General features: G+C 48.3%; 104 protein-coding genes and 1 other annotated feature (1 of these 105 running past the window's edge). Of the genes, 3 read left to right on the top strand and 101 right to left on the bottom strand.

All coding sequences use genetic code 11. From position 1 onward, the window contains the following. The 69 genes from QMA09_RS04065 to QMA09_RS03725 form a co-directional block, all read right to left on the bottom strand. Window positions 1-1080, bottom strand: partial view of a competence/damage-inducible protein A gene (locus QMA09_RS04065; protein ID WP_290212101.1) — the 5' portion only. The gene continues 174 nt to the left of window position 1, outside the view; 1080 of the gene's 1254 nt are visible here — the first part of the coding sequence; it begins with the start codon at window positions 1078-1080; the stop codon falls past the left edge of the window. Between the two features lie 40 nt (window positions 1081-1120). Next, window positions 1121-1699, bottom strand: coding sequence for a CDP-diacylglycerol--glycerol-3-phosphate 3-phosphatidyltransferase (gene pgsA / locus QMA09_RS04060; RefSeq protein WP_290212100.1), 579 nt, complete (start codon window positions 1697-1699; stop codon window positions 1121-1123). Between the two features lie 48 nt (window positions 1700-1747). Continuing rightward, window positions 1748-2632, bottom strand: coding sequence for a helix-turn-helix domain-containing protein (locus QMA09_RS04055; protein WP_290212099.1), 885 nt, complete (start codon window positions 2630-2632; stop codon window positions 1748-1750). A gap of 8 nt (window positions 2633-2640) precedes the next feature. After that, window positions 2641-3438: a YmfK family protein gene (locus tag QMA09_RS04050; RefSeq protein WP_290212098.1), complete on the bottom strand. Its 798-nt coding sequence runs from the start codon at window positions 3436-3438 to the stop codon at window positions 2641-2643. Window positions 3439-3558: 120 nt separating this feature from the next. Beyond that, entirely contained in the window at window positions 3559-4278 is a 720-nt protein-coding gene (gene ymfI / locus QMA09_RS04045; protein WP_290212097.1) for an elongation factor P 5-aminopentanone reductase, read from the bottom strand. Further along, window positions 4275-5576 (bottom strand): EF-P 5-aminopentanol modification-associated protein YfmH, encoded by a 1302-nt coding sequence (gene yfmH, locus QMA09_RS04040; RefSeq protein ID WP_290212096.1) that lies wholly within the window; start codon window positions 5574-5576, stop codon window positions 4275-4277. The genes ymfI and yfmH overlap by 4 nt, the downstream gene beginning before the upstream one ends. Continuing rightward, entirely contained in the window at window positions 5569-6843 is a 1275-nt protein-coding gene (gene yfmF, locus QMA09_RS04035) for an EF-P 5-aminopentanol modification-associated protein YfmF (protein WP_290212095.1), read from the bottom strand. Before yfmF ends, yfmH begins: the two co-directional genes overlap by 8 nt. A 150-nt stretch (window positions 6844-6993) precedes the next feature. Further along, window positions 6994-7953 carry an ABC transporter permease gene (locus QMA09_RS04030; protein WP_290212094.1) on the bottom strand — a complete coding sequence of 320 codons (960 nt, stop codon included), beginning with the start codon at window positions 7951-7953 and terminating at the stop codon, window positions 6994-6996. A 1-nt stretch (window position 7954) separates the two neighbouring features. Continuing rightward, a complete protein-coding gene (locus QMA09_RS04025; RefSeq protein WP_135505258.1) occupies window positions 7955-9001 on the bottom strand; it encodes an ABC transporter permease in 1047 nt (348 codons plus the stop codon). Further along, on the bottom strand, window positions 8991-10559 hold the full coding sequence (locus tag QMA09_RS04020; RefSeq protein ID WP_290212093.1) for an ABC transporter ATP-binding protein: 1569 nt from the start codon (window positions 10557-10559) through the stop codon (window positions 8991-8993). The genes QMA09_RS04025 and QMA09_RS04020 overlap by 11 nt, the downstream gene beginning before the upstream one ends. Window positions 10560-10950: 391 nt before the next feature. Next, window positions 10951-12024 (bottom strand): BMP family lipoprotein, encoded by a 1074-nt coding sequence (locus tag QMA09_RS04015; protein ID WP_290212092.1) that lies wholly within the window; start codon window positions 12022-12024, stop codon window positions 10951-10953. Window positions 12025-12072: 48 nt separating this feature from the next. Beyond that, window positions 12073-12801: a GntR family transcriptional regulator gene (locus tag QMA09_RS04010; RefSeq protein ID WP_290212091.1), complete on the bottom strand. Its 729-nt coding sequence runs from the start codon at window positions 12799-12801 to the stop codon at window positions 12073-12075. Window positions 12802-12976: 175 nt separating this feature from the next. Beyond that, a complete protein-coding gene (locus QMA09_RS04005; protein WP_290212090.1) occupies window positions 12977-15310 on the bottom strand; it encodes an FtsK/SpoIIIE family DNA translocase in 2334 nt (777 codons plus the stop codon). A gap of 81 nt (window positions 15311-15391) precedes the next feature. Next, window positions 15392-17059, bottom strand: coding sequence for a ribonuclease J (locus tag QMA09_RS04000; RefSeq protein WP_290212089.1), 1668 nt, complete (start codon window positions 17057-17059; stop codon window positions 15392-15394). Window positions 17060-17196: 137 nt separating this feature from the next. Further along, window positions 17197-18207: an aspartate-semialdehyde dehydrogenase gene (locus tag QMA09_RS03995; RefSeq protein ID WP_483313542.1), complete on the bottom strand. Its 1011-nt coding sequence runs from the start codon at window positions 18205-18207 to the stop codon at window positions 17197-17199. A 791-nt stretch (window positions 18208-18998) separates the two neighbouring features. After that, window positions 18999-20222, bottom strand: a complete 1224-nt coding sequence (locus QMA09_RS03990; protein WP_290212087.1) for a M16 family metallopeptidase — start codon at window positions 20220-20222, stop codon at window positions 18999-19001. Between the two features lie 62 nt (window positions 20223-20284). Next, a complete protein-coding gene (gene pnp / locus QMA09_RS03985) occupies window positions 20285-22399 on the bottom strand; it encodes a polyribonucleotide nucleotidyltransferase (protein WP_290212086.1) in 2115 nt (704 codons plus the stop codon). 187 nt (window positions 22400-22586) lie between these two features. Then, window positions 22587-22856, bottom strand: coding sequence for a 30S ribosomal protein S15 (gene rpsO, locus QMA09_RS03980; protein ID WP_135505245.1), 270 nt, complete (start codon window positions 22854-22856; stop codon window positions 22587-22589). Window positions 22857-22993: 137 nt separating this feature from the next. Then, window positions 22994-23944 (bottom strand): bifunctional riboflavin kinase/FAD synthetase, encoded by a 951-nt coding sequence (locus tag QMA09_RS03975; protein WP_290212085.1) that lies wholly within the window; start codon window positions 23942-23944, stop codon window positions 22994-22996. 1 nt (window position 23945) lies between these two features. Beyond that, window positions 23946-24875, bottom strand: a complete 930-nt coding sequence (gene truB, locus QMA09_RS03970; RefSeq protein WP_290212084.1) for a tRNA pseudouridine(55) synthase TruB — start codon at window positions 24873-24875, stop codon at window positions 23946-23948. 112 nt (window positions 24876-24987) lie between these two features. Further along, window positions 24988-25341: a 30S ribosome-binding factor RbfA gene (gene rbfA, locus QMA09_RS03965; protein WP_135505238.1), complete on the bottom strand. Its 354-nt coding sequence runs from the start codon at window positions 25339-25341 to the stop codon at window positions 24988-24990. 18 nt (window positions 25342-25359) lie between these two features. Continuing rightward, window positions 25360-25638 carry a DUF503 domain-containing protein gene (locus QMA09_RS03960; protein ID WP_135505236.1) on the bottom strand — a complete coding sequence of 93 codons (279 nt, stop codon included), beginning with the start codon at window positions 25636-25638 and terminating at the stop codon, window positions 25360-25362. Next, a complete protein-coding gene (gene infB, locus QMA09_RS03955; RefSeq protein ID WP_290212083.1) occupies window positions 25635-27998 on the bottom strand; it encodes a translation initiation factor IF-2 in 2364 nt (787 codons plus the stop codon). Before infB ends, QMA09_RS03960 begins: the two co-directional genes overlap by 4 nt. Window positions 27999-28002: 4 nt before the next feature. After that, entirely contained in the window at window positions 28003-28320 is a 318-nt protein-coding gene (locus tag QMA09_RS03950) for a YlxQ family RNA-binding protein (RefSeq protein WP_135503861.1), read from the bottom strand. Continuing rightward, window positions 28320-28601: an RNase P modulator RnpM gene (rnpM, locus tag QMA09_RS03945; protein ID WP_135503859.1), complete on the bottom strand. Its 282-nt coding sequence runs from the start codon at window positions 28599-28601 to the stop codon at window positions 28320-28322. The genes QMA09_RS03950 and rnpM overlap by 1 nt, the downstream gene beginning before the upstream one ends. Before the next feature lie 20 nt (window positions 28602-28621). After that, window positions 28622-29749, bottom strand: coding sequence for a transcription termination factor NusA (gene nusA, locus QMA09_RS03940; protein ID WP_290212082.1), 1128 nt, complete (start codon window positions 29747-29749; stop codon window positions 28622-28624). Between the two features lie 22 nt (window positions 29750-29771). Then, a complete protein-coding gene (gene rimP, locus QMA09_RS03935) occupies window positions 29772-30257 on the bottom strand; it encodes a ribosome maturation factor RimP (protein ID WP_135503855.1) in 486 nt (161 codons plus the stop codon). A gap of 124 nt (window positions 30258-30381) precedes the next feature. Beyond that, a complete protein-coding gene (locus tag QMA09_RS03930; RefSeq protein ID WP_290212081.1) occupies window positions 30382-34695 on the bottom strand; it encodes a PolC-type DNA polymerase III in 4314 nt (1437 codons plus the stop codon). Window positions 34696-34784: 89 nt separating this feature from the next. Then, complete coding sequence (locus tag QMA09_RS03925; protein ID WP_290212080.1) at window positions 34785-36488, bottom strand: proline--tRNA ligase; 1704 nt, start codon at window positions 36486-36488, stop codon at window positions 34785-34787. A 65-nt stretch (window positions 36489-36553) separates the two neighbouring features. Next, window positions 36554-37813, bottom strand: a complete 1260-nt coding sequence (gene rseP / locus QMA09_RS03920) for an RIP metalloprotease RseP (protein ID WP_290212079.1) — start codon at window positions 37811-37813, stop codon at window positions 36554-36556. A 41-nt stretch (window positions 37814-37854) separates the two neighbouring features. Further along, window positions 37855-39000 carry a 1-deoxy-D-xylulose-5-phosphate reductoisomerase gene (gene dxr / locus QMA09_RS03915; RefSeq protein WP_290212078.1) on the bottom strand — a complete coding sequence of 382 codons (1146 nt, stop codon included), beginning with the start codon at window positions 38998-39000 and terminating at the stop codon, window positions 37855-37857. Between the two features lie 16 nt (window positions 39001-39016). Further along, complete coding sequence (locus tag QMA09_RS03910; RefSeq protein ID WP_135503845.1) at window positions 39017-39808, bottom strand: phosphatidate cytidylyltransferase; 792 nt, start codon at window positions 39806-39808, stop codon at window positions 39017-39019. After that, window positions 39805-40602 carry an undecaprenyl pyrophosphate synthase gene (locus tag QMA09_RS03905; protein ID WP_135503843.1) on the bottom strand — a complete coding sequence of 266 codons (798 nt, stop codon included), beginning with the start codon at window positions 40600-40602 and terminating at the stop codon, window positions 39805-39807. Before QMA09_RS03905 ends, QMA09_RS03910 begins: the two co-directional genes overlap by 4 nt. 154 nt (window positions 40603-40756) lie before the next feature. Continuing rightward, complete coding sequence (gene frr, locus QMA09_RS03900) at window positions 40757-41314, bottom strand: ribosome recycling factor (protein WP_290212077.1); 558 nt, start codon at window positions 41312-41314, stop codon at window positions 40757-40759. Further along, window positions 41314-42039: a UMP kinase gene (pyrH, locus tag QMA09_RS03895; protein WP_135503839.1), complete on the bottom strand. Its 726-nt coding sequence runs from the start codon at window positions 42037-42039 to the stop codon at window positions 41314-41316. The genes frr and pyrH overlap by 1 nt, the downstream gene beginning before the upstream one ends. Before the next feature lie 79 nt (window positions 42040-42118). Next, window positions 42119-43003 (bottom strand): translation elongation factor Ts, encoded by an 885-nt coding sequence (tsf, locus tag QMA09_RS03890; protein ID WP_290212076.1) that lies wholly within the window; start codon window positions 43001-43003, stop codon window positions 42119-42121. An 87-nt stretch (window positions 43004-43090) separates the two neighbouring features. Then, window positions 43091-43807 (bottom strand): 30S ribosomal protein S2, encoded by a 717-nt coding sequence (gene rpsB, locus QMA09_RS03885; RefSeq protein ID WP_135503835.1) that lies wholly within the window; start codon window positions 43805-43807, stop codon window positions 43091-43093. Between the two features lie 286 nt (window positions 43808-44093). Further along, window positions 44094-44873 carry a GTP-sensing pleiotropic transcriptional regulator CodY gene (gene codY / locus QMA09_RS03880; RefSeq protein WP_290212075.1) on the bottom strand — a complete coding sequence of 260 codons (780 nt, stop codon included), beginning with the start codon at window positions 44871-44873 and terminating at the stop codon, window positions 44094-44096. Between the two features lie 95 nt (window positions 44874-44968). After that, window positions 44969-46363 (bottom strand): ATP-dependent protease ATPase subunit HslU, encoded by a 1395-nt coding sequence (gene hslU, locus QMA09_RS03875; protein WP_135503830.1) that lies wholly within the window; start codon window positions 46361-46363, stop codon window positions 44969-44971. Next, window positions 46360-46908 (bottom strand): ATP-dependent protease subunit HslV, encoded by a 549-nt coding sequence (gene hslV, locus QMA09_RS03870; RefSeq protein ID WP_135503828.1) that lies wholly within the window; start codon window positions 46906-46908, stop codon window positions 46360-46362. The genes hslU and hslV overlap by 4 nt, the downstream gene beginning before the upstream one ends. Window positions 46909-46924: 16 nt before the next feature. Beyond that, window positions 46925-47818 carry a tyrosine recombinase XerC gene (xerC, locus tag QMA09_RS03865; RefSeq protein ID WP_290212074.1) on the bottom strand — a complete coding sequence of 298 codons (894 nt, stop codon included), beginning with the start codon at window positions 47816-47818 and terminating at the stop codon, window positions 46925-46927. A 70-nt stretch (window positions 47819-47888) separates the two neighbouring features. Then, window positions 47889-49199 (bottom strand): FADH(2)-oxidizing methylenetetrahydrofolate--tRNA-(uracil(54)-C(5))-methyltransferase TrmFO, encoded by a 1311-nt coding sequence (trmFO, locus tag QMA09_RS03860; RefSeq protein ID WP_290212073.1) that lies wholly within the window; start codon window positions 49197-49199, stop codon window positions 47889-47891. Between the two features lie 19 nt (window positions 49200-49218). Further along, window positions 49219-51288, bottom strand: coding sequence for a type I DNA topoisomerase (gene topA, locus QMA09_RS03855; protein WP_290212072.1), 2070 nt, complete (start codon window positions 51286-51288; stop codon window positions 49219-49221). Window positions 51289-51725: 437 nt separating this feature from the next. Beyond that, the gene (gene dprA, locus QMA09_RS03850; RefSeq protein WP_290212071.1) at window positions 51726-52619 is read right to left on the bottom strand and encodes a DNA-processing protein DprA; all 894 of its coding nucleotides are present in this window, start codon (window positions 52617-52619) and stop codon (window positions 51726-51728) included. A gap of 65 nt (window positions 52620-52684) precedes the next feature. Next, on the bottom strand, window positions 52685-53587 hold the full coding sequence (gene sucD, locus QMA09_RS03845; RefSeq protein WP_135503821.1) for a succinate--CoA ligase subunit alpha: 903 nt from the start codon (window positions 53585-53587) through the stop codon (window positions 52685-52687). Between the two features lie 17 nt (window positions 53588-53604). Then, window positions 53605-54765 (bottom strand): ADP-forming succinate--CoA ligase subunit beta, encoded by a 1161-nt coding sequence (sucC, locus tag QMA09_RS03840; protein WP_135503819.1) that lies wholly within the window; start codon window positions 54763-54765, stop codon window positions 53605-53607. 129 nt (window positions 54766-54894) lie between these two features. After that, entirely contained in the window at window positions 54895-55674 is a 780-nt protein-coding gene (locus tag QMA09_RS03835; protein WP_290212070.1) for a ribonuclease HII, read from the bottom strand. Between the two features lie 93 nt (window positions 55675-55767). Beyond that, window positions 55768-56634 carry a ribosome biogenesis GTPase YlqF gene (gene ylqF, locus QMA09_RS03830; protein WP_290212069.1) on the bottom strand — a complete coding sequence of 289 codons (867 nt, stop codon included), beginning with the start codon at window positions 56632-56634 and terminating at the stop codon, window positions 55768-55770. 11 nt (window positions 56635-56645) lie between these two features. Next, on the bottom strand, window positions 56646-57203 hold the full coding sequence (lepB, locus tag QMA09_RS03825) for a signal peptidase I (protein WP_135503812.1): 558 nt from the start codon (window positions 57201-57203) through the stop codon (window positions 56646-56648). Between the two features lie 375 nt (window positions 57204-57578). After that, window positions 57579-57923 carry a 50S ribosomal protein L19 gene (gene rplS, locus QMA09_RS03820; RefSeq protein WP_135503810.1) on the bottom strand — a complete coding sequence of 115 codons (345 nt, stop codon included), beginning with the start codon at window positions 57921-57923 and terminating at the stop codon, window positions 57579-57581. 124 nt (window positions 57924-58047) lie between these two features. Next, window positions 58048-58785: a tRNA (guanosine(37)-N1)-methyltransferase TrmD gene (trmD, locus tag QMA09_RS03815; protein ID WP_290212068.1), complete on the bottom strand. Its 738-nt coding sequence runs from the start codon at window positions 58783-58785 to the stop codon at window positions 58048-58050. Further along, the gene (gene rimM, locus QMA09_RS03810) at window positions 58782-59300 is read right to left on the bottom strand and encodes a ribosome maturation factor RimM (RefSeq protein ID WP_135503806.1); all 519 of its coding nucleotides are present in this window, start codon (window positions 59298-59300) and stop codon (window positions 58782-58784) included. Before rimM ends, trmD begins: the two co-directional genes overlap by 4 nt. A 72-nt stretch (window positions 59301-59372) precedes the next feature. Beyond that, on the bottom strand, window positions 59373-59606 hold the full coding sequence (locus QMA09_RS03805; RefSeq protein ID WP_135503804.1) for a KH domain-containing protein: 234 nt from the start codon (window positions 59604-59606) through the stop codon (window positions 59373-59375). 12 nt (window positions 59607-59618) lie between these two features. Further along, window positions 59619-59891, bottom strand: a complete 273-nt coding sequence (rpsP, locus tag QMA09_RS03800) for a 30S ribosomal protein S16 (protein ID WP_052651220.1) — start codon at window positions 59889-59891, stop codon at window positions 59619-59621. 159 nt (window positions 59892-60050) lie between these two features. Continuing rightward, window positions 60051-61406 carry a signal recognition particle protein gene (gene ffh, locus QMA09_RS03795; protein ID WP_183736401.1) on the bottom strand — a complete coding sequence of 452 codons (1356 nt, stop codon included), beginning with the start codon at window positions 61404-61406 and terminating at the stop codon, window positions 60051-60053. A gap of 12 nt (window positions 61407-61418) precedes the next feature. Then, window positions 61419-61742, bottom strand: a complete 324-nt coding sequence (locus QMA09_RS03790; protein WP_135503871.1) for a putative DNA-binding protein — start codon at window positions 61740-61742, stop codon at window positions 61419-61421. A gap of 67 nt (window positions 61743-61809) precedes the next feature. Further along, window positions 61810-62826, bottom strand: coding sequence for a signal recognition particle-docking protein FtsY (gene ftsY, locus QMA09_RS03785; RefSeq protein ID WP_135503802.1), 1017 nt, complete (start codon window positions 62824-62826; stop codon window positions 61810-61812). Between the two features lie 15 nt (window positions 62827-62841). Beyond that, the gene (gene smc / locus QMA09_RS03780; RefSeq protein WP_290212067.1) at window positions 62842-66390 is read right to left on the bottom strand and encodes a chromosome segregation protein SMC; all 3549 of its coding nucleotides are present in this window, start codon (window positions 66388-66390) and stop codon (window positions 62842-62844) included. Between the two features lie 3 nt (window positions 66391-66393). Then, entirely contained in the window at window positions 66394-67149 is a 756-nt protein-coding gene (gene rnc / locus QMA09_RS03775; RefSeq protein ID WP_135503798.1) for a ribonuclease III, read from the bottom strand. A gap of 124 nt (window positions 67150-67273) precedes the next feature. Then, window positions 67274-67510, bottom strand: coding sequence for an acyl carrier protein (locus QMA09_RS03770; protein ID WP_135503796.1), 237 nt, complete (start codon window positions 67508-67510; stop codon window positions 67274-67276). Window positions 67511-67550: 40 nt separating this feature from the next. Beyond that, window positions 67551-68297 carry a 3-oxoacyl-[acyl-carrier-protein] reductase gene (fabG, locus tag QMA09_RS03765; protein WP_290212066.1) on the bottom strand — a complete coding sequence of 249 codons (747 nt, stop codon included), beginning with the start codon at window positions 68295-68297 and terminating at the stop codon, window positions 67551-67553. Continuing rightward, window positions 68294-69229: an ACP S-malonyltransferase gene (fabD, locus tag QMA09_RS03760; RefSeq protein ID WP_290212065.1), complete on the bottom strand. Its 936-nt coding sequence runs from the start codon at window positions 69227-69229 to the stop codon at window positions 68294-68296. The genes fabG and fabD overlap by 4 nt, the downstream gene beginning before the upstream one ends. After that, on the bottom strand, window positions 69222-70217 hold the full coding sequence (gene plsX / locus QMA09_RS03755) for a phosphate acyltransferase PlsX (RefSeq protein ID WP_290212064.1): 996 nt from the start codon (window positions 70215-70217) through the stop codon (window positions 69222-69224). The genes fabD and plsX overlap by 8 nt, the downstream gene beginning before the upstream one ends. Beyond that, entirely contained in the window at window positions 70214-70798 is a 585-nt protein-coding gene (fapR, locus tag QMA09_RS03750; RefSeq protein WP_290212063.1) for a transcription factor FapR, read from the bottom strand. Before fapR ends, plsX begins: the two co-directional genes overlap by 4 nt. Window positions 70799-70887: 89 nt before the next feature. Continuing rightward, window positions 70888-72930 (bottom strand): ATP-dependent DNA helicase RecG, encoded by a 2043-nt coding sequence (recG, locus tag QMA09_RS03745; RefSeq protein WP_290212147.1) that lies wholly within the window; start codon window positions 72928-72930, stop codon window positions 70888-70890. After that, the gene (gene sdaAA / locus QMA09_RS03740) at window positions 72920-73819 is read right to left on the bottom strand and encodes an L-serine ammonia-lyase, iron-sulfur-dependent, subunit alpha (RefSeq protein ID WP_183736402.1); all 900 of its coding nucleotides are present in this window, start codon (window positions 73817-73819) and stop codon (window positions 72920-72922) included. Before sdaAA ends, recG begins: the two co-directional genes overlap by 11 nt. A 16-nt stretch (window positions 73820-73835) precedes the next feature. After that, window positions 73836-74498: an L-serine ammonia-lyase, iron-sulfur-dependent subunit beta gene (gene sdaAB, locus QMA09_RS03735; protein ID WP_135503784.1), complete on the bottom strand. Its 663-nt coding sequence runs from the start codon at window positions 74496-74498 to the stop codon at window positions 73836-73838. Between the two features lie 105 nt (window positions 74499-74603). Continuing rightward, window positions 74604-76256 carry a DAK2 domain-containing protein gene (locus tag QMA09_RS03730; RefSeq protein ID WP_290212062.1) on the bottom strand — a complete coding sequence of 551 codons (1653 nt, stop codon included), beginning with the start codon at window positions 76254-76256 and terminating at the stop codon, window positions 74604-74606. A gap of 18 nt (window positions 76257-76274) precedes the next feature. Further along, the gene (locus tag QMA09_RS03725) at window positions 76275-76637 is read right to left on the bottom strand and encodes an Asp23/Gls24 family envelope stress response protein (protein ID WP_135503780.1); all 363 of its coding nucleotides are present in this window, start codon (window positions 76635-76637) and stop codon (window positions 76275-76277) included. Window positions 76638-76857: 220 nt separating this feature from the next. Here QMA09_RS03725 and rpmB point away from each other — a divergent pair, with 220 nt between their 5' ends. Then, window positions 76858-77046: a 50S ribosomal protein L28 gene (gene rpmB, locus QMA09_RS03720; protein ID WP_135503778.1), complete on the top strand. Its 189-nt coding sequence runs from the start codon at window positions 76858-76860 to the stop codon at window positions 77044-77046. 521 nt (window positions 77047-77567) lie between these two features. Here the strand turns inward: rpmB and QMA09_RS03715 are convergent. The 13 genes from QMA09_RS03715 to QMA09_RS03655 form a co-directional block, all read right to left on the bottom strand. Next, complete coding sequence (locus QMA09_RS03715; RefSeq protein WP_290212061.1) at window positions 77568-78209, bottom strand: thiamine diphosphokinase; 642 nt, start codon at window positions 78207-78209, stop codon at window positions 77568-77570. Further along, on the bottom strand, window positions 78206-78871 hold the full coding sequence (gene rpe, locus QMA09_RS03710) for a ribulose-phosphate 3-epimerase (RefSeq protein WP_135503774.1): 666 nt from the start codon (window positions 78869-78871) through the stop codon (window positions 78206-78208). Before rpe ends, QMA09_RS03715 begins: the two co-directional genes overlap by 4 nt. Further along, entirely contained in the window at window positions 78864-79760 is an 897-nt protein-coding gene (rsgA, locus tag QMA09_RS03705) for a ribosome small subunit-dependent GTPase A (RefSeq protein WP_290212060.1), read from the bottom strand. Before rsgA ends, rpe begins: the two co-directional genes overlap by 8 nt. A gap of 36 nt (window positions 79761-79796) precedes the next feature. Beyond that, window positions 79797-81785 (bottom strand): Stk1 family PASTA domain-containing Ser/Thr kinase, encoded by a 1989-nt coding sequence (gene pknB, locus QMA09_RS03700; protein ID WP_290212059.1) that lies wholly within the window; start codon window positions 81783-81785, stop codon window positions 79797-79799. Between the two features lie 2 nt (window positions 81786-81787). Then, window positions 81788-82537, bottom strand: coding sequence for a Stp1/IreP family PP2C-type Ser/Thr phosphatase (locus tag QMA09_RS03695; RefSeq protein ID WP_290212058.1), 750 nt, complete (start codon window positions 82535-82537; stop codon window positions 81788-81790). A 37-nt stretch (window positions 82538-82574) separates the two neighbouring features. Beyond that, window positions 82575-83921, bottom strand: coding sequence for a 16S rRNA (cytosine(967)-C(5))-methyltransferase RsmB (gene rsmB, locus QMA09_RS03690; protein ID WP_290212057.1), 1347 nt, complete (start codon window positions 83919-83921; stop codon window positions 82575-82577). Next, on the bottom strand, window positions 83918-84850 hold the full coding sequence (fmt, locus tag QMA09_RS03685; RefSeq protein WP_290212056.1) for a methionyl-tRNA formyltransferase: 933 nt from the start codon (window positions 84848-84850) through the stop codon (window positions 83918-83920). Before fmt ends, rsmB begins: the two co-directional genes overlap by 4 nt. After that, window positions 84847-85359, bottom strand: a complete 513-nt coding sequence (def, locus tag QMA09_RS03680; RefSeq protein ID WP_290212055.1) for a peptide deformylase — start codon at window positions 85357-85359, stop codon at window positions 84847-84849. The genes fmt and def overlap by 4 nt, the downstream gene beginning before the upstream one ends. A gap of 19 nt (window positions 85360-85378) precedes the next feature. Next, window positions 85379-87775: a primosomal protein N' gene (gene priA / locus QMA09_RS03675; RefSeq protein ID WP_290212054.1), complete on the bottom strand. Its 2397-nt coding sequence runs from the start codon at window positions 87773-87775 to the stop codon at window positions 85379-85381. Continuing rightward, the gene (coaBC, locus tag QMA09_RS03670; protein ID WP_290212053.1) at window positions 87765-88970 is read right to left on the bottom strand and encodes a bifunctional phosphopantothenoylcysteine decarboxylase/phosphopantothenate--cysteine ligase CoaBC; all 1206 of its coding nucleotides are present in this window, start codon (window positions 88968-88970) and stop codon (window positions 87765-87767) included. The genes priA and coaBC overlap by 11 nt, the downstream gene beginning before the upstream one ends. A 74-nt stretch (window positions 88971-89044) precedes the next feature. Beyond that, window positions 89045-89269 carry a DNA-directed RNA polymerase subunit omega gene (rpoZ, locus tag QMA09_RS03665; protein WP_135503760.1) on the bottom strand — a complete coding sequence of 75 codons (225 nt, stop codon included), beginning with the start codon at window positions 89267-89269 and terminating at the stop codon, window positions 89045-89047. Then, window positions 89269-89889 carry a guanylate kinase gene (gene gmk / locus QMA09_RS03660; RefSeq protein WP_290212052.1) on the bottom strand — a complete coding sequence of 207 codons (621 nt, stop codon included), beginning with the start codon at window positions 89887-89889 and terminating at the stop codon, window positions 89269-89271. The genes rpoZ and gmk overlap by 1 nt, the downstream gene beginning before the upstream one ends. A gap of 1 nt (window position 89890) precedes the next feature. Further along, window positions 89891-90166, bottom strand: coding sequence for an extracellular matrix/biofilm biosynthesis regulator RemA family protein (locus tag QMA09_RS03655; protein ID WP_135503758.1), 276 nt, complete (start codon window positions 90164-90166; stop codon window positions 89891-89893). Window positions 90167-90282: 116 nt separating this feature from the next. Between QMA09_RS03655 and QMA09_RS03650 the strand changes: the two genes are divergently transcribed. After that, complete coding sequence (locus QMA09_RS03650) at window positions 90283-91950, top strand: Rqc2 family fibronectin-binding protein (protein ID WP_290212051.1); 1668 nt, start codon at window positions 90283-90285, stop codon at window positions 91948-91950. Between the two features lie 194 nt (window positions 91951-92144). Beyond that, complete coding sequence (locus tag QMA09_RS03645; protein WP_290212050.1) at window positions 92145-92822, top strand: amino acid ABC transporter permease; 678 nt, start codon at window positions 92145-92147, stop codon at window positions 92820-92822. 62 nt (window positions 92823-92884) lie between these two features. Here the strand turns inward: QMA09_RS03645 and QMA09_RS03640 are convergent, their stop codons facing one another. The 19 genes from QMA09_RS03640 to QMA09_RS03550 form a co-directional block, all read right to left on the bottom strand. Next, window positions 92885-93841, bottom strand: a complete 957-nt coding sequence (locus tag QMA09_RS03640; RefSeq protein ID WP_290212049.1) for an ABC transporter permease — start codon at window positions 93839-93841, stop codon at window positions 92885-92887. Further along, window positions 93834-94739, bottom strand: coding sequence for an ABC transporter ATP-binding protein (locus tag QMA09_RS03635; protein ID WP_290212146.1), 906 nt, complete (start codon window positions 94737-94739; stop codon window positions 93834-93836). Before QMA09_RS03635 ends, QMA09_RS03640 begins: the two co-directional genes overlap by 8 nt. Window positions 94740-94907: 168 nt before the next feature. After that, window positions 94908-95174, bottom strand: coding sequence for a hypothetical protein (locus QMA09_RS03630; protein WP_290212153.1), 267 nt, complete (start codon window positions 95172-95174; stop codon window positions 94908-94910). A 19-nt stretch (window positions 95175-95193) separates the two neighbouring features. Further along, window positions 95194-96537: a D-serine ammonia-lyase gene (locus QMA09_RS03625; protein ID WP_290212048.1), complete on the bottom strand. Its 1344-nt coding sequence runs from the start codon at window positions 96535-96537 to the stop codon at window positions 95194-95196. A 316-nt stretch (window positions 96538-96853) separates the two neighbouring features. After that, a complete protein-coding gene (gene pyrE, locus QMA09_RS03620; protein WP_290212047.1) occupies window positions 96854-97483 on the bottom strand; it encodes an orotate phosphoribosyltransferase in 630 nt (209 codons plus the stop codon). Beyond that, the gene (pyrF, locus tag QMA09_RS03615; RefSeq protein WP_290212046.1) at window positions 97480-98169 is read right to left on the bottom strand and encodes an orotidine-5'-phosphate decarboxylase; all 690 of its coding nucleotides are present in this window, start codon (window positions 98167-98169) and stop codon (window positions 97480-97482) included. Before pyrF ends, pyrE begins: the two co-directional genes overlap by 4 nt. Further along, window positions 98166-99080, bottom strand: a complete 915-nt coding sequence (locus QMA09_RS03610; protein WP_290212045.1) for a dihydroorotate dehydrogenase — start codon at window positions 99078-99080, stop codon at window positions 98166-98168. Before QMA09_RS03610 ends, pyrF begins: the two co-directional genes overlap by 4 nt. Then, window positions 99077-99844 carry a dihydroorotate dehydrogenase electron transfer subunit gene (locus QMA09_RS03605; protein ID WP_290212044.1) on the bottom strand — a complete coding sequence of 256 codons (768 nt, stop codon included), beginning with the start codon at window positions 99842-99844 and terminating at the stop codon, window positions 99077-99079. The genes QMA09_RS03610 and QMA09_RS03605 overlap by 4 nt, the downstream gene beginning before the upstream one ends. Then, window positions 99841-103029, bottom strand: a complete 3189-nt coding sequence (carB, locus tag QMA09_RS03600; RefSeq protein ID WP_290212043.1) for a carbamoyl-phosphate synthase large subunit — start codon at window positions 103027-103029, stop codon at window positions 99841-99843. The genes QMA09_RS03605 and carB overlap by 4 nt, the downstream gene beginning before the upstream one ends. Then, complete coding sequence (locus QMA09_RS03595; RefSeq protein ID WP_290212042.1) at window positions 103022-104116, bottom strand: carbamoyl phosphate synthase small subunit; 1095 nt, start codon at window positions 104114-104116, stop codon at window positions 103022-103024. Before QMA09_RS03595 ends, carB begins: the two co-directional genes overlap by 8 nt. After that, entirely contained in the window at window positions 104113-105393 is a 1281-nt protein-coding gene (locus QMA09_RS03590) for a dihydroorotase (RefSeq protein WP_290212041.1), read from the bottom strand. The genes QMA09_RS03595 and QMA09_RS03590 overlap by 4 nt, the downstream gene beginning before the upstream one ends. A 2-nt stretch (window positions 105394-105395) precedes the next feature. Continuing rightward, window positions 105396-106265 (bottom strand): aspartate carbamoyltransferase catalytic subunit, encoded by an 870-nt coding sequence (locus tag QMA09_RS03585; protein ID WP_135503737.1) that lies wholly within the window; start codon window positions 106263-106265, stop codon window positions 105396-105398. 127 nt (window positions 106266-106392) lie between these two features. Further along, window positions 106393-107682 carry a solute carrier family 23 protein gene (locus tag QMA09_RS03580; RefSeq protein ID WP_135503735.1) on the bottom strand — a complete coding sequence of 430 codons (1290 nt, stop codon included), beginning with the start codon at window positions 107680-107682 and terminating at the stop codon, window positions 106393-106395. A gap of 18 nt (window positions 107683-107700) precedes the next feature. Next, the gene (pyrR, locus tag QMA09_RS03575; RefSeq protein WP_183736406.1) at window positions 107701-108240 is read right to left on the bottom strand and encodes a bifunctional pyr operon transcriptional regulator/uracil phosphoribosyltransferase PyrR; all 540 of its coding nucleotides are present in this window, start codon (window positions 108238-108240) and stop codon (window positions 107701-107703) included. A gap of 192 nt (window positions 108241-108432) precedes the next feature. After that, window positions 108433-109344 carry an RluA family pseudouridine synthase gene (locus tag QMA09_RS03570; RefSeq protein WP_135505520.1) on the bottom strand — a complete coding sequence of 304 codons (912 nt, stop codon included), beginning with the start codon at window positions 109342-109344 and terminating at the stop codon, window positions 108433-108435. 5 nt (window positions 109345-109349) lie between these two features. Beyond that, a complete protein-coding gene (gene lspA / locus QMA09_RS03565; protein ID WP_135505518.1) occupies window positions 109350-109826 on the bottom strand; it encodes a signal peptidase II in 477 nt (158 codons plus the stop codon). 713 nt (window positions 109827-110539) lie between these two features. Then, window positions 110540-113302: an isoleucine--tRNA ligase gene (gene ileS / locus QMA09_RS03560; RefSeq protein ID WP_290212040.1), complete on the bottom strand. Its 2763-nt coding sequence runs from the start codon at window positions 113300-113302 to the stop codon at window positions 110540-110542. Between the two features lie 43 nt (window positions 113303-113345). After that, window positions 113346-113555, bottom strand: a binding site (T-box leader). 42 nt (window positions 113556-113597) lie between these two features. After that, window positions 113598-114113, bottom strand: coding sequence for a DivIVA domain-containing protein (locus QMA09_RS03555; RefSeq protein ID WP_135505515.1), 516 nt, complete (start codon window positions 114111-114113; stop codon window positions 113598-113600). Between the two features lie 96 nt (window positions 114114-114209). Next, a complete protein-coding gene (locus QMA09_RS03550; protein WP_135505513.1) occupies window positions 114210-114995 on the bottom strand; it encodes a YlmH family RNA-binding protein in 786 nt (261 codons plus the stop codon). Window positions 114996-115343: the final 348 nt, after the last annotated feature.

Below are 115343 nucleotides of genomic sequence, written 5' to 3'. Positions count from 1 at the left end.
CGCATCCGGACCTGCAGCACCCGTTAACGAGACACTGATGTCTGTTCCGAATTTCGAGCGTACGGCCTCCGCCATGGCGATTGCTGTTTCTTCGCTGACTACACCGTATTGCGCAAGCAAATCAGCGGATATTCCGAGCTGCTTGATTTTCATTTCTTCATTATAAGCGATGACTCCGCCTTTCAATGCTTTGCTGACGCCTGGAATGGCCGCGAGCTCCGCTTGGAACAAGCCGGCCGTTAAGCTTTCTGCAGCCGAGATGGTCTTATGCTGTTCTCTCAACAGCTCAACCGTCTTCGAAGCTAGCGAGTCATCGTCGTAGCCATAAAGGTAATCTCCGACAATCTCCAGAATTTCTTTCTTAGCCCCGTTGATCAATTCCCATGCCTGTTCTTCTGTTCCGGTCTTCGCTGTAATGCGCAAAGTCACTTCAGAATCCGAAGCAAGCGGTGCGATGGTTGGATTGGTTTGCTTTTCAAGCAAATCCTGTATCCGGTCTTCGAGTTCCGCTTCTCCGATGCCATAAAAGCGCAGGACATGCGATAAAATGACATCTTCTTTGTTCAGCATGCGGGCCAGTTTCGGCTTCGCCTCGAATTGGAACATCGGCTCCATTTCTTTCGGCGGGCCAGGAAGCAGGATATAGACATGTTCGCCTGATTTGTAAAGCATACCGGGTGCCATGCCATGGTGATTTTCCAGCACTTCGCTGTCTTTCAGCACCAATGCCTGTTTGTTATTGTTATAAGTCATCGTGCGTCCAGCGCGTTCGAAATAAGCGACAATGGAATCCAGCGCGACCTGGTCCATTTCCAAACTTGTATTCAGATGTTCCGCAATTGTGCTTTTCGTCAAATCGTCTTTCGTCGGTCCAAGCCCGCCTGTGAAAATAATCAGATCGGCTCGTTGTTCGGCAATTTCAATGACGCTTTTAAGCCGGTCGGGATTATCGCCGACCACTGTGTGGTAATAAACATTGATCCCGAGTTCCGCAAGGTTGCTTGAAATAAAACGGGCATTGGAATTGGTAATTTGCCCAAGCAATAATTCGCTGCCTACCGCAATGATTTCTGCGTTCATGTAATGCACTCCCTTTCGCTGTCATTCCATCTTGCTGAATTTATTTGGAAACCATCAGTGCTTTGCGGTTGGCATAGAAATAATCCCAGCCGGACCACACCGTAAAGATCAATGCGATGTATAGCATGATGTCGCCAAACGGAATATTCACTAATGTAAAAATCGTATTATAAAGCAGAAGCGAAGAAATCGCCAAGATTTGGGCAGTGGTTTTGATTTTCCCTAAGCCCCCGGCTGCAACGACTTCCCCTTCGCCCGCAAGAACGAGGCGCAAGCCAGTAACTGCGAATTCTCGGCTGATGATGATGATGACGATCCATGAAGCAGCAAATCCAAGCTCCACTAAGATGATCAAAGCTGCCGAAACCAGCAACTTATCCGCTAACGGATCCAGAAATTTACCGAATGTCGTAACGAGATTGTACTTCCGGGCATAATAGCCGTCCACCCAATCCGTCAATGATGCGAAGATGAATACAAGCGCTCCGGTAAAGTGGCTCACTGGCATTGTAGCGCCGAACAAAGTTATTTCCCCCCAGTTGAAATCGACAAGCATAAGGACCATGAATACGGGAATCAGGAGGATCCGGGAAATGGTGATGCGGTTTGGAATGTTCATAAATGATTCTCCTTTCGTTTTTCAAGAAAAAAAGCCATCAAAAGATGGCTATTCCGCGGCTGAGAATTGAATAACAATGTTTTGTGTAATTGGTTTTTCAGAAATTTTCACCGGTTGGCCGTTGATGGAGATCGACATATTCGGTGCAGCTCCAAGACGAAGGCGGATTTGCTTCAAATTGGTAACATCAACCGTCTCAGAATCATCCGGCTGCATGGTAACAGCAGGGAATATCGCCTTCTGATCTTGATCAGTCGCGGCTACCCATGATGCCCCATTCGCCTTAACGATCATTTCCCTTTTATCAGGGCCGCTGAATGCGTATGTTGTCGTTTCGCCTTCTGTTCCCTCAACTTTTATGCTCGCTTTCGGTTCTGCAGGTTCCGCTGGAGCTTCTTCAGCGGGTTCTTCCTCTGCAGCTTTTTCTTCTTCTGCCGGTGCGGCATCTTTATCCGCAGGCTCTTCGTAAGGAACCCCTGTTTCTTCAGGAACCTCTTCTGCAGTGTCGTTGGTGCCGAGAGATTGGTAGAATACCCAAGCCACGCCAATAATAACTACTATAAATAAGGCCACAATAACTTTTGGCATCATCTCACCCATACCGCTGCTGCGCGAAGAGTTTTTCGCGAATGTCTGGCGGCGCGATGGAGTCGGCGGCACCATTGTTGTTCTTACTTCTTCTTTTGCCGGGGCTGGAATTTCCCCTTTATGCTGCTCCAGCAAATCATTGGCATCGAGGCCGACTGCTTCCGCATATTGCTTGATGAACGCACGGGCATAAAAGGGCCCGGGCATCATGCTATGGTTGCCTTCTTCAATGCCTGCTAAATAGCGTTTCTGGATTTTTGTTACGTCCTGCAAATCTTCCAAACTATAACCTTTAGCGATTCTCGCTTCTTTTAAACGATTGCCTAATTCACTCAATATACTCACCTGCCTACTTAAAAGTTGAAACCGTCGAACAGATCCGCTTGGTTCCGGTCGTCCATGAAGTTGTTTTTTTCTAGTACTTCATACGTAATCTTCTCGTCTGGATGATGGCGCAATTCGATTATATAATCGAAATCTTCTATGTTGTATTCAGATTGCTGGACAAACATATCGGGGTGTTCGACTACTTTTATCGTCGGCATCCGCATCATTTCCCTCACCAATTGCATATGGCGCTCATCTCCTGAACGGCGGGTGACGATGCCATCCAATATGAAGATGTTGTTTGCGTTATGTTCATCGCCCATCAATTGGTTGCGTACTGTCTGCTTGATCATGGTCGACGACAGGAAAATCCATTTTTTGTTGGCGCTGACGCTGGCAGCGACAATGGATTCCGTCTTGCCGACCCGCGGCATGCCGCGGAGGCCGACCAGTTTATGGCCTTCCTGCTTGAAAATCTCAGCCATGAAGTCAACAAGCAGCCCCAGTTCATCACGGACAAAACGGAACGTTTTCCGGTCATCCGCATCGCGCTGGATATATCGTCCGTGGCGTACGGCCAGAATATCACGAAGCTTCGGTTCCCGGTATTTTTTGACCGAAATTGTTTCAATAGTGGAAACAATCTGCTCGAACCGCTCCAATTGGACATCGTGCTCCGCCCGCAGAAGCATTCCGCGGCGGCCTTGGTCGACGCCATTGATGGTGACAATATTTACCCTCAACATACCTAGAAGTGAAGCTATATCTCCTAACAGACCCGGACGATTGACTTGAATTTCGTATTCAAAATACCATTCTTTCACACATCATCCGACCTTTCAATACAGTGTTTGCCCTTAAAAGTTCCTACCTCTTATGATAGCGGATTTACGGTCTCAAGAAAAGAGGTAATAAAAAAAGAAGGAAAACCTTTCCTTCTTTTTCTACATATGCCATCCGCCATTTACATTCAGCGTCTGCCCTGTTATATAGTCGGCTTTGCCGCCAACCAAAAAGGCCACAGCATCAGCGACATCCTGCGGATTGCCAAGCCCGAGGGGAATGTCCTCCTCGATTGCCGCCAATTCCTCTTCCAAGAATTCTTTGTTCATTTTCGTCTGAATAAATCCTGGTGCCACTGCATTGACGCGAGTGCCAGTCGGTGCCATTTCTTTCGCGTAAGCTTTGACAAAAGACAATTGTGCGCCTTTTACTGACGAATACATCGTCTCCATCGCTGCCCCGGTCTGGCCCCAAACCGAAGAGACGAACACGACATAATTTTTAGGGTGGCGGTGAAAATAGGGGGAAATCAATTTGATGGCAGTGACAGGGTTTTTCACATGCACCCGCCACAGCTCATCCATTTCCTGCTCATCTGTATCCAGCAGCATTTTCATCAAGGCATGGCCGCTGGCTACGATAATGCACGATGCATCGAAAATATTCGATGCCAACACATCACCGCCATTGGCATCCGCAAAATCGGCCTGCACCGGAATAAACTCCTGAAACGCGAATTTTTTCTCAAGCCGCTCCGCCAATCGGCTGACAGGTGTCGAATTATAGTGGAGATACAGCGACCAGCCATCCTGCGCCAGCTCTTCTGCAATAGACTCCCCTATCTCGCCTGAAGCGCCCATAATGACCGCAAACCGTTTCACTGTTCGTCCTTTTTAGGCGGCATGATTGTGAACGATGAACGCTGGCTTTCCTGGCTGACCGACGCAAAAGCTTCCTGCAAATCAGGAACTTCGATTTTTTCCAGTGCTGGCACAACGTCAAACAAGTTCATGTTGTTGAATGCATAGCGGGTGAACTGATTGGCGATGTATTCCGGTGAATTCAACGCTCTTAGGAAAAAGCCGATTTTCTTGCGGCGCACCCGGTCCAAATCCGCTTGGCCAAATGGCCATTTCTCGATTGCCCGGTCCAGTGTGTCGTTGATTTCCTGTATCAATTTCTCGGGAACAGACGTATCTGAACCAATCAATGCATAGCCGAAGCCGTTTTCAAGTGAATAATCGAACGAATAAGATTCGTCGATCCAACCGTTTTCGTAAGCATTATGATAAAAATCGGAAGTGCGGCCAAACAGCAATTCATAAGCCAATTGGGCTGACAATTCATGTTTCATCATGTCTTCTCCGGACAGATTCAAAAGCTCTGGTTTAACGCCGATGAACACTTTCGGTTTTTGCACACTCATCTCCAGCGTCCGTTCCTTGATCGCAACTTCTGCTGGCTCTTCTGGATAAACCCGTTTGATGTCCTGCGGCTCTTCAAACGTTTTGCCATCTTGATTCTCTTTAATGAAGCTGATCATGCTTTCCGGTTCGACCGCTCCTACTATGAACAGCACCATGTTCGATGGATGGTAGAACGTGTTATAGCATGTGTACAGATGCTCAGCTGTGATGTCCTGGATCGATTCGACCGTGCCGGCGATATCGATTTTCACCGGGTGGTTCTTGTACATGTTTTCTATGACGCCGAAATACAGCCGCCAATCGGGCTGATCGTCATACATCGTAATTTCCTGTGCAATGATGCCTTTTTCCTTCTCAACTGTGCTTTCCGTGAAATAAGGGCTCTGCACAAAATCAAGCAGTGTTTCCACGTTTTCATCAATCTTGTCCGTTGCTGAAAACAGATAAGCGGTCCGTGTAAATGAAGTGAAAGCATTCGCAGAAGCGCCTTGCTTGCTGAACTGCTGGAAGACGTCGCCATCCTCTTTCTCGAACATTTTATGCTCCAGGAAATGGGCGATGCCATCAGGAACCTTTATCGCTTCTTTTTCTCCAAATGGCACAAAATTATTGTCGATTGAACCGTATTTTGTTGTAAAAGTTGCAAAGGTTTTGGAAAACCCTTTTTTCGGCAGAATATAGACTTCAAGCCCGTTGTCTAATTTTTCATGGTATAAGGTTTCGTCTAATTGTTTGAATTCGACTTTATTCAACAGAATCATCCTCCTTGCCTGATAGGAAATATGTCATTTCGAGAGACAGCTCATTAGCAGCCGCTGCGATATCTTCTTTTGTAATGGAGTTCCATCTGCTGATCAGGTAATCAGGTTCGAAAGCTTCCGTCAGTTCCATGTATTGATCGTAAATGTCGATTTGCCCGCGCGCATTATCAAGCGCTTCCCGCAATTGGTTGGTCAGCAATGCTTTTGTCTGGCCGAGTTCCACATCCGTGATATTGCCTTTTTTCACTTCTTCTAATTGTTCAAGTACAAGCTTGACCGCTTTTTCTTCGAGCTTCGCGTCTATACCCGCCAACACGAACATCAAGCCGAATTGGGAAGCATACGAACTCGACACGTAATACGCCATGCTTTCTTTTTCACGGATATTGACGAATAGTTTTGAATGCGCATAGCCCCCGAAGACGCCGTTCAGCAATTGCATGACTGGGAATTTCTCATCGCGGAACGTGATTGGCGAGTAAAAAGCCATATGCAGCTTGCCTTGCTTCATGTCTTCGAATTCGACGACACGCTTCTGCTCTGGTTTTGTCAATTCGGTAGAAGGAGCTTTGATCGCTTGCTCACGGTCTCCAAAATGGAAGAATTCCTTGAAATGCCCGGCAATCACATCGGCTTTGATGTCGCCAACCGCATAAATCTCAACTTCATTGTTCTTGATCATTTCCTCGTATTCTTCGACGAGCTTCTCGCTCGTCACGTTAGCGACTTCTTCAATCGTGCCGTTCGGCTGGATCGACGCCGGATGATCAGGCAAAGCCAATTCCATCAGGCGCTGCTGTGCATAACGGGTCTTGTCATCGAAAATCGATTCGATGCGGTGTTTAATCGCTTCCTGCTCACGTTTGAAAATTGATTCCTTGAACAAGCCGTGCTCGAAGTTCGGTTTGAATAAAACGATGTACATCAAGTTCATCACTTTTTCGAGTACGCCTTCTTCCGACAAATATTCATCGTTGACGGTCTCGACATTCAAGGTGACGATATGTTCGTTGCCCCGTTTCGAAGAATCTATGTATAGCGAAGTGCCGTATAAATCATCAAGCACCATGCGCAATGCTGTATGCGATGGATAGACTTCGTTGCTGTGCTGGAGCACATTCGCCAAAATCGTCCTCGCAGAAGCTTTTTCCTTTGTCAGTTTATCTTTGAACTTCAGCGAGAAATTTATGGTTTTGAATTGCGTCGTTTCATGTACGTGGACCTTGACGCCTTTAGCGATATTGACTGTTTCAAACATATGTATTTCCCCTCTCTCTCATCATAGTTTAACTATACCGAACCTCGTACCTAAAGAAAAGCTCTAGAGACTGTAGCGCTTTTCCACAAAAATGAAAAAGGCATGCCCAGTGAACCGGGCATGCCTTCGATAGAGAAAATTTTATTCAGCTTAGCGTTGGCCTTTGATGTAAGGCACACCGTTTGCTTTTGGTGCATTCGCGCGGCCGATAAAGCCAGCCAACGCAAGAATCGTCAATACGTATGGAAGGATCAGCAAGAACACGCTTGGAATGTCTTTGATGTACGGGATGGACGGTCCGACGATACTCAGCGATTGCGCGAGGCCGAAGAATAATGCCGCTCCCATGGCGCCCAGCGGATGCCATTTCCCGAAAATCATTGCCGCCAAAGCCATAAAGCCCTGCCCATTGATCGTTGCATGTCCGAAGTCGCCGGAAATTGTCTGTGCATAAATTGCACCGCCGATGCCTGCAAGTGCTCCGGAAATCATTACAGCGATATAACGCATTCTAGCAACGTTGATGCCCATTGTATCAGCAGCCATTGGATGTTCACCTACAGAGCGTAAGCGCAAGCCGAATGGCGTCTTATAAATGACGAACCAAGCCACGATAGCAACCACGAGCGCAAGGATCGACGTGTTGTACATTTTTGAAAACAACATCGGCCCGAGAACCGGAATATCGGAAAGGAACGGTACATCGTAACGCGGGAAGCGTTCCGTGATGAAGTCCGTTTGCCCTTTATCGAAGATTTTCTTAACTAAGTAAAGGGATAAGGCAATGGCAAGCAAGTTTATCGCCACCCCTGAAACGACTTGGTCCGCACGGAATGAGATCGACGCCACTGCGTGGACGAGCGACAGCAATAAGGCAGCGACCATCGCTGCAATAAGCGCCAGCCAAGGAGTTGCGTTGCCGAACTGATCAGCAAACAGCAAGTTGAACAAAATTCCGACGAAAGCACCGATGACCATCAAACCTTCAAGACCGATATTTACAACACCTGAACGTTCGGAGAATACGCCGCCGATAGCTGTCAAAATTAATGGTGCCGCGTAAAATATGGCTGAAGGAACGATGAAATACAAAACTTCCAAGAAACTCATATTACTTCGCCTCCTTCTTTTTAGCCGCGCGCAGCAGGAATAGGCGGATGATATAACCTGATGCTACGAAGAAAATAATAACCGCGATGACAATTTCCACGATTTCCAATGGAATTCCGGCAGCATTCGGCATGTTCAAAGCTCCGTATTTCAATGAACCGAATAATGTCGCGCCGAAGATGACGCCAAGCGGTGTGTTCATGCCCAGCAAGGCAACGGCGATGCCGTCAAACCCGATGCCGGTGAAGCCGCCTTTGGAAGAAACATATTCGAACGTTCCAAGTGCTTCCATCGAACCAGCAAGACCGGCAAACGCACCGGAAATGACCATTGCGAGGATGACGTTTTTATTGACGTTCATGCCTGCGTATTCGGAAGCGTTGTGGTTGAAACCGACCGCTTTCAATTCGAAGCCCAAAGTTGTTTTCTCTAGAATGAACCACATGACCGCAACCATCGCCAGCGCAATCAAAATGCCGTAATGGAGGCGTGAAAAGTCTGTCAGGTTCTGGAAAAATTCCGAGCGCAGCGATGCACTCAAGAAAATCGACTCAGTTCTGTCGCCGCCGTCAGAAACGGTCTTGATCAAAGCGTTTGTCGTGTGCAGCGCGATATAGTTCATCATAATCGTGACGATTACTTCGTGTACATGGAACTTCGCTTTCAATAGCCCTGGCACAAAGCCCCATAGAGCTCCAGCTGCAGCTGCAGCCAAAATCGCCAATGGCAAATGGATGATTTTCGGCAATTCAACAGCTACCCCTACATATGCAGCGGCAAACCAGCCGACGATCAATTGCCCTTCGACACCGATATTGAACAGTCCCGAGCGGAATGCAAATGCGACTGCAAGACCTGCCAAAATATAAGGTGTAATCTGACGGATCGTTTCACCAATTGTATAAAGGTCTCCAAAAATACCGTTCCATAAAGCGGTGTAGCCGACAATCGGGTCATAGCCCGATACGAGCATAACGATTGCACCGACCAATAAACCTAAAATAACAGATATGACGGGGACCAGAAGATTCGTAGCTCTAATTGACATGCTGATCCTCACCTTCTTTCTTTGAATCATTATTGCCATCGCCTTGTGCTTTGACAGAGTGTCCTGCCATCAGCAGCCCAAGCTCTTGTTCCGTCGTTTCTTCCGGAACTACGACATCCACGATTTCGCCATCATGGATAACAGCAATGCGGTCCGATACGTTCATGACCTCATCAAGTTCGAATGAAATAAGCAGAACAGCTTTGCCGTTGTCACGTTGTTCAATCAAGCGGCTGTGGATAAATTCAATCGCACCAACATCAAGCCCTCGAGTCGGCAATGCTGCAATCAGCAAGTCAGGATCACGATCTACTTCACGGCCGATAATCGCTTTTTGCTGATTACCGCCGGATAAAGCGCGCGCTGGTGTGTGCGGCCCTTGCGTACGAACATCGAAATCCTTGATGATTTGCAATGCTTTCTCATCGATTTTCTTGTAGTCGATGATGCCGCCTTTGGAAATCGGCGATTTGTAATACGTCTGCAGCGAAATATTGTGGCCAATCGGGAAATCCAGTACCAAGCCATGTTTGTGGCGATCCTGCGGAATGTGGCCGATACCGGCTTCCGTCACTTTGCGCGGTTTCAAGCCCGTAATGTCTTTATCGTGCAGCGAAATGGTGCCGCTTTTAACTTTGCGCAATCCGGTGATCGCTTCGATCAATTCACTTTGTCCGTTTCCGTCGATTCCCGCAATTCCGACAATTTCGCCTTTGCGGACTGTCAGATTCAAGCGTTTCACTTTCTCAACGCCGCGGTAATCTTCCACTACCAAATCTTTTATCGAAAGCGCATCCTCAGTTGGATTAGCTGCCCCTTTAACTGTCTTGAATTCCACTTGGCGTCCGACCATCAACGATGCAAGGTCAGCCGGATTGGTTTCCGCTGTGATGACGGTGCCGATGCCTTGTCCTTTGCGGATGACCGTTACACGATCGGATACATCCATGATTTCTTTCAATTTATGGGTGATCAAAATGATTGATTTTCCTTCAGCAATCAAACGTTTCATGATTTGAATCAATTCGACGATTTCTTGCGGTGTCAGCGACGCGGTCGGTTCATCGAATATGAGGATTTCCGCTCCGCGATAAAGCGTTTTCAGGATTTCCACTCGCTGCTGCATGCCAACGGAGATATCTTCGATCAATGCATGCGGATCCACATTCAGGCCATATTGTTCAGAAACTTCCTGCACGCGCTTCGCTGCATCTTTTTTATTGGTGACGCCGAATTTCGTCGGTTCGTTGCCCAAAATGATGTTTTCCGTAACGGTGAAGTTCTCAACGAGCATAAAATGCTGATGGACCATTCCGATACCGAGATCATTGGCGATGTTCGGGTTTGAGATATCAACCTTTTTGCCGCGCACACGAATTTCCCCGCCTTCTGGCTGGTACAAGCCGAAAAGCACGTTCATCAATGTCGATTTCCCCGCTCCATTTTCACCTAATAATGCATGAATTTCGCCCTTTTTCAATTGAAGCGTAATATCATCATTGGCGACAAATGTTCCGAATTCTTTTCGTATATTAAGCATTTCAATAACATATTCCATTGTTCTCACTCCCCCGAAAACTGGTGACTTATTTTTTAGAATTACCGTTGCATCTTATAGAAATTGACACATGAAAGGTTTCTATTGGCGTGTTGTATAGGTTAATCGCTTTGGACAGCGCAAAGATTATGCCTTAATTCTCGAGGCAGTGCCTTTACAGGTGTTTTGCAGAATTTATGCGCGTTCAGCGAGTTTTATGCGCGTTCAGAAAATTTTATGCGCGCCTGGCGAAATTTATGCGCGTTCAGAAAGTTTTACGTGCGCTCAGCAAAATTTATGCGCGTTCAGCGAGTTTTCATTTAAAAACCTTTCATCTATCAATCCATTTTTGAGCAAAAAAAATCATAAAGACCGGTTAAACCGGTCTTTATGATGACCGTATCAAAAGAACTTATTCAGACAAAGTTTCTGGTACTGTTACTTCGCCGCTAGCGATTTTCTCTTTGTACTCATCGATTTTAGCCATTACATCGTCAGGAATCGCGCCGCGTGAATCCGCAAGGCCAACGCCATCGTCAGCTAAACCGTAAGTAGTTGTTTCGCCGCCTGGGAAGTTTCCTTCTTTAGCTTTGTTAGAGATATCAAGAACTGCTTGGTCAACTCGTTTAAGAACTGAAGTCAATGTTACGTTCGCATCGCCAACTTGTCCTTCATCGTATTGGTCAGCATCTACGCCGATAACCCATACATTTTCATCCGGGTTAGCTTCTTTGCGTTCCTTGGCTTCAGTGAATACACCGTTTCCTGTTCCGCCAGCTGCGTGGAATACGATATCCGCACCAGAATCATACATAAGAGCAGCAGTGGATTTACCCAATTCCGCTTTATCAAAAGCACCTGTGTACTGAGCATCAACAACGATTGATTCGTCTACAGCTTTAACGCCTTCTTTGAATCCAGCTTCAAAGCGTTCGATTACAGGAATGTCCATGCCGCCGACAAAACCGATTTTTTTCGTTTCCGTCATCAAAGCAGCAGCAACACCTGCAAGGTATGCGCCTTCTTGCTCTTTGAACAAGACGCTGGCAACGTTTGGAGCATCAACAACCGCATCGATGATACCGATTTGAGCATCAGGCTGCTGAGCAGCAATTTCTTTAACCGCGCCTTCCATCAAGAAACCAATTCCGAAAACGACATCAAAGTCGCGGCGGATCAAGTTGTTCAAGTTGGTGTTGTAATCAGCGTCAGACCCTGACTGAAGGTAGTCGATGCCGCCATCGCCCTTTTTAAGGCCGTTTTCTTCACCGAACTTCTGCAAACCTTCCCAAGCCGATTGGTTAAATGATTTATCATCTACGCCCCCGACATCAGTTACCATAGCAACAGAAAAGTCGCTTGTTTCTTCAGCGCCTTCTCCGCCGCCAGAACCGCCAGATGTTTCTTCTTCGCTGCCGCATGCCGCAAGCATTGTGCTCGCTGCAAGCATAACTGAAAGGCCTAGAGCAAATTTACGTTTAATCAATGTGATAACCCCCAAGGTAATTTTTGATAATAGCAGGAATTTGCCGTTTTACACACGTTTGCGAACTACATGGAAACTGAATTTATCAGCTCTGAAGTAGTTCTTTGAATAAAGCACCACACGATCGTCCTCATCATAGTGGAACTGTTTTAACTCGAGTAATGCTGTTTCCGGGTCGCATTCCAATATCGGTGAAGCCTGGTCATGATAGCCGATTGGATCGATGAACGTGACGGCATACGCAATATGGATGTCACCGGACTCCTCAATTGCTGAGAAGATGGAACTTTCTGTGCGTCCGAGAAAATCTCCAGGCAAATACCGTGAAGGAACTTTGTCGATACAATAAACGACGGGTTCCCCGTTTGCCGTTCGGACGCGTTCAATAGTAATAATTGAGTCATCGTCTTCGCAATGAAAGCGTTTTATATCCTCTTCAGAACAAGGAGCCTCGTGGGTACTTAAGTAAATAGCACCAGGCTCCATGCCTGCTTGGCGGATCATGTCGGAAACACTCGTCAATTGTTCGATGCCCGATGAAAAAACCGGTTTCGCATTGACGAAAGTGCCAACTCCATGGCGCCTAACGATGATATTGTCTTCTTCCAGCAGCCGCAGCGCTTCTCTAAGAGTGGCGCGGCTGACTCCAAGTGTCTTGGCCAGTTCAAATTCGGATGGCAGCTTCTCTTTCTCTTTGTACAATCCGGCAGCAATATCCTGCTTCATTCGGTCAATAACTTGAAGATACAAAGCGCGATGATCCGATTTTATTGTCATACGATTCACCACCAATGACAGAGATCAGACATCTGATGTAAAACATTCCTACTAATCAAAATTACTATAACATTAATTTAAAATGAAATAAATAGTCTTTTGTCGAATTTTGCGATTTTCATTTCAAAGATTTCAAAAACTCTAATCATTTTGTCACAAAAAAAAGCAGGAAGATTTAATAATCTTCCTGCTTTGGCACTAATACAGTCCTTGGTTTGCTGCCTTCGTAAGGGCCGACAACGCCGCGCTGCTCCATTTGGTCTATGATGCGGGCCGCTCGTGAATAGCCGACGCGGAACCTTCTTTGCAGCATCGATACCGATGCTGTCTGCATTTCGGAAACCAATTGCACGGCTTCGTCGTATATTTCATCTGTTTCTTCGTCAATCGCTGATTCATCGACTTCGGTCGGTATCATATCTTCCTGATACTGCGCTTTTTGCTGTTCGATGGCGAAATCGACGATTTTCTCAACTTCGGAATCTGACAGGAACGCCCCTTGCACCCGGACCGGTTTGGATTGGCCGGCACCGAGGAACAGCATATCGCCGCGGCCCAGCAATTTCTCAGCGCCGCCCATATCCAAAATGGTCCGCGAATCGATTGCGGACGATACCGCAAATGCGATCCGGGAAGGGATATTCGCTTTGATGACACCTGTGATGACATTGACACTCGGACGCTGCGTCGCGATGATCAAATGGATTCCCGCGGCGCGGGCCATCTGTGCCAAACGCGTGATGGCATCTTCCACTTCGTTCGAAGCGACCATCATCAAATCAGCAAGCTCATCAACGATGACGACGATGAATGGCAATTTCGGATGTTTGTCTTCATTTTCTTCATTGAAAATGCGGACGTATTCATTATAGCCTTCAATATTGCGCGTTCCGGTATGGGAAAACAGCTCATAGCGCCGCTCCATCTCGGAAACGATTTTCTTCAATGCCTGGGCCGCTTTCCGCGGATCGGTGACAACAGGTGCCAGCAAGTGTGGAATGCCGTTATAGACATTCAATTCGACCATTTTCGGGTCGATCATCATCATCTTCACTTCATGCGGCTTCGCACGCATGATGATGCTCGTGATGATGCCGTTGATGCACACCGACTTCCCGCTTCCCGTCGAACCGGCAACGAGCAAATGCGGCATTTTGTTCAATTCGGTCATCACGGCTTGGCCGGTGACATCACGTCCTAAACCAAACAATAACTTGGCATCAGGCTTATTGTTTTCTTCCGACTCCAGTACCTCGCGAAGCGACACGATCGCCACTTCGGAGTTCGGCACCTCGATGCCGATGGCGGATTTCCCTGGAATTGGCGCCTCGATCCGGATATCCCGTGCAGCCAGCGCCAGTGCCAAATCATCGTGCAAAGAGACAATCTTGCTGACTTTCACGCCCGTATCCGGAAGCACTTCGTATTTTGTAACGGCAGGGCCCAAATGGACTTGCGTCACTTTTGCGCGGACGCCGAAACTTTGGAACGTTTTCTCGAGCTTTTTGGCATTTTTTTGGATGCCAGCGTATTCGCCGCTTTGGTCGCTTTGCGGCGGCAAATTCAATAAATCGATCGGCGGCAGCTGGTATTCTTCGTTTTCCAATTCTTCTGCAGTCGTCATCAAGTTCACATCGCCAAGTTCTGGCGTCGCCTCTGCTTCGTCTTGTACTGCTGGAGGCGTTTCAGGTTTTCTTGGTTTTACATTTTCTGTAAACGCTGAAATGATGGGCTCTTCTGTTTGCATATCAAAGCTTTTCACTTCAGGAATTTCATCGATTTCATCATAAGCCAGCACTTCATCGGCTTCGAACGGCTGTTCCAGCTGTGCTTTGCGTCGCGGCGAGGATATGCGCTTCGGTTTGCCTTGCTTGAATCGGTTCATGACCCCATCGAGAACCGGCCGCATGCTTGGCACTTTTTCTGCCAGGTATGGAGCTGCGGTTTTGCCCGTCAGGATGATTGCGCCGATCGATAGTAAGATCAACGCTATGATCCACGTGCCGGCTGTGTCGAATAACACATGGAACATGGCATACAATAACGCGCCCATTATTCCGCCGCCGCTTGCAGTATAGGTTTGCCAAACAGAACCTGTGAGTTGCGTCGATTTGATCGTTTCGGACAATACATTGCTCGTTGTGATCGGCAAAATCGAACCGGATGCCCAAATCAAATGGCAAATCAGCAGGATTCCGGTCAATACGAACAAGCCGCTTGCTAAAAGTTTCAGCCGCGGTTTCGGCCAACTGCGCTTCACCATAACGTGGATGGCAATTGCCACCAGCACGATTGGCACAAAAATAGCCAAATACCCAGTTAATAATTCAGCAGTGTTCAACAGCATCTTGCCTATGATGCCGAGCTGGAACGCCATCAACACGGCAATGCCGATCATCAATAGCCCGATGACTTCATACCAGATCATCGCCATTGGCTGTTTCTTTTTCGAAACCGGCTTTTTCTTAGCGGGTGTTTTTGTTTTTCTTTTCACCTGAGCCCGTGGCATCACGATCCCTCATTTCCTCAAAATTGAAAAAGGATTTCCTCCGATTAGATCGGTCCGGAAATCCTTTCACCTGTCTCTCTCTTAGTACTCCATAATAATCGGAATGATCATCGGACGGCGTTTCGTTTGCTGGAATAAATAAGAATTCAATGTGTCGCGAATTTCCTGTTTGATGTTATTCCATTCAAAAGCATCTTTAACGACATATTTGTCTACTACTTTGCGGACCAATTGAGTGGACTCTTCCATCAGCTGCTCAGACTCACGCACGTAGACGAATCCACGCGAGATCATTTCCGGGCCAGATGCAATTTTCTTCTCTTTGCGGTTCAAGGTCACAACGACGATGAATATTCCGTCTTGGGACAAAAGCTTGCGGTCGCGCAAGACAATGTTCCCCACGTCACCGATGCCGATGCCGTCAATCAAGACATTGCCTGCAGTGACACGGCCGCTCATGCGCACTTTGCCCGCTTTGTATTCAACGATATCGCCTTTGTCAGCGATAAAGATATCAGACTTCTGAATGCCTACTTGCTGCGCCAATTTCGAATGGGCAATCAGCATTTTGTATTCACCTTGGATCGGAATGAAATATTTCGGTTTCATCATGTTCAGCATCATTTTCAAATCTTCTTGGCTGCCGTGCCCGGAAACGTGGACTTTTTTATCGGAAGTCAACACTTTCGCTCCGGCTTTCGCCAATTTGTTCATCGTCTGGAACATTGGAACTTCCATGCCCGGTGACGGAGTGAACGTGATCAATACGGTATCCGTGTCTTTGATCTTAACGTCTTTATGCTGCTTGCGGACCATTTTGTCCAACGCTTCAAGCGGCTCTCCCTGGTTGCCTGTTACAATGATGACCACTTCTTCGTCACGGTATTGCTCAAGATCTTTCAGAGAGATGACTGTATCTTCAGCGACTGTCAAATAGCCGAGGCGCAATCCGACTTCGTAGCTGTTTTCCAGGCTTTTCCCTGCAACCGCAACTTTTTTGCCTGTTTTTTGGGCAAGGTCGAAAACTTGCTGGATGCGGATAAAGTTGGATGAATACAACGAAACCAAAATCCGGCCTTCCGCTCCAAGAAACGCAGTATATAAATGATCGTAAACGACTGTTTCAGAAGTTGTATAACCAGGGCGTTCCGCTTCAGTTGAATCGGACAATAGGAACAATACGCCGTCGTCGCCCAACTTCGCCATTTTCGAAATATCCGGACGGTAGCTGCCTCTTACGGATTGGTCGAATTTAAATTCGCCTGTATGGACAATCGCACCTTCGGATGTATGGAAGGCGATACCCAAAGCGTCTGGAATACTATGTGTTGTATGGAAAAATGTTACGTGCGTTTTATCGAAATTCATGCGGCTTTTGTTTGTCACTTCAAAGAATTTCACATGCTTTAAAGATCCCTGTTCTTTGATATGCTCTTTGGCAAGCGCAATCGTCAATTTCGATCCATAAACAGGCGCCTGGATTTTTTTCACTAAATACGCAATCGAACCGATTGCATCTTCATGGCCGTGCGTAAGGAAAATCCCTTTGACGCGGTCTTTGTTTTCTTCAAGGAACGTCATGTCCGGAATAACGATATCGATTCCAAGCATTTCATCTTCCGGGAACATCAGGCCGCTGTCCACTACGAACAGGTCCTCATCAATTTCAATCACGTACATGGCCTTACCGATTTCACTGACCCCGCCAAGCGGGATGACTCTAATTACTTCATTTTTAATTTTACTCAATTTACTTCCTCCTAAATTTTACCCGTACATATCCATAGACTTTATTATACGGGAATTCCAGGTAACAGTCCAAAGAAAAAACAAACCGGAGCATTGTCCGGTTTGTTCGGAATGATTACGCTATGGCCAATGGGCCGTTAAATGATGTTTTGTTCAATCATCGACTCGGCGATTTGAACTGAATTGAGCGCTGCACCTTTGACTAGATTATCAGACACGACCCATAGGTGGAAGCCCTGAGGGTTGTCAAGGTCTTGGCGGATGCGGCCGACAAACACTTCATCGAGTCCGGCTGCCATCAGCGGCATCGGATAAACCTGATTCGCGGGATCGTCCATCAGCACAACACCTGGTGCGTCTGCGATGGCTCTTTTCACTTCTTCGACAGTTGGCGCCCCTTCAAGTTCCACATAAACCGATTCGGAATGGCCTGTGACTACGGGGAGGCGGACACATGTTGCGGCAACTGCTAAGCGGTCATCGTGCATGATTTTTTTCGTTTCGTTGATCATTTTCATTTCTTCGTAAGTGTAGCCATTATCGGTGAACTTATCAATTTGCGGGATGGCATTGAACGCAATCGGATAATGGTGCTCGGCGGATTTCACCGGCAGCATTTTTGCTTCGGCGTCTTTCGCGTTGTCAAAATCAGCCGACTGGTTTTTAAGTTCATTGATGGCCCCGATCCCAGCGCCCGACACGGCTTGGTATGTCGAGACGACGATTTTCCGCAAACCGTATTGCTCTTTGAGCGGCTGCAATGCGCAGACCATTTGAATGGTTGAGCAATTCGGATTCGCAATAATGCCTTTATGCTGCGCGATATCTTCCGGGTTTACTTCCGGCACGACGAGCGGCACTTCGGCGTCCATGCGGAAAGCGCTGGTGTTGTCGATGACGACTGCCCCGCGTTTGACGGCTTCCGGCGCAAATTGCTCGGAGATGCTGCCGCCTGCGCTGAACAATGCGATGTCAATCCCTTCAAATGATTCCGGTTTTGCTTCTTCGATTGTATAGGTATTGCCTTTAAATTCAATTTGCTGTCCTGCAGAACGGCTTGATGCCAGGAATTTTATTGTATTCACTGGAAAATCGCGTTTTTCCAATTGTTCTTTCATCTGTTGTCCAACTGCACCCGTGGCACCCATAATTGCTACATTATATGTTTTCAAACAACTCGCTCCTTCAAAGATTATTGGCGTAATTGTACCACAATTCACTTCACTAGAGGAATAGGATATTGCTCATCAAATATGATAGCCCTTTCATTTCGCTTCAGCGCACTTTCATGTCCCGAAGCTAGCGCAGCGTTGCAAAGTACTTTTTGTCCCGAAGCTAGCGTTGCAGGGACAGGGACAGGGACAGGCGGACGCGTTCCGCTTGACTGGCTTCAGTCTCTTCGTTACGAAATCGTTGCTCCTGCCTTGCTTCGCTGCTTCGTCGCAAACAAGTTGGTCAAAATCCTTTTGCCCAACTTGTTCGCCGCCTTTCGCTTCATTCAAAGGTGATTCTTGATAGCAAAACATTTCTATTGATAGATGAATAGAAAAAATAGAAATGTATCCCATTTCTTGATGGTCTAAAGTGGTTTCATAAAGTGGGCTTTTCCGTTTACCAGTGTTAAATCGGGTTTAGCATGTATTAAATCGAAGTTAACATGCGTTGGCAGATAATCAATACGCATTGGCCGGCTATAAACATAACTTATTCGGCTTTTAACCGGCACTAGCCGAAAAGCGTCTCGCTTTGTTCCAAGTTCAAGAACACCATATGAAAAGCCGTACGCTTCTGTTAACAGCTCCTTTAATTGAAAAAATGCATTTCGCCATTAGCGAAATGCATCCATCTATCATTGAATTCAAAAGAAGGTTCTTTTGTAAAACGAGCAAGGCAAATCCAGAATTCGCCTTGCTTGTGTGCTTTTATCGACAGCTTTCGATTAAGCTTCGTCTGTCTTCGAGCGAATGATGGAGATGGCCGGATCTCCGTCGAATACTTCCAGCAGCGAAGTGACGCGCTCTGATGAGACGGCTTCGATGCGGGCCAGGATTTCATCGTAGCTCGGATGTTTTCTCAACAGCAGCTCATTTTTGCCGTTGCGGTTCATGCGTGCGCTGGTGCTTTCGAGCCCAAGCATCACATTGCCTTTCAGCTGCTCTTTGGAATCCGTTACTTCTTCAGCTGTCGGGCCGTGTTTGCGGATTTCCTGGAGCTCTGTAATGATGACTTCCTGCAGCGCATCCATTTGCTCGTTTGACGTGCCGCCGTAGATTGCAAGCGTGCCGTGGTCAGAGTATGCGGAATGGTAGGAATAGACGGAATAGGCAAGGCCGCGTTCTTCCCGTATTTCCTGAAACAGGCGCGACGACATCGAGCCGCCGACAATATTATTCAGTACCGTAAAATTAAAAATATCTTTATCTGTGATCGACAAGCCGGGATAGCCCAAGCTCAGATGGCCTTGCTCGGTTTCTTTCGTTTTGAACGAATGGCCTGGCGTGAAAATCGGGAAACGGTAGTTTTTTTCAGTTTCCAGCCGGCGGAACGAACCGAAAAGCTTTTCGATCAAGCGGATCAATTCCGGCGTGATTTTTCCTGCGACCGAGATAACGGTGTTATCCGGTGTGTAATGGCGATCCATAAAATGCTGGATTTTTTCTTTCGTAAAACTTTTCAGCGTTATGCCTGTTCCGAGGATCGGCGCACCCATCGAATGGTGCGGGTACATGACGCGCCATAATTGTTCCTGGACATCGTCATCCGGCATGTCTTCAGTCATGCTGATTTCTTCGAGCACGACTTGCCGCTCTTTCTCAATTTCCACCACGTCCATTTTGGAATTGAAGAACATATCCGCAAGCACCGAGACCGCATGCTCTGCATGGTGGTCCAGGATTTTCGCATAATAGCATGTATATTCTTTTGAAGTATAAGCGTTGATATCTCCGCCTATGCGATCAAACTCTTTTGCGATGTCTTTAGCTGAGCGCGTTTCCGTCCCTTTAAAGAGCATATGCTCAATAAAATGCGTAATGCCGTTTTCTTCAGGGGATTCATCGCGTGAGCCGGCTTTGACAAACACACCGATTGCTACGGAGTGGAAATGCGGGATTGATTCGGAAACAATGCGAAGGCCGTTTCCGCAAGTATGGATAGTAACCATGAAAAAATTCCTCCTAATGCGAAAAAATTGCCAACCGGAGCTGGCAATTTCACTATTTTTTCTTATTCAGCTGCTTTTTCAGCCGCTTCTTTTTCTTCCTTCAAGACAATCTTGCGTGATAAATTCACACGGCCTTGGCGGTCGATTTCGACAACTTTCACTTTGATGACGTCATCCATTTTCAAGACATCTTCCACTTCTTTCGTCCGTGCTTCCTGGATTTCAGAAATGTGGAGAAGTCCGTCTTTGCCTGGGAACAATTCAACAAATGCACCGAATTTTTCAATTCGCTTCACTTTGCCTTCGTAATATTCCCCGACTTTCGCTTCGCGGACGATGTTTTCAATCATCGCTTTCGCTTTTGCGTTCATTTCTTCATTTACTGATGAAACGAAGATTGTGCCGTCCTGCTCTGTATCAATCTTAACGCCTGTTTCTTCGATGATTTTGTTGATGACTTTACCGCCAGGCCCGATTACATCGCGGATTTTATCCGGATTGATTTTGACCATGATGATTTTCGGCGCAAATTCAGAAAGATGGGTTTTCGGCTCAGAAATCGTCGCCAGCATAGATTCCAAAATGTGGATTCTGCCGACTTGCGCCTGAGATAAAGCTTCTTCAAGAATTTCGCGTGAAAGGCCATCGATTTTAATGTCCATTTGAAGTGCAGTGATGCCTTTAGCAGTTCCTGCAACTTTAAAGTCCATATCTCCAAGGTAATCTTCCATCCCTTGAATATCGGATAATACTGTATAGTTTTCGCCTTTTTTCACAAGTCCCATCGCAATTCCGGCTACAGGTGCAGTAATTGGCACGCCTGCATCCATCATCGCCAATGTAGAAGCACAGATGCTTGCCTGTGAAGTAGAGCCGTTCGATTCCAATACTTCCGCAACTAAGCGGATTGTGTACGGGAAGTCTTTTTCGCTTGGAAGAACCGCTTCAAGTGCGCGTTCCCCAAGAGCCCCGTGTCCGATTTCACGGCGGCCAGGGCCGCGCAGGAATCCAGTCTCACCGACTGAGAACAACGGGAAATTATAATGATGCATGAAACGCTTCGATTCATCGAGGCCAAGGCCGTCAATGATCTGAACGTCGCCCAGTGCACCAAGTGTACAGATGCTCATCGCTTGCGTCTGCCCGCGTGTGAACAAACCTGAACCGTGTGTGCGTTTCAATAAACCGATTTCAGAAGACAATGCGCGGATTTCAGAAGGCGCGCGGCCATCTGGGCGGATTTTTTCATCCGTGATCAAGCGGCGAACTTCATCTTTTACCATTTTATCTAAAATTTGACCAGCTTGTTTCTTCACTGCGTCATCAGAATCTGCATAAGTTTCCAAAACTCGTTCTTTGACTGCAGCAATCGCGTCATTGCGCTCCTGCTTTTCACTTACTTGGACAGCAGCGATTAAATCAGTTTCAACGGCCGATTTGATTTCTTCCATCAAGATCGGGTCCAATTCATACAATTGAATCGCCGTTTTCTCTTTGGCAACTTCAGCAGCAATCTCTTCCTGGAATGCGATCAATTTTTTGATTTCTTCGTGGCCGAACATGATTGCTTCCAAAATGACTTCTTCAGAAACTTCTTTCGCTCCTGCTTCCACCATGTTGATCGCATCTTTTGTTCCGGCAACAGTCAAGTTAATCGAGCTTTGTGCCAATTGGTCATTGGTCGGGTTGATGATGTATTCTCCGTCAACCATCCCAACGATAACACCAGCAATCGGCCCGCCAAAAGGAATATCCGAGATCATCAATGCCAATGAAGAACCGAACATTGCGGCCATTTCTGAAGGGCAATCCTGGTCAACAGACATGACCATAGAAATGACTTGGACTTCGTTGCGGAAGCCGTCTGGGAATAACGGACGGATCGGACGGTCGATTAAACGGCTGATAAGCGTCGCTTTTTCAGATGGACGCCCTTCGCGTTTGATGAAACCGCCAGGGATTTTGCCGACAGCGTATAAACGCTCTTCATAGTTGACAGTGAGCGGGAAGAAATCCAATGTCTTCGGCGTTTTTGAAGCAGTTGCAGTGGAAAGCACTGCTGTATCGCCGTAGCGGATTAATGCTGCTCCGTTTGCTTGTTTTGCTAATTGACCGACTTCGACCTGCAATGTGCGGCCAGCCCAATCGAATGTATAGACTTTTTTAGTTTGCTCCATAATCGAGCTCCTCTCTCTTACAATGTTTCATCCCCAGTCAAGCCGTGGTAAACGTGCTTTCTGAGTGAAATTCCTCTTTATGTATCTTCTAGTAGTGTATCAAAAAAGCATTCATCATGCGATTGAATGTTGAATTTTTTACGCATAAAGAAAAAGCGGGACGAATCCCGCTTTTTTCTGGTTGTTATTATCGGCGTAAGCCAAGTTTCGCGATCAAGTCACGGTAACCTTGTACATCGTTCTCGCGCAAGTATTTAAGCAAGTTACGACGGCGTCCTACCATTTTGAAAAGTCCACGGCGTGAGTGGTGATCTTTCTTGTGGGTACGCAAATGTTCGTTCAAGTTGTTGATGTCTTCTGTAAGAATGGCGATTTGAATATGTGCAGATCCAGTATCTGTATCGTGCACTTTGTATTCACTGATCAATTCATTTTTACGCTCTTGAGTGATTGCCATACTGTGTCCACCTCCTAATTTCTGATATCCCCAATTACTGAGCAAACGTTGGTGATTCGATTTGCCAAGCAATGGTTTGTACTGTTTCAGTACTAACAAATCATAGCATATGCCCCGTGCAAAATCAACAGTGTCGGTCAGCCTTGGGATTTAAAAAATTCAATTGCTGTTTCCTTGTCGCGCTGGATTTGGCTCTTCAGTTCTTCGATGCCCGAAAACTTCTGCTCGTCGCGGATGCGTGCATACCAGTCAACAAGGACCATTTCTCCGTAGATGTTCTTATCAAAATCCAAGATGTGGACTTCGACGCTGAGCCTTTTCTCATCGGGGTTATTGAATGTCGGTTTGAAGCCGACGTTGCAGACTCCATCGTAAACCGCACCTTGCACCCAGATTCGGACAGCATAGACGCCGCGCCCGGGTACGAATGTTCCGATTTCCTGTTCGACGTTGGCCGTCGGGAAACCGATGGTGCGTCCGCGCTTATCGCCATTGACTACCGTCCCGGATATGCGGAACGGCCGCCCGAGAAGCCGGCAAACTTCCCCGACTTCACCGGACTTCAACAAGCTGCGGATCCGCGTCGAACTGATTTTCTCTTCGCCGTCTTCCTGCTTCTTGATAATAGTGACACCAAACGCACCATCCGCCATTTCCTGCATCAATTCCATATTGCCTTGGCCTTTGCAGCCAAATGAATAATCGAATCCGGCAGTCACATGAACGACGCCCAGATCTTTGATAAAGTGCTGAACGAATTGTGCGGGAGTCAGCTGTGCAAAGTCGGAAGTGAAGCGGACGATAAAACAGATGTCGACGCCCATTTCACTCAGGATCTCCATCTTTTCCTGCATCGGCGTAATATAGAAGACTTCTTCTTTTCTGCCGCCGAGCACGAGTGAAGGATGTGGATCGAACGTCATGACAGCGGATTGGGCATGAAGCTTGTCAGCAACCTGGATCGCTTCGCCGATGACTTTTTGATGTCCCTTATGTACACCATCAAAAAAGCCGAGCGCCAGTGAAACAGCGCCAAGGTTTTCTGAAGGTTTTACGTGGTTCGGGTAGCTTAAATGGATTATTTTCATCTTACACCTCGTCGATTTCGGGAAATCCGAACATTTTTTCAGGCTTCATCTTATCCGCTTTTTCTGGATGGCGCTTATACAGCGCGACCGGTTGGCCATTGACCGTAAACACGAGAAATTCATGTTCACTCATCATCGGGTGGCGGTCCAGCACTTGGCCGTTCTTGATGCCGAACAGCAAATCTGCTTCAATCTCAGTTTCTGGGAAATCCCCCAAGCCGTAGCTTAACGGTTTCAGAATCGTGCCGATATCTCCATTTTGGGCAATTTCAGCCACTTGAGCAAGTGTAAAGCAATCCTCCGCTTTGAATTCCCCCGATTCCGTCCGCCTCAAATTCGACATGTGCGCTGGAAAGCCAAGCGCTTCCCCGATTTGAACCGCCAAGGTCCGGATATATGTGCCTTTGCCGCAGCGGATGAAAATGGAGAATTTCAATTCCTGGCCGCTCCATTCCTGTGCATCATCGAGCAATTCGATTGAATCAATGCGTACTTTGCGTTCTGGACGTTCTACAGGAATTCCCTGGCGCGCATACTCATAAAGCTTTTTGCCATTGACTTTCACTGCTGAAAACATCGGAGGGATTTGCGTAATTACACCCGTTAAACTTTGCAGCACAGCCAGCAGCTGTTCACGTGTCACCTTTTTCTCGCTGTCGTCCCTTTCGACAACCGCACCGCTCGCATCTTCCGTTTCAGTCGAATAGCCGATTGTCACTTCCGCTTCGTATGCTTTCCCTTGGTCTGTGATGTATTCCGCCACTTTTGTCGCGCGTCCGATGCAAATCGGCAGCACGCCGTCAACGTCCGGATCCAAAGTGCCGGTATGCCCCACTTTTTTGGTTTTCAAGATTTTTCTTAATTTAAATACACAATCATGCGAAGTCATGCCTTTTTCTTTCCATAAAGGGAGAACGCCGTTCAATTCCATCTTATCTCAGCTCCCAGCCATATTTTCTGACGCCGCTATTTGGCGGTTAATGCATCTTCCACAAAAAAAGCCTGCTGATCTAAGAAAATTAGACAGCAGGCTTCGGGTGGGATCATTGTTCTTCGTTCGGTTCTTTGATGTCACGCAATAGTGAATCGATCCGGTTCCCGTATGCTACAGAGGAGTCAATTTCAAACGACAATTCCGGCGTTTTGCGCAGCCGGATCCGCTGTCCGATTTCAGAACGGATAAAACCTTTTGACTTAGACAAGCCGAGCAAAGTTTGTTCTTTCGCTTTATCATCACCAAGCACGCTGATATAAACAGTCGCTTGCTGAAGATCGCCTGTAACTTCCACATCCGTCACGGTTACGAAACCGATGCGCGGATCTTTCAGCTTACGGCTGATAATGTCGCTAAGCTCTTTTTTCATTTGCTCGCCTACACGATTAGAGCGCATAGTCATTTTTACTTCACCTCGTTCTTACAAATATTCTTTATGGATTTCAAGGCATTCCCATGCTGGATTGCTTTCCAGAAAGTGCAGGACGCGCTCGATTTCTTTGTCCGCTGCATCTTTCGAAGAAGACACAGTGACAAATGCAAGGCGCGTTCGCTGCCAGACGTTCTGGTGATCAATTTCCGCACCGGAAACATTGAATTTCTGTCTTGAACGGGTCAGCATGCTTTTGACCACTGCCCGTTTTTCTTTTAACGAATGGGCTACTGGAATGAAGAATTCACATTCCATGTAGAGAATCATTTACGTTCGATTTCTTCCATGATGTAAGCTTCGATGATGTCCAGTTCTTTGACATCATTGAAGTTTTTGATCGTGATACCGCATTCGTAGCCTTTTGCAACTTCTTTTGCATCGTCTTTGAATCGTTTCAACGTGTCGATCTCGCCTTCGAACACGACGATGCCTTCACGGATGACGCGGACGCCGCTGTCGCGGGTGATTTTGCCTTCGATTACATAGCTTCCGGCAATTGTGCCGACTTTAGAGACTTTGAATGTGCTGCGCACTTCGGCTTGGCCGATGATTTTCTCTTCGAATTCAGGGTCCAATAACCCTTTCATTGCAAATTCGATTTCTTCGATTACTTTATAAATGATGCGGTGCAGGCGGATATCTACGCCTTCTGCTTCTGCAGCACGTTTTGCGTTGATGTCAGGGCGTACGTTAAAGCCGATGACAATTGCATTTGATGCTGCTGCAAGAGCAACGTCTGATTCCGTAATGGCGCCTGCGCCCGTGTGGATGATTTTAACATTGACGCCTTCAACATCGATTTTCATCAATGAAGCAGCCATCGCTTCAACCGAACCTTGTACGTCAGCTTTGACGATCAAGTTCAATTCTTTCATTTCGCCTTGCTTCAACTGGTCGAATAAGTTATCGAGCGTGACGCGTGTTTTCTCAGAACGCTGTACTTGAAGCGCTGAAGTCGCACGAGTTTCACCGACTTGGCGCGCAGTTTTTTCGTCTTCAAAGACGACGAAACGGTCGCCCGCTTGCGGCACATCGTTCAACCCTGTAATTTCAACTGGTGTAGATGGGCCTGCATCTTTAACGCGGCGTCCAAGGTCATTGACCATTGCACGGACGCGTCCGTAAGTGTTGCCGACAACGATTGGATCTCCAACGTTGAGTGTGCCATCTTGCACAAGCAATGTAGCAACCGAACCGCGGCCTTTATCAAGCTCTGCTTCGATTACAGTACCGATTGCACGGCGGGCAGGATTCGCTTTCAATTCCCCGACTTCCGAAACAAGTAAGATCATTTCTAGAAGCGAGTCGATGCCTTCGCCTTTAAGGGCAGAAATCGGAACGAAAATCGTTTCGCCGCCCCATGCTTCAGGTACAAGTCCATGCTCAGTCAATTCTTGCATCACGCGATCAGGGTTTGCGCTTGGCTTATCCATTTTGTTGACCGCAATAATGATTGGAACTTCTGCAGCTTTCGCATGGTTGATCGCTTCTACTGTCTGAGGCATAACGCCGTCATCAGCAGCTACGACGATAATGGCAATATCCGTCACTTTTGCTCCGCGTGCGCGCATCGTTGTAAACGCTGCGTGTCCAGGAGTATCAAGGAACGTGATTTTTTTGCCATTGTCAACAACCTGGTATGCGCCGATATGCTGCGTGATTCCACCAGCTTCGCCTGCAGTCACTTTCGTGTTGCGGATCGAATCCAGCAAAGTTGTTTTACCATGGTCAACGTGTCCCATGATTGTAACAACTGGTGGACGCTCTTGTTGAAGCGCTTCGTCTTCAGGCTCGAAGTAAACTTCAAGGTCGGATTTATCAACCAAGATTTCTTCTTCAACTTCCACTTCATACTCAGCACAGATCAATTCGATTGCATCTTTATCAAGCTCTTGGTTAATGGTAGCCATTACGCCGAGCATGAATAATTTTTTGATGATTTCAGACGGCTCGCGCCCTAATTTTTTCGCCAATTCGCCAACAGTCAATGACTCGCTGAACGTAATTTTAGCTGGCAATTCTTTTTCTCTTTTCGGCATCGGCGGCAGTGGGTTTACCGGCTGCTGCTGATTTTTGCCTTTGCGGTTGCGGTTTTGTCCGCCGCGCCCTGGACCGCCGCTGCCTGGACGGTTATTGCGTTGTCCCGGGCCTGCTGTCGGTTTAGCCGCTTTCGGTGTAAAGTTGGAGCCTTTTGCCGGAGCTGCAGAAGAGCGGCTCTGGCCTCCTTGTCCACCAGTTTGTGGACGTGATTGGCCTTGTCCTTGTGGACGTGATTGGCCTTGTCCTTGTGGACGTGATTGCCCGCCGCTTTGCGGACGTGACTGGCCTTGGCCTTGCGGACGTGATTGCCCGCCGCTTTGTGGACGTGACTGGCTTTGGCCCTGCGGACGTGATTGAGTTTGGCCTTGTGGGCGTGATTGCCCGCCAGTTTGCGGACGGCTTTGTGTTTGTGGACGCTGCCCTTGTGCAGAATTTTTATAAATGCCGTCTAATTTTGTTACAGCATTGTCTTCCAATGTTGCCATATGGTTGGCAACCTCAATATTCAGCTTAGATAACTGCTGAATGATTTCTTTGCTTGGCTTATCTACTTTTTTAGCGTACTCGTGTACTCGAATTTTGGTCATCTGCTCACCCCCGGTTATTTTCATCGATCAAGTTCTTGATTTTCTTCGCAAAACCAGCATCAGTTATCGCTACGGTTACGCGCTCTGCCTTGCCGATTGCATGCCCCAATTCGAAACGCGTTCCGAATACCTCGAGGTCGACATTATAAGATTTGCATTTATCATGCAATTTTTTATTTGTATTTTTTGAAGCGTCTTCGGACAAGAGGACCAATTCCACATTTCCTTTGCGCACTTCATTTACTGTCATTTCTTCCCCGGTTATCGTCATGCGAGCGCGGGTAGCCAATCCCAGTAATTGTAGGATTTTATCTTTATTCACTATTGCTTCAACTGCTCTCTTTGGACAACGCGAATCAATTCGTCGTAAATTTCAGCAGGCACTTTCGTTTCCAGCTGATTGTCCAATACTTTCTTTTTGCGTGCAATTTCAATAGCCGATTCCGACTTTGAAACATAGGCGCCGCGACCCGATTTCTTGCCGGTCAAATCGACAAAAACTTCGCCTTCTTTGTTCCGCACAATCCGGATCATTTCTTTTTTAGGATGCATCTCGCCTGTAGCCACACACTTCCGTAATGGAATTTTCTTTTGCAGAGCCAACGGACATCACCTTTTCCTGATTATTCTTTTTCACCGTAAAAATCGAAATCTTCAAGGTCTTCATCCGACTCGACTTTTTCAATCGATGCGTTTTCGTTAGGGTAGATGCCCATTTCACGCGCATCCGTCTCACTCTTGATATCGATTTTCCAGCCAGTCAACTTCGCTGCTAAGCGTGCATTCTGGCCCCGTTTGCCGATTGCCAATGACAATTGGTAATCCGGTACGACAACAGTCGTCGATTTTTCGTCATCATTGACTTGGACATCGAGAACTTTAGAAGGGCTCAATGCATTTGCTACAAAAATCACTGGTTCTTCAGACCACTCAACGATATCGATTTTTTCACCGCTTAACTCGTTGACGATTGTCTGTACTCGAGCACCTTTCGCTCCGACGCATGATCCAACTGGATCGATGTCATCCCGGTGTGCCACAACAGAAATCTTCGAACGGTCTCCTGCTTCGCGTGCAATCGATTTGATTTCGACAATTCCTTCATAGATTTCAGGAACTTCATTTTCAAAAAGCCGGCGCAATAATCCCGGATGTGTCCGCGATACAAATACTTGCGGTCCGCGTGTGGTGCGCTCAACTTTCGTAATATAAACTTTGATGCGGTCATGCGGCTGGTAAGATTCGTTCGGCATTTGCTCAGTCTGCGGCAGTACCGCTTCTACTTTGCCCAAGCCGACATACAGATTGCGTGCATCCATGCGTTCTACGATGCCATTGACGATGTCGTCCGCACGATCGACGAACTCTTCGAAAATCAAGCCGCGTTCAGCTTCGCGTACACGCTGTGTCACAACTTGCTTAGCCGTCTGAGCAGCGATACGCCCAAAATTGCGCGGCGTCACTTCTTCTTCGACAATATCACCCAATTCGTAAGCTGGGTTAATCGCTTTAGCGTCTTCAAGTGAGATATGCAGGAACTCATTTTCCACTTCTTCGACAACATCTTTGCGGGAATAAACCAGCATTGTGCCAGTACCCAAATTCAAGTCAACGCGCACATTCTGTGCTTGGTTGAAATTGCGTTTATACGCAGTGACCAAAGCAGCTTCGATCGCTTCAATCAACACATCTCTAGAAATACCTTTTTGCTTTTCCAATGCATCCAATGCATCTAATAACTCGTTACCCATTATTTTATCACTCCCACGTTCTTCAATCAGGTTTTACAGAAAAATCAATGGCCAAACGGATGACTGCAATTTTCTTGCGGTCGAAAGTGGCTGTTTTTCTGCGTGTTTTGATTTTGATTTCAATTTGTACTTCATCTTCAGTAAACGACTGCAAATAGCCTTCGAATTCCTTTGCACCATCGATTTGCTCATAGGTTTTGATGTAAACAAGCTTGCCGATTGCCTTTTCAAAGTCCTTTTCTTTTTTCAACGGGCGTTCAGCGCCTGGCGAAGAAACTTCAAGGAAATAATTCTGTTCGATCGGATCAAGCTCATCTAAAATTTCGCTAAGCTTTTCACTCACTAATGCACATTGTTCAATGTCGATCGGTGCTGCTGGATTATCCACATACACGCGAAGGAAATAATTGCGCCCTTCTTTGACAAACTCCACATCAACAAGTTCAAGGTTCAATTCTTCGGTGATGGGCATTGCGATTTGTTCGATTTGTTCAGTAATTTTACTCATACATGCCTCCCGACAATTTTATGCCATAACAACAGAAAAGAGCGGGAGAACCCACTCTTTCGTGACAGAGCTATTCATAAATGTTACTACAATAATACCATAAAGCCTGGTGCTGTGCAACCTGCTAGAACAGGGACAGCTGATTGGCGTCCGGCATTCCTTCAAGGCAGCCATGGTCATCCATGTATTCGATGATCGTCTTCGAAACGCGTCCGCGCTGCTGAAGATCTTCTTTCGACAAGAACGTCCCGAGTCCGCGCGCAGCAACAATCGATTTCGCTGCATTCGTCCCAAGGCCCGGAATAGCATTGAACGGAGGAATCAGACTGGTGCCTTCGATGATAAACTCGTCAGCGGACGATTTATACAAATCGACCTTTTGGAATGTAAAGCCGCGCTCCACCATTTCAAGCGCCAATTCCATGACCGTCATCAAGTTCTTTTCTTTTGTTGAAGCTTCCAGCCCTTTGGAATTGAGTTCATCCAATTTGGCGCGGATCGACGAGGAACCTTTTGCCATTGCATTGACATCGAAATCCTCAGCACGCACCGTGAAATATGCTGCGTAATAAAGAATCGGGAAATGCACTTTGAAATAAGCGATGCGGACAGCCATTAATACATAGGCTGCAGCGTGGGCTTTCGGGAACATGTACTTGATCTTTTTGCACGATTCAATGTACCAATTCGGAACCCCTTCTTTTTTCATCGCTTCTTCCATTTCAGGCGTAAGGCCTTTCCCTTTTCGTACGGACTCCATGATTTTAAATGCCAATGAAGATTCAAGTCCCTGATAAATCAAGTAGACCATGATATCATCCCGGCAGCCGATAACATCCGACAGCTGGCATGTGCCATTTTGGATGAGTTCCTGGGCATTGCTCAGCCATACGTCAGTGCCGTGGGACAATCCGGAAATCTGGACCAGTTCCGAGAATGTCGTCGGTTTTGTTTCTTCGAGCATCTGGCGCACAAAACGCGTCCCGAATTCCGGGATGCCGTATGTTCCTGTTTTACAGCCAATCTGTTTTTCAGAGACGCCAAGTGAATCTACACTGGAAAAGATTTTCATGACTTCCGGATCGTCGGTCGGGATCGTTTTCGGATCGATTCCCGACAAATCCTGCAGCATCCGGATGACCGTCGGATCATCGTGTCCGAGAATATCCAGTTTCAGCAGATTGTCATGGATCGAATGGAAGTCGAAATGCGTCGTTTTCCATTCTGAATCCTGGGCGTCCGCCGGAAATTGGATTGGCGAGAAGTCGTAGATGTCCATGTAATCAGGTACAACGATAATACCGCCGGGATGCTGGCCAGTGCTGCGTTTGACGCCTGAACAACCTTGCACCAAACGGTCGATTTCCGCTCCGCGAAGCGTCATCTCCCGGTCGTTGGCGTAGCCCCGGACATAGCCGTAAGCGGTTTTCTCGGCAACCGTACCGATTGTCCCCGCACGGAATACATTGTCTTCGCCGAATAATTCTTTCGTGTAGTTATGGGCTCTGGATTGATAGTCGCCGCTGAAGTTCAAATCGATATCGGGAACTTTATCCCCTTTAAAGCCAAGGAACGTTTCAAACGGAATATCCTGGCCTTCTTTTTGGAACGGAATGCCGCAATCCGGACATTCCTTATCAGGCAAATCAAAACCGGAGCCGACCGAACCGTCATCAAAGAACTCGGATGTTTTGCATTTCCGGCAGATGTAATGAGGCGGCAGAGGATTGACTTCCGTGATTTCGGTGAGTGTTGCAACCAACGATGAACCGACCGATCCCCGAGACCCTACCAAATAGCCGTCATCCAAGGACCGTTTAACCAGCTTATGGGAGATCAAATAAATGACCGCAAAACCGTGGCCGATGATGGACTTCAATTCTTTTTCGATGCGAGCTTCAACGATTTCCGGAAGCGTCGGGCCGTAAATCTGATGGGCCATGGAATAACTCAATTCCCTGACTTCTTCGTCTGCGCCTTCAATTTTCGGCGTATACAACTCATCTTTGATTGGTTTGACCGTGTCGATCATATCCGCGATTTTATTCGAATTCGCTACGACAAGTTCATACGCTGTTTCTTCGCCTAAAAAGTCGAACGCTTCAAGCATTTCATTGGTGGTGCGGAAATGGACTTTCGGCAGTTTGTGGCGATTTAACGGATTCGCTCCGCCTTGTGACCCGATCAATACCTGGCGGAAAATGGCATCTGTTTCATCCAAGTAATGGACGTTGCCTGTCGCCACCAATGGGATTTCCAATTTGCGGCTGACTTTCACCAATTTTCGGATTACATCTTCCAAGTTCCATTCATCGCGGATCAATTCCCGTTCGATTAAATGGGAATAGACTTCTTTTGGATGGACTTCGAGATAATCATAAAATTTAGCTGTTTGTTCAACTTCTTCCATCGACTTTTGCATAACTGCTTCGAAAACTTCGCCTTTATCGCAGCCTGAGCCGACAAGCAAGCCTTTGCGGTGGCGCTGCAGCAATGAACGCGGGATGCGCGGCACACGGTAGAAATAATCGATATGCGATGCAGAAACCAGCTTGAACAGATTTTTCAAGCCTTCGTCATTCTGGGCAAGCAATGTGCAATGCGTCGGTCTTGCGCGTTTGTAAGCGTCGTTGCTGCCTACGTAATCATTCAACTGGTCATGGTAAAGAATGCCTTTCTGGTGCGCTTCTTTCAATAAATGCGTCAAAAGATAAGACGTCGCCTCAGTATCGTAGATTGCCCGGTGATGCTGGGTCAACTCGATGCCGAATTTCTTCGCCAATGTATTGAGGCGATGGCTTTTCAGTTCTGGATGAAGCATACGCGCAAGTTCCAGCGTATCGATCGTCGCATGCTTTTTGTCGATGCCGTATTTTTTATAGCAGACGTACAGGAAGCCCATATCAAAAGCTGCATTATGCGCCACCATGATGTGGTCCCCTGCCCATTCGTGGTATTTGCGGATGACTTCTTCGACTTCCGGCGCGTTTTTCACCATATCGTCGGTAATGCCAGTCAAATCAATCGTCGTCGCTGATAGTTCATGGTGTGGATTTGCAAAGCTTTCGAACTTATCAATGATGTTGCCGCCTTTAATCTTCACAGCTGCAAGTTCGATGATTGTGTCGTAAACAGCAGACAGCCCCGTCGTCTCCAAATCGAATACGACGAATGTCTCTTCTTCAAGCAAGGCATGGCGCTCTTCGTATGCGATTGGCACTCCGTCATCGACGAGGTTCGCTTCTAATCCGAAGATGGCCTTGATGCCATGTTTTTTGCTGGCCGCATAGGCATCCGGAAATGATTGCACACCGGCATGGTCCGTGATAGCGATTGCTGGGTGGCCCCATTTCGCCGCTTGAGCGACAAGCGAGTCTACAGAAGACACCGCATCCATCGCACTCATTGGTGTATGTAGATGCAGCTCAGACCGTTTGTCAGTTGCTGTGTCCAAACGCCTTACAGGATTGATTTCCACCATATCCTGAGCCATCATGACCAAATCACGCACAAAAGTGTCCGTTTGGATTGACCCGCGTGCTTTCAGCCACATGCCTTTTTGGACATTTGCCATCAGCTCCGCGTCTTCTTTGTCACGCGAGAACATTTTCACCAGAATCGAATCAGTGTAGTCGGTGATTTTCACCGTCAACAAGGAACGGCCGCTTCGCAGTTCGCGCACTTCCACATCGAATACAAAGCCTTCAATAGTGATCCGGCGTTCTTCGTCGACAATGGACTTGATCTCGGCAATCGGCTCATCCGGTTTGATATTGACGCCCATTTGGAATGGTCCGGAATGGCCGCCGTTTTCTTTGCGGTCGGTATCGCGTTTTTTCATATCGGCTACAGCTTTCTTCGCCATTTCTTCCTCTTCCGCTAAACGTTCCTGCATGAAGGCTTCATGGGCCGCCTGCGCTTCGTTGTTTTCTTCAGAAAGATGGAAGTCCACGACAAGCCGTGAAAAGCCGAATTGCTGATATGCTGCTGCGAGTTTATCGCTGTATTTGGATTTCAGCGCCATCATTTCATGCTCTCGGCTGCATTTGACCATCAGCTTTTGGCCATTCCATTCCGGCGCTTGTTTGATAAGCTGTTCCCGCAATGGGGGCGCCATATCCGAAAACTCTTCCACGACGTATTTCCAATATTCCATAACCAAGTTTTCATCCGCCGAAGCCGCGTCACTCTGAATTTGCAATTGGACTGTCGCAATAGAAGAGAAGTTCGCGTACAGCCGTTCTTTCAGCAATAAATATAATTTCAAGGGCAAGGTCTGTTTTACTTTAATCATAAAACGCCAAGTCCGTTCTTTTTTATGGACTGTCATCCGAGTCAGTTCTGCCGCTTCGAAATAAGGCATATGCACATCGTCTGTTAAATCGAGATGCTGAAGAAGCAGATTAAACCGCATCTTTGGATCTTGCTGATTTGTCATAACTATCCCCTTTGTAACAGTATTATAAATTGAAAAAAATAAAGGAAAGTACAAGTTGTACTTTCCTTTAATCATATCAGATTATCCGCTTATTTCTTAAAGAATTGCTGCAAATGGTCGAGCAATTCTTCGCGTTTCCACTCGAATGTCTCTCCCGTACGGCGATACTTCACTTCAAGAATGCCTTCTGAAGCCTTTTTACCGACTGTAATGCGGACAGGCAAACCGATCAAATCCGCATCTGCGAATTTGACGCCCACGCGCTCAATGCGGTCATCAAGCAACACTTCATAGCGGTACGACTTCAATAATTTATAAAGGTCTTCGCCCAGCTCGCGCTGAGTTTCGTCTTTCATGTTAACCGGTACAATATGAATTTCATAAGGTGCAATCACATCCGGCCAAGTAAAGCCGTTGTCGTCCTGGAATTGTTCAGCAACTGCAGCCATTACCCGTGAAACGCCGATACCGTAGCATCCCATAATATAAGGCATCGCACGGCCCTGGTCATTCAGGAATGTCGCTTTCATCGGCTCACTATAAGTGGTGCCAAGCTTGAAGATGTGGCCAACTTCAATGCCTTTTGCGAATTTGATGACTCCTTCACCGTCCGGCGAAGCGTCTCCTTCTTGGATGAAGCGCAAGTCGGCAAACGTGTCGATTGAGAAATCTTTTTCTGGCGTCGCGTTAATGAAATGGAAGCCGGCTTCGTTCGCGCCAGTTACGCCATTAACAATGGATTTGACGCCATTGTCCGCATAAACGCGGATCGGCGATTTCAGTTTGACCGGACCAAGAGATCCGATTTCACAGCCCAATTGCTCCAACACTTCTTCAGGAGTTGCCATTTCCACTATTTTCGCGCCAGTTGCATGCTTCACTTTGACGTCATTGATTTCGTGGTCGCCGCGGGATAAGACGATCACAAAATCCTCATCCGTTTTGAAAACCAAGGTCTTGATGCATTGCTCTGGAGATACGTTCAAATAGTCCGCTACCTCGGCAATTGTCTTTTGGTTTGGAGTTGCCACTTTTTCGATTTCTTTTTCGGCTTCGTTTGAAACCGGATACTCGACATTCACTGCCGCCATTTCGATATTGGCTGCATAGTTTGACTGGTCGGAATAGGCGATCGTGTCTTCACCGATGTCAGACAGCACCATGAACTCGTGGTTGTCTTTTCCGCCGATTGCACCTGAATCTGCAATTACCGCACGGAAATTTAAGCCCAACCGCGTAAAGATGTTCGTGTAGGCCTGCATCATATCATTGTATGTGTCGTCTAAGCTTTCTGTAGTCGCATGGAAAGAATAAGCATCTTTCATCAAAAATTCACGGCCGCGCAGCAAACCGAAGCGTGGGCGTTTTTCGTCACGGAATTTCGATTGGATCTGGAATAAATTCAACGGCAATTTCTTATAAGATTTGATTTCGTCGCGCAAAAGGCTCGTAATGACTTCTTCATGCGTTGCGCCGAGTGCAAATGCGCGGTTGTTGCGGTCCGTCAGCCTCATCAGCTCGTTGCCATATGAATACCAGCGGCCGGTTTCCATCCAAAGTTCTGCTTGCTGCAAGGCAGGAAGGAATACTTCCACACTGTTGACAGCTTCCATTTCTTCACGGATGACATTCTCCACTTTTTGCAATGTGCGTTTGCCCAGCGGCAGGAACGAATAAATGCCGCTCGTGTTCTGGCGGATGAATCCTGCACGCAATAATAGCTGATGGGACTTTACGTCCGCATCAGCCGGTGTTTCTCTTAATGTTGGGATAAAAGTTGCTGTTTGTTTCATTCCAAAATACACCTCAACTGACTGGTTAATTTTTGTCGCTTTTTCATATTGGAAAAGCTGCTTTCTTAAAAGAAGAATTTCTGGATATCATTCCACGTTACGACGATCATCAATAACATCAGCAGCATAATTCCGACGAAATGGACCATGCCTTCTTTTTGGCGGTCCACTGGCTTGCCGCGCAGCGCTTCTAGGATGAAGAACATGAGACGCCCTCCGTCCAAAGCCGGAAGCGGCAGCAAGTTCATGATGCCCAAGTTGATGCTCAGCATACCGGCCCAACTCATTAACGTAAAGATGCCGTACTTCGCAACTTCTTCTGTCGTTTTATAAATGCCTACCGGACCGGACAATGCGTCAATCGTAAATTGGCCAGTGACCAGCATACCCAGCAAGCGGAAAATTTCTTTGAACCAGAACACTGTCTGCTCTGCTCCATAAACGAATGACCCGAAAAAGTCCTTTTCCATCGGGCTTTGGTAAAGTACACCAATGACCCCGACTTTTTCCGGAGATTCTTCTGATACTTCCGGAGTAATGGTGAAGTCCAAAGTTTCGCCGCCGCGCTCCACTTCAAATGGAAGCGCGTTGCCGGCATTGCCCTGGACGATTGTGACCAACTCGTCCCAAGTCGAGATAGAAGTTCCGTCAATTTCGGTTACCAAGTCGCCGTTTTCCATGCCGGCTTCTGACGCCGGGCTGTCTTCAGCAACTTCCGTAATCACCGGCTCGAATGTAGGAACCCCTTGCATCATGCCGAGCGCCGTAAAGATGAAGAAAGCCAGGATGAAATTGAAAAGTGGCCCGGCTAAGATGGTCATGAAACGATTGCCGACACTTTTCGAATCGAATTGGCGATCATACGGAGCCAAAATGGTTTCTTTGCCGTTCTCTTCAATTACAGCATCTCGGGCAACGCCGATCCGGACAAATTGCTCGTCCTCATCATAGCCCTTGATGTAAAGTTCGCGATCCAGGTCCGCTTCTTCCACTTCCAGAAACAGTATTTCCGGATGCATGGTTTTTTGGTTCATGATGATTTTTGTTGCAAGTCCTTCTTTATTCAGTAAAACACCTATACGATGTCCGGCTTGGATATGGATGGCATCCATTTCTTCGCCCGCCATTCTTACATATCCGCCAATTGGCAGGAGCCGCAGCGTATATAGCGTTTCGCCTTTAGTGATGCCTAAAATTTTCGGTCCCATTCCGATTGCAAATTCACGGACCAGAATCCCGGCTCTTTTCGCAAAGAGAAAATGTCCAAGTTCATGGAAAAATACCAAAGCACCAAAAATTATGACAAACGCTAATACTGTTTCCATTTAAACCCATCCTTATTAACCATACTCGGTTTTGTCTTAAGTTATTTTAGCATGTTTTTAACGGATTTTCTTGTTTGAGCGTCTGCATGGAGGATCGTCTCAAGATCCGGGCTTTGCACCGTGTCGTGGCTTTGCATCGCGCGTTCGATCATCTCTTCGATGTGCAGGAATTTGATTTCTCCGGCTAAGAACATGGCAACGGCCTGTTCATTGGCAGCATTGAAAACGGTTGTCATGGTGCCCCCCGTTCTGCCCGCATCAAATGCCAGCTTCAGCGCATGGAAACGTTCGTAATCCATGTCCTGAAAATGCAGTTTGCCGATTTCCGCCAGATTCAGCCTTTTGGCATTCGGTCTAGGCAAACGATCCGGATAAGTCAGCGCATATTGAATCGGAACTCTCATATCAGGAGTTCCCAATTGCGCCATAACACTCGTATCTTGAAATTCCACCATTGAATGGATGATGCTTTCGCGGTGCAGCAAGACATCGATATCGTCATAGCCGAAGCCGAAAAGCACATGCGCTTCAATCACTTCCAAGCCTTTATTGACCATGGTCGCAGAATCGATGGTTATTTTTGCGCCCATCGACCAGTTCGGATGATCCAATGCTTCTTTGACCGTGACGTTTTCAAGTTCCGAACGCGCCAAGTCGCGGAAGCTGCCGCCGGATGCCGTTAAGATCAAACGGCTTGCCTGTTCAAGCTTTTCTCCGTTCAGCGCTTGGAAGAGCGCAGAATGCTCGCTGTCAACCGGTAAAATCATAGCGCCGTAACGCTTTGCGCTTTCCATGACAAGATGACCTGCCGTAACCAAGGTTTCTTTGTTCGCTATTGCAATGGTGCGGCCGAGCTTGATGGCTTCCAAAGTCGGCTCTAGCCCCACGCTGCCAATTACCGCATTCACTAAAATATCAGCATCGTATGTAGCGGTCTCAATCAAGCCCTTGCTTCCGGAAACGAACGACACTGCAGGAAATTCTGCTCTCAGCGCCGCTGCGTCTTCTTCGTTTTGCACACAAACGATTTCCGGATGGAACTCTTGGACCATTTCTTTTGTTAACCTTATGTTTTTGCCTGCCGAAAAGCCAACCAGCTGAAATTCAGTATGATGTTCACGGATGATATCCGCCGTCTGCACACCGATCGAACCGGTTGCCCCTAATAAAATGATTTTTTTGGTCATTCAGATGCTCCCTCTCCTAGATGAAATGTAGAAAATGCAATAACGGCATGACAAAAAGAATGCTGTCAAAACGGTCTAAAATCCCGCCATGCCCTGGTAGGATGTTGCCTGAATCCTTGACATTGAAATGTCTTTTCAATGCAGATTCAACCAGGTCGCCCATCTGTCCGAAAACAGAAGCGATAATCGTCACGATGATGATGATCAGAATCGGTTTATCCAAATCCACAAAATAATTCAAGATTAAAGCAATGCCAATTGCCCAGACAATGCCGCCGACAAACCCTTCAATGGTTTTATTCGGTGAGATTTCTGGCCATAATTTGCGCTTGCCGATTTTCCGTCCCGTAAAATAAGCCCCTGAGTCGGTGAACCACACAACCAATAATGCGTAAACGACATAATCCAGCCCTGCAGCACGTGTTTCAATCATGTAAAAGAAGCCGACGCCAATATAAAGTGTACCTAAAATAGCAAAAGCAGCGTCGTCGAATGTAAAACTATTCTTCACGACCACCGTGTGGATCAACAGCAATATAACCGCAAGAAAAGCGAATTCGACTTTTACATAACCTGTTGTTTCAAATACCCATTGCGCCCATTCATCTGGCATCATGAAGGCATATAGCGCGATTAAAGAAATTAGACCGGGTATACTGAGCAAGCTTCTGCCCTTCATATTCAATAATTCCTGAAGGCCTACCGTTGCAAGTCCATACAAAAGTATGGTCAGCGGCGCACCCCCATAGATAACGAAGGGAATAAAGAGAGCTGCAGCAATGATTCCAGTGATAATACGCTGTTTCAATTCGCTTCTTCCCCTTTCAATCCTCCGAACCTGCGATTGCGTTTCTGGTAATTCTCAATCGCTTCGAGCAATGACTCTTCCCCGAAATCCGGCCATAAAGTTTCTGTGAACCAAAATTCGGTATAAGCCAATTGCCAGAGCATGAAATTGCTCAAACGGACTTCGCCGCTTGTCCGGATCAACAAATCAGGTTCAGGCATGTCGCACGACATCAGCCCTGTCGTGATGTGTTCTTCGGTAATTTCCGAAATGTCCAATGTTCCAGCCGCTACTTGGGCTGCAATATTTTTCACTGCATCGACAATTTCAGCTCGGCTGCCGTAATTTAAAGCAAAGTTCAAGACCAGCCCCGTGTTGTCCTTCGTTGCTTCTTTCGCTTTTCTAACCGCTTCTATTGTATGGGCAGGCAGGTTGTGGTGATACCCCATCATTTCCACCCTAACGTTCTCTTCAATCAATTCCGGGAGAAACACAGATAAAAATTCTTCTGGAAGACGCATCAAAAAATCCACTTCCATTTTTGGCCGTTTCCAATTTTCAGTGGAAAAAGCATATAAGGTCAAATAGCTGACACCCAATTCGTTGGCCAGCTTAGTGATTTTTCTGACCGTCTTCATGCCTTCATGATGCCCCGCTACTCTCGGCAGCGAACGCTTCTTAGCCCATCGGCCATTGCCGTCCATGATAATGGCGATATGCTCAGGCACTTTTTGCGCCGCAGCAGCATATACTCGTTCATCATTTTCTATTGCAGTTTCTGTATCAGCCATTCGCTTTAATAATTTATTGAACATATTTATTCCTCCACCTATTACAAATCGGCATGTCTAATGCTTATCATATCAAAAAAAATAGCGTTGTGCGCTTTCTTTCGCGCCATTGCCATATTTTTGGCATGAAAAAAAGCGTCCTGTTAAACAGAACGCTTTTCCTCGTGGAAAGTTCGATTTATACTTCCATGATTTCTTTTTCTTTGTCTTTTGCAACTTCATCGATTTTCACGATAAATGAATCAGTCAACTTTTGCACTTCATCCGAATAGCTGCGCAAATCGTCTTCCGTGATTTCACTTTTCTTCTCAAGCTTTTTCAAATCATCGTTTGCGTCACGGCGAATGTTGCGGATTCCGACTTTAGCTTCTTCCGCTTCTTTTTTCACTTGTTTCACAAGATCTTTGCGGCGCTCTTCTGTCAACGCTGGAATTGCCAAGCGGATTACAATGCCGTCATTGGATGGGCTTAAGCCCAAATCCGATTTCATGATTGCTTTTTCAATATCGCCAAGAATCGTCTTATCGTACGGCTGAATGACGATAAGGCGTGCTTCTGGAACAGCGATGCCTGCTACTTGGTTGATCGGAGTTGGTGCACCATAATAATCCACCGTCAATTTGTTAAGGATTGACGGATTTGCGCGCCCTGCACGAATTGAAGCAAGTTCACGGGAAAAAGCTTGGATTGCATTATCCATTTTTGTCTTCGCATCTTTTATCACTGATTTTGGCATTATAATGTTCTCCTCACTACTGTCCCGATTTTTTCACCGAGAACAGCTCGTTTTATGTTTCCATTTTCCATAATAGAGAATACTACGAGTGGAATATCATTGTCCATGCAAAGTGTGGAAGCAGTCGAATCCATTACCTGCAATCCTTGTTGAATTACATCGAAATATGAAAGCTCTTCATACTTAACAGCAGTTAAATCAGTTTTAGGATCCGCTGAGTAAACTCCATCCACATTGTTTTTAGCCATTAAAATGACATCGGCTTCTATTTCGGCAGCTCTAAGTGCAGCTGTCGTGTCTGTAGAGAAGTACGGGTTTCCAGTACCGGCCGCAAAAATGACGACGCGTTTCTTTTCCAAATGGCGGATCGCTCTTCTGCGGATGTAAGGTTCTGCAACCTGGCGCATTTCAATAGAAGAAAGGACTCTTGTTTCTACATCTTGCTTTTCTAAGGAATCCTGCAATGCCAAGGAATTCATGACAGTTGCAAGCATGCCCATATAATCAGCAGTTGCGCGGTCCATTCCCATCTCCGAGCCGATCTTGCCTCTCCAGATATTTCCGCCGCCTACGACTACAGCAACTTCCACACCAAGTTCAACAACTTCTTTTACTTGGGCAGCAACCGATTTGATGATTTCAGGAGATAATCCGAATCCTTTTTCTCCAGCCATCGCTTCTCCACTAAGTTTTAGTACAATGCGTTTATATTGTTGAACACTCATCGGTACCCTCCGTTACACTTTTATTGAAAAATAGGGAACACATTCAGTGTTCCCCAAGTCTATCCTATGATAATAAAACTTATTTTTTGTTTACTTGGCTCATAACTTCATCAGCAAAGTTGTCTTCGCGTTTTTCGATGCCTTCGCCGACTTCGTAGCGGATGAATTCTTTTACAGAACCGCCTGTAGAAGCTGCAAAGTCACGTACTTTTTGGTCAGAGTTCTTAACAAACGCTTGATCCAATAGGCAAACGTCTTCGAAGTATTTACCAAGGCGGCCTTCTACCATTTTAGCAACGATATTTTCAGGCTTGCCTTCGTTAAGTGCTTGTTCAGTCAAAACTTTGCGCTCGTGTTCCACTTCGTCAGCAGAAACTTCGTCGCGTGAAACGTATTTAGGGTTCAAAGCTGCAATGTGCATAGCGATATCGCGAGCTGCATCAGCGTTTGTAGAGTTTTCAAGAACAACTAATACTGAAATGCGTCCGCCCATGTGCAGGTAAGGACCAAAAGAATCAGCATCCGTTTTCGTGCGTATTTCGAAGCGGCGCAAAGTGATTTTTTCACCGATTTTAGAGATTGCGTTCGAAATGTGGTCAGCCACAGTAAGGCCGTTTGACATTGTAGAAGCAGTAGCTTCTTCAATTGTTGCAGGCTTCGTATCGATCAAGTGCTCGCCCAACTCTTTAACAAGTGTTTGGAAGCCTTCGTTTTTAGCAACGAAATCAGTTTCCGCGTTCACTTCATAGATTACAGCTTCGTTGCCTTTGACAAGAATATTTGTAATCCCTTCAGCAGCAATGCGGTCCGCTTTTTTAGAAGCGCTTGAAAGACCTTTTTCACGCAAGAAGTCGATAGCTGCGTCGATGTCGCCATCTGTTTGAACTAATGCTTTTTTGCAATCCATCATACCTGCGCCTGTTTTTTCACGCAATTCTTTTACCATTTGTGCTGTAACTGCCATGATTAAATTCCTCCTTAAAATAAGAACATTTTCTCAAAAAAAGGTGATAAGTGGGTTTCGCCGCTTATCACCTGTAATACTTGTGAATTACTCAGCAGCTTCAGCTGGAGTTTCTTCTTCTACTTCTGGTTTTGACTCAAGCAAAGCATCTGCCATTTTACCAGTCAAAAGCTTAACTGCGCGGATTGCGTCATCGTTTGCAGGAATAACGTAATCGATTTCATCCGGATCACAGTTTGTATCTACGATACCAACGATTGGAATGTTCAATTTCATTGCTTCTGCAACAGCGATGCGTTCTTTGCGTGGGTCAACTACGAACATTACGTCCGGCAGTGAACTCATATCACGGATTCCGCCAAGGAATTTAACAAGGCGTTCGTGTTGTTTTTTCAATTGTACTACTTCTTTTTTAGGAAGGACTTCAAAAGTACCGTCTTCTTCCATGCGCTCGATTTGCTTCAAGCGGTTGACACGCTTCTGGATTGTACCGAAGTTAGTCAATGTACCACCCAACCAGCGTTGGTTGATGTAGTAGTTGCCAGAACGTTCAGCTTCTTCTTTGATCGCGTCTTGTGCTTGTTTTTTCGTTCCAACGAATAATACTTTACCGCCTTCTTCGCCCACTTGTTTCATGAAGCTATAAGCCTCTTCCAATTTGCGGACTGTTTTTTGAAGATCGATAATGTAGATACCGTTACGCTCAACGAAAATATATTTTTTCATTTTCGGGTTCCAACGGCGAGTCTGGTGGCCAAAGTGTACACCAGCTTCAAGCAATTGTTTCATAGAAATTACTGACATGTGTGTTTCCTCCTGATAGGTTATTTTTTCCCTCCGCATTTTTCTTCTCTGAACCGTTACTTTTTCAAGCACCTGCGGCTCAAATCGAAATGCGTGTGTATTTAACACCATTTGAAATTATAGCATGCCTAGTCTTTTGCCGCAAGAAGTTTCTGCCACAAATTCTCCGGAGAGCAGATTGTGTGAATGGGAAATTAAAATCTCCCGCATTCACCGGCCGCTCCAACAAAGCCAGACGCGCAAAAAAAAGATGCCGGAATGTAATCCGGCATCTTCGATCGTGCAATTAGTTCATTTTCAATTGTTCTAGCTCAGCTAGGAATTTCGTGTTCAATACTTTGATGTATGTCCCTTTCATTCCTAGGGAGCGTGATTCGATAACGCCTGCGCTTTCAAGTTTGCGAAGCGCGTTAACGATTACTGAACGCGTAATGCCTACGCGGTCAGCGATTTTTGAAGCGACTAGAAGGCCTTCGTTGCCGTCAAGCTCTTCAAAAATGTGCTCGATCGCTTCAAGCTCGCTGTAAGAAAGAGAAGAAATCGCCATTTGAACGACAGCTTTGCTGCGCGCTTCTTCTTCGATGCGATCGCCTTTTTCGCGAAGGATTTCCATGCCGACAACTGTCGCGCCGTATTCACCCAAAATCAAATCGTCGTCTTGGAACTCGTTTTTCAAGCGTCCAAGAAGAAGTGTTCCTAAGCGTTCGCCGCCGCCGATGATCGGTACGATCGTCGTCAACCCATCTTCGAACAATTCGCGTTCTTCCACTGGAAAGATCGTGTGCTCACTGTTAACGTCAAGGTTAGCAGATGTTTCAGTGATGTTTGAAAGGTTTTGAGTGTACTCAATCGGGAATTGGCGCTCTTCAAGCATCCCTTTCATGCGTTCGTTTTCGATTTGCTGGCTTACTGCGAAACCTAGCAATTTACCTTTACGGCTAACGACGAAAGCGTTGCATTCGATTACTTCGCTCAATGTTTCAGCCATATCTTTAAAGTTTACAGGCTTTCCTGCAGCTGCTTGCAACATCGAGTTAATTCTTCTAGTTTTTTCCAATAGATTCATATAAATGAGCCTCCTACAATTTTCGACAATTTTCGAACGTATTTATTAAATATTCTAAAGGTTTTTACACTTTAATGATACTTATATGCTTCAAATCACAAAATAAATTGTGACAAATCTTTGTTTTTCGCCACATTTTCCAGTTTTTCATTAACGTACTGCGGCGTTATGTCGATCTGGGCCGGCGAAATTTCACTTGCTTCAAAAGATAGGTCCTCCAACAACCGTTCCAGAATTGTGTGGAGTCTTCGCGCACCTATATTATCAGTTTCCTGATTCACTTGATAGGCGATTTCCGCAAGTCTGATTATTGACGCATCATTGAAGTGTATCACAACTCCCTCTGTTTCGAGAAGTGCTTTATACTGATTTATCAAAGAATGTTTAGGTTCTGTAAGAATTTTGACAAAATCATCGACTTCAAGCTTCTGCAATTCGACGCGGATCGGGAAGCGCCCTTGCAGTTCAGGGATCAAATCGGATGGCTTTGACATATGAAATGCCCCTGCTGCGACGAACAGCATATAATCAGTTTTGACAGAGCCGTATTTGGTCGACACGGTCGAGCCTTCTACGATCGGCAGGATATCCCGTTGGACACCTTCACGGGAAACATCAGCTGAAGAGCTGTTTTTGCTGGCGATTTTATCCATCTCGTCAATGAATATAATGCCATTCTGTTCGGAACGCTCGATTGCTTCTGCTGCAAGTTCATCGTCGTCGACAAGCTTCGCCGCTTCTTCCGCAGCGAGGATCCGCCGCGCTTCCTTAACTTGCATTTTGCGTTTTTTCGTCTTTTTCGGCATCAGCGATGACAAAGCATCCTGCATGTTCGCGCCCATTTGTTCCATTCCCGAACCTTGCAAAGCATCAAACATCGTAGCTGTATTTTCTGTAACTTCAATCGTGATCACTTGATCTTCAAGTTTTCCAGCCTTCAGGTCAGCAGCAATTTCTCTGCGCTTGACGCGCACTTCCACTTCCGCCACAGGATCTTCGTCTTCTTGATCCATTTTCTGGCCGAACAGCATTTCCAGCGGATTTTGGCCCGTGCTTTTTTTCTTAAGCGACGGTGCCAGCAATTTGACGATTCGGTCGTTCGCTGCTGCTTCCGCTTGGTCTTTCACCGCTTCAAAGCGCTCTTCTTTAACGATTCGTACAGCTGCTTCCACCAAATCGCGCACCATCGATTCCACATCCCGGCCGACATAGCCGACTTCCGTGAATTTCGTGGCTTCCACTTTAACAAATGGGGCGCCAGTCAATTTAGCGATGCGCCGTGCAATTTCGGTCTTGCCGACGCCTGTTGGCCCGATCATCAGAATATTCTTCGGTATCACTTCATCACGCAGCTCATCGTCCAACCGGCTTCTCCGGTACCGGTTGCGCAATGCAATCGCGATCGAACGTTTTGCATCTTTCTGGCCGACAATGTAACGATCCAGGTGTTCAGTTATTTGCCTCGGAGTTAAATCTTGCTGTTTTTTCATTTGGACAGCTCCTCCAATACAATTTGATGATTCGTGTAAACGCAAATGTCCGCTGCCGTTTCCAATGCCGACTGCGCAATTTCTGCTGCCGTCATGTGGTCGCCTGCGTATTTTTTCAGCGCACGGCCGGCAGCCAGCGCATAATTCCCGCCGGAGCCGATTGCCAAGATGCCGTCATCCGGTTCAATCACTTCACCCGTGCCCGACACCAGCAATAACTCATCCCGGTCCATGACGATCAGCATCGCTTCCAATTGGCGCAGCATTTTATCGCCCCGCCATTGTTTCGCAAGTTCAACCGCCGAACGCTGCAGGTTGCCGTTGTATTCCGTCAGCTTGCCTTCGAACATCTCGAATAAGGTAAATGCGTCAGCGACAGATCCAGCAAACCCCGTCAGGACTTTGCCATCGTACAGGCGCCGTACCTTCCGCGCCGTATGCTTCATGACCACCGCATTGCCAAAAGTCACCTGGCCGTCGCCCGACATGGCGCATTCCCCGTTATGCTGCACCGCAAAAATCGTTGTTGCATGAAATTGCTCCATTTCAAAGTCCTCCTCTTCAAGCTCTTGGATGGCTATTTAAATACGTCTTTCTTAAATGCTCTTTTGTGACATGCGTATAAACCTGAGTCGAGCTCAAATGGCTATGCCCGAGCAGCTCTTGCACCGTCCTCATATCCGCCCCGTTGTTCAATAAATGCGTGGCGAACGTATGGCGGATCATGTGGGGATAAATCGCTGAGTTGACAGACGCCTTTTTCATGCATTCGCTGAGTATGTGGCGGACGCCGCGGTCCGTCAGCGCATCTCCTCTGCTATTGACGAATAATCCTTGATGATCCCGGTTCTTCATCAGTCTAGGACGAACTTCCTCGATATAATGTTCCAGCGCATCGTGGGCAAATTGGCCGTAAGGGATATAGCGCTCTTTCCGCCCTTTACCCATGACTTTGACAATGTGCATCGTACGGTCCAAATCCTTCATCTGAATCGATACGCATTCGCCGACGCGCATGCCGGTTGCATACAATAATTCGAGCAGCGCCATATTGCGCAAGGATAAATGATCATCGCCCTGCACCGCGCGGAATAAAACTTCCAGCTCTTCTTCATAGAAAAACTGCGGCAGCCGTTCTTCTTTTTTCGGATGGTACAGCGAGCGGAACGCCGCTTCACTCAAACCGAATTCCCGGCTGCCGTACTTGAAGAACGAACGGATCGAAGAGATTTTCCGCGAAATCGTCGTCCTCGACAATTTCTCATCGTATAATTTCGTCACATAATTTCTGGCATGCAAATACTCGATCGTCGTCAGGTCCGATGCATCTTCGCCTTCCAAAAACAAAAAGAAATCTTCCAGATCTTTTTCGTAATGGCGGACAGTATGCTCAGAATAATTTTTTTCCAGTTGAATGTAGGCCATAAAAGATTTGAGCATGTCCCGTTTATCCATCAATGAACCCACCTTTTTTTTGCAATGCAAAAGCCTCTAAATTATAACAACATTTAGAGGCTTTTATCAATTAAACAGTTACTGTATTCACAAAATTGCGAATCGATTCCAATGCCCGCTCTGCGTGCCTTTCAGCGCGCTCCTGCTTCGATTTGATGCGGACGCCAAGGTCCGGGAACAAACCGAAGTTAACGTTCATCGGCTGGAAGTTCTTGCTGTCCGCTTCTGTAATATAGCGGGCCATGCTGCCTAAAGCCGTTTCTGCCGGCAAGACGATCAATTCTTCGCCTAAAGCCAGTTTCGCAGCGTTGATGCCTGCAAGCAAGCCGCTGCCCGCTGATTCAACGTATCCTTCGACTCCTGTCATCTGCCCTGCAAAAAAGATGCTCGGGTTTGAACGAAGCTGATAAGTCGGTTTTAAAACAGTCGGCGAGTTGATGAATGTGTTTCTGTGCATGACGCCGTAGCGTACGATTTCAACATTCTCCAAGCCCGGGATCATTCTCAGGATTTCTTTTTGTGCTCCCCATTTCAAATGCGTCTGGAAGCCGACGATGTTATAAAGGGTGCCAGCTGCATCGTCTTGGCGAAGCTGAACAACCGCATACGGGCGTTCACCTGTTTTCGGGTCTTCCAGTCCAACCGGTTTCATCGGACCGAATGTCAAAGTCTTATCGCCGCGAGCTGCCATCACTTCAACCGGCATGCATCCTTCAAAATAAATCTCTTTTTCGAATTCTTTCAACGGCACGACTTCCGCTTCAACCAATGCTGTATGGAAGCGCATATACTCTTCTTCAGTCATCGGGCAGTTCAAATAGGCTGCTTCCCCTTTGTCGTAGCGAGATTTCAAATAGACTTTATTCATGTCAATGCTGTCTTTTTCGACAATCGGCGCCGCTGCATCATAAAAATACAAGTATTCCTGACCAGTCAACTCAAGGATTTTTTCCGCCATTGCCGGAGACGTCAACGGTCCCGTCGCAACAATCGTAATGCCTTCCGGAATCTCGGTCACTTCTTCGTTGATCACTTCAACGAGCGGGTGATTGCGCACTTTATCCGTAACCATGCCGGCAAATTCATGGCGGTCAACTGCCAATGCCCCGCCAGCAGGTACAGATGCTTTATCTGCGGACTCGATGATGACCGAGTCGAGTGTGCGCATTTCTTCTTTTATGACACCCACAGCATTCGTCAAATTATTGGCACGCAATGAATTGCTGCAAACCAATTCGGCAAATTTATCCGTGTGGTGAGCTGGCGTCTGTTTAACTGGACGCATTTCGTACAGGCGCACGTTGACCCCGCGTTTAGCTACTTGCCATGCTGCTTCACTGCCAGCTAAGCCGGCACCGATGATATTAACGTATTTTGTCATTTCTAAACACCTCTATCAATTATTGAACTTCTTCTTTATAATCGCATTTCGTACATGTGATTTGGACGCCTTTTTTCACTTTCTTCTCCACCAGCAGCTCGCTGCATTTCGGGCACGGCCGTTCAATCGGTTTATCCCATGACACAAATTCACATTCTGGGTAGCGGTCGCAGCCATAGAATATACGGCGTTTTTTGCTCTTCCGTTCAACGATTTCACCTTTTTTGCATGTCGGGCAAGTTACACCGATATGTTTTACGATTGCCTTTGTATTGCGGCAATCGGGGAAATTGCTGCATGCCATGAATTTGCCGTAGCGCCCCAGTTTATAAACCATCGGCGATCCGCAAAGTTCACAGTCTTCACCAGCGGGTTCATCTTTGATCTGCACTTTCTCCATTTCATTTTCAGCCACTTCAACGTGTTTTTCAAAATCCTTGAAGAACACATCAATGATTTTCCGCCAATCGATTTCGCCTTCTTCAACACTGTCCAGATCGTGTTCCATTTTGGCAGTAAATTCGATATTCAAGATATCCGGGAAGAATTCGAGTACGAGTGCGTGAACAATTTCACCAAGTTCTGTCGGGATAAAGCGTTTCGCATCAAGCGCGACATAACCACGCTTTTGAATTGTATCAAGCGTCGGTGCATACGTTGATGGACGGCCTATTCCCAACTCTTCAAGCGTGCGCACCAGGCGGGCTTCAGTGAAGCGTGGAGGCGGCTGTGTGAAATGCTGCTTCGGCTCAATGCCGACAGCTTTTACAATATCACCTTCCGCCATTTCAGGCAAAATATTGTCTTTGTCTTCTGTCTGGTCATCAGTTCCTTCAATATAAAGCTTCATGAATCCAGGGAACTTCACCTGCGAACCGTTTGCTCGGAATACCGCTTCGCCGTTCTGCAGTTCGGCCATGACCGTATCCAGGACTGCCGGAGACATTTGGCTTGCGACAAAACGATCCCAGATCAATTTGTACAAGCGGTGCAAGTCACGCGATAATATGCTTTTCATCGATTCCGGTGTGCGCATGACGCTTGTTGGACGCACCGCTTCGTGGGCATCCTGTGACTTCGCCGATTGCTTAGCCGCAGTAGTTTTCGTTGCGTAATCGTTTCCATAGTTGCTGTTGATGAAATCCAGCGCGTCTTTTTTAGCCGTATCCGAAATTCGGGTTGAGTCTGTACGCATATAAGTGATCAAACCCGTAATGCCTTCTTTGCCTACTGCAATACCTTCGTATAACTGTTGGGCAAGCATCATCGTCTTTTTCGCACGGAAATTCAATTTGCGGGCAGCCTCTTGCTGAAGGGATGAAGTTGTAAAAGAAGGGGAAGGATTTCTCTTTCTTTCCTTTTTAACAACGCGGTTCACATTGAAGTCGTCGCCTTTGATGGTAGCCATTACAGCTTTGACATCTTCTTCGTTCTGCAATTTCAACTTTTCTTTTGTATTGCCGTAGAACTGGGCTTCGAATTTCTTTTTCGCTTTTTCGAATTCACCCGTAATCGACCAATATTCTTCCGGTTCAAAATTCTTGATTTCGTTTTCACGGTCGATGACCAAACGAAGTGCGACAGATTGCACGCGGCCGGCCGATAAGCCTTTTTTGACTTTTTTCCAAAGCAGCGGGCTGATACTATAGCCGACCAAACGGTCAAGTATGCGCCGTGCCTGCTGGGCGTCCACTAAATCCATATCGATTTTTCGCGGATGTTTGAATGATTCTTTGATGGCATCCTTCGTAATTTCGTTGAAAACGACTCGGCAATCCGAGTCCTGGTCGACACCCAGTGCAGTCGCCAAATGCCAAGCAATCGCTTCACCTTCGCGATCCGGGTCAGCTGCCAGAAAGACTTTTTTCGCTTTTTTCGCTTCTTTTTTCAAGTCTTGCAAAATAGGACCTTTTCCCCGGATCGTAATATAGCGGGGTTCGTAATTATTTTCAACATCCACACCCATTTGGCTTCGGGGCAAATCACGCAGATGGCCGAGCGATGCCCGGACTTTGTACTTTTTACCTAAATAGCGTTCAATTGTTTTCGCCTTTGCTGGCGACTCGACTATGACCAAAAAATCCGACATGACTATTCCTCCTCATAGAGGTTTCTTAAAATTATCTAAATAAGTTGAACTTAGGATTCATGCTGTTGATACTGCGCAAAACTGCCTCGCTTGCCGCGGGCGAGCGCCGGGCCTCCTCAGTCGCTTCGCTTCTTCCGGGGTCTCGGCTGTCTCGCTATCCCGCAGGCGTCTCGGCACTTTTGCTCCGTATCCAGAAAATAACAGATCCAAAAAGCTTATTTTATTCCTAAAGAGCTTATCCAGCGAAAGCGCGGCAAAGGGCTAGGCGGAGCAGAAAGACAGGCGTTCTTTGCCTGGCTTTTTTGCGAGAGCCATGCCCAAAGCGTCTTGAGCGGTGCCCAATAAGTTACTTATTAGCTCAACTTATATAAAAGAATTACCTGTTGCAAAATGTATAACAGATTTTACCGGATTGCAAGGCTTTTCATTTTACTGAATTATTTTTCAGCTCTCAACTGCCGGTATTCATCCAGAATCTGATCGCCGTTCCATACCGGTTTTGCGCCTTCTGAGATAAGTTTATGCGGCCCCTCTGACAAACCCGAAAAGATATCTCCCGGCACCGCGAAAACGTCCTTGCCGTGGTCAAGGGCGTGCTCAATCGTGCTCAGCGTCCCGCTTTTCACTTGCGCTTCCGTAACCAGGACGCCGCAAGACAAGCCGCTGATAATCCGGTTGCGCATCGGGAAATTCCAGCGTTTCGGCTGCATATAGGGTGGATATTCCGTAATTGATAAAAATTTTTCTTCTATTATAATATTCAGTGCCATGTTTTCTTTTGGATACGGATGCAAAAATCCGCTGCCAGCGACTGCAATTGTCTCACCGCCTGAATTTATGGCAATTTCGTGGGCCATTGCATCGGCCCCTTTTGCCAAGCCGCTGACAATTAAAAATTCATGCTGGGTTAAAACGGGCAATATTGTGTCCATTGCTTTGCGGGAATAGGATGAAGCCTTGCGCGAGCCGATTACGGCTATCTTTTGCGGCACGAGCAGCAGTTCTGTTCGGCCTTTAGCGTATAGAATGGCTGGAGGATCGATCAGTTCCAGCAATGATTTGGGGTAATGCGGATGGAGAAAAGATATGGGGGTTATCTTGTATTTTCGGTAGAGGCTTTCAAAAGGGATATCGAGCGCTTCTGTATAGGCTTTTTTCAAATCATGCGCTTGCTGTTCTTTCACATTCAGCAAAAATGCGAGTTCCAAGGCGCTTCTGCGGCTCAGCTTCTCAAGCTCTTCGTCATCTGCCATCAGTTTTGACAGCCGGTTCAACGGTTTTGGATACACATAATGCAATGCGTTCAATCTTTGCAAAAACAATTTGTCCATTCCATTCCTCCTCAAATTTCAGTAAAAAAAGAAGGCGCATCAGCTTGATGCGCCTTACTCTTATATTAATGTGTTTTGCAGCGATCATACAAGCCATTTTCTTTAATGACTCGGATTAAAGTTTCGCCGATTACAGATGGAGTTTCTGCAACTTGGATCCCAGCAGCGTTCATTGCTTTGATCTTGTCAGCAGCAGTCCCTTTTCCTCCAGAAATGATGGCACCAGCGTGGCCCATGCGTTTTCCTTCAGGAGCCGTTTGTCCGCCGATAAAGCCGACAACCGGTTTTGTCATGTTTTCTTTAACCCACGCAGCAGCTTCTTCTTCAGCTGTTCCGCCAATTTCACCGATCATGACGACCGCGTAAGTATCTTCGTCTTCATTGAATTCTTTCAAGACATCGATGAAGTTTGTTCCGTTGACCGGATCTCCACCAATTCCGACAGCAGTCGATTGGCCGATGCCTTCTTGAGACAATTGGTGTGTCGCTTCATACGTCAAAGTACCTGAGCGTGAAACAACGCCAACATGTCCTTTTTTATGGATGTAGCCAGGCATGATCCCGATTTTGCACTCGTCCGGAGTGATGACTCCAGGGCAGTTCGGTCCTACTAGGCGAGTTTTCTTGCCTTCCATATAGCGCTTCACTTTAACCATATCCAAAACCGGAATGTGTTCAGTGATGCAGATCGCCATATCAAGTTCAGCTTCAACCGCTTCAAGAATTGCATCGGCAGCAAAAGGAGCCGGTACATAAATTACAGAAACGTTTGCTCCTGTCGCTTTGACAGCATCTTCAACTGTGTTGAATACAGGTACGCCTTCAACTTCAGTGCCGCCTTTGCCAGGAGTTACCCCAGCAACGATTTTAGTGCCATATTCAAGCATTTGCTTTGTATGGAAAAGGGCAGTTGACCCTGTAATTCCCTGTACAAGCACTTTCGTGTCTTTATTAATATATACGCTCATTTTTGTCCCTGCCCTTCTTAGCCTACAAGTTCTACGATCTTTTTAGCGCCTTCTGCCATAGTGCCGGCAGCGACGATATCAAGACCTGATTCGTTCAGCAGTTTTTTGCCAAGTTCTACGTTTGTTCCTTCAAGACGAACGACTAGAGGTACGCTTAAGCTGACTTCTTTTGCTGCTTGAATAACGCCTTCAGCAATGATGTCACACTTCATGATTCCGCCGAAAATGTTAACGAAGATCCCTTTTACATTCTTATCAGAAAGAATGATCTTGAATGCTTCCGTTACTTTCTCAGCAGTCGCACCGCCCCCAACGTCAAGGAAGTTAGCGGGTGTTCCGCCGTAATAGTTGATCGTGTCCATAGTTGCCATAGCAAGTCCGGCGCCGTTAACCATACAGCCGATGTTCCCGTCTAAAGAAATGTAGCTCAAGTCATACTTGGAAGCTTCGATTTCTTTTGGATCTTCTTCATCGTAGTCGCGCATTTCCATGATGTCCTGGTGGCGGTAAAGAGCATTTGCATCGAAGTTGAATTTCGCATCCAATGCTACTACTTGTCCGTCTCCTGTAACAACCAAAGGATTGATCTCAACGATTGCTGCATCTTTTTCGATGTACGCCTGGTAAAGGCCCAACATCAATTTAGCTGCTTTGTTGACAAGTTTGGTCGGGATGTTCATGTTGTAAGCCATGCGGCGGGCCTGGAAGCCAGTCAAGCCGACAACCGGGTCGATTTCTTCGTAGAAGAGGCGCTCCGGATTGTTTGCTGCTACTTCCTCGATGTCCATTCCGCCTTCTTCAGAACCCATAAGAGTTACACGTGAAGTTTCGCGGTCAAGAACCAATCCAAGGTAGTATTCTTTTTCGATGCTGCTTCCTGCTTCGATATACAGGCGTTTAATTTCTTTGCCTTCAGGACCAGTCTGATGTGTAACGAGCACTTTTCCAAGAAGCTCTTTCGCATAAGCGCGCACTTCATCCAAGTTCTTAGCAAGCTTAACGCCGCCTGCTTTCCCGCGGCCACCTGCGTGGATCTGGGCTTTCACCACAACAACTTCAGTACCAAGTTCTTTTGCAGCTTTGACAGCTTCTTCCGGAGAAAAAGCAACATAGCCTTCAGGAACTGCTACTCCATATTGTTTTAGGATCTGTTTTCCCTGATATTCATGGATATTCATCTTTCGTCCTCCAATCAAACATCTGTATCGTAATTTTATTGCCTTTACCATTGTATTAAAGTTGCCATAAAATGTCCACAGTTGTCGGCTATACTGCAAAAAACTTCAAATATTCACACATTTCCGGTGCTATTCAGCGTTTTTATCTGCAATCATCGATTTTATTGGCTCAAACGTTTTTCGGTGGATGGGACAGGGGCCGACACGTTCCAGTGCGAGAAGATGGTCTTTTGTGCCGTAGCCTGAATGCTTTTCAAAACCGTAAGCCGGAAACAGTTCCGCGTAATCGTCCATGATGGCGTCCCGCGCCGTTTTAGCCAGAATCGAGGCAGCGGCGATGCTCAGGCTTTTTGCATCGCCTTTAATAATGGATTCGCAGCGAATGCCGATGTCCAGCGACATCGCGTCTGCCAATATGATGTCAGGTGCCGGATCAAGGTTCATGGCGGCTTGAGACATCGATTGCTTTGTCGCCTGATAGATATTCAATTCATCGATTTTCTCAGGCGGCTGAATATGTATAGCATAGCTAATAGCCTGCTCTTTGATGAGCTGCGCTAGCTGCCTGCGTTTGGCTGCCGGAATTTTCTTCGAGTCGTCCAGCCCGATCAGCGCGCTGCAATCGTCCGGCAATATGACCGCCGACGTTACGACTGGGCCAGCAAGCGGCCCCCGCCCCGCTTCGTCAATTCCACAGACCCGTTCGCCAGGATCCGCTTTGAACGATTGGTCAAATGACATTTTCCCGTCGTGTTCAAACAATAATTTGTCGTGCAGCCCTTTTTTCCGCTGCCAGCTTTTCAACGCGGCCTGTACCGACTTCCGTCCATCTTCCTGCAATTCGTCCATCCACGGCTGCCAGTCGGTTTCCGCCGCCAGCCGCTTTTTGATTGCTTCACTTGTCAGCATAAGCCTCTCCCTTTCTCTTGCTGTTTCATAAACCAAATAACTGCGGACAATAAAAAAGGGCTGACCCCAGTTTCACGGAATCAGCCCTTAGCGTCATTCTTCTTTGACAATCATTTCGTCACGGTAATCGAACGTGACCCGCCCTAAGTATTGATTGCGGATATCACGGACAATCGCCTCAGCGGTCATTTCGTAATCCACTTCGCCGTCCGATGAAACGAAACTGCGTCTTTTGCCGATCGCGTCAAAAGTATTGACGATTTCATCATCCACGCCATCAATGCCGTAGCGCTCTTTCAGCCGCTCGGGATACCGTTGTTCAAGGAATTTCAATGCGTAAATCGCCAGCTCCTGCATTTGGATGACAGAGTCTTTAATCGCTCCCGTCACCGCCAGCTTAAAGCCGATTTCCTGATCTTCGAATTTCGGCCACAAAATACCCGGCGTATCCAAAAGTTCGATTTCCTTGCCGACTTTTATCCATTGCTGTGCTTTGGTAACTCCAGGCATGTTTCCTGTTTTAGCCAAGCTTTTTTTCGACAGCCGGTTGATCAGCGTGGATTTCCCAACGTTCGGAATGCCGACAATCATTGCGCGGATGGCACGCGGCTTAATGCCTTTGGCGATCATGCGGCTCCATTTGTCTTCGAGAATTTCCTTCGAAGCTTTCGTCACGGCCTGCAGCCCTCTTCCTTCTAGGGAATTAATTGCAACTGCACGTGTTCCCTGCCCTTCGAAATAGCGGATCCATTTCTTTGTTTCTGTTTCATCGGCCATGTCCATTTTGTTCAAAATGATCAGCCGGGGTTTATGCTGGATCACTTGATCAATCATTGGATTGCGCGAGGATAAAGGAAGACGGGCATCCACTAGTTCAAAAATGATGTCGACTAGCTTCAGTTTTTCCGTTACTTCTCTTCTTGCTTTGGCCATATGCCCTGGAAACCATTGTATCGTCATAAAAACACTCCTTAGTTAACGAGCCCTGCTTCTTCCATCGGCCAAAATACGAAACTCGTATTGCCGATGACGTCATCCATTGGCACTATACCGATATGCCGGCTGTCTTTGCTTGCTCTCCGGTTGTCTCCCATAACGAAAACATAACCTTCAGGTATCGTACTCTCATTGATTTTTTCTTCAAGCGTAAAATCCTCTGTCAATGTGCCGGTGATGCCTTCTTTGTAAATATCCAAATAAGGCTCTTCCACCGCTTGCCCATTAATAAACAGCTGATCATTTTCATAAGCGATGTGATCTCCCGGCAAGCCAATGATCCGCTTAATATAATCTTTTTCTTCAGGCGCATGAAAAACGATGATATCGAATCGGTCAGGCTCTCCTACCGAATAGCCGATCTTGTTGACAATCATACGGTCGCCATGCTCCAAGGTCGGCATCATTGATTCGCCATCCACTACAATTGGAGTAAAAAAGAAAACACGAATAATTGCCGCAAGCCCGAACGCAATCAACAGCGCCTTTGACCATTCCCAAACCTCATTCTTCTGTTTAACTTCACGTTCCATGCGCGTTCCTCCCCAAACATTCTATTGTAATTGTACAACATTCCAAGCCTTAAGCAAAGAAAAGCGGAAGTGCCCGTTTAGTCCCGACAAGCAAGTTATGGGCAAAGGAAATTTGGCCATGACTTTGCGACGAAGCACGAAGTGCTGCAGGAGCAGCAGGTTTTCGAAAGACTGCTAAGCGGCATGTTTGCAGCCGCAAAGCTAGATTCGCTTACTGCCCGAGAATCTGGGCACTGCAACTGGACACATAGAAAAGCGGAAGTGCCCGTTTAGCTCCGACAACAAGTCAGGCGACGCTAAATGTTTAACGAACTGCACTCTTTTTTTACGCAAAAAAGAAAGAGGGCGCATTCGCCCTCTTTCATCAGTGCAATCTTATCGAATTTCTTTGATGCGTGCTGCTTTACCGCGAAGGTTACGCAAGTAGTACAATTTCGCACGACGAACTTTACCACGGCGGGTAACTTCAAGTTGTGCAATCTTTGGCGTGTGTACAGGGAATGTACGTTCAACACCAACACCATAAGAGATTTTGCGGACTGTGAATGATTCACTGATTCCGCCTCCACGGCGACCGATTACAACTCCTTCGTATAACTGGATCCGTTCGCGAGTTCCCTCAACGACCTTCACGTGTACACGGACAGTATCTCCTGGACGGAAGTCCGGGTGGTCTGTACGAAGTTGATCTTTAGTAATGTCTGCAATAATGTTTTGCATGTTTTTTCTCTCCTTCTACAGATGCTCTTGCACACAATTGCTGCTGCAGCGGAACACCGTGATCCTGTACTTCACATAAAAGTACAGACTCCATGGTATCACTAAATAAGCAGTTATGCAAGGTCTATTCTTGATTGTTGCTGGTGTTTTTCAATGAATCGATAATCTTCTGCTGCTGCTTTGTCAGCTGGATGTGCTCAAGCAGATCCGGCCGGCGTTCAAGCGTACGTTTCAACGCCTGCTCTTCGCGCCATTGATCGACTTTCCCGTGGTTTCCAGAAGTCAACACAGCAGGCACCTGCCACCCTCTGAAATCAGCTGGACGGGTATACTGGGGATGTTCGAGCATGCCGGTAGAGAATGAGTCTTTGATAGAGGAGTCAGCGTTCCCAAGGACCCCTGGAAGCAGCCTGACGACACTGTCAATGACAGTCATCGCAGCAAGTTCGCCGCCGGTGAGGACAAAATCTCCGATGGAAATCTCATCTGTCACCAGATGTTCCCGGATTCGTTCATCGTATCCTTCGTAATGGCCGCAGATAAAGATCAACTCTTCTTCCTGCGAAAGCTCTTCGGCTTTTTTCTGCGTAAAGCGTTCGCCTTGCGGGCACATTAAGATCACGCGCGGCTTTTTGTCCGTGACGAGCGACTCGACAGCATTGAACATCGGTTCGGGTTTCAGCACCATGCCCGCTCCGCCGCCAAAAGGATAATCATCGACCTGGCGTTTATTGTCGGCAAATTCCCGAAGATCCACGACGTTCAGCTTGACCGCATTTTTGTCTTGGGCTTTTTTCATGATCGATTGGTTGAAGACCCCTTCGAACATAGGCGGAAAGAGCGAAATGACATTTATATTCATGTGTTCAACAAGCCTTCCAGCACTTCGATGACGATTTTCTTTTCATCTATGTCGATTTCTTTGACGACATCTTCGATATACGGGATATAGTGTTTTTTGCCAGCCTCTGGCGTCACTTCCCATACATCATTCGCTCCTGTCTCCAGGATCTCGGTTACCTTGCCAATGAGCTCGCCTTCTGTCGAATACACTTCACAGCCAAGAATTTCATGGTGGTAATATGCGTTGTCTTCAAGTTCCGTCAAATCGTTTTCTGAAATGCGCAGATAGCTGTCTTTGAATTCTGCGACATCATTGATATGCGGATAGCCTTCGAATGTCAGCAATTCGAAATTTTTGTGCTTCCGATGGCTGGCGATTGTCACCATAATCGGTTTCTTTTCGTTTTTCTTGAACAAGCCCAGTTTCATGCCGACGGCAAACCGCTCTTCCGGGAAATCCGTACGTGACAATACACGGACTTCTCCAAGGATGCCGTGAGTGTTGACTATTTTTCCTACATTAAACCATTCCACGCAATAAAACATCCTTTCAGTTTCTGTTTTGGCTGACAAAAAAGGGAGGAACCTAGGCTCCTCCCTTTTTTGCTAATCCACAATATCGACGTAAGTTTTCTTCTTATGATGATTCCCAGCTGCTGAATACACGATGGAGCGGATCGCTTTCGCGACGCGTCCTTGTTTACCGATGACTTTCCCTGTATCTTCTGGATGCACTGAAAGTTTATAGACAATACGGCTTGCATTTTCGTCAGTTTCGACGCGAACTTCGTCCGGATGATCGACTAGCGGTTTCACAATGGTTTCAATCAGCTGCTTCATAAGAAAACTCCCTTACTTGCTTAATTTTTCGTTATGGAATTTCTCCATAATGCCGTTTTGAGAAAACAAGTTGCGAACTGTGTCAGATGGTTTAGCACCATCATGAAGCCATTTCAACGCTAATTCTTCGTCAATTTTAACTTCAGCTGGAACTGTTAGCGGGTTGTAAGTACCCACTGTTTGGATTTGACGGCCGTCACGTGGAGCACGTGAGTCAGCTACTACAATACGGTAAAAAGGAGATTTCTTAGCTCCCATACGTTTCAAGCGAATTTTTACTGCCATTTCTTAAAGCACCTCCGAATAGTTTCACACAAGATATTATATTATCAAGCTTTAAATAGTTTGTAAAGTATTTTTTCTTAACACCTTAAAATTTCTTTGCTGCAACAGCGATTCGCCGTGTTTTTAAACGGTTTTCACGCGCAATAAATCATTCTCGGATCATTTGAAAAGCGAATCCAGGCCAGGCATCGAGCCTTTCTTTTTGCCTTTTTGGCTCATGCCTGACATCTGCTTCATCATTTTTTTCATATCTTCGAATTGCTTCAATAGACGGTTAACGTCTTGGATCGTCGTTCCCGAACCTTTGGCAATGCGTTTTTTGCGGTTCGAGTTCATGATGTCAGGCGTCGTTTTCTCCTGCGTCGTCATCGATTGGATAATCGCTTCCACACGTGCCATCTGGCCTTCATCAACTTTCGCATTTTCCAGCCCTTTGATTTTATTGGCGCCTGGCAGCATCTTCAGGATCTCATCCAACGGTCCCATCTGTTTGACCTGCGACAGCTGGTCCAGGAAATCATCGAAAGTGAACGAGGAAGTCCGGAATTTCTCTTCCAATTCCCTCGCTTTTTCTTCATCGACGTTGGACTGTGCTTTTTCAATCAGCGACAGCATATCGCCCATGCCAAGGATCCGTGACGCCATGCGTTCCGGGTAAAACGGCTCTAATGCATCCATCTTCTCGCCCATACCGACGAATTTAATCGGTTTTTGGGTAACGGAACGGATGGACAGGGCCGCACCACCGCGTGTATCGCCGTCAAGCTTCGTCAGCACGACTCCGGTGATGCCGATGGCTTCATCGAAGTTCTGCGCTACGTTGACAGCGTCCTGTCCAGTCATCGCGTCGACAACAAGGAAGATTTCTTCCGGCTCTTTAAGGGCGCGGATATCCTTCAATTCCTGCATCAGCGCTTCGTCGACATGGAGACGTCCGGCCGTATCGATGATGACCGTGTCCATATGTTCCTGTTTGGCGAACTCGATCGCCTGCCGAGCAATTTCCACAGGGGAAATATCCGTGCCTTTCGAGAAGACCGGCAGCGACAATTGCTTGCCGATTGTTTCGAGCTGCTGGATAGCGGCCGGACGGTAAACGTCGGCTGCCACCAATAGCGGCTTGCGGTTATTTTTTTTGCGCAGCAAGCTGGCGAGTTTGCCGGAAGTGGTCGTTTTACCGGCCCCCTGCAATCCCACCATCATGATGACGGTCGGCTGCTTCGATGAGAATTCGATTTTGCTTTGGTCGCCACCCATCAATTCCGTCAACTCGTCTTTTACGATCTTCACGACTTGCTGGCCTGGCGTCAAGCTTTCCATGACGTCCACACCGATTGCGCGTTCACTGACTTTTTTCACGAATTCTTTTACGACTTTCAAGTTGACATCCGCTTCGATCAAAGCGAATCGGACTTCGCGCATCATTTCTTTGACGTCCGCTTCCGACACTTTACCTTTGCCTTTGATCTTTTGGATGGTGCCTTGCAGGCGTTCAGCTAATCCTTCAAATGCCATTGCTATCGCCTCCTAATCCCATTCTTTTAACTGGCCGAGGAATTCCCGTACCCGTTCTTCTGTAAAGGGTTCTTTTTCAAATGCCGTAACCAGCTGTTGCCGTTTTTGGAATTTCTCGAACAGCTGCAGTTTGGCTTCATATTCTTCAAGCATCGCTTCAGTGCGGCGGATATTGTCATAAACCGCTTGGCGGGTGATGTTATACGCTTCTGCGATTTCCCCCAAGGAATGGTCGTCCAAATAATAGAGCTCCATATAGCTGCGCTGTTTAGGCGTCAGCAATTCCTGATAAAAATCGAACAGGTAATTCATGCGCGTTGTTTTTTCTAAGCCCATCATTGCAGTTCACCTCATCCACTCTTCTTTTTACGATACTGAAAACAGAGTTGGGCGTCAAGTAATTTTACTTGTCTCCTTCTAAGAGTTCCATCGCTTCTTCTTTGTCCAAACCCTCCGCAAACAGGCCATAGACGTATTTTTGCGGGTCGAACGGCTGCAAGTCATCCATTTGCTCACCAAGCCCCACAAATTTTACAGGGATTTTCAGTTTGCTGCGGATAGCCAAGACGATTCCGCCTTTTGCGGTGCCGTCAAGCTTCGTCAGGACAATGCCTGTCACGTTTGTCACTTCTTTAAACATCTGCGCCTGGATCAATGCATTCTGGCCAGTCGTCGCATCCAGCGCCAGCAGGACTTCATGCGGTGCGCCAGGAATTTCGCGTGCGATGACCCGGTTCACTTTCTCCAGCTCTTTCATCAAATTGACTTTGTTCTGCAGGCGTCCGGCGGTATCGCAGATCAATACGTCCACGCCGCGCGATTTTGCTGCACGGACGGCATCGTACATGACCGCTGCCGGGTCAGACCCTTCACTTTGTTTGATGACGTCGACTCCGACGCGCTTGCCCCAGATGTCCAATTGTTCGATTGCTCCAGCACGGAATGTGTCGCCCGCTGCCAAAAGGACCGATTTGCCTTCGTTTTTCAAGCGGTGCGCCAATTTGGCGATGCTTGTCGTTTTGCCAACGCCATTGACTCCGACGAATAAAATCACCGTCAAGTCATCCGCGAAATTCAGCTCAGTAGTTTGCTCTTCGCCCGCTTGATAGATTTCCACCAATTTCTCAGAAATGACAGACTGGACCCTCGATGTGTCACGGACGTTTTGGCGCTGCACTTCATAGCGCAGTTCATCCATCAATTCCATGACCGTTTCAAATCCAACGTCCGCTTGAAGAAGGATTTCTTCCAATTCCTCAAAGAAATCTTCATCGACTTTGCGGTATTTCGCTACGAGGTCATTAATCTTCGACGTAAAGCCCGTGCGCGTTTTCGTTAAGCCTTCTTTGTATTTTTCTGTCGACTCTTCCGCTTCCGCGTTTCCTGCAAATTTATCTTTCAGCTTTTTAAAGAAACTCACATGACCACTCCTCTATTAATTTTGTTCCTGCAATTTGACGGACACCAGTTTTGAAATACCTGATTCCTGCATCGTGATGCCGTACAGCACATCTGCGCCTTCCATCGTCCCTTTGCGGTGCGTAATGACGATGAATTGTGTGTTTTTGCTGAATTTCTTCAGGTACTGACTGTAACGTACGACATTCGATTCATCAAGCGCCGCTTCTACTTCGTCAAGTACGCAGAACGGCACCGGCCGGATGTTCAAAATCGAAAACAGCAGCGCGATGGCGGTAAGCGCCCGTTCGCCGCCTGACAGCAGGCTTAATGTCTGCTGCTTTTTCCCAGGCGGCTGCGCGATAATTTCCACGCCGGTCATTAGCATATCTTCCGGATTGGTCAGCACGAGATCCGCGGAACCGCCGCCGAACAATTCGCGGAAGACCCGCTGGAAATGTCCGCGGATCGCATGGAATGTTTCATCAAAACGGCTGGTCATTTCGTCATCCATTTCCCGGATGACGGTGCGCAGCGTCTCTTTTGCTTCGTTCAGGTCGTTGCGCTGTTCGGTCAGGAAATTGTGGCGCTCGGAGACATGGTCGAATTCTTCAATCGCTCCGATATTGACCGGCCCCAATTCTTCAATCGACTGTTTCAGCAGTTTCACTTTCTTGCGGACTGCCGCTTCTTCATCAGCCAGTTTGAATTCACGTGCTTTTTCTATCGTCATATGGTAATTATTCTCCAGCTGGGAAAGGAAACCTTGGATCTGTACATCGATGCGCGTCGACTTGACTTCGCAGATGCGGATCGCTTCGACAAAGCCCTTGTAGATGCGCTGAAGCTCTTTCAATTGCTCTTCAAGCGCTGTCAGTTCGCTCTGCTTAGCTGTGCGGCCTGCTTTCAACTCGGCAAGCGACTGTTGCACATTCTCTTTCTTATTGGTCCAAGCTGTAATTTCGTGCAAGATATCGTCATCAGAATAAACTTTAGAAGCTTCTTCTGACTGAATCCAATCGAGCTCTTTTTGCAGCTGCTGGATTTTCAAATCACTTTTCTCTTTCCGTTCCAAAAGCTCCGCTTCGCTGACGATCAGCTGAGCAACGCGCTCTTTCATGACAGCAAGCGAAGATTTCTGGTCTGCGAGTTTGGAAATGACCGAATCACGGGCCGAATCGTTCTGCTGCTTGAACTGCGTCAATTCGTCGATCTGTTTGGAAATCGACAGCAATTCACCGCTGATTTCGCCTAGCCGGTCTGCAGCTGCCTCTTTTTTGTCGGCCAATGCGGACAAATCATGTGTTTTATTGCTTCGCTCTGCTTGAAACAGCCCGTAGCGGTCTTTCGTCGTCTTCAAAACAGCTTCGATTTCGCGCAGTATAATCGCGCGCTCGGCTTCCATGTCGCGGTATTTTTCACCTTCAGAACGCAAATTGTTCAATGCCTGTTCCGCTTCGGTGACTTCTTGCTGTTCTTTTTTCACAGTCTTTTCAGCTTGGGCGATGGTGCTCGTCAATTCCTTCAGCTGAATGACCAATTGTTCGAGTTCGGCTTTCCGAGTAAAGAACGAAGCCTGGGTCTTGTTGGCGCCGCCTGTCATCGAACCGCCCGCATTAACGACATCACCTTCTAGCGTAACGGTGCGGTAACGGTTCATCGTCAATTTCGCAATGGCCGATGCACCTTTTAAATCTTTCGCGATAATGACATTGCCAAGCAAGTTTTCTACGATCATTCCGTATTTCTGGTCATAGCCGACCAGTTCATACGCCATTTTCACAAATGATGGATGCTGCTCGATAGCCGCTATGCTACTGGAAGGGATTTTCCGTGATTTCATGACAGTCATCGGCAGGAACGTAGAGCGCCCTGCGCGTTTATTGCGCAAGAATTCGATGCCTTCACGGGCGTTTTGTTCATTTTCCGTGACGATATGCTGGCTGGCTGCGCCAAGCGCCGTTTCAATCGCTTTTGCGTATTGCTGGTCCACTTGGACAATTTCCGCAACCGCCCCGACGATGCCGGAGAGTTGGCGTTTGTCACGCGCCACCAGGACTTCGCGGACACCTTGGAAAAAGCCGGAAAAATCCGCTTCCAGCTCTTGCAAGGTCTCCACGCGGGAACTCAATTGCTTTTGCGACTGGTAAGCCTGGAACAACATCGTTTGTTTTTTATCAAACGCCTGCTTCTTGCTGGTATAGGCCGATTCCGCCGCTTTGTATTGTGCACGTTTTTCTTCCAGCAATGTCCGGATGTTTTCGAGTTTTTTCCCGGCAGCCGTTTTTTCTTCATCAAGGCGTGCCAATTCAGTCGAAAAATCCGCCTCTTGTACGGCGATGCGGCTGCTGGATTCCGAGACTTGCTGTTCCTGCAAATCGATATTCTTCAATTCGTTTCGGACGCTTGCCTGTTCGTTCATCAAATCGATATACGTGGATTTATGGGTTTCGATATCGTTGTCAATATCAGCAGGCGACCGGTTGAGCTGGTCCTCCAGCACTTTCACGGATTGGCGGATCGCCAGCTGTTCGGCTTTGCGCTCCTGCAGCATCGCCAATTGTTCGCGATGCTTTTTGTGGAGGGCTGCGTTTTCCTGCTTTTCGCCATCCAGGCTCGCAGTCAGCTGTTGCGCTTGGCGGTCTGCATTATTCTTTTTCTCAGACATCAACAGCTTGCGGCCTTCCCATTTCTCACTTTCGCTGCTGGCCTCTACCAATTCCTGCTGGGAGCCGTCGATTTCATCGTCCAGCTTTTTCAATGCCGAGCGGATCGTTTTAACCCCATGTTCTTTTTCTTCAATATCAGCCGCTAACTCCCGCTCTTTGCGTGAGTGGGAAGCTGCATCTTCTTCCAGTGCTGCCATTTGTTGTTCAAGCTGCGTAATATCAAAAGCCAATAAGGCAATATCTGCGCCTTTCAATTGTTCATTCATATCCAAATAATCGCGGGCAGTCGATGCCTGAATCTGCAGCGGTTCCATACGGCCATCAAGTTCATGCAGGATATCCAATACGCGATTCAAGTTTTCATCGGTTTCGCTAAGTTTGAATTCCGCCTTCTTCTTGCGCTGCTTATACTTTAAAACGCCCGCCGCTTCTTCAAAAATCGAGCGGCGCTCTTCCGCTTTGCTGTTGAGAATTTCGTCTACTCGACCTTGGGAGATAATGGAAAAAGCTTCTTTCCCGAGTCCGGAATCCATAAATAGATCCGTAATGTCTTTCAGGCGGCAATTTTGCTTATTCAGCAAATACGCACTTTCACCACTGCGAAAAACCCTTCTCGTCACGCTGATTTCGCTGTAATCGAGAGGGGAACTGCCGTCCGTATTATCCAATACCAAAGTAACTTCCGCAAAATTCAGCGGCTTTCTGGATTCACTGCCGGCAAAAATGACATCTTCCATTTTTGCGCCGCGCAAAGATTTGGCCGATTGTTCGCCAAGCACCCAGCGGATTGCATCGGTGACGTTGCTCTTGCCGCTTCCGTTAGGTCCGACAACTGCTGTCACGCCGGGGACGAAATCGATGCCGATGCGATCAGCGAACGACTTGAACCCCATGACTTCTAATCGTTTCAAAAACATGTTCTAATCCTCCGTTGCTTCCTGCAATTTAAGGATGGCCAGCTGAGCGGCTTTTTGCTCCGCTTCTTTTTTCGAGCGGCCATTGCCGATGCCGAGTTCCTGATCAGCGAGCGATACCCGCGTCACAAACACGCGGCTGTGAGCAGGTCCTTTTTCATCGATAATTTCGTAGCTTAATGAGCCATTGTTCTTTTGCTGCACCAATTCCTGGAGCTGGCTCTTGTAATCCATGACGTTGGAAAATGCACCGACTTCAACTTTTGGAAATAGCACCACTTCCATAAAGCTGACAACCGCTTCCAAGCCCTGGTCCAAATACAAAGCGCCGATCAGCGATTCAAATACATCCGCCAATAGCGCAGGGCGCGTCCGGCCGCCTGTCTGTTCCTCACCTTTTCCAAGCAAGATGTAGTTGCCGAGATTGAGCTCATTGGCAAACGTCACCAATGAAGGTTCGCAGACGATTGCTGCGCGCAGCTTTGTCAGCTTGCCCTCGCTCATTTCTGGATACTTTGCATACAAAAAGTGAGAAACCGACAATTCCAATACTGCGTCTCCCAAAAATTCAAGGCGTTCGTTATCAAGGTAATACCTTCTTCTGTGTTCGTTGACATAAGAAGAATGCGTAAATGCCTGATAAAGCAACGCCGGCTGTTCAAATTTAATATTCAAGTCCTTTTGCAATTGGTCAAAGGCTGCCCGCGAGCTTTCTTTGATCAATCCAGGCTTCTGCTGATTCACTTTTCTTTTCATTGCCATTGTAATCTGCCTTCCTTTAACGTTCTGCCTCTAATTTTACCTTTTTTTGAAGCTTTGTGCAAAAAAACAAAGCGACGCACAGCCGCTTTGCTAAAAGCTTCTGTGCGTCGAGAGTGTAATCAGATTATGCTTGCTTTTTTTCGATATACGTTACCGCGTCGCCTACTGTTGCCATACCTTCTGCGTCTTCATCAGAAATTTCCATGTCGAATTCGTCTTCAAGTTCCATAACCAATTCAACTACGTCCAATGAATCTGCACCAAGGTCGCCTGTGAATGAAGCTTCAAGCTTAACTTCGCTTTCTTCCACACCTAGACGATCTACGATTACTTTTGTTACGCGCTCTAATACTGTTGACAATGCCGTCACCTCCCCTCAAATCAGTATACAAAATTTCTTCCTACATGACCATGCCTCCGTCAAGATGAAGCGTCTGCCCAGTCATATAAGATGCGTCGTCTGACGCCAGGAAAAGCGCGGCTTTCGCCACTTCTTCCGGTTTGCCGAAACGGCCGAGGGGAATTTGCGCAAGCATCGTTTTTTGGATGTCTTCGCCTAATTTATCCGTCATATCCGTTGTGATAAATCCTGGAGCCACAGCATTTGCCGTGATATTCCGGCTCGCAAGTTCGCGTGCTGTTGTCTTCGTCAAGCCGATGACACCAGCTTTCGCCGCCACGTAATTCGCCTGTCCCGCATTGCCCATCACGCCGACAATCGATGCAATATTGACAATGCGCCCAGAGCGCTGTTTCATCATTTGGCGCGTCACCGCTTTGGTGCAGATAAAGACGCCTTTCAGATTCGTGTTGATGACGTCATCCCACTCATCGTCTTTCATGCGCATCATCAAATTATCGCGTGTGATGCCTGCATTGTTGACAAGGATATCCACTGAGCCGAAAGCCTGCATCGTCTGATCGACCATCGCTTTCACGGCATCTGCGTCTGCAACGTCTGCTTTCACAGCAATCGCTTCGCCGCCATTGTTTTTGATTTCTTCCACGACAGCTTCCGCTTTTGCCTGGCTGCCACTGTAATTAACGACAATCTTAGCACCGGCTTCGGCCATTTTACGGGCGATTTCCGCACCGATGCCGCGCGAAGCTCCTGTGATAATTGCTGTTTTCCCTGTTAAGTTGGTCATTTCGCCAGCTCCTCTACCGCTTTTTCAAACGTTGCCAAATCGTATACTGGCAGTGTTACCGCTGAACGGTCTATTTTCTTCACAAGGCCGCTAAGCACTTTTCCGGGCCCGATTTCCACGAATACGGTGACGCCCAAGTCGATCATTTCACGCACCGATTGCTCCCAGAGGACCGGCGAGTACAATTGGCGCACCAACAACTCCTGGATTTGGGAAGCATGGGTTTCACTTTTCGCTGTAACGTTCGTGATAACCGGTACTTTGGCATCTTCCAAAAAGGCCTCGCTCAGCACTTTCGACAACGCCTGAGATGCCGGCCGCATCAATTCTGAATGGAACGGACCGCTGACGTCAAGAGGAATTGCCCGTTTGGCGCCGCGTTCTTTAGCGAGCACACAAGCTCTGTCAACGCCCGCTTTCGTTCCGGAAATGACGATTTGCCCTGGGCAATTCAGATTCGCCAATTGGACGACGCCGACCGAATCCGTCACTTCATTCGTCACTTTTTCCAGCTCTGTGCTATCCATCCCTAGAATGGCAGCCATCGCCCCTTCTCCTGCAGGCACTGCTTCGTTCATGAACAAGCCCCGCTTATGGACGATATCGACCGCTTTTTCAAACGGCAGGACGCCTGAAGCGACAAGCGCGCTGTATTCACCCAGGCTATGCCCGGCTGTGTAATCCGGGAAGATCCCGGCGCGGTTCAAGCGTTCTGTAATCATCGAGCTCACCGTCAACAATGCCGGCTGCGCATGGTATGTAAGGGTCAAGTGTTCCTGCGGGCCTTCAAGCATCATCTGCGACAAATTGACGCTCAGCACTTCATCGGCCTGTTTGAAAAACTCAAGGCTCTTGCTGTCGGATAAAAAGCTTTCGCCCATTCCGACAGCTTGTGAACCTTGCCCTGGATAAATAAATGCAATTTTAGTCATGAGGGTTCTCCTTTTTCAGCGTGCTGTATATCGTTCCCGCTACATCATTTTCCACCATTGTCCGTGCCTGGCGGATGGCATTGAACAGCGCAGTGCCGTTGGAAGAGCCATGCGCTTTGATGACCGGAGCCTTCAAGCCGAATAGCCCCGCACCGCCATATTCGCTGTAATCGAGCATGCCTTTCAAGCCGCGCAAATCGTCTTTGACCAATAAAGCCGCCAATTTCGTCTTCGCCGAGCTATTGAACACATCTTTGATCATCGCAAAAACGTTCATCGCCGTACCTTCGATCGTTTTCAGCACCATATTACCGGTAAAGCCGTCCGTCACCACAACATCAGCGACGCCATTCAATAAATCACGCGATTCTACGTTGCCGATAAAATTGATCGGGGCTTCTTTCAAGAGCGGAAAGGCTGCTTTTGTCAATTCGTTGCCTTTCTTTTCTTCTGTGCCGATATTCAACAAGCCGACTGTCGGATTTGTGATGCCGCGCACTTTTTCTGCGTATATGCTGCCCATGATGGCGTATTGCACCAGATGCTCCGGACGCGCTTCTGCGTTTGCCCCCATATCGAGCATCAGGAATCCTTTGCGGTCAATTGTCGGAAGCGTCGGCGCGAGCGCCGGGCGGTCTACCCCTTCAATCCGGCCGACCACGAATAAGCCAGCTGACATCAACGCGCCGGTATTGCCTGCCGATACACAAGCATCTGCCCGGCCTTCTTTCACTGCCAGCGCCATCTGCACCATCGAAGAGTCTTTCTTGCGTCTTACTGCCCGGACAGGATCGTCCGTCGACTCGATTACTTCTTCACAGTGAATGACGGCCAATCGCTCATGGTCTTTCAAATACTCCGCCATCCGGTCTTGCCTGCCATACAATTGAATCTGCAAATCGCTGAATTCTTCAAGCGCTTTATAAACGCCTGCAATAATTTCTTTCGGGGCGTTGTCTCCGCCCATTCCATCTACTGCTATGATCAATTTCCGTCACCTTCGCTTTGCTCAGTCATTCGGTACATTTCAAATGTGCCGATAAATACGGTCGCCTGATCAACAGTCGAGACGACTTTTACATATGCCCGATTTTTCTCCGGATTCCGGTCGATTACTTGCGCTTTCGCTACTACACGCTGTCCTGCCCTTACAGGCCGCAGAAACTGCAGCTCGGATTTCACGGTGAGCGCGAGTTCGTCATTCATGACAGCTACCGCCAATGAATTCGCTTGAGCGAATAAATGGTGGCCGCGGGCAATCTGGTTGCGTTGAAATACATGTTCCGGTTTAACGTCGAAAAGAGAAATCGCTTTTTCATCCAATTCAATATCGATAATCTCCCCGATTACTTCGTCAATCGGCAAAGACTTCACTTCATCTTCAAATGTCTTAACGGCTACATGCTTGATGCGTTCCCGCAGTTCGGGAATCGACAATTCCATGCGGTCAAGGCGTATCGTTTGGACACTGACTCCAAAATTTGCCGACAATTCCTCGTCCGTCACAAAAGGGTTTTCTTTTATGGACGCCGTCAGCGCCAATTGCCGTTCTTTTTTCGTTTTTTTCATCTTGTCACCGCCCGCTATTAGCACTTGGTACTAATATGAGTATATAAATAACAAAAAAAGAATGCAAGGATAATCTGCGCCCTGCATTCTCAGTCAAGCCTGCCTCCGGCCAGTGCACCCGATTTTTCGAGCTGGCTGCGAAGGCACGCCATTTCGTCGCTGGTCCAAAATTCTTCGGAACTCACTAATGACTCCGCATCTTTGCGCGCTGTTTCCAGTGCCCGGTAATCATGCACAAGATCCGCCATTTTGAACTCCGGTATGCCGCTTTGCTTGCGCCCGAAAAAGTCTCCGGGCCCTCTCAGCTGAAGATCTTTCTCTGCCAGCACAAAGCCGTCATTGGTTTCCGTCATCGAAGACATGCGTTCTTTGCCGACTTCCGTTTTCGGATCTGCCAACAACACACAATACGATTGATCGCTGCCTCGGCCGACCCTGCCCCGCAGCTGGTGAAGCTGCGACAGGCCAAAGCGTTCCGCGTCGTAGATCAGCATGAACGTGGCATTTGGCACGTTCACGCCGACTTCAACGACTGTTGTGGAAACAAGCACTGCCACTTCGCCTTCAGAGAACGAACGCATTGTCTGTTCTTTTTCATCGCTATGCAAGCGTCCGTGCATCAAACCGACCGTGAACTTGCCATGGAAATGGCTGGATAGTTGCTGGAACAGATCGACAGCATTCTGGTAATCAAGCTTATCCGACTCCTCGATCAGCGGGCAAATGACGTATGCTTGGCGGCCTGCCGCCAGCTCTTTTTCCATCCGGCCCACGATTTTGCCGAACATGTCTTTTTTCATCCAAAAAGTTTCAATCTCTTTGCGGCCCACCGGCATTTCATCGATGACCGAAACGTCCATCTCACCGAATGCCGATATTGCGAGCGTCCGCGGAATCGGGGTCGCTGTCATGAACAAGACATCCGGATTATAGCCTTTGTCTTTCAAGACTCGGCGCTGATCCACGCCAAAGCGGTGCTGCTCATCAGTGATGACCAGTCCCAATTTCTTAAACGCAACATCCGGTTGGATCAATGCGTGGGTGCCAATCAGCATATCGATTTCCCCAGCCGCCAATTGATCCAGAATCAATTGGCGCCGTTTCCCTTTGACCGATCCCGTCAACAACGCAATCTTCACGGGGAAATCCGCGAACCATTCCGCTAAGGTATTGGCGTGCTGCTCAGCCAGAATTTCGGTCGGTGCCATCAACGCCCCTTGCTGTCCCGCTGTCACCGCTGCGTAAAGCGCAATGGCAGCGACAACCGTTTTGCCTGAACCGACGTCTCCTTGAAGCAGCCGGTTCATGCGGAACGGTTCTTTCATATCTTTCGAGATTTCATTGACAACGCGTTTTTGTGCGCCGGTCAAGCCGTATGGCAGTGATTGGATGAACTTTTTCAATTCGTTCAGGTCATAGTCGATAAACGAGCCGCCTTCTTCTTCGCGGTTCTTTTTCCGCAATGCCTGCATCTTCAATTGGAAAATCAGCAATTCTTCGTAGACAAAACGGCGTCTCGCCTGTTTCAGCGCTTCACCGTCCACCGGGAAATGAACCCATTCCAAGGCATCTTCAATAGACGCCAAGTGATAGGCTGTGCGAAAACGCTCCGGCAAACAGTCTTCAAGGTCGGATTTTGCAATATCCAGCGCTTGCCGCATCAATTTGCGGAACGTCTTCTGGTGGATGCTGCCTTTCAAACTATAGACCGGCTCAAAATCAGCACCGCCTGTGCGCGGGCCGATTGTGTGGCTTTGCACCGTGATGATTTGGCGCCCGCGGTCCCATTTGCCGGCTAGCGTGACAATCTCACCGATGTGCAGCTTGGCTTTGACGTAAGGCTGATTGAAGAAAATCGCTTTGATCAAATGGCGGCCCACCATCACTTGGACAGTTGTCCGCGACTTGTTTTTTCCTAAAAAAAGGACGGAAGGCTCACTTTCGACCCTTCCCTCCACAGTCACCCGTTCATTATGCGGTGTATCAGCCAGATCTTTCAGCTGGAAATCTTCATGGCGGTAAGGAAATGTCATAATCAGATCATGGATCGTTTCAATCTTCATTTCCTGTAAAGTTTCCGCAGCTTGTCTGCCGACGCCTTTTAAGACAGCGACAGAATCTTTACTGCCCACTGCCGACCACAGACCCGCCAAATATTTTCGCTTCCAGCCATTTGCCGGTCGGAGTAGCGGCAAGTCCGCCTTTTGCCGTTTCTCTCAATGCGCTCGGCATCGATTTACCGATTTCATACATTGCACTGATCACTTCATCGCATGGAATGCGGCTGGTTACGCCTGCAAGTGCCATATCGGCAGCTACAACCGAATTGGCTGCGCCCATGGCATTGCGTTTGACGCAAGGCACTTCGACAAGGCCTGCCACTGGATCACAAACCAGTCCGAGCATATTTTTCAAGGTAATCGCAAATGCTTCAGAAGATTGCTGCGGTGTTCCGCCCGCCATCTCCACGATCGCAGCAGCGGCCATTCCGGCTGCTGATCCGACTTCCGCTTGGCAGCCGCCCTCTGCACCTGAAATCGACGCATTATTCGCGACAACAAAGCCGAAAGCACCCGACGTGAACAAATAACGGATCATCTGTTCCCGCGTTGGGTTAAGCTGGTTTTTCACTGCAAATAAGGTCCCTGGCACAACGCCTGCTGACCCCGCTGTCGGTGTCGCACAAATCGTGCCCATCGCCGCGTTGACTTCGTTCGTCGCCACAGCTTTGCTGACAGCGTCCAATAAAAGGTTGCCTGACAGCGTATTGCCTTTTTCCATATACGCCTGCAGCAAAACAGCGTCGCCGCCTGTTAAACCGGATACGGAATGCACGCCTTTCAGCCCTTTTTCAACGGCTTCTTCCATGACCGTCAAATTGCGGTCCATCTGTTTCATGATATCTTCGCGCGGCCGGTCAGTGATGAGCATTTCCTGCTCAATCATGATTTCTGAAATCAATTTATTTTCCTGTTCAGCCCGTGCCACCAATTCTTTTACATTGCGGAATAAAGGTTCCACTGTATTTGCCTCCTTCTCAATCAGCGATTCGCGTCACTTGTGTAATGTTCGGGAGCTCAGTAAGCTCGTCCAACACTTCTTTGTCGACATTCTGATCCACTTCAATGACCATAAGCGCCATGTCCCCTTTTTCTTTCCGGGACACTTCCATATGGCCGATGTTGATATCGTATTTATACAAGCAATTCGCTACGTTTGCGATGCAGCCAGAGCGGTCATCATGGACCACCAGGATCGCCGGATGGTTGCCGGACAAGCGCAGCGGGAATCCGTTCAATTCCGTGATTTCTATTTTACCGCCACCGATGGAAATGCCCATCAGCGACATTTCCGAACGTTCATCGCCAATGACGATGCGTGCGGTATTCGGGTGTTCAACACTGGCGGTTTCCGGGATGAACTCGAATGCCATGCCCAGCTTTTCCGCTTCTTCAAAAGAAGTCTTGATGCGCTCATCAAACGTATCGTAGTCCAACAGTCCGCCGACGATTGCTACATCCGTACTATGCCCTTTATATGTCTCGGCGAACGAGCCGTATAAATGGATCTTCGCCCATTTCGGCTGCCGCCCGAATAAATCCCTTGCCACTCTTCCGATGCGCGCGGCACCCGCTGTATGCGATGAAGAGGGACCGATCATGACCGGTCCTATAATATCAAAAACAGATTTGAACTTCATTGCTCAAACCCCTTTCTATCTAGTTGCGTCTACCTTCAGTGTACATGAATTTGCCACAATCTACAAAAATAAAAAAGCGCATACATTTGTATGCGCCAAGGGTTTCTATTCAACAGAAATTATATAAGGATAAAGCGGCTGCTTGCCGTTGTGGATTTCCACTTCGACTTCGCTATTGAGGGTTTCGATGAATCCGCCCAATTTCTCAGCATCCGATTCGTTCACATCTTCACCGAAAAGAATAGTGACGATTTCAGAATCTTCATCGATGAGTTTTTTCGCCAATTCTTCCGTAACCCGCTCTAAGCTGGCATCTGAAATGACGATTTTGCCTTCTGAGATTCCCATGAAGTCATCTTTCGTAATGGTCACGCCATCAATCGAAGTATCGCGGACTGCAAATGTCACAGAGCCCGATTTCACTTGTTTCGATGCATTCGCCATTGTTTTCAGATTTTCATCAACCGTCGCGTTGGCATTGAACGCCAGCAATGCGGCCATTCCTTGCGGCACGTCTTTAGTCGGTACTACGGCTGCTTCGATTTCCAGCAATTCCGCCGCCTGCTCAGCTGCCATGATGATGTTTTTATTGTTCGGCAAAATCAATACGCGCTCTGCACCGATCGATTTAACCGCGTTGACGATGTCTTCCGTCGAAGGGTTCATCGTTTGCCCGCCTTCAATGACGTAAGAGGCTCCGATGCTTCTGAGAAGTTCGGCTACGCCTTCACCCATTGCGACAGTCACGACTGCGTAAGGATGCGTCGCCGTTTTTTTCGGTTCGCCTTTGCGGAAATCCTCGCCAACGATATCGATATGCTGTTGGCGCATGTTCTCGATTTTCATCGAAATCAAGCTGCCGAATTGCTGGCCGTATGTAAGCACTTTGCCCGGTTCTTCCGAGTGGATATGGATTTTCGCGACTTCATCATCCGAGATAACCAAAAGCGAATCGCCGTAGCCGCTCAAGTCTGTACGGAAAGCTGCTTCGTTGAATTCTTTTTTGCCTTCTTCGAATTTCACCATGAATTCCGTGCAATAGCCGAATTCAATATCCGATGTGTCCATGAAGCCTGCGATGTTCTTATGGTGTTCAGCGCTGACCAAATCATCCATCGTGTTATGGGCATGCTTCTCCGGCAATTGCTCGCCTTTCAATGAAGCAAGAAAACCTTCGTACACGTAGACAAGCCCTTGGCCGCCGCTGTCGACAACGCCGACTTCTTTTAATACAGGAAGCAGATCCGGTGTGCGTTCAAGTGAAGCTTTCGCTTCCGTGACCACGGCTTCGAAAAGCGCAATAACATCCGTTTCTGTTTTTGAAACTTCCATGCCTTTTGCTGCAGCGTCTTTAGCTACAGTCAAGATTGTGCCTTCAACCGGCTTCATCACCGCTTTATACGCTGTTTCTACGCCGTGCTGAAGAGCTTCCGCAAATTTGACAGCCGACAATTCCGGTTCATTGGCAATCGATTTGCCAAAACCTCGGAATAATTGCGATAAAATAACGCCCGAATTTCCGCGCGCTCCCATCAACAATCCTTTTGATAATGCTCCTGCCGTTTTGCCAATATGTTCTTGTGCATGCGCTTCGGTTTCTTTCGCCCCCGAAGTCATAGACAAGTTCATGTTCGTTCCAGTATCACCGTCTGGCACTGGAAATACATTCAATGCATCTACATAATCCGCATTTTGATAAAGGTGATGGGCACCCATCTGCACCATATCCGCGAACTGAATTCCATTTAAAGACTTCATAGCCGTTTCTTCCTCCTCTTACGGGTTCGTCACACGAACTCCTTGAACATAAATATTGACTGCTTTGACAGGCATGCCAAGCGTCTTGGTAATTGTGTATTTCACTTTGGACTGGACTTGGTACGCCACTTCGGAAATTTTTGTTCCGTAGCTGATGATGACATACATATCAATGCTCAAATCTTTATCTTCCTGGCGGACAATGACACCTTTAGCGAAATTCTCTTTGCGCAATATATCGGTCAGGCCATCTCTGATCTGATGCTTCGTCGCCATCCCTACGATTCCGTAGCATTCGATTGCCGCTCCGCCTGCAATTTGGGCGATTACATCATTGGAAATATCGATTTGGCCGTATTCGTTTTTCAATTCAATCGACATTGGAATTCCTCCTTGAGTCCTATTTCACTCTTTTCATTCTACATGAAACCATTATACAAGAAAAGCAGGCGTTTGGGGTGTAAAGGTTTTTTTCTTGAAAGACCTGTGAAAATATCTTGCAAAGGCTAAATACCTGTGTTAAATTATTAAAGTATGTGAAACGAAAAACGAACTGAAATTCTATTATAATTTTCAGCTTCACTTGTGAGGAGGGACTTACATGCCTAAAGTATGTGCAATTAGCGGACGTAAAGCTCGCGCTGGAAACGCCCGTTCACACGCGTTGAACTCGACAAAACGTACATGGGGAGCAAACCTTCAAAAAGTTCGTATCCTTGTAAACGGTAAACCGAAACGTGTATGGGTTTCTGCAAGAGCAATGAAATCAGGAAAAGTTGAGCGCGTTTAATCACTCGCCCAACACGAATGCCGAATCTGACATCAGTCAGATCCGGCATTTTTTCTTGTTTTTAAAAAAGCTAATCTATATTAATTTGTTAGGACGATATTCCGCAAAACAGCCCCCTAAAACATATGCCCGAACTACTTTCGGTTATATCTTTCTTACGGGCTTGCGCCGAACTAACTCGTGCTAACGCCCGAGTGGATTTCGTCACTGCATCGCTTCACTGCTCCCGCGGGAGTCGGAGCTGTTTTGCTCCATATCTCGAGAATCAAAAGGAACGTCAGGAAGTTTATCTTTCGTGTTCTTTGTTAAAAGAAATGATATCTATTTAAGGTATAGCATTGAGTGAAGCGGAAGGCGGCGACACCTGCGGGACTAGCCTGTGCTGAAGGCCCCGCAGGAGCGAAGCGACGAGGAGACTGAAGCAAGGCCCGCGGTAAGCGTCCGCCTGTAGCGAATGAAAAGAGAAGTCCAGTTTTTCAATAAAACCAAAAAGGTGCATCGGAAAAATCCGATGCACCTTTTCATATGTCTGCGCTTTCGATGACGATGCAGCTGCCTTTTGTAAAGGACACGGTGCCTTCTCCCTCGAATTCGTTGCTGACGAAACGCGTGGATCCGAAACGGATGGTTTTATCCACAACAGGATATTTGAAGTTCTCCAATGTGAAGCCTTCAATCTCCTCAGCGAAAGGATAAAACGAGATGAAGCGGTAGCCGCTTTCCCGTTGGATTTTGTGGACGCCTGGTTCCAAAAAGCGGATGCGGTTCTGTTTGTTGACGATGTAGAACTTGATGCCGGAATGCTTGAGATGGACATGGTAAACAGCGTGGAGCGCGCTCATGTAATGATCCAGCCGTCCACCGGTTACACCCGCCACAAAAACATGCTGCGGTGAAAATTCCATCGCCTTCTCCAGCGCAAGTTCCGTATCGGTTTCGTCCTTCTCTACCTCTGCCCGGCTGAAATCAGGGAACAGCGAAGCGATTTCATCCAATTCCCTCTGCGACACCGAATCGAAATCACCGACCGCAGCTTTTGGAAAAATGCCCTGTTCCAGCAATACCAATGTTCCCGCGTCCACCCCGATGAATATCGCATCTGGCCAAGCGGCGAAGTCCGGCAGTTCGTCCACCGGGCCGCTGCCGACGATTACGACATTCACGAGATGGCCTCTTCTCCAGCCCGTTTGATCGCCTGCAATGCTTCGCGGCGATCCCTTTTTCCGAAAATTGCAGAACCTGCTACAAATACATTGGCGCCGGCTTTGGCACATGGAATAATGGTTTCTTCATTGATGCCGCCATCGATTTGGATGTCGATTGACAAGCCTTTTTCACGGATGATTTTCGACAATTGTTCCACTTTTGGCACGACCGATTCGATGAATTTCTGGCCGCCGAAGCCCGGGTTGACTGTCATGAACAATACGAGGTCAATGTCTTCAAGGATTGGAAGAATTGTTTCGATCGGCGAATGCGGATTCAAAACGACCCCTGGCTTAACACCGGATGCGCGGATCAATTGGATTGTCCGGTGCAAATGCGGGCATGCTTCAACATGGACCGTGATGTAATCCGCTCCTGCTTTGGCGAAATCCTCGATGTAGCGGTCTGCATTTTCAATCATCAAGTGGACATCGAGCGGAAGTTTCGTCAATGGGCGGATAGCGTCCACCACAATCGCGCCAAAAGAGATATTCGGAACGAAATGGCCATCCATGACATCAATGTGGATCCAATCGGCTCCTGCTTTTTCAACTTCGAGAACTTCTTCTCCCAATTTCGCAAAATCTGCTGCTAGTATCGAAGGTGCAATTTTAATCATTCGAGTACCTCGGCTTTCTCGTCATAATTTCTTCCAAAAATTTCAGGTAATGCTTATAGCGGTATTCTGGGATTTCCTTGCTTTCAACTGCTGCTTTTATGGCACATTTCGGTTCATTTAAATGAAGGCATTCCCGGAATTTGCAGCCGTTTGAGCGGGCAGCGAATTCAGGGAAGAACTCGGAAAGTTCTTCTTTTTCAACCGTATCAAAATCGAATGAACTGAATCCTGGCGTGTCGGCCAGCAAGCCGTTATTGACCTCGATCAGCTCGACATGGCGCGTCGTATGCTTGCCTCGGTTCAAGGCTTTCGAAATGGCATCAGTTTTCAGCTCAAGCGCCGGCAGAATCGTATTGAGCATCGTTGACTTGCCGACACCTGATTGGCCCGCCAGTACACTGATTTTGCCTTCGAGCACGGGCATGAGGCGCTGCTGCAATTCAGGGTCGCCAATGAATGTCGGAATGACTTCATAGCCGATTTTTTCATAATCCTCAATAAAATGAGCAAGATTTTCTTTTTCGCTGTCGTTCATCAAATCCATTTTGGTGATGCAAATGACAGGCTGTATATCATGAGACTCGATCGCCGTCAAAAACCTGTCCAATAGCATCGTATGGAAATCAGGCTGTTTTGCGGAAAACACAAGAATTGCCTGGTCGACATTCGCGATGGGCGGGCGCACCAGTTCATTCTTCCGTTCATGGACATGGGTGATGGTGCCTTCCAGCTCATTATCCGCTTCATAGTCGACATAATCGCCGACCAGAGGGGAAATTTGGCGGTTGCGGAAAACGCCCCGGCCTCTGCACTGGGTATAGCGTTTGCCGTCTTCGTCCATAACATAATAGAATCCGCTCAGCGCTTTTCTGATTTGACCTTTCGGCATGCTTGTTTTCACTCCTTCTAATGTCAGCTAGTGATTTTATTCCACGTTATTGTATTCGATGGTGTCTTCTTCAATAACGGTCGAGTCGCGGACGATGCGATAGGTTGCGCTGCCGCCTTCTGCAATCTGCAATTCGATTTTGCGCGACTCGCTTTCGGTAATGGTGAACTCCTCGACAGGCTCAGCCATTGTACTGTCATTGTCCTGGATATATATCTGGATCGTCTGTTCCACTGGCTCCTCGCCCTCCGCCGCCGGTTCGGCCGGCTCGTATGGTATATCAACGGTGCGGATATATGTTTTCAGCGGCAGCGGAGCTTTGCCGGATGACATCACCACTTCAATGGTGCTGCCCGCTTCCAGTTTTTCACCAGCAGCCGGGGTCTGCGATAAGACAGTCCCTTCGGCAGCAGTATCTGACGACTCTTCCCCGATGATGCGGATATTGAAGCCGGAGGTCCGCGCGTACTGGCTCAAATCCGCCTCGGAAAATCCAGCGATGTTTTCCACTGCGCGCATGTCTTTGCCTTTGCTGACCGTCAAAACCACTTCTGTTTCAGAAGCAATGACTTCGTCGCCGGCTCTCGGTTCATGCGAGAGGACGGTGCCGGCCGGTTCATCTGAAAATTCCTCGACAAGGCTCACGTCCATGTAATTGGCCTGCCGCAGCAATTCTTCCGTTTCTTCAGCATCTTCGCCGGTAAAATCCTCGAACAACACACTTTCTTTGCCTGAGCTAATGAACAATTGAATCTCAGATTCCCGATCCCGCATTTTTCCGGATTCCGGGATCGTCCGGATAACCTGACCTTCTTCAATATCTTCAGAAGGCTGCTGCTGTTCTTCCCCAACCAGGAAGCCTGCAGCCTGCAATTCTTCAACCGCTTCGTTCCGTTCCATACCGGAAACGTCCGGTACAGCGACTTGCCGCGGTTCAAACAGTCCAGGAAACGCTATAGCCGTTATCAATCCAGCTAAAATCAGCGCGCCAATCACTGCGATGGCCCATGGCAGCTTCTTTTTCTTTTTCTTTTCTGGAACCGGAGGCTTTTTATTGCTGCCTCCAGCGATTTTTACGCTGTCGACAGGCACAACGGTTTTCGTCTCCTGAGAACGTTCAAACGTTTTCGGGTCCTTGATGGCGGGCATCGCTTTCGTCTCGTCATCGTCATGAGGGACTGTAAACTTCGGTTCATTGAGCCGTTCCGGCAATAAAACCGTCGACAAATCCTCTTCCATTTCGTTGGCTGACTGGTAGCGGTGCTGCGGGTTTTTCGCAGTCGCTTTTAAGACAACATTCTCCAGACTTTGTGGAATTGTCGGCACCATTTCACGCAGTGACGGCGTTTCTGTCTGAAGATGCTTTAATGCAATCGATACCGCAGATTCACCTGAGAACGGCAAACGCCCTGTAAGCAATTCAAACATCACAATGCCCAGTGAATAAATATCCGATTTCTTGTTCGCTGCGCCGCCGCGTGCTTGCTCCGGCGACAAATAATGGACTGTCCCCAGCACCGAATTGGTTTGCGTATAAGACGTGGCACTCAATGCCATCGCAATGCCGAAATCGGTGATTTTCACATTGCCTTCGGCATCCATCAGGATATTTTGCGGCTTGATGTCGCGGTGGACGATCTGGTTCTGGTGGGCATGCGCCAACGCTGACGTCAGTTGCTTCATGATTTTCACAGCTTGTTCAGGCTCGACGGGCGAGTGCTCGATTATGTATTCTTTGAGCGTCTTCCCCGGCACATACTCCATTACCAAATAATGCAGCGAGCCTTCTTCTCCGACATCGAAAATGTTGACGATATTCGGGTGTGCCAGGCTGGTGGTCGACAATGCCTCACGTTGGAATCGCCTGCGCAATTCTTCTTCATTGGAGAAATCATAGCGCAAAATCTTAATGGCAATATCCCGGTCCAAAATTATGTCATGGGCCAGGTAAACGTTCGACATCCCGCCTCCGCCGATCAATTCTAAAATCTTATAGCGGCCATTAATGCTTTTGCCGATTAACATGCTTACACCTCCTCATCCTTCAAGGAAAGAAGAACGAACGAGATATTGTCCTCTCCACCCATGTCATTCGCCAGATTCACCATTTCCTCCCCTTTAAGGGAGAGTGGAGCATCCGACAGAATAATGGAGGAAATTTCTTCTTTGGTTATTTTATTGCTGAGCCCATCTGAACAAATCAGCATATACGAAAGTGCTGTTGTTGAGAAATGAAGGATTTCACCATCAATTTCGGGGTCGGTCCCAAGCGCTTTGACGATCCAGTTTTTCTTCGGATGCGCTTCTGCTTCTTCTTCACTGATTTCACCGCTGTCAATCAGCACGTTGACGTAAGAATGGTCACGCGTCACTTGTTCGATTGATCCATTGATGACATAAGCACGGCTGTCGCCAATATGGCACATAACGCAATCTTGCCCTTCGATCAAGGCAGCGATGAGCGTTGTGCCCATCCCTTTGCAGCCCGGGTTGTTTTCTGCGTATTCATATACCATGGCGTTGACTTTCTGGATATTCAAGGACAGCCACGATTTCTTTTCATCGATTGATGAAAACGCGTCTCTCCCAGCTTCCATGAACATTTCTCCTAAAGTATCAACGGTCATCGAACTCGCTACGTCGCCTGCATTATGGCCGCCCATCCCATCGGCTACCACTGCAAGCAGCAGGCCGTCCGGACGCTTCAAAACCGCTACCCGATCCTCGTTGATTTTGCGTTTTTTACCCGTATCACTTTCCAAAACATATTGCACCAAAACCCGGCACCCCGTTTCATGTCTAATCGTGCTTGAACTATTTAATAGAAGCTTGTTTGCGGAAGGCGGAAAGGAAAAAACCATCGCTGCCGTAGTCTTGCGGAAAAATCTGCACGAAGCCTGTGTTTTTCAGCCCAAGCTCTTTTGGCAATGCCACTTCGATTTTTTCCATTTCCGGGTGTTCTTTCAGGAACCGCTCAGCCGTTCCGCGGTTTTCCACCGAATCGACTGTGCATGTGCTGTAGACCATGATGCCATCTGGCTTCAATAATTGCGCCGCTTGGCTAAGCAGCTCCAATTGGATTTCCTGCAGCCTGTCGAAATCTTCCTCTTTTTTCGTGTATTTGATGTCCGGCTTGCGTTTGATGACGCCAAGACCGCTGCAAGGAGCATCTACTAGGATACGGTCGAATTTTTCAGGACCGAAGCGCTCGACGCTTTTCTTGCCGTCACCGACTTCTGCCTCGATAACGGTGTGCCCGAGGCGTTTCGCCGTTTCTTCAATCAGCTTGATTTTATGCTTATGGAGGTCCATGGCGAATAAATGCCCTTTGTTTTCCATCTTTTCTGCGATATGAGTCGTCTTCCCGCCTGGAGCCGCACACATATCAAGCACTTCCATGCCAGGACCTGCCTGTAAGGCATAGGCGCTCAGCATCGAACTTTCATCTTGTATCGTGATAAAGCCTTTTTCGAACGTCGCCGTTTTCGCAGGCTGGCCATTTGTGACAATCAGGCATTCTGGGACCCATTTGCTTTGGACTGCTTCCAAGCCTTCGGATTCGAGCATCTCGATCACTTCTTCAGGAGTCGCCTGCATGCGGTTGACACGGACCGTCTGGGAAGGGATTTTATTGTTTTCCAACGCCATTTCGCGCGTCTTTTCCAAACCGAATTGTTCGGCCCAGCGTTTGATCATCCATACCGGATGGCTCGTTTCTATGGAAATTTTCTCATACGGATCGCTGATCGTGTTGAACGAACGGACGCCGTTGCGCTGAACCGAGCGCAGTACGCCGTTGACGAATTTAGCAATGCCCCCGTGGCCGCGCCGTTTGGCAATTTCCACCGCTTCATGGACAACTGCATGCGCCGGAACCCGGTCAAGGTAGACGATTTGGTACAGTGACATGCGCAGCAGGGTTTTTACCCACGGTTCCACTTTGCCTTTCAAATAAGGCTCCAGGTAATAATCGAGCGTCATCTGGTGCTGCAAAGTGCCGTAAGTGATTTCAGTCAACAAGCCTTTGTTCTTATTGGAAATAGCGTAGCTTTCGATTGTCTGATGCAGCAGCAAATTGCTGTATGCCTGTTTGTTTTCAACAGCCCAGAGAATGGAAAATGCCGCATCCCGAACGTTGCCTTGCAGTTTTTTGTTTTTCATACGAATAAATCTCCCACCTGGATCTTAGGTCCTTTTAAATAATCGGCAGCGCTCATGCGCTTTTTGCCTGCTGGCTGCAGTTCCTTGATCGCCAAGACGCCTTCTCCCGTTTGCACGAGAATAGAGTCGCCGCCCAGTTCAAGCACTTCTCCCGGTTTTCCGCTTTTCGCAGATGCGATCGGCTCAGTTTGCCAGATTTTCATGTTTTGTTCATTATAAGTCGTGAACGCGACTGGCCACGGATGCAGTCCGCGCACCTGGTTATAGATGGCTTGCGCTGATTGGGTCCAATCAATGCGTTCCTGATCGCGTGATATATTTCGTGCATATGTCACTTTTTCTTCGTCCTGCGGCTGTCTTGCGTTGGTGCCATCGATGATCGATGGCAATGTCGCTTTCAGCAAATCTTTGCCTGCCGCGCTCAATTTATCGAACATTACGCCCGTATCGTCTTTGCTGCCAATCGGCACAACGGTTTGGGAAATGATGTCTCCGGCGTCGAGCCGGTCGACCATATACATGATGGTGACGCCCGTTTCTGTTTGGCCGTCGATAATGGCCTGATGGATCGGTGCGCCTCCCCGGTATGCTGGCAGCAGCGATGCATGGACATTGATGGCGCCAAGTTTCGGCGCCTCAAGCACGGCGCTCGGCAATATTTGCCCGAACGCCGCGGTGATGATCAAATCCGGTGCAAGGTCCAGCACATGTTGCAATTCTTCGGGATTCTTCAATTTCTCCGGCTGGTAAACCGGCAATCCAAGGCGCAATGCCTCTTCTTTGACAGGTGTCGGCGTCAGCACTTTTTTACGCCCGACTGGCCGGTCCGGCTGAGTGACGACAGAAATGACGTCATACCCTTCCTCGACAAGCATGCGCAGGATTGGAGCCGAAAACGCCGGCGTGCCCATAAAGACGATTTTCGTCAAACCGTTTCCTCCTCTTCAGCAGCCGCTTCGGCGATGATCGCATCCAATTCTTCCTGTGAAATGTATTTCGTGATTTTGCTCGTGAACAAAATGCCTTCGAGGTGGTCTATTTCATGCAGGATTGCGCGTGCTTCATAGCCTTCTGCTTCAAGTTCATACCAAGAGCCGTCGCGCTCTTGCGCTTTGATCTTGATGTGGTCAAAACGCTCTACTTCACCGAAAATTCCCGGGAAGCTGAGGCAGCCTTCAATGTCCGTGTCGGCTCCTTCATAAAGCGCCAATTCAGGGTTGATCATTTCAATCGGTTCCTGGCCTTCATTAAAATCGACGATGGCGATGCGCTGTGCCACATTGACTTGCGGCGCGGCAATGCCGACGCCGTCGTTTTCAATCATTGTTTCGTGCATATCGTCGAGCAACTTCGCAAGTTTTTTATCGAATTTCGTTACCGTTTCGCATTTCTGCTCTAAAATCGGGTTCGGGTGTTTGATGATTTCTAAGATTGCCATGTCTGGTTCCCCATTTCTTTTACATCACCGAAGTCGGATTCATATCGATCGACAATGTTGCGCCTTTTTTTATCCATTCCGAGCGATAAATTTTGATCAGCTGCTGCATAACGTCGGCGAGCTTCGGTTCTTTTTTGTATTTTATCAAACATTGATAGCGATATCTATTGTTCACACGGGCGATAAGCGAGGCGGATGGCCCGATAATCAGCGTGCTTTGGGACAATTGGCTTTGCAGGAAGCGGACGCTTTGGTCCGCATAGCCCGCGACCGTCATCAAGTCCTCGTGCGTAAATTGGACATTGACGACGTAATAATACGGCGGGTAGCCGCTGGCACGCCGCATCGCCATTTCCTGTTCGAAAAATGGCTCGTACAATTGGTCTTTCGCCAGCGTAATTGCGTAATGGTCCGGTGTATATGACTGGACGAAAACCGTTCCCGGCAATTTATCGCGTCCTGCACGCCCGCTCACTTGCGTCAACAGCTGGTAGGTTTTTTCAGCCGCCCGGAAATCAGGCAAATGCAGCGTCGTGTCCGCAGACAGCACTCCCACCAACGTGATGTTCGGAAAATCGAGGCCTTTGGCAATCATTTGGGTGCCGAGCAAGATATCCGCTTTGCCTTCCCCGAATGCCGCCAGGATTTTTTCGTGTGCGCCTTTATTGCGCGTCGTGTCGACGTCCATCCGCAGCACGCGGGCTTCCGGCACCAATTTGGCGAGTTCTTCTTCGACTTTTTGCGTTCCGGTTCCGAAGAAGCGGATGTGTTCGCTTTCACATTCCGGGCATGTATGCGGCACCGGTTCGTCGTAGCCGCAATAATGGCATTTCATCAATTCGCTTGAACGGTGGTAGGTCAGCGAAATGTCGCAGTTCGGGCATTGCATGACCGTTCCGCAGTCGCGGCACAGCACGAACGAGGAATAGCCCCGTTTGTTGAGGAATAAAACCGTCTGTTCTTTGCGCTCCAGGCGTTCGCGGATCGCTTCTGCAAGCGGCACCGAAAACATGGACCGGTTGCCGTTGCGCAGTTCTTCGCGCATATCGACAATGTGGACGGTCGGCAGCGGCTGGTTTTTCGCCCGTTTTTCAAGCACCAGCAATTCGTAGACGCCTTTTTGCGCACGCGCATAAGATTCAAGCGACGGCGTCGCACTGCCCAAAATCACCGGACAATTATGGTATTCGCTGCGCCAAATAGCCATATCCCTTGCATGATAGCGAGGGGAGTCATCTTGCTTATAACTCGATTCGTGTTCTTCATCCAGAATGATGAGGCCCAAATTGCGGAAAGGGGCGAAAATCGCTGAACGCGCACCAACGACCACTTTCACTTCAGCGCGCTGGATTTTCCGCCATTCGTCGTATTTTTCACCAGCTGACAAGCCGCTGTGCAGCACTGCCACCAAATCGCCGAAACGTTCCTTGAAACGCAGCGTCATTTGGGGCGTCAACGAAATTTCCGGCACGAGCATGATCGCCTCTTTGCCGGCTTTCAGCGTTTCTTCAATTGTCTGCAGGTAGATTTCCGTCTTGCCGCTGCCGGTGATGCCGTGCAGCAGGAAGGTTTTCGGTGTATTCAATGCCGCATCGATTGCGTCGTATGCGGCTTGCTGCGCTTCGGTCAATTGCAGGTTCGGCTTTTTCTCGATGTCGCTCAATAATTTCGGATCGCGGTACAGCTCTTCGTTGTGGATTTCCGCAGCGCCTTTTTCCGCCAAACTGTAAATGGTCGGCAAAGTCGTGCCCGCTTCTTTTTGCAGGACCGAGGATTCGAATGCCTTGCCGAGGTGGTTTTTGAAAAAAGACATCAATTTGACCTGCTGTTTGGCATTGAAGCGGATTTCGATCGATTCCAGTTTTTCCAACGAATCCGTAATATGGATCATCCGCGCTTTTTTGACAGCCGTCTGCTGCGAGATGTCGGTATCAGCTACAACCGTGCCGCGCTCCAGTTCTTTCTTCAATAAACTATAGACCTCCACAGCGTCCTGCGAACGGACGAATGGCCGTTTATCAAAATAAGGCTGCAGCGGTTCCGGGAGCTCCTCTAGCGGTGCGTTCAAGACAAAACGTTTTTCGTATTTAGCGCGCAATGCTGAAGGGATCATCACTTGCAAAGCATCTATTTCAAAACACACAGTCTGTTTTTTCATCCATTTCGCCATGGCCAATAATTCTTCATTCAAAACTGGTACGACATCCATCAATTCATGAATCGGTTTCAGGCGGGACACATCGAAATCGGATGTATCTTTTAAGGCAGTGATAAAGCCGAGCACTTTGCGCGGACCAAACGGCACTTTCACGCGCATGCCCGGTTCAACCAGCACTTGCAGCTCCTCCGGAACGGCGTAATCGAACGGCCGGTCGATAGGATGCGCTGCGACATCGACAATCACTTCAGCTATCATGCAAATCTTCCCTTTCCACGATCAGTCCAAGCAGCTGCTGCGCCAATTGTTCTTTCGGCAGCATATCGAAAATACGTTCGAAGCCGTTGCGGCCGTAAACCGTCACGCGATTGCTATCCGACTCAAAGCCGGAACCCGCTTCGCTGACATCGTTCGCGATGATGTAATCCGCATTTTTCCGTGCCAGCTTGTCTTTCGCGTAATGGGCCACATCGTTCGTTTCGGCTGCAAAACCGATCAATATCTGGTGTGTTTTTTCCTGTCCGAGCGTCTGGAGGATGTCTACAGTGCGTTCGAGTTCAATCGTCGAACCGCCAGCCTGTTTTTTCATCTTCTGTGAATGCGCATGAATGGGCCGGTAATCCGCCACCGCCGCAGTCTTGATGACGATGTCAGCATCCGGGTATTCCGTTTTCACCGCGTTCAGCATGTCTTCCGCACTTTCCACCGAAATCCGCTTGACCCCTTTTGGCACCTGCAGCGAAACCGGCCCGCTGATCAAAATCGTCTCCGCACCCATTTCAGCCGCCGCGCGGGCCATTGCATAGCCCATTTTGCCGCTTGAGAAATTCGTCAGAAAGCGCACAGGATCGATGCGTTCACGCGTTGGCCCCGCTGTCACCAAAACTTTTTTGCCTACCAATGCTTTGGGACGGGTGAAATGAGCGGAAACCAGTTCCACAATTTTCTCCGGTTCTTCAAGCCGCCCTTTGCCGACATAGCCGCAAGCCAAAAAACCCTCTGAGGGCTCGATGAATTGGACACCGTCCTCGTGCAGCTGCTGGATATTCCGCTTGACTGCGGGATGGTCGTACATATGGACATTCATCGCAGGCGCCACCCAAATCGGGGCTGTCGCTGCAAGCAAGGTTGTGGTGACCATATCGTCGCCGATGCCGTTAGCCAGTTTGCCGATGACATTTGCCGTTGCAGGCGCCACAATGATCAAATCAGCCCAATCAGCTAAATCGATATGCGCAATCACCGAGGAATCCTTTTCATCGAATGTATCAAAATAGACATCATTGCGGGACATCACCTGGAACGATAACGGCTGGACGAATTGCCGCGCCGATTCCGTCATGATCACTTTGACTATGGCTCCTGCCTGCGACAGTTTGCTGACCAAAGCCACCGCTTTGTAGACAGCAATGCCTCCGCTTACACATAATAGGATTTTACGATTCACCAACAACACAAACACCCTTTCTAAACAACAAACTCCCAAAGAACAAATTTGCTCTGGGAGTCGTCGGTTGCGATTAATGGTTAAATTTCATCTTCGTAGATTGCGAATTCGTCTTGCTGTTCAATCTTCAATACGCCGGCAGCCACTTCTTCAAGCGCTTTGCCTACGGATTTAGCGGACACGTATGAATCAAGCTTCTCGTCGCCATGTTCATGCAATTGGCGGGCACGTTTAGAAGCGAGCGCCACCAACGAGTATTTCGAATCGATCTTGCTTTTTAACTTATCAACGGATGGGTATAACATCAGGCATTCTCCTTTAGCATATCAAGATAGCGTTGCTCAACACGTTCACGCTTGCAATGTTCCGCGATGATGATCGCATTGATGCGGTCGCAAGCGTTTTCGACTTCGTCGTTCACGACAACGTAGTCATATAAATTCATCATTTCCAGTTCCTGGCGTGCTGCACTTAAACGCGAAGCGATCACTTCATCCGTTTCTGTGCCGCGTCCGACCAGCCGCTCTTCAAGCTCGGACAAACTCGGCGGCGCCAGGAAAATGAACAAGCCATCCGGCACTTTCGAACGGACTTGGGCCGCACCTTGCACTTCGATTTCCAGGAATACATCCCGGCCGGCATCCCGCATCATATTGACATAATCAAGCGGGGTGCCGTAATAATTCCCGACGAACTCTGCGTATTCGAGCAATTTGCCTTGCTCGATCAGTTCTTCGAATTCGCTGCGGGTCTTGAAGAAGTAATCGACTTCATCCACTTCCCCTTCCCGCGGCGAGCGGGTCGTCATTGAAATGGAGTATTCATAATTCGTATCCGGCTGTGAGAACAGCTCTTTTCTGACGGTGCCTTTGCCGACACCCGAAGGCCCTGATAATACAATCAGCAGTCCGCGATGTTTTCTCATTTTATCCCTCATTCGTTTCGTCGTCATTTTCTTCAGCACGCGCAATCAATGTCTCAGCTGACATTGCGGATATGACAACGTGGTCGCTGTCCATCACCAAAATCGATCTGGTCTTCTTGCCGCCTGTCGCGTCAACGAGCAAGCCTTTGCTGCGCGCTTCCTGAACCAGCCGTTTGGACGGTGCAGAATCTGGTGTAACGATCGAAACGATCCGATTCACCGACACGGCATTGCCACTGCCGAGAGAAACAAACTTCACCGCTTTTTTCACAGACATCACCGCCACCCATAACTGGTCATTGTTCTTCGTTTTCTATCTAACTGTCTTATTATATCATAATACACCGTGAAAATGATAAGATGGAACAAAACGATTTGAAAGAGGGATTTTTAATGGCATTTGATGGATTATTTACAACAGCGATGACGCGCGAGCTCCAAGGCCTCGTGTCAGGCAGAATTTCAAAAGTTCATCAGCCCAATCAGCTTGAACTGCTTTTGCACATACGCGCGCAAGGGAAAAACCATAAATTATTGATTTCGATCCACCCGTCATACGCTCGCATGCACCTCACCAATATGGCGAACACCAATCCGTCCGAACCGCCGATGTTCTGCATGCTGCTGCGCAAGCACATCGAAGGAGGCGTCATCTCGAGCGTCAGCCAGCACGAGATGGACCGCCTCATCATTTTGAAAATAAAGAGCAAAAACGAAATCGGCGATGACATCGAACGCGAATTGCATGTTGAATTGATGGGCCGCCATTCGAACGTCATCTTAGTAGACGCCGAACGGATGATGATTCTCGACAGCCTCAAGCATTTGCCGCCGAGCGTCAACTCGTTCCGCACAGTGCTGCCGGGACAGCCTTATGTCTTCCCGCCGTCCCAGGATAAAAAAGATCCATTCAGCTCTGCCGCCGAACTCGCCGAGCTCAGCGAATCCGAAATCGTCAGCACTTATGCCGGCTTCTCGCCGCTCAATGCCCGCGAGCTCGTCTACCGCCTCAGCCACACCGAAAGCAAAACCGAAGGGGCCGAGCAGTTCCTCCATGAATTCCGGAAAGAGCAGCCGAGCGGCTATTACGTCGAACAAGAAGGCAAAAGCTTTTTCTCTGCCGCACCTTTGACGCATCTCGCAGCAGGCAGCACGCTCGAATTCCCGACACTGGGCGAATTATTGGACCGCATGTATTACGCCAAAGCGGAACGCGATCGCGTCAAACAGCAAGCCGGCGACCTTGAACGCTGGCTGCAAAATGAAATCACCAAACTTAAAGGGAAATTGAAAAAGCTGAAGAAAGAGCAGGACCAAGCTGAAAAACGCGATCTGCTGCAATTGAACGGCGAGTTGATCATGGCAAACCTGCACCGCATGACCAAGGGCTTGAAAGAAATCGATGCCGAAAACTATTACAACGGCGAGACTGTGGTAATAGCATTGGATCCGCGGAAAACGCCGATCGAGAATTCCCAGAAATACTACTCCCGCTACCAAAAAGCGAAAACAGCCCTTGTGAAAACACAAGAACAGATTGAGAAGACCGAAGACGACATCAATTATTTCGAAACGCTCATGCAGCAAGTCCAGCAAGCCGGCATTTCCGACATCGAAGAAATCCGGGAAGAACTGGCGGAGCAAGGCTTCATGAAAGCGCAGAAATCGAAGAAAAAGAAAAAACCCGTCAAGCCGTCTGTCGAAGCATACGTGTCGAGCACAGGCGTACCTTTCTCAGTAGGCAAAAACAACAAGCAAAACGATTATGTGACATTCAAAGTGGCATCGAAATCCGATACGTGGCTGCATACGAAAGACATACCTGGCTCGCATGTCGTCATCCATTCGAACGATCCGGATGAAACGACGATTCTCGAAGCCGCCACCGTCGCCGCTTATTTCAGCAAAGCACGCGAATCGAGTTCCGTGCCGGTCGATTACACAGAAGTCCGCCAAGTGAAAAAGCCGAGCGGTGCGAAACCGGGCTTTGTCATTTATTTCGAACAGAAAACGGTATTTGTCACCCCTGACGAAGACTTGGTCATCAAATTGAAAAAATAAACAGCGGGCGGGAAGGCTTTCGGGCCTTTTCGCTTTTTTCTATGCTTGCAGAAAAGGAAGTACAACCAGAAAGCTTTTGTTTACATAATAATTATATTGTAATTTATTCTAGGAGCCATTGCCCTGTCCGTCTGAAAATGCTATGTTTTTAAAGGACTTTTCTATTTCAAGCATTCGCATTGGAGGTTTTATCTTTGAACGATATTGAATGGGGGCTCCTTTTTGACCCTCAACTGGCTATAGACTCGCTGCCCTATGTCTTGGGCGGAATCGGCTACACATTATTGATTTCAATCGTCAGCATGGCAATCGGGCTGGTGCTCGGATTTTTCCTGTCACTCGCCAGGACCGCGCCTTACCGTTTGCTGGAATGGCCAGCGCGCTTGTATATCTCGTTGATGCGCGGCGTCCCGATTTTGGTTATCCTGTTCCTGCTGTATTTCGCATTGCCCGTCATCGGCATCCAGTTCACCGCTGTGCAAGCGGCATTAATAGGATTTTCCATCAATTCTGCCGCCTATATTGCGGAAGTGTTCCGTTCCTCGCTCGCGTCGGTCGATAAAGGGCAATGGGAATCATCCCGTGCCTTAGGACTGACTTATTGGCAGTCGATGCGCCGCATCATTTTGCCGCAATCGGTGCGCATTGCGATTCCACCGCTGTCGAACGTCTACCTCGACTTGATCAAAGCGTCTTCGCTTGCAGCGATGATCACCGTGCCGGAAGTCTTCCAAAAGGCCCGCATCGTCGGAGCCCGCGAATACGATTTGCTGACGCTGCTCATCCTGGTAGCGCTAATTTACTGGGCCATCTGTTCAATCATGACTGTGCTGCAGAATTACTTGGAAAAACGCTTTGAAGGATACCTCTAAGCTGCCAATAAAGAAACGAAAAAAGCCGAGCCTCCATTTCCGGAAGCTCGGCTTTTTCATTTTTAATTTCCTGCAATGTCCCTTTTCGTGAATGCGGTCCAAGCTGCTGCCATGAAAATGGCGAAATAGATGGCCAGCACAGTAAGCGAAAACGCCAGTGACATGCCTTCGATCATCGGCTCGTTGCCGTTGAAATATTGCTGGAGGTTCGTATTCGCAAACAGGATATATTTCGACCAGCTGTATTGCGACACGAACATGACAAGTGTATTACCGGCAAACATCAAGAATATCGCCAGGCCGATTGCCATGCCGCTGCTTCGGAAGATCGTCGAGATCATAAAGGCGAACGTCGCCATCATCACCAAGGTCACCATGCCGAATCCGTAGCCTAGCAAAATCTCTTTGAGAACCGAGGTCTGCTCAAAGCCTGCAGCCGTTTCCTGGACAATCATCGGCGACGCACCGTTCAGCCCGAACAGCAACGCTCCTACTAGCCAGGAAGCGGCAAGCATCGAAATCAATAACATCAAAGCAAATAACAACACCGATACATATTTGGACAATAAAATCTTGCTGCGTGAAATCGGGCGGATCAGCAACAGCTTGATGGTGCCCCATTTGAATTCATTCGATACGATGCCCGCGGCAATAATGATGGTGAACAAGCTAAGCAGCGAAGTGAGCGCTGAGTTTTCCAGCACATATTCCCATCCGTCATATGGCAAAGGTTTGATATCATTTTCCAGATAATACTCGTTTTTCTGGATGGTAAACGGATTCGAAAACTGCGCAAATTCGTCTTCTTCCATTTCTTTCGCAAGCGCTGCATTTTCTTGCTGCAGTTCCGATTGCCAATCTGCACCGTATTCTTCCGTCTGAATCCCGGAATCCATAAATTTCGCCAACAGGCCTGCGCCAATGACAATTGCTGCAATAAGCGCAATCATAATCCACGTCGATTTTTTAGCATACAATTTTATCTGTTCGTTCCACACCAGCTTCAGGAAATTATTCAATTGCATTCTCTCCAATCAAATCAAAGAATTTATCTTCCAGCGTCGATTGCAGAATCCGCACCCCGTAGACATCCATTCCCCGATTGACGAGGTTTTTCAGAATTTGCGGGATGTCCTCCCGCTTTGCCGAGACAATCAGCTCTTTTTTATTGATGGCAATGGTTTGATCCATTTCGCTTTGCAGATAGTCCTTGGCCATCTCAAGCGGATGCACTTCAATATGTATGTCTTTCAATGCGCTATGGTCTTCCACCGTTTTGACATCTTCAATGGCGATCAATTCGCCTTTTTTAATGATGCCGATCCGGTCGCACATCAATTCGATTTCCGACAATAAATGGCTCGAAACGATGACCGCAACATTTTCTTTTTCAGCCAAATTGCGTATGTATTTGCGGATTTCCCGAATGCCCGATGGGTCGAGGCCGTTTGTCGGCTCGTCTAGAATCAGTATGGATGGTTTATGAAGAAGCGCCTGCGCGATGCCGAGCCGCTGCCGCATGCCCAGCGAATAGCGGCCTGCTTTTTCATGGATGGCATTTCCCAAGCCGACCAATTCAACCACTTCCTTGATCCGTTCTTGAGAAACGCCTTCCGTCATTCGAGCATATTGCTGCAAATTTTTCCAGCCGCTCAGGAATGGGTACATTTCAGGGTTTTCCACGATAGCCCCGACATGGCGGACGGCTTCCTTGAAATCATCTTTGATGCTTTTGCCTTCGATCAGCACATCGCCTTCTGTGATGTCCATCAAGCCGACCATCATCCGGATCGTCGTCGTTTTCCCCGCTCCGTTCGGGCCCAGGAAGCCAAAAACTTCTCCCCTTTTGATTTCGAACGTCAGGCCTTTAATAATCGGTTTGCTGCCGATGGTTTTTTTTAACCCGATTAACGTCATCGCTGCTTTTTCAGCCAAATTAAAACCTCCCACACTTTTTTGTTTCCATAGAACTATACGGATGGCAGGTAAGAAAGTTCCCAAAAATGGAAATCAATTTCTAATTCCCTGAATTCATTCCATTGAAAAAAGGCTGGTCTGCTTTTCAGCTCCCAGCCCTTTGGCATTTTATAATTTATCGACATAGCGTTTGGCATCGAGCAATGACATGCCGAATTCTTCACGCGCCTTCCTTACTGCCTCAATCGTTTTTCCATGATGCAGTAATTTGCGCAGCTCTTCATTGACCGCAAGTTCTGTTTCCGGCCGTGTACCAACGGCAAGCTCCCTGACGCGTTTTTCAAGCGCCTTGATGCGCTTATCGAGGCTGCTGAATAGAAGATATGCACCTAACACGAGCATGGCGATGACCGGCAAATACCATGTTCCATCCATCTCCTCATCCCCTTTCTGTTTAACGGGACGTTCGCTGCAGCCCATCAGTTCCTTTTTGGTAAAAATGTTCGCGCTCTTCCTGCGGCACCAGAGAACCGCCGGTTGCCCAGACGACATGTACGGCATTTGCCATATTCAAACCCCTTGCTGCTGCGTAGCCCGTGGACAGAATTTTCTGCGGCCCTGGAAACCCGGCAGCTGCGGACGGTTCGATGAACATGTTTTCGCTGTCGGACAAAAGCTTCAGTAATTTGAACAGCTCACCATCTTCCAATGTGTAAGCGCCGCTGACCAATTGTTCGCTGATGCTTGAGGCAAAACTTGATGGCCGTCCGACCGCAAGCCCATCTGCTTCTGTCCGGTTGTCGATGCCGAAATCCTGGACGCAGACCTTTTCCTTTTCTCCCGTCAACAAGCCGATCAGCACGGCCGGCGAATGGGTCGGTTCCGCAAAAAAGCAATGGACTGCATCTCCGTATACCTGCTTCAAGCCGAACGCGATGCCGCCAGGAGCTCCGCCGACGCCGCATGGCAAATAAACAAAGAGCGGATGCTCCCTGTCGATAATCATGCCTTGTTCCTGCAATTGCGATTTCAGCCGGACCGCAGCTGTGCTATAGCCGAGGAATAAATGCCGGGATTTTTCATCATCGACGAAATAGGCGGTTGGGTCCTGCTTCGTCGCTTCCCGCCCTTCCGAAATCGCTTTGCTGAAATCACCGCTGCATTCCCGCACCGTTGCGCCTTTCGCCCGCAATAAATCTTTCTTCCATTGTTTCGCATCGTCCGACATGTAAACTGTCGTTTGGAATCCGAGCTTCGCTCCGGCTATACCGATGCTCAAGCCAAGGTTTCCTGTCGAACCCACACCAAGCGAATAGCCGCTGAAGAACTGCCGGAACTGTTCACTGGCGAATTGGCTGTAATCTTTTGAAGCATCGATCATGCCCTCAGCCAAAGCCATTTGTTCCGCATGCTGCAGCACTTCGTAAATGCCGCCGCGTGCTTTTACTGAGCCAGCGATCGGCAAGTCGTTATCGCATTTTACGTAAAGTACGCCTTCGATTCCCGCTCCATACTGTGAATTCAATTGTGCTTTCATGCCATCAACTCGCTTTAATGGCGACTCGATGATGCCCCCTTGTGCCGCAGTCTCTGGAAAGGCTTCCGCAATAAACGGCGCAAAACGCTGCCACAATGCTTCTGCGTTTTCCATGTCTTGCCGGTTCACGGCCAAACCTTCCACTTGCGCCATCGTCCGTGCATTTGGATTCAGCCATGTAACTTCCTTAAGCTCTAAAATGTCCTTTAATAATGGGTATCTTTTTTTCCAGCCTTCGATTTCATTCACGTTGAATGCCATAATAATCCCCTTTCTTTTCCATATTGCTTTCATCATACAAGAAGCAGCGCAGGATTTCAGCAAATTATCCGCTATTAGCAATGGATTTTATCCTTTAGCTAGGCGTAAAAGAGAATTTCATGGCCGCTGCGAATGAAAAGAATGGCTTCCCACTATAATAGCGAAGATTTTATTTCCATTATTTTCATTTACTTCTTTTGAAACTTAAAATACTTTCTTTAAGCGCCACTTTACTTTCCCTCAAAGCGAAAATACTTCCCTTCAGCCCCAAAATACTTTCCAACGCCCGAAGCAAATAAAAAAGCCGACCCTCGGGTCAGCTCTTCAATGTGCCTGCTTTCAAGTTTTCGTGCCAATCTGCCAGCATCGGCAAATCTTCTTCGCGGATTGCTCCGGAGTCGATCGCTTCTTCCACAAGCGCTGGGAAATTCGTCAAGGTATGGAAGGTGAAGCCTGCTTCGCGAATCGCATCGATCGACTGCGGCAAATCATACGTGAAGATTGCCACGATGCCGAGCACGTCGAATCCGGCCGCTTTCAAGCCTTCAGCTGCCTGCAGCACCGACCCGCCTTTGGAAATCAAATCTTCCACGACGACCACTTTTTGTCCCTTTTTGACTTTGCCTTCGACCATATTGCCTTGGCCGTGCTCTTTCGCTTTCGAGCGCACGTAAACCATCGGCAGCTCCAGCAAGTCGCTGACCCATGCGGCGTGGGGAATGCCCGCTGTCGCTGTACCCGCCACCACTTGGCAGTCCGGGTAAAATTCTTCGATCAGCCCGGCCAAGCCTTTGGCGATTTCTTTGCGCACCGAAGGATAGGACATCGTCAGGCGGTTATCGCAGTAAATCGGCGATTTAACGCCTGACGCCCAGGTAAATGGTTCATGCGGACGCAATTCGACCGCCCCGATGCTCAATAATTGCCGCGCGATATGCTGTTTCATAATAGTCCGCTCCATTCGTTTTTGATTTGGCCATAGCTTGCAGCCGGATTTTCGGATTTCGTGATGGCGCGCCCGACGACAATATGCGTCGAACCTTTGAGCCTCGCCTCTTGGGGCGTTGCAATGCGTTTCTGGTCATCCGCAGCTGCGTCTGCCGGCCGGATGCCGGGTGTCACGCGCATGAAGCTTTCGCCGCACGCTTCGCCGATTGCTGCTGCTTCCAGCACCGAGCACACCACACCGTCAAGGCCCGCTTGCTTGGCCTTTATCGCGTAATGCAGCACCGAGTCGTGGAGGCTCGCAGCGATCAGTTGATCGCTGTGCATTTGTTCTTCGCTTGTTGACGTCAATTGTGTGACGGCAATCAGTTTTGTCGCCGACCCTGAAAGCCCACGCTTTGCGGCTTCCATCATTTCGACGCCCCCTGCCGCGTGGACGTTCGTCAAATCGACGCCCAGTTTCGCAAGTCCGCGCATGGCCGATTCGACCGTGTTCGGAATGTCGTGCAATTTCAGGTCCAGGAAAATGTCATGGCCCATCGCTTTGATGGTGCGCACCAAGTCCGGGCCTTCCTGGTAGAACAATTCCATGCCCACTTTGACAAATAAAGGCTCATTAAAACGGCTTAAAAATTCCTCCACTTGCTGTTTGCTGGAAAAATCGAGTGCAATGATGGGTTTATTCACAGGCGGTGGCTCCTTCCGACCAATTCTTCGACCGATTCATAGCCGAGGTCGTGCAGTTTTTCCGGCAACGCCGCGATGATTTCCGGGCACACGAACGGATTGACGAAGTTCGCCGTGCCGACTGCGACCGCATTGGCGCCGGCAGACAGGAAATCGATGACGTCCGTGACGTCCGTGATGCCGCCCATGCCGATGATCGGCAGGTTGGTATGCTTGCGCACTTCGTAGACCATGCGCAGCGCAACCGGTTTGATGGCAGGGCCTGATAAGCCGCCCGTGATGTTCGCAATGACCGGCCGCCCAGTTTTTTCGTCCAGGCGCATGCCGAGCAAGGTGTTGATCATCGTGATCCCGTCCGCTCCGCCTTCTTCGACCGCTTTGGCAAGCTGAACGATGTCGGTGACATTCGGCGATAATTTAACATAGACCGGCACCGACGACACGTCTTTCACGGCGCGCGTCAAGGCACGCGCAATGTTCGGATCCGTGCCGAACGTGATGCCGCCTTGCTTGACGTTCGGGCACGAGATGTTCAATTCCAGTGCATGGACATTCGGCGCACCGGAAATCGCCCGTGCGACTTCGACGTAATCTTCCGTCTGCGATCCTGCAACATTGGCGATGATCGATGTCTCGTATTGTTCGAGCCAAGGCAGTTCCGAAGCCATGACTTTTTCTAAGCCGGGATTCTGCAAACCGATAGCATTCAGCATGCCGGAGCTTGTTTCCGCAACACGTGGCGTCGGATTGCCGAGGCGCGTTTCAGCGGTTGTCGCTTTGATCATGATGGCGCCAAGCTGGGATAAATCATAAAGCTGTGCGTATTCCTTGCCGAAACCGAAGCAGCCGGAAGCTGGCATAATCGGGTTTTTCAGATTCAGCCCTGGCAAATTCACTGTTAAACTCGTCATACAATCACCACTCCCGCAGGAAATACAGGACCATCCGAACATACTTTGATGTAATCCGTTTCGCTTTTCGTTGTCCGGCAGACGCAGGCGAAGCATGCACCGATGCCGCAGCCCATCCGTTGTTCATAGGACAGGAATCCTTGCTTTTCCGGATACGCCCATTGCACCGCTTCCAGCATCGCAGTCGGCCCGCAGCTGTAATACGTGTCGAAATCCTTCGGCAATTCGTTGAGGATATGCGTCACAAATCCTTGTGTTCCGTGGGAGCCGTCGACGGTCGCAATATGCGTCTCGCCAAGCGCCTTGAATTTTTCTTCATAAAATACAGCTTCTTTGCTTTCAAAGCCCAGGATATGGACGGTTTCAACGCCTTTGGCATTCAATTGCTTCGCCAGCTGATAGAGAGGCGGCACGCCGATGCCGCCTCCGATCAAATAGGCTTTGGCCTTTGCGGCATCGACATCAAAGCCGTGGCCCAGCGGTCCGAGCACATCAATTGTGGCGCCGACCGCTTTTTCTGCCAATAGGCTGGTCCCGCGCCCTTCGGAACGGTAAATCATCGTGAACTGGGATTCTTCCCGGTTGATTTCCGCGATGGAAATCGGGCGGCGCAGCAGCGGTTCAAACGAATCCGCTACCCGGATGTGGACAAATTGCCCGGGTTCTTGCATGTCCTGCACCAAATCGCCTTTGACAATGAGTTCGAAAATGTTGCGGGCAATCTGCTGCTGCGAGACGACGACCATTTTTTCTTGTCTGATCATACACCTGCCCCCATTTCTTCAGCTGAGAATGTCATCGATTCGATGACGCCGAGCATGGCGCGTGCGGTATCAAGCGACGTCAGGCAAGGCACGCCGTTCTCCACGGATTCGCGGCGAATGCGGAAGCCGTCGCGTTCCGGCTGTTTGCCTCTCGTCAAGGTGTTGATGACCAGCTGCGCGCGGCCGTTTTGGATCGCATCGACCAATGTCGCGCCTTGTTCGCCGATTTTGCCGATTTCCTTGACGCGGATGCCGGCTTCTTCAAGCGTTTTCGCTGTTCCTTCTGTCGCCATGATCTGGTAGCCGATCGCCGTGAAGCGTTTCGCCAGGCCAACCGCTTCTTCTTTGTCTTTATCGGAAACTGTCATCAATACGGTGCCGTGGTCTTTGATTTCCATGCCTGCTGCGACAAGCCCTTTGTACAGCGCTTTTTCGAGCGTTGCGTCTTTGCCCATGACTTCCCCGGTCGATTTCATTTCCGGTCCGAGCGTAATGTCGACGCGGCGCAATTTCGCGAACGAGAACACCGGCACTTTGACGTAAACGCCTTTCGACAATGGTGCGAGCCCCGGCTTATAGCCTTGGCTGACAATCGACTGGCCGAGTATCGCTTTCATGGCAATGTTCGCCATCGGAATGGCGGTGATCTTGCTCATGAACGGCACCGTCCGGCTCGAGCGCGGATTCACTTCGATGACGAAGATCTCGCCGTTCGAGATGACGTACTGGATGTTCAGCAAGCCGACAATATTCAAGCCTTTCGCCAGGCGCGTCGTATAATCAACCAATGTGTCGAGCAATTCATCCGAAATGTTCTGCGTCGGATAAACCGCGATCGAGTCGCCAGAATGGACGCCCGCGCGTTCGATGTGTTCCATGATGCCAGGAATCAAGACGTTTTCACCGTCTGATATGGCATCGACTTCGATTTCAATCCCCGTCAAGTAGCGGTCGACCAAGATCGGATGTTCCGGGCTCGCTTCAACGGCATGCTCCATGTAATGGCGCAAATCCGCTTCGTTATAGACGATTTCCATCGCGCGCCCGCCCAGGACGTATGACGGCCGGACAAGTACCGGGTAGCCGATGTCGCCGGCAATGATGACGGCTTCCTGCGCAGATACCGCGGTTTTGCCCAAGGGCTGCGGAATGCCGATTTCGTGCAGCGCTGCTTCGAATTTATTACGATTTTCCGCACGGTCCAGATCTTCAAGCGACGTACCAAGAATCTTCACGCCGTGCTGTTCAAGCTTTTCAGCCAAGTTGATGGCGGTTTGCCCGCCGAATTGGACGACGACGCCTTTCGGCTGCTCGATTTCGATAATGTGCATGACATCTTCGACCGTCAACGGCTCGAAATACAATTTATCAGAGATCGAGAAATCGGTCGAGACGGTTTCCGGATTGCTGTTGATGATGATGGCTTCATAGCCCGCTTCTTTGATCGCCCATACCGAATGGACGGTGGCGTAATCGAATTCGACTCCTTGGCCGATGCGGATCGGGCCGGAACCGAGGACGATGATGCTTTCCTTGTCCGTTTTCACCGATTCGTTTTCGTCTTCGTACGTGCCGTAGAAATAAGGCGTTTCGGATTCGAATTCTGCGGCGCACGTATCGACCATTTTGTAGACAGGCATCAAACCTTGCTCTTTGCGCCATTCATAAACCTTTTCAGCGGAAGTTTCCCACAGCATCGCGATCGTCTTGTCTGCAAAGCCCATGCGTTTCGCTTTTTTCGCAGTCGCAAAATCGAATGGATGGCCTTTCAATACTTCCTCATAGCGGACGAGGTTCTCGAACTTCTTCAGGAAGAATAAATCAATTTGGCTCCAATCGTGGATTGCTTCGATCGTCACACCGCGGCGCAATGCTTCACCGATAAAGAACAAGCGCTCATCGCCGGCACGCCGGATGCGCTTCTCGATCCATTCGTCGCTCATGCCGTCGCCGTTCTTCAATGCCAAGTGGAACTGGCCTGTTTCCAGCGAGCGAACAGCTTTCATGATCGCTTCTTCAAACGTGCGGCCCATCGCCATAACTTCGCCAGTCGCTTTCATTTGCGTGCCGAGGTTGCGTTTTGCCGATTCGAATTTATCAAACGGCCAGCGCGGAATTTTCGCGACCACATAGTCGAGTGCCGGTTCGAAAGCGGCATATGTGCGGCCCGTCACCGGGTTCATCATTTCATCCAGCGTCAACCCGACGGCGATCTTCGCCGCAAGCTTCGCAATCGGGTAGCCTGTCGCTTTTGAAGCCAAGGCAGACGAACGGCTGACCCGCGGATTTACTTCGATGATGTAGTAATTGAAGCTGTCCGGATCGAGCGCGAGCTGCACGTTGCAGCCGCCTTCGATTTTCAGCGCCCTGATGATTTTAAGCGACACATTGCGGAGCATCTGATATTCCCGGTCCGACAAAGTCTGGCTCGGTGCGACAACGATCGAGTCGCCTGTGTGGATGCCGACCGGATCGATGTTTTCCATATTGCACACGACGATCGCAGTATCGTTGGCGTCGCGCATCACTTCATATTCGATTTCCTTAAAGCCGGCAATCGATTTTTCCAGCAGGCATTGCGTGACTGGGCTGTATTTCAAGCCGCTAGTAACGATTTCCTGTAAATCGTCATCATTATGGCAAATGCCGCCGCCAGTGCCGCCCAGCGTAAATGCCGGGCGTACAATTACCGGATAGCCGATTCGCTCAACAAATGTTTTCGCTTCTGCCATGTTGTGGATGATGTCGGAATCCGGAACCGGTTCGCCCAGTTCGTTCATCAAGGTGCGGAACAAGTCGCGGTCTTCCGCTTTATGGATTGCTTCCAGTTTCGTGCCCAGAATTTCGATTTCCAATTCTTCAAGAATGCCCGACTCGTCCAGCTCGATTGCCATGTTCAGGCCTGTTTGCCCGCCCAATGTCGGCAGCAAAGCGTCCGGCCGTTCTTTGCGCAAAATGCGGCTGACAAATTCAAGCGTAATCGGTTCAATGTACACTTTGTCTGCAATTTCCGTATCGGTCATGATCGTCGCCGGATTGGAGTTGATCAGGATGACCCGGTAGCCTTCTTCTTTCAATGCTAAACAGGCTTGAGTACCTGCGTAATCGAATTCTGCTGCTTGTCCGATGACGATCGGCCCCGATCCGATCACCAGAATGCTTTTGATATCTTGTCTTTTAGGCATATTGCTGCTCCTTTCGGTTTGCGCTCATCATTTCGATAAAACGGTCAAACAGGTAATTCGAATCTTCCGGCCCTGGCGAGGACTCCGGATGGTATTGCACAGTGAATGCCGGGTAATCCAAATGCGCCAGCCCTTCATTGGTGCCGTCGTTCAGCGCGCTATGCGTCACTTTCAGGCGCGTGCCCTGCAGCGTGTCTTCATCAACCGCGTAGCCGTGGTTTTGTGAAGTGATTTCCACTTTTCCGGTCGTCAAGTCCTTGACCGGATGGTTGCCTCCGCGATGGCCGAATTTCAATTTAAACGTATCCGCTCCGCAAGCGCGGGCAAACAGCTGATGGCCCAAGCAGATTCCGAAAATCGGCACCTGGCCAATCAATTCGCCGACCACTTCCACGCATTCCGGAACATCTTTCGGATCTCCCGGCCCGTTTGACAGCATGACGCCGTCCGGCCCCCACGCCATGATTTCCTTCGATGGCGTATTGTAAGGTACGACGATGACGTCGCAATCACGGTTGTTCAGTTCCCTCAGGATGCCATGCTTCATGCCATAATCGATCAACACGACGCGTTTGCCGCGTCCTGGGCTTGGGTATGGCCGTGCCGTTGAAACTTGCGCCACTTGATCATGCGGCAGAACGGTTTGCTGCAGTTTTTCCACCACGTCACTGACTTTCACTTCTTCGTTCGCTGCAGTCAACACGCCTTTGATTGATCCTTTCGAACGGATCAGGCGCGTCAATTTGCGCGTATCGATCCCGGCGATTCCCGGTATGCCTTTGCGCTCGAACAACTCATTTAAAGTCGAATTGCAGCGGAAGTTTGACGGGAAATCCGCCACTTCGCGCACCACCATGCCTTTGACTGCTGGCTCGATCGATTCGAAATCATCACTGTTGATGCCGTAATTGCCGATCAACGGATAAGTCATCGTGACGATTTGGCCGCAATAAGAAGGATCCGACAAAATTTCCTGATAGCCCGTCATGCTCGTATTGAACACCACTTCCCCGACCGATGCTTCTGTGCCGCCGAACGCTTCCCCTTCAAACACTGTTCCGTCTTCTAAGATCAAATAACGTTTCATAGGTTTTTTTCCTCCTGCCAAGCGATTTGTCCTTCGAATATTGTCATGACCGGCCAGCCTTTGCATGCCCAGCCGCCGAATGGCGTATTCTTGCCTTTCGATAAAAAGGCGTCTACATCGATTGGCTGTTCTTTCTCCAGATCCAACAGCACCAAGTCGGCGCTTTGCCCGGTTTCAATTTTTCCGTACGGCAAGCCGAATGTTTCACATGGCTTTTTCGTCATCCAATCGATCAGCTGCTGGAGCGTCCATTTGCCGGTTTCGACGTAATGCGTGTACAGCAGCGGAAACGCCGTTTCTAAGCCGACGATGCCAAACGGCGCTTTTTCCATGCCGTTCGACTTTTCTTCCAGCGTATGCGGCGCATGGTCCGTTACGATAAAGTCGATTGTGCCGTCAAGCAATCCTTCGTGCAGCGCTTCAACATCTTCCTTGGCCCGCAGGGGCGGGTTCATTTTCCAGTTGGCGTCGTCTCCCGGAATGTCATCTTCGCTGAGCAGCAAATGGTGCGGGCAGACTTCGGTCGTCACATGGACGCCTGCGCGCTTCGCATCGCGGATGATGCGCACTGATTCCTTCGTCGACACATGGCAGACGTGGTAATGTGCGCCTGCTGCTTCAGCAAGAAGGATGTCGCGTGCGATATGGACCGATTCCGCAACCGACGGAATGCCCTTCAGCCCCAATTCCTTGCTGCGTTTGCCGTCGTGCATGACGCCGTCGTAGATCAAGCTATTGTCTTCGCAATGCGCGACAACCGTCATGCCGATTTTTGCTGCATCCTGCATCGTCTCAAACATCATTCCCGCCTGCTGGATTCCGACGCCGTCATCCGTAAACGCGAACGCGCCGTTTTCTTTCAGTTCATTCAAGTTCGTGCGTTCTTTCCCTGCTTCGCGGATCGTGATCGAAGCGTACGGCAAAACCCGGATAAGCGCATTTTTCTCGATCAAGTTATTGACGAGCTCAAGGTTTTCTTTCGTGTCCGGCACAGGCCGTGTATTCGGCATGGCGCAGATCGTCGTGTATCCGCCTTTTGCCGCTGAATGTGTGCCGGTTTCGATTGTTTCTTTCCCTTCGCCGCCCGGTTCACGCAAATGCACATGAACGTCTACAAACCCTGGTGCGATCATCCGGCCATTGCCGTCTATTTCTGTTTCCCCTTGCGAAGCCAATCCGCTTCCGATTTCAGCGATTTTGCCGTCCGCCACCCTTATATTCGTTAAAGCCATTTCGCCTTCTGTCAGCATGTTTACGTTTTTGATGAATAAATCCATTCTCAATCTCTCCCTTTCATTGCGTATTCAAGCACGGCCATCCGGACATAAACGCCATTGGCCATTTGTTTGAAAATCCGTGAACGTTCGCATTCCACCAGGCTGTCTGCAATCTCGACGCCGCGGTTGATCGGCGCCGGGTGCATGATGATCGCCGAATCTTTCATTTTCCGTTCCCGTTCTAAGGTCAAGCCGTATTTCTCGTGGTAATCTTCTTTTGAAAACAAAGCTGAAACGGCATGCCGTTCATGCTGGACGCGCAGCATCATGACAACGTCTGTGTCGCTGATGAAATCGTCGAGTTTTTCAGATGTCTGGTAATCTCCGCTCCATTCTTCCGGGCAGATAAAGGACACTTTCGCCCCCAGCTTTTCCAGCGCAGAAGCATTCGATTTCGCTACCCGGCTATGGGCGATATCCCCGACAATTGTAACGTGGATGCCTTCGATGCGGCCGAATTCCTGGTGAATCGTCAGCAAGTCCAGCAATGATTGCGTCGGATGCTGCCCCGAACCGTCCCCGCCGTTGATGACCGCGACGCTGCAGCCCACCAGCTCTTCGTAATAGGCTTCTTCTTCGTGCCGGATGACGACCGCGTCGACGCCGATCGCTTCGAGCGTCTTCACCGTGTCGTATAAGGTTTCGCCTTTCAGGATGCTGGAAGCTGCTGTTTCAAAAGGCAGCACGGTCATGCCCAGCTTGTGTTCAGCCATCTCAAAGCTCATTTTCGTTCGGGTGCTCGGCTCAAAAAACAAATTGACCGCCGTACCTGCTTGCACGCTCCGCGCCCCTTTTTCGAATTCATCCGCCCGCTTCAGCAAAGCCATGATTACTGCGTTGTCCATATTGTCCATGCTCAATACATTCGGCACATCATTCCACTCCTTTGGTTTAAAAAAAACGCCTTCCCAGGAGCAGGAAGGCGTGAGGAAAAAAGCGCAGTCTGTGCCCTTTTTCACTTCCCTTTCCATGCCTCTCTGGACATTCATTAAAAGGTGTTTATTCAGATTCAAAATCGATTTCTTGTTTGACGCGCCCCGGCAAGATCAAATTCAGCAAGACGCCGATGATTGCAGCGAGCGCCATTCCTTCGATCGAGAACGTTTCACTGAACTCGATTTTCGCTCCGCCGATTCCGATGACCAGGATGACTGACGAGATGACCAAATTCCGTTTTTCGCCGAAGTCGATTTTATTGTCGACCAGCATGCGCAAGCCCGATGAAGCGATGATGCCGAACAGCAGGATGGAAATCCCGCCAAGCACTGCGGCTGGAATCGTTTCGATGGCCGCCATCAGTTTTCCGAAGAAGGAGAAGAGTATAGCGAACACGGCAGCGCCGATGATGACGTAGATGCTGTAGACCCTTGTGATAGCCAAGACGCCGATGTTTTCGCCGTACGTGGTTTTCGGCGGTCCGCCGACCAAGGAAGACACAAGCGTTCCAAGTCCGTCTCCAAGGATTGAGCGGTGAAGCCCCGGGTCTTTTATGTAATTGCGTTTGACGATTTTCCCAAGAACGAGCTGGTGTCCGATGTGTTCTGAAATCGTGACAATGGCAATTGGCACCATGATGAACAGCAATGTCGGTGTTACCGTGAAGCTATAATCGATGCCAGGAAGCAGGAAGTCCGGTACCTGGAACCAGCTCGCTTGGCCGATCACCGTATAGTCGATGATGCCGATGGCCGCTGAATAGGCGTAGCCGACGATGATGCCAATCAGAATCGGCATCAGGCTGATGATGTTTTTAAAATAAAGATTGCAGATAATGGCTGTGGCCAATGTCACCAGCGCCGCTGAGAAATGCAGCATGCTGTATGCGGAGCCGCCGTCCGCTGTCGGGATGTTCATTGCCATTCCAACCGCAGTGCCCGATAAGGCTAACCCGATGACGATAATGACAGGGCCGACGACGATCGGCGGCAGCAGGTCCATGAGCCAGCGGTAACCGGTCTTCCAGATGAGCAGCGCGGTCAAAGCGTATACCACCGAGACGAACATGGCGCCGATCATTGCCGATCCGATGCCCCCGGTTTCCGTCGCGATCGTTATCGGCACGATAAACGCAAATGACGAGCCAAGATAAGCCGGCACTTTAAACTGGGTGATGAGGATGAAGATGATGGTTGCGATGCCGCTTGTCAAAAGTGCGATCGCCGGGCTCAGGCCTACAAGTTTCGGAACCAGGATTGTCGCTCCGAACATGGCGAACATATGCTGCAGGCTCAAGGAGATCCATTGGGCCGTTTTCGGTTTGTCTTGTACATCCAATATTGCTTCAGTCACAGTCAATTCTCTCCAATCCTATTCGTGTATTGCTACGCGGTCGCTGCCGTCGCTTTCCATCATTTGAACGACGATGCGTTCGTTGCTTGAGGTCGGGATATTCTTGCCGACGAAATCGGCGCGGATTGGGAGTTCCCGGTGGCCCCTGTCGATCAGCACCGCCAATTGGATCTGTGCCGGGCGCCCGAGGTCCATGACCGCGTCCATCGCAGCCCGTACGGTGCGTCCTGTGTATAGCACATCATCCACCAGTACGACTTTCTTGTTCGAGATGTTGTGCGAGATGTCTACTTGCTGGACAAGAGGTTCCTTGTTCTGGTTTTTGACGCTTAAGTCGTCCCGGTAAAGCGTGATGTCCAGTTCACCGGTCATGATCGGCTTGCCTTCAATCTGCTCGATCCGCTCAGCCAGCCGCTTTGCGATGAATGCGCCCCGCGTTTTGATGCCGACGAGCACACACTCGTCGATGCCTTTATTGCGTTCGATGATTTCATGCGCGATGCGGGTGATTGCCCGTGCAATTGCTTTTTCATCTAAAATATCCGCTTTCTCTACCATGCTTACACTCCTTTTCCAAATAAAAAACCCTCTTGCCAGAGGGCAAGAGGGTTTATGCGCAGAAAAATTAGGCACGGAGGGACCATTCCTCCGGCTTTCGCGTAAATACCTTCTCAGCCTCTCTGGACTGATATTAAAGGTGATGCTTATTCGATTGATTTTTCTCAGTATAAAACAGGAAGTTCCGCTTTGTCAATCCTTGTCGCGGAGAGATTCCAAAAGCTCGGAGAATTCTGCAGGAGGCTCAGCTGAGAATTCCAGGTATTCGCCTGTTTTCGGATGATTGAAACCGATGACTTCAGCATGCAATGCCTGGCCGCCGAAATCGATTGTTTTCTTCGGTCCGTATTTCGGATCTCCGACCAGCGGGAAGCCGATGTATTTCATATGGACGCGGATTTGGTGCGTGCGCCCTGTTTCCAAACGGCATTCCACCAATGTGTAATTGCCAAAACGCTCTAATACACGGAAATGGGTGACGGCATGTTTGCCTTTATCGATAACTGCCATTTTTTGGCGATCTTTCGTATCGCGTCCAATCGGTGCATCGATTGTCCCTTTATCGTGCGGGATGTGGCCGTGCACAAGCGCTACATATTTCCGTGTCACTGTTTTCTTCACCAATTGGTCGACAAGCGAATTATGCGATGCGTCGTTTTTCGCAACCATCAGCAATCCGGATGTATCTTTATCGATGCGGTGGACAATCCCAGGACGGACTACACCATTGATGCCGGACAAATCTTTAATCTGGAACATCAAGCCGTTGACCAGCGTGCCTTTTGAGTGGCCAGGAGCCGGGTGCACAACCATGCCTTTCGGTTTGTTGACGACGAGCACATCGGCGTCTTCGTAAACGATCTCCAAATTCAAATCTTCCGGCACAACGTCCAGCTCTTCCAAGGAAGGCGGTGTAACGACAATGATGTCTTCCGGGCGTACTTTGTAATTCGGTTTAACGGTCTCGCCATTGACTTTCACTGCGCCATCTTTCACCCAGTTTGCAATTTGCGAGCGCGACCAGTCTTCGTCGATCGATGATACAGCTTTATCGATGCGGACTCCGGCCATTTCTTCAGTTATTTGTATTGTCAAATCTTCAATTTCCATTAAGACACCTTTTTCTTTTGTTGTTTTTCGTCATAAAAAACGAATATGACCATTAGCACTACACCAACTGTCAATGCTGCATCAGCTACATTGAAAATCGGAAAATCATAATTGATGACAGGAATGAGCACATCCACGAAATCGACGACTTCGCCTCTCGCCATACGGTCGATAAAATTACCGATCGCACCGCCCAGGATCAGCATCAAGCTCCATTGGAACAGCGGCTGCCCTTTGGCATGTTTGTGGAAATAATAGATGATGCCGATGATTACGCCGACCGTAATAATGGCAAACAGCCACATTTGGCCTTCCAGCATCCCCCACGCCGCCCCGCGGTTGCGGTGCGACAGCCAGCCCAGATACGGGTCGATGACCGGAATGCGTTCACCCAGTTCCATATTTTTCAACACGAGCCATTTGGTCCACTGGTCGATGGCTACGATCAGTATAGCTATTGCATAATAAATAAACATGTGTTTCCCCCGTCAATTCAGCAGTCATCCTATTTTACCACAAACCGCACCAAAAGAATATCCGGCTCTGCAAGTCAGAAACTGCTCCGAATATATGAATTGAACAAAAAAAGTTTCATATTAAAAATCGCTTCGGTCGCTTTGGACAAAGCAAAGACGATTGCTCCTGCGCAAGCTCGTCGCAAAGGAGTTGCCGAAAGTGCCGGCACCACCTTGGCTCTCGCTATGAGCCGAGAAAAGCACTCGTCTCCTTGCTAAGACCTTTCTTCTTCTGCATCGCTGCGCTAGCTTCGAAGCAAAGGAAATATCCCAAATTCCATTTGGCCATTTCCTTGCCTAGCCCTTGGACGCGCCTCCGCTAAAATATCTCTCGATATGGAGCAAAACAGCGGAGAAAACCTTACTGCTCCTGTCTCTGCATAGCTACGCTAGCTTCGAGACATTGAAGTGCGTTGCAGTGCTCCGCACTTCGCCGCAAAGAATTGCCCTCGCAGGCTTCGGTCAACTCTTGTCCGCGGCAAAAAATATGTGCTCCTGCAGCACTTCGTGCTTCGTCGCAAAGGTATCTACCCAATTCTTGGGTCGATACCTTCGTAGCTGTTTTGCGGAATATCGATTATGAATATTCATTTGTTCAACTCAAATAGCAAAATTAAGCAGAAAAAAGGTCTAGAACACCGGAGACTCCGGCATTCCAGACCTTTTCATTTTACTTAAGCGAATTGTTTTTCCACTACATTGGCACAGCGCGGGCATAATGCCGGATGCGCTTCGCTTGTGCCGATTTCCTGGGAAATCGTCCAGCAGCGTTCACATTTCTCGCCTTGTGCTTTTTCAACAACAACTGCAGCGTCCCCGAATTTCAACGCGTGTTCTGGAGCTTGCTCCAGCGAACCGCCGAATTCATATTGGGAGACGATGAACAATTGAGCAGGGTTTTCATCGATTGATGATAACAGATCGCTAAGTTCACTGCTTCCGTAAACCGTCACTTTAGCTTCAAGCGATTTACCGATTGTTTTCGCTGCACGTGCTTCTTCAAGCGCTTTTAGCACATCGTCGCGCTTGTCCATGAATTTTGTCCATTTCGCATCCAAGTCTTCGAATGCCGGGTTTTTATCCACTTCCGGGAAGTCAACCAGCTGGACGCTGTCTTCAGTTACGAAATCAAGGTAGCCCCACATTTCATCCGTTGTGTGCGGGATGATCGGCGTTGCCAATTTCAAAATCGCCATCAGCGAGTCGAACATCACTGTTTGCATTGCGCGGCGGTGCGGATGATCAGCCGCTTCGATATAGACGACATCTTTCGCAACGTCGAGGTAGAACGAGCTCAAATCATTCGCGCAATAGCCATTCAATGCGTGATAGATTGAGGAGAATTCATATGTTTCATAGCCTTTGCGCACTGCTTCGATCATTTTCTGCAATTTCATGGCCATGTATTGGTCCATTTCACGCATGTCTTCGAATGCAACGCGGTGTTCTTGTTCATTAAAATCAGCCAAGTTCCCGTGAAGGAATTTCAGCGTGTTGCGGATTTTGCGGTAAACTTCAGAAACTTGCTTGAAGTTTTCGTCTGAAACGCGCACATCTGCCGTGTAATCGACTGAAGCAACCCACATGCGTAAGATGTCCGCTCCCATTTGGTTCATGACTTTTGCAGGCACAATAACGTTGCCGAGCGATTTGCTCATTTTACGTCCATTGCCGTCAAGCGTAAAGCCATGGCTCAAAATGCCTTTATATGGAGCAATGCCATTGATTGCGACACTTGTCGTCAGCGATGAGTTGAACCAGCCGCGGTATTGGTCAGATCCCTCCAAATAAAGGTCTGCCGGATAGTTCAGCTCTTCCCGTTCTACCAACACCCCTTGATGCGATGAACCGGAATCGAACCAGACGTCCATGATGTCCGTCTCTTTCGTGAATTTGCCATTCGGGCTGCTTGGATGCGTAAAGCCTTCTGGCAATAGCTCCTCGACAGAACGCTCAAGCCAAACATTCGATCCGTGTTCACGGAACAAGCCTGCGATATGTGCGATTGTTTCTTCAGTGATGATCGGATCGCCATTTTCCGCATAGAATACCGGAATCGGCACGCCCCAGACACGCTGGCGTGAAATGTTCCAGTCGCCGCGGTCGCGCAGCATGTTGAACAGACGGGTTTCGCCCCATGCTGGTGTGAATGTTGTTTCATTGATCGCTTTCAGGATTTGGTCGCGGAACGCATCGATTGATACGAACCATTGCGCCGTAGCACGGTAAATAACCGGTTTCTTCGTGCGCCAGTCATGTGGGTACGAGTGGGTGATGAATGATAATTTCTCAAGTGCACCGGCATTGTCCAATGCTTCGGTGATTGTTTTATTGGCTTTGTCGTAGAATTCGCCTTCAAAACCAGGAGCTTCAGCAGTCATGACGCCGCGCTCATCAACTGGGCATAGAACGTCCAAGCCGTATTTTTTACCGACTAGGAAATCGTCTTCCCCGTGTCCAGGCGCAGTGTGAACGCAGCCAGTACCGGAATCCGTTGTAACGTGTTCGCCAAGCATGACCAAAGAAGTGCGGTCGTATAATGGGTGTTTCGTCAAAATGTGCTCCAGTTCAGCACCTTTAAGCTCACGCACCACTTCATAATCCGCCCATTCCAATTCTTTCGCCACTTCATCCAATAAAGCGCGAGCGATGACGAACAACGAACCGTTCACTGAAACTTCCACGTAATCCAATTCCGCGTGAACCGTGATGCCGAGGTTTGCTGGAATCGTCCATGGCGTCGTCGTCCAGATGATCAATTTAGTGCCTTCAGCCAACACGCCTTTACCGTCAGTTACCGGGAACGACACATAGATAGAAGGAGATTTCTTGTCATGATATTCGATTTCAGCTTCAGCCAGCGACGATTCGCTTGATGGAGACCAGTAAACGGGTTTCAGGCCTTTATAGATATAGCCTTTATTCGCCATTTTTCCAAAAACTTCGATTTGGCGAGCTTCATAAGCTGGAGCTAGCGTAACATACGGATTTTCCCAATCGCCGCGGACACCGATGCGCTTGAATTGTGAACGCTGGTTGTCGATTTGCTCATAAGCGTATTCTTCACAAAGCTTGCGGAATTCGGCAAGCGACATTTCCTTGCGGTTTACGCCTTTATTTGTCAAAGCCTGTTCGATCGGCAAGCCGTGCGTATCCCAGCCTGGAACGTAAGGTGCATTAAAGCCCATCATAGAACGAGAGCGGACAACCATATCTTTCAGCACCTTGTTCAGGGCGTGGCCCATGTGAAGATCGCCATTCGCATATGGCGGTCCATCATGAAGAATGAAGAACGGACGCCCTTTTGTGCGGTCCTGTACCTTTTTATAGATATCCATTTCTTCCCATCTTTTTTGCATTTCAGGTTCGCGGTTCGGCAAATTGCCCCGCATCGGAAAATCTGTTTTCGGCATCAATAACGTATCTTTGTATTCCATTTCAATTCCTCCTAAGAACATAATAAAGAGCCCCCCATCCCTGGAAAGGGACGAGAAGCTCTCGCGGTACCACCCTTGTTGCAGCCGAAGCTGCCACTCGATCGCCGTATCGTGGCTCAACGGAAGCGGCTACTGGATTTTCGCCGTTTCTGCTCAAGAGTGATATTCCCCAAAACATTGTCACCAGGCTCTCACTAACCCTGGCTCGCTTTGTCCAATATGGATTGGGTACTGTCTCTGTCTACGCATTATTTATATTTGTTAATTATAAAAGTTGATAAGACCAGCGTCAAGCTTAGTAAACTTCTCTTTTCTCTTCAAGTTTATCCAGCGTTGTCGTGTCGATATCGTATTCCATTAATGTTTCCCAGTCATCCGTATCGATCAGATCAAGCTGCGCTTCCACCAGCATTCTGAAACGGTTGCGGAAAACTTTCGATTGCTTTTTCAGCTCATCGATTTCCATGGCGATGCGGCGGGCTTTCGTCAATGATTCGTTAACAATGCGATCTGCATTTTTCTCTGCTTCGCGTACAATCAACTTTGCTTCTTTTTGGGAATTGCGGCGCACTTCCTCAGCGGCTTCCTGTGCAACAACTATCGACTTTTGAAGCGTCGTTTCAATCGTTGTGAAATGGCCGACTCGCTCGTCCGTCTGTTTCAGGCGGTCTTCAAGCTCTTTCTTTTCTCGCATCAGCATTTCGTAATCTTTGATGATCTGGTCCAGGAATTCATTTACTTCGTCTTCCTGATAGCCGCGGAATCCTCGGCCGAACTCTTTATTATGTATATCCAAAGGGGATAATGGCATTGTGTGAACCTCTCCTTAACTAATCTGCGTTACTACCCATTATACAGTCCAAGGCAGTAAATATCAGTATTATTTTACTTTTTTTCAAAACAGCTGCTATTTCGCTGTGTCCAATCTGCCAATCTGCAGACGCACTTTATCCTTTTTCGTACGCCCTTCGATCATCCCGACTTTAATCCGCCCATATCCGCGCGACGAAATGATATCGGATTCATTCAATTCAAAAGACGGCTGTTCCTGGACAGTCCAATTGACTTTCACTTTCCCGCCGTTGATCAGCGCCGCTGCTTTCTGGCGCGAAATATTGTAGATGGAGCTGACAACCGTATCGAGCCGAAGCGAACTGACCGTATGGCTTTCTTCCGACCATTCTTCTGTCACTTTGATGAAATCGAGCTCATTCGTGACTTCCTCAAGCTGGACTTTGACTTTCGCCGCCATCGTGAAATTCGCTTGAAGATATGCCTTCACTTCATCCGCCACTGCAATTTGGATTCGCTGTCCATCGATGCGAATATCACCGTACTTATTGCGGTCAAGGCCGATTGACATCATGGATCCCAGGATGTCGGGGTGTTTCAGGGTAATGAATTTAACCGGATACCGGATTTCGAAAACCGTAATCTGAAAATCATCTTTCTGCAGTTCGTAATATGACGGATACAGCAAAACGCGTTGCCGTTCCGCATCCTCGAAGCGGCCGGATGCCGCCACGCCAATATCACTTGCGCCAATCACCGACTGGACGATAAAACGCTGCCGGGGATCCAGGAAATCCGTGAGCCGTGGAGTATATCTGTCTTCGACATCAATCATCCAGCCCGAAACTTGTTCGATAAATTGCTGCTCATCTTTCCGGAAATGCTGAAACAAAGAATCCATAATAAACGCCCCTTTCTCTTTTTTTGGTATTGTTTAATGATTTCTAGTTAATTAGTTTGACGACATTCAGAAAAACAGCCCCGCAAGCCCATATGCTCATGTCTCTGTCTCTGTCTCTGCATCGCTCCGCTAGCTTCGAGAAATGAAAGACCGTTGCATCGCTGCGCTAGCTTCGAGACAGAAAGTGCGTTTCATCGCTGCGCCCTCGGGAGTCAGGACTGTTTTGCTCCATGCTTGGAGACTCGGAAGAAACTGTAGCAAGTGTATCTTTTGTGTTCTTTGTTCAAAAAATGATTCTCTATTAAGAAAAACCTTTGAATGAAGCGGAAGGCGGCGACTCCTGCGGGA

This window comes from Planococcus sp. APC 3906, assembly GCF_030407685.1.
GTDB classification, from domain to species: Bacteria; Bacillota; Bacilli; order Bacillales_A; family Planococcaceae; genus Planococcus; species Planococcus koreensis.
This window is presented reverse-complemented; position numbering and strand designations above follow the sequence as displayed.

Coding starts and splice junctions, on each gene's coding strand:
- trmFO (WP_290212073.1), bottom strand. CDS start 49,199: ATGACAAAATACGTTAATATCATCGGTGCCGGCTTAGCTGGCAGTGAA.
- QMA09_RS04025 (WP_135505258.1), bottom strand. CDS start 9,001: ATGTCAATTAGAGCTACGAATCTTCTGGTCCCCGTCATATCTGTTATT.
- QMA09_RS03650 (WP_290212051.1), top strand. CDS start 90,283: ATGGCATTTGATGGATTATTTACAACAGCGATGACGCGCGAGCTCCAA.
- rseP (WP_290212079.1), bottom strand. CDS start 37,813: ATGGAAACAGTATTAGCGTTTGTCATAATTTTTGGTGCTTTGGTATTT.
- QMA09_RS03805 (WP_135503804.1), bottom strand. CDS start 59,606: ATGAAGCAGCTGATTGAAACCATTGTGAAACCGCTAGTCGATCATCCG.
- QMA09_RS03990 (WP_290212087.1), bottom strand. CDS start 20,222: ATGGTTACTATCCATACTTGCGGAAACGGCCTTCGCATTGTTTCCGAA.
- tsf (WP_290212076.1), bottom strand. CDS start 43,003: ATGGCAGTTACAGCACAAATGGTAAAAGAATTGCGTGAAAAAACAGGC.
- pknB (WP_290212059.1), bottom strand. CDS start 81,785: ATGTTAATCGGCAAAAGCATTAATGGCCGCTATAAGATTTTAGAATTG.
- QMA09_RS03625 (WP_290212048.1), bottom strand. CDS start 96,537: ATGGCATTCAACGTGAATGAAATCGAAGGCTGGAAAAAAAGATACCCA.
- sucD (WP_135503821.1), bottom strand. CDS start 53,587: ATGAGCGTATATATTAATAAAGACACGAAAGTGCTTGTACAGGGAATT.
- sdaAB (WP_135503784.1), bottom strand. CDS start 74,498: ATGAAGTTCAAATCTGTTTTTGATATTATAGGACCGGTCATGATCGGT.
- QMA09_RS03595 (WP_290212042.1), bottom strand. CDS start 104,116: ATGAAACGTTATTTGATCTTAGAAGACGGAACAGTGTTTGAAGGGGAA.
- QMA09_RS03975 (WP_290212085.1), bottom strand. CDS start 23,944: ATGAAAATAATCCATTTAAGCTACCCGAACCACGTAAAACCTTCAGAA.
- QMA09_RS03725 (WP_135503780.1), bottom strand. CDS start 76,637: ATGTCGATTGAATTGAAAAACGAATACGGCCAAATCGATATTTCCAAT.
- QMA09_RS04005 (WP_290212090.1), bottom strand. CDS start 15,310: ATGCCACGGGCTCAGGTGAAAAGAAAAACAAAAACACCCGCTAAGAAA.
- infB (WP_290212083.1), bottom strand. CDS start 27,998: ATGACCAAAATTCGAGTACACGAGTACGCTAAAAAAGTAGATAAGCCA.
- QMA09_RS04020 (WP_290212093.1), bottom strand. CDS start 10,559: ATGGAATATGTTATTGAAATGCTTAATATACGAAAAGAATTCGGAACA.
- QMA09_RS03905 (WP_135503843.1), bottom strand. CDS start 40,602: ATGTTCAATAAATTATTAAAGCGAATGGCTGATACAGAAACTGCAATA.
- smc (WP_290212067.1), bottom strand. CDS start 66,390: ATGTTTTTGAAACGATTAGAAGTCATGGGGTTCAAGTCGTTCGCTGAT.
- QMA09_RS04030 (WP_290212094.1), bottom strand. CDS start 7,953: ATGAGTTTCTTGGAAGTTTTGTATTTCATCGTTCCTTCAGCCATATTT.
- gmk (WP_290212052.1), bottom strand. CDS start 89,889: ATGAGAAAACATCGCGGACTGCTGATTGTATTATCAGGGCCTTCGGGT.
- QMA09_RS03930 (WP_290212081.1), bottom strand. CDS start 34,695: ATGACAAATCAGCAAGATCCAAAGATGCGGTTTAATCTGCTTCTTCAG.
- ffh (WP_183736401.1), bottom strand. CDS start 61,406: ATGGCATTTGAAGGATTAGCTGAACGCCTGCAAGGCACCATCCAAAAG.
- hslV (WP_135503828.1), bottom strand. CDS start 46,908: ATGGAGCAATTTCATGCAACAACGATTTTTGCGGTGCAGCATAACGGG.
- rpsB (WP_135503835.1), bottom strand. CDS start 43,807: ATGTCAGTAATTTCTATGAAACAATTGCTTGAAGCTGGTGTACACTTT.
- codY (WP_290212075.1), bottom strand. CDS start 44,873: ATGAATCTATTGGAAAAAACTAGAAGAATTAACTCGATGTTGCAAGCA.
- QMA09_RS03730 (WP_290212062.1), bottom strand. CDS start 76,256: ATGAAGTCTTTAAATGGAATTCAGTTCGCGGATATGGTGCAGATGGGT.
- QMA09_RS03790 (WP_135503871.1), bottom strand. CDS start 61,742: ATGGGCTTAGAAAAAACAACGCGCATGAATTACCTGTTCGATTTTTAT.
- topA (WP_290212072.1), bottom strand. CDS start 51,288: ATGTCGGATTTTTTGGTCATAGTCGAGTCGCCAGCAAAGGCGAAAACA.
- frr (WP_290212077.1), bottom strand. CDS start 41,314: ATGCCAAAATCAGTGATAAAAGATGCGAAGACAAAAATGGATAATGCA.
- rnc (WP_135503798.1), bottom strand. CDS start 67,149: ATGGCAATGAAAAGAAAAGTGAATCAGCAGAAGCCTGGATTGATCAAA.
- QMA09_RS03555 (WP_135505515.1), bottom strand. CDS start 114,113: ATGCCATTATCCCCTTTGGATATACATAATAAAGAGTTCGGCCGAGGA.
- QMA09_RS03610 (WP_290212045.1), bottom strand. CDS start 99,080: ATGACGAGTTTAACAGTGAATTTGCCAGGGCTGAATCTGAAAAACCCG.
- QMA09_RS03960 (WP_135505236.1), bottom strand. CDS start 25,638: ATGATTCTCTACATGGAATGTGAATTCTTCATTCCAGTAGCCCATTCG.
- rpoZ (WP_135503760.1), bottom strand. CDS start 89,269: ATGTTATACCCATCCGTTGATAAGTTAAAAAGCAAGATCGATTCGAAA.
- dprA (WP_290212071.1), bottom strand. CDS start 52,619: ATGGACAAATTGTTTTTGCAAAGATTGAACGCATTGCATTATGTGTAT.
- QMA09_RS03925 (WP_290212080.1), bottom strand. CDS start 36,488: ATGAAACAAACAGCAACTTTTATCCCAACATTAAGAGAAACACCGGCT.
- rsgA (WP_290212060.1), bottom strand. CDS start 79,760: ATGCCGAAAGGTCAAATCAGAAAAGCGCTGAGCGGATTCTATTATGTT.
- xerC (WP_290212074.1), bottom strand. CDS start 47,818: ATGGATAAACGGGACATGCTCAAATCTTTTATGGCCTACATTCAACTG.
- QMA09_RS04010 (WP_290212091.1), bottom strand. CDS start 12,801: ATGACAATAAAATCGGATCATCGCGCTTTGTATCTTCAAGTTATTGAC.
- QMA09_RS03590 (WP_290212041.1), bottom strand. CDS start 105,393: ATGGATTTATTCATCAAAAACGTAAACATGCTGACAGAAGGCGAAATG.
- QMA09_RS03835 (WP_290212070.1), bottom strand. CDS start 55,674: ATGCTGACAAGTGAAGCAATCAAAAAGCGGCTGGCGGCGGAAACCGAC.
- pnp (WP_290212086.1), bottom strand. CDS start 22,399: ATGGAGCAAACTAAAAAAGTCTATACATTCGATTGGGCTGGCCGCACA.
- hslU (WP_135503830.1), bottom strand. CDS start 46,363: ATGAAAAAACAGCAAGATTTAACTCCGAGGCAAATAACTGAACACCTG.
- QMA09_RS03995 (WP_483313542.1), bottom strand. CDS start 18,207: ATGGGTGCCACGGGTGCAGTTGGACAACAGATGAAAGAACAATTGGAA.
- QMA09_RS03550 (WP_135505513.1), bottom strand. CDS start 114,995: ATGGATTCTTTGTTTCAGCATTTCCGGAAAGATGAGCAGCAATTTATC.
- lspA (WP_135505518.1), bottom strand. CDS start 109,826: ATGTTTATTTATTATGCAATAGCTATACTGATCGTAGCCATCGACCAG.
- fabG (WP_290212066.1), bottom strand. CDS start 68,297: ATGACCAACTTAACAGGGAAAACAGCAATTATCACAGGAGCTTCGCGC.
- trmD (WP_290212068.1), bottom strand. CDS start 58,785: ATGAATATAAATGTCATTTCGCTCTTTCCGCCTATGTTCGAAGGGGTC.
- rplS (WP_135503810.1), bottom strand. CDS start 57,923: ATGCAAAACATTATTGCAGACATTACTAAAGATCAACTTCGTACAGAC.
- ileS (WP_290212040.1), bottom strand. CDS start 113,302: ATGGAATACAAAGATACGTTATTGATGCCGAAAACAGATTTTCCGATG.
- rimP (WP_135503855.1), bottom strand. CDS start 30,257: ATGAGTAAAATTACTGAACAAATCGAACAAATCGCAATGCCCATCACC.
- fabD (WP_290212065.1), bottom strand. CDS start 69,229: ATGACTAAAATTGCATTTATTTATCCAGGGCAAGGTTCACAAGCTGTC.
- yfmF (WP_290212095.1), bottom strand. CDS start 6,843: ATGTTTGAAACAGTCAATATCGCTAAAGGCGTCAAGGTCCACGTACAT.
- rpmB (WP_135503778.1), top strand. CDS start 76,858: ATGCCTAAAGTATGTGCAATTAGCGGACGTAAAGCTCGCGCTGGAAAC.
- def (WP_290212055.1), bottom strand. CDS start 85,359: ATGGCAATCTTAGAAATCATCAAACACCCGAACCCGATTTTAGAGCAG.
- QMA09_RS03605 (WP_290212044.1), bottom strand. CDS start 99,844: ATGATCAGACAAGAAAAAATGGTCGTCGTCTCGCAGCAGCAGATTGCC.
- carB (WP_290212043.1), bottom strand. CDS start 103,029: ATGCCTAAAAGACAAGATATCAAAAGCATTCTGGTGATCGGATCGGGG.
- rbfA (WP_135505238.1), bottom strand. CDS start 25,341: ATGACTATGCGCTCTAATCGTGTAGGCGAGCAAATGAAAAAAGAGCTT.
- rsmB (WP_290212057.1), bottom strand. CDS start 83,921: ATGAAAAACAAAAAACTGCAAGGCAACGTTCGGGATGCGGCATTTTCC.
- dxr (WP_290212078.1), bottom strand. CDS start 39,000: ATGACCAAAAAAATCATTTTATTAGGGGCAACCGGTTCGATCGGTGTG.
- ylqF (WP_290212069.1), bottom strand. CDS start 56,634: ATGACGATACAATGGTTTCCAGGGCATATGGCCAAAGCAAGAAGAGAA.
- rpsO (WP_135505245.1), bottom strand. CDS start 22,856: ATGGCAATCACTCAAGAGCGTAAAAATGAATTGATCAGTGAATACAAA.
- pyrE (WP_290212047.1), bottom strand. CDS start 97,483: ATGAAACAGCATATCGCGCGGCAATTATTGAGCATCGGGGCGGTCGAA.
- QMA09_RS03630 (WP_290212153.1), bottom strand. CDS start 95,174: ATGGATGGAACATGGTATTTGCCGGTCATCGCCATGCTCGTGTTAGGT.
- pyrR (WP_183736406.1), bottom strand. CDS start 108,240: ATGGTAGAGAAAGCGGATATTTTAGATGAAAAAGCAATTGCACGGGCA.
- rpsP (WP_052651220.1), bottom strand. CDS start 59,891: ATGGCAGTAAAAATTCGCTTGAAACGTATGGGAGCTAAGAAATCTCCT.
- pgsA (WP_290212100.1), bottom strand. CDS start 1,699: ATGAACATTCCAAACCGCATCACCATTTCCCGGATCCTCCTGATTCCC.
- nusA (WP_290212082.1), bottom strand. CDS start 29,749: ATGGGTAACGAGTTATTAGATGCATTGGATGCATTGGAAAAGCAAAAA.
- sucC (WP_135503819.1), bottom strand. CDS start 54,765: ATGAATATCCATGAATATCAGGGAAAACAGATCCTAAAACAATATGGA.
- priA (WP_290212054.1), bottom strand. CDS start 87,775: ATGATAGCTGAAGTGATTGTCGATGTCGCAGCGCATCCTATCGACCGG.
- QMA09_RS03655 (WP_135503758.1), bottom strand. CDS start 90,166: ATGTCTGTGAAAAAAGCGGTGAAGTTTGTTTCTCTCGGCAGTGGCAAT.
- pyrH (WP_135503839.1), bottom strand. CDS start 42,039: ATGAGTGTTCAACAATATAAACGCATTGTACTAAAACTTAGTGGAGAA.
- rpe (WP_135503774.1), bottom strand. CDS start 78,871: ATGATTAAAATTGCACCTTCGATACTAGCAGCAGATTTTGCGAAATTG.
- truB (WP_290212084.1), bottom strand. CDS start 24,875: ATGGAATTGAACGGCGTTCTCCCTTTATGGAAAGAAAAAGGCATGACT.
- QMA09_RS03635 (WP_290212146.1), bottom strand. CDS start 94,739: ATGACGTTAATCGGGTTAAAAAAAACCATCGGCAGCAAACCGATTATT.
- lepB (WP_135503812.1), bottom strand. CDS start 57,203: ATGGAACGTGAAGTTAAACAGAAGAATGAGGTTTGGGAATGGTCAAAG.
- fapR (WP_290212063.1), bottom strand. CDS start 70,798: ATGAAAAAAACGAAAAAAGAACGGCAATTGGCGCTGACGGCGTCCATA.